The organism is Thermus thermophilus (assembly GCF_019974155.1).
In the GTDB taxonomy this organism is placed as follows: domain Bacteria; phylum Deinococcota; class Deinococci; order Deinococcales; family Thermaceae; genus Thermus; species Thermus thermophilus_C.
This window is the reverse complement of the sequence record NZ_AP025158.1, coordinates 1,785,140-1,893,350: the sequence shown is the minus strand read 5'-3', so window position 1 is coordinate 1,893,350 and position 108,211 is coordinate 1,785,140. Positions and strand designations below refer to the sequence as shown.

The 108,211-nt window shown below is 69.1% G+C and carries 109 protein-coding genes, 4 tRNA genes, 1 rRNA gene and 1 pseudogene (2 of these 115 cut by a window edge); 61 read left to right on the top strand and 54 right to left on the bottom strand.

Features of this window, described 5'->3' with window-relative positions; all coding sequences use genetic code 11:
- Positions 1-1,013, top strand: partial view of a leucine--tRNA ligase gene (gene leuS, locus TthTMY_RS10185; RefSeq protein WP_096411183.1) — the 3' end only. Its footprint begins 1,624 nt before the window's first position; 1,013 of the gene's 2,637 nt are visible here — the last part of the coding sequence; its start codon lies off the left edge, out of view; the stop codon is at positions 1,011-1,013.
- Here leuS and TthTMY_RS10180 read toward each other — a convergent pair.
- The 3 genes and pseudogenes from TthTMY_RS10180 to TthTMY_RS10170 all read right to left on the bottom strand — a co-directional run bounded on the left by TthTMY_RS10180 (position 991) and on the right by TthTMY_RS10170 (position 5,373).
- Positions 991-1,693: pseudogene (locus tag TthTMY_RS10180) on the bottom strand (Clp1/GlmU family protein). The gene leuS and the pseudogene TthTMY_RS10180 sit on opposite strands and share 23 nt — an antisense overlap.
- A 74-nt stretch (positions 1,694-1,767) precedes the next feature.
- Complete coding sequence (locus TthTMY_RS10175) at positions 1,768-2,421, bottom strand: hypothetical protein (RefSeq protein WP_096411181.1); 654 nt, start codon at positions 2,419-2,421, stop codon at positions 1,768-1,770.
- 21 nt (positions 2,422-2,442) lie between these two features.
- The gene (locus tag TthTMY_RS10170; protein ID WP_223903243.1) at positions 2,443-5,373 is read right to left on the bottom strand and encodes a glucodextranase DOMON-like domain-containing protein; all 2,931 of its coding nucleotides are present in this window, start codon (positions 5,371-5,373) and stop codon (positions 2,443-2,445) included.
- An 83-nt stretch (positions 5,374-5,456) separates the two neighbouring features.
- On the opposite strand from TthTMY_RS10170, the gene TthTMY_RS10165 reads away from it, so the two are divergent.
- The gene (locus tag TthTMY_RS10165; RefSeq protein ID WP_096411180.1) at positions 5,457-6,506 is read left to right on the top strand and encodes an NADH:flavin oxidoreductase/NADH oxidase; all 1,050 of its coding nucleotides are present in this window, start codon (positions 5,457-5,459) and stop codon (positions 6,504-6,506) included.
- Positions 6,507-6,581: 75 nt separating this feature from the next.
- Here the strand turns inward: TthTMY_RS10165 and TthTMY_RS10160 are convergent, their stop codons facing one another.
- Genes TthTMY_RS10160 through TthTMY_RS10150 form a run of 3 tightly spaced genes read right to left on the bottom strand, consistent with a single transcriptional unit; the run spans position 6,582 to position 7,821 of the window.
- Complete coding sequence (locus TthTMY_RS10160; RefSeq protein WP_223903242.1) at positions 6,582-6,875, bottom strand: winged helix-turn-helix domain-containing protein; 294 nt, start codon at positions 6,873-6,875, stop codon at positions 6,582-6,584.
- Positions 6,857-7,408: a hypothetical protein gene (locus TthTMY_RS10155; RefSeq protein WP_096411178.1), complete on the bottom strand. Its 552-nt coding sequence runs from the start codon at positions 7,406-7,408 to the stop codon at positions 6,857-6,859. Before TthTMY_RS10155 ends, TthTMY_RS10160 begins: the two co-directional genes overlap by 19 nt.
- Positions 7,405-7,821 (bottom strand): hypothetical protein, encoded by a 417-nt coding sequence (locus TthTMY_RS10150; RefSeq protein ID WP_223903241.1) that lies wholly within the window; start codon positions 7,819-7,821, stop codon positions 7,405-7,407. Before TthTMY_RS10150 ends, TthTMY_RS10155 begins: the two co-directional genes overlap by 4 nt.
- Before the next feature lie 90 nt (positions 7,822-7,911).
- On the opposite strand from TthTMY_RS10150, the gene TthTMY_RS10145 reads away from it, so the two are divergent.
- From TthTMY_RS10145 to TthTMY_RS10135, 3 genes are all read left to right on the top strand, one after another.
- Positions 7,912-8,871 carry a quinone oxidoreductase family protein gene (locus tag TthTMY_RS10145; RefSeq protein WP_096411176.1) on the top strand — a complete coding sequence of 320 codons (960 nt, stop codon included), beginning with the start codon at positions 7,912-7,914 and terminating at the stop codon, positions 8,869-8,871.
- 124 nt (positions 8,872-8,995) lie between these two features.
- On the top strand, positions 8,996-10,822 hold the full coding sequence (locus TthTMY_RS10140; RefSeq protein ID WP_223903240.1) for an aldehyde ferredoxin oxidoreductase family protein: 1,827 nt from the start codon (positions 8,996-8,998) through the stop codon (positions 10,820-10,822).
- A gap of 57 nt (positions 10,823-10,879) precedes the next feature.
- Positions 10,880-11,389, top strand: coding sequence for a ubiquitin-like small modifier protein 1 (locus tag TthTMY_RS10135; RefSeq protein WP_096411175.1), 510 nt, complete (start codon positions 10,880-10,882; stop codon positions 11,387-11,389).
- A 143-nt stretch (positions 11,390-11,532) separates the two neighbouring features.
- On the opposite strand, the gene TthTMY_RS10130 is transcribed toward TthTMY_RS10135, so the two are convergent.
- Positions 11,533-12,264 (bottom strand): pseudouridine synthase, encoded by a 732-nt coding sequence (locus tag TthTMY_RS10130; protein ID WP_096411174.1) that lies wholly within the window; start codon positions 12,262-12,264, stop codon positions 11,533-11,535.
- A 99-nt stretch (positions 12,265-12,363) separates the two neighbouring features.
- Between TthTMY_RS10130 and TthTMY_RS10125 the strand changes: the two genes are divergently transcribed.
- The 4 genes from TthTMY_RS10125 (at position 12,364) to phoU (ending at position 15,831) form a co-directional block, all read left to right on the top strand.
- Positions 12,364-13,491 carry an alanyl-tRNA editing protein gene (locus TthTMY_RS10125; RefSeq protein ID WP_096411173.1) on the top strand — a complete coding sequence of 376 codons (1,128 nt, stop codon included), beginning with the start codon at positions 12,364-12,366 and terminating at the stop codon, positions 13,489-13,491.
- Between the two features lie 101 nt (positions 13,492-13,592).
- Positions 13,593-14,264: a response regulator transcription factor gene (locus tag TthTMY_RS10120; RefSeq protein WP_096411172.1), complete on the top strand. Its 672-nt coding sequence runs from the start codon at positions 13,593-13,595 to the stop codon at positions 14,262-14,264.
- Positions 14,261-15,154, top strand: coding sequence for a sensor histidine kinase (locus TthTMY_RS10115; RefSeq protein ID WP_096411171.1), 894 nt, complete (start codon positions 14,261-14,263; stop codon positions 15,152-15,154). The genes TthTMY_RS10120 and TthTMY_RS10115 overlap by 4 nt, the downstream gene beginning before the upstream one ends.
- Positions 15,155-15,168: 14 nt before the next feature.
- Positions 15,169-15,831 (top strand): phosphate signaling complex protein PhoU, encoded by a 663-nt coding sequence (gene phoU, locus TthTMY_RS10110; protein ID WP_096411170.1) that lies wholly within the window; start codon positions 15,169-15,171, stop codon positions 15,829-15,831.
- Between the two features lie 4 nt (positions 15,832-15,835).
- On the opposite strand, the gene prfB is transcribed toward phoU, so the two are convergent.
- Positions 15,836-16,934 (bottom strand): peptide chain release factor 2 gene (prfB, locus tag TthTMY_RS10105; RefSeq protein ID WP_096411169.1). Its coding sequence is split into 2 segments (ribosomal slippage): positions 15,836-16,882 and positions 16,884-16,934, totalling 1,098 coding nucleotides; the frame shifts between segments, so codons are not numbered across the junction.
- An 80-nt stretch (positions 16,935-17,014) separates the two neighbouring features.
- Between prfB and TthTMY_RS10100 the strand changes: the two genes are divergently transcribed.
- Complete coding sequence (locus TthTMY_RS10100) at positions 17,015-17,458, top strand: hypothetical protein (protein WP_096411168.1); 444 nt, start codon at positions 17,015-17,017, stop codon at positions 17,456-17,458.
- 42 nt (positions 17,459-17,500) lie between these two features.
- Here TthTMY_RS10100 and murA read toward each other — a convergent pair whose 3' ends face one another.
- Positions 17,501-18,778 (bottom strand): UDP-N-acetylglucosamine 1-carboxyvinyltransferase, encoded by a 1,278-nt coding sequence (murA, locus tag TthTMY_RS10095; RefSeq protein WP_081424948.1) that lies wholly within the window; start codon positions 18,776-18,778, stop codon positions 17,501-17,503.
- A gap of 117 nt (positions 18,779-18,895) precedes the next feature.
- Here murA and TthTMY_RS10090 point away from each other — a divergent pair, with 117 nt between their 5' ends.
- From TthTMY_RS10090 to meaB, 4 genes are all read left to right on the top strand, one after another.
- Complete coding sequence (locus TthTMY_RS10090; RefSeq protein WP_008630901.1) at positions 18,896-19,129, top strand: hypothetical protein; 234 nt, start codon at positions 18,896-18,898, stop codon at positions 19,127-19,129.
- Positions 19,130-19,202: 73 nt separating this feature from the next.
- A complete protein-coding gene (locus TthTMY_RS10085) occupies positions 19,203-21,023 on the top strand; it encodes a PQQ-binding-like beta-propeller repeat protein (protein ID WP_096411167.1) in 1,821 nt (606 codons plus the stop codon).
- Positions 21,024-21,027: 4 nt separating this feature from the next.
- Positions 21,028-21,402 (top strand): RidA family protein, encoded by a 375-nt coding sequence (locus tag TthTMY_RS10080; RefSeq protein ID WP_014630244.1) that lies wholly within the window; start codon positions 21,028-21,030, stop codon positions 21,400-21,402.
- 45 nt (positions 21,403-21,447) lie between these two features.
- Positions 21,448-22,395, top strand: a complete 948-nt coding sequence (meaB, locus tag TthTMY_RS10075; protein WP_223903239.1) for a methylmalonyl Co-A mutase-associated GTPase MeaB — start codon at positions 21,448-21,450, stop codon at positions 22,393-22,395.
- On the opposite strand, the gene TthTMY_RS10070 is transcribed toward meaB, so the two are convergent.
- From TthTMY_RS10070 to TthTMY_RS10055, 4 genes are all read right to left on the bottom strand, one after another.
- Complete coding sequence (locus TthTMY_RS10070; protein ID WP_096411166.1) at positions 22,348-22,812, bottom strand: NUDIX hydrolase; 465 nt, start codon at positions 22,810-22,812, stop codon at positions 22,348-22,350. The two genes, meaB and TthTMY_RS10070, sit on opposite strands and share 48 nt — an antisense overlap.
- 89 nt (positions 22,813-22,901) lie before the next feature.
- Positions 22,902-24,420 (bottom strand): 16S ribosomal RNA (locus TthTMY_RS10065).
- Positions 24,421-24,524: 104 nt separating this feature from the next.
- Positions 24,525-24,986 carry a transcriptional regulator NrdR gene (gene nrdR, locus TthTMY_RS10060; protein WP_096411165.1) on the bottom strand — a complete coding sequence of 154 codons (462 nt, stop codon included), beginning with the start codon at positions 24,984-24,986 and terminating at the stop codon, positions 24,525-24,527.
- Positions 24,983-25,690 carry an SDR family NAD(P)-dependent oxidoreductase gene (locus TthTMY_RS10055; RefSeq protein ID WP_011174216.1) on the bottom strand — a complete coding sequence of 236 codons (708 nt, stop codon included), beginning with the start codon at positions 25,688-25,690 and terminating at the stop codon, positions 24,983-24,985. The genes nrdR and TthTMY_RS10055 overlap by 4 nt, the downstream gene beginning before the upstream one ends.
- Positions 25,691-25,719: 29 nt before the next feature.
- Between TthTMY_RS10055 and TthTMY_RS10050 the strand changes: the two genes are divergently transcribed.
- Positions 25,720-26,199 (top strand): macro domain-containing protein, encoded by a 480-nt coding sequence (locus TthTMY_RS10050; protein WP_223903238.1) that lies wholly within the window; start codon positions 25,720-25,722, stop codon positions 26,197-26,199.
- Here TthTMY_RS10050 and TthTMY_RS10045 read toward each other — a convergent pair.
- Complete coding sequence (locus TthTMY_RS10045) at positions 26,196-27,077, bottom strand: putative Ig domain-containing protein (protein ID WP_096411164.1); 882 nt, start codon at positions 27,075-27,077, stop codon at positions 26,196-26,198. The two genes, TthTMY_RS10050 and TthTMY_RS10045, sit on opposite strands and share 4 nt — an antisense overlap.
- A gap of 30 nt (positions 27,078-27,107) precedes the next feature.
- Here TthTMY_RS10045 and dcd point away from each other — a divergent pair, with 30 nt between their 5' ends.
- The 5 genes from dcd to trmH are packed head-to-tail and all read left to right on the top strand — an operon-like array spanning position 27,108 to position 30,533.
- Positions 27,108-27,653, top strand: a complete 546-nt coding sequence (dcd, locus tag TthTMY_RS10040; RefSeq protein WP_096411163.1) for a dCTP deaminase — start codon at positions 27,108-27,110, stop codon at positions 27,651-27,653.
- Between the two features lie 3 nt (positions 27,654-27,656).
- On the top strand, positions 27,657-28,259 hold the full coding sequence (locus tag TthTMY_RS10035; RefSeq protein WP_096411162.1) for a peptidylprolyl isomerase: 603 nt from the start codon (positions 27,657-27,659) through the stop codon (positions 28,257-28,259).
- Positions 28,256-29,335, top strand: a complete 1,080-nt coding sequence (locus tag TthTMY_RS10030; protein ID WP_223903237.1) for an ATP phosphoribosyltransferase regulatory subunit — start codon at positions 28,256-28,258, stop codon at positions 29,333-29,335. The genes TthTMY_RS10035 and TthTMY_RS10030 overlap by 4 nt, the downstream gene beginning before the upstream one ends.
- Positions 29,332-29,952 carry an ATP phosphoribosyltransferase gene (gene hisG / locus TthTMY_RS10025; RefSeq protein WP_096411161.1) on the top strand — a complete coding sequence of 207 codons (621 nt, stop codon included), beginning with the start codon at positions 29,332-29,334 and terminating at the stop codon, positions 29,950-29,952. Before TthTMY_RS10030 ends, hisG begins: the two co-directional genes overlap by 4 nt.
- Positions 29,949-30,533, top strand: coding sequence for a tRNA (guanosine(18)-2'-O)-methyltransferase TrmH (gene trmH / locus TthTMY_RS10020; protein ID WP_096411160.1), 585 nt, complete (start codon positions 29,949-29,951; stop codon positions 30,531-30,533). Before hisG ends, trmH begins: the two co-directional genes overlap by 4 nt.
- On the opposite strand, the gene TthTMY_RS10015 is transcribed toward trmH, so the two are convergent.
- The 3 genes from TthTMY_RS10015 to TthTMY_RS10005 form a co-directional block, all read right to left on the bottom strand.
- Complete coding sequence (locus TthTMY_RS10015) at positions 30,523-30,762, bottom strand: hypothetical protein (protein ID WP_096411159.1); 240 nt, start codon at positions 30,760-30,762, stop codon at positions 30,523-30,525. The two genes, trmH and TthTMY_RS10015, sit on opposite strands and share 11 nt — an antisense overlap.
- A 179-nt stretch (positions 30,763-30,941) precedes the next feature.
- Positions 30,942-31,898 (bottom strand): branched-chain amino acid transaminase, encoded by a 957-nt coding sequence (locus tag TthTMY_RS10010; RefSeq protein ID WP_096411157.1) that lies wholly within the window; start codon positions 31,896-31,898, stop codon positions 30,942-30,944.
- Positions 31,885-32,838, bottom strand: coding sequence for a hydrogen peroxide-inducible genes activator (locus TthTMY_RS10005; protein WP_096411156.1), 954 nt, complete (start codon positions 32,836-32,838; stop codon positions 31,885-31,887). The genes TthTMY_RS10010 and TthTMY_RS10005 overlap by 14 nt, the downstream gene beginning before the upstream one ends.
- A gap of 110 nt (positions 32,839-32,948) precedes the next feature.
- Between TthTMY_RS10005 and TthTMY_RS10000 the strand changes: the two genes are divergently transcribed.
- Complete coding sequence (locus TthTMY_RS10000; protein ID WP_008630926.1) at positions 32,949-33,857, top strand: manganese catalase family protein; 909 nt, start codon at positions 32,949-32,951, stop codon at positions 33,855-33,857.
- A gap of 3 nt (positions 33,858-33,860) precedes the next feature.
- Here the strand turns inward: TthTMY_RS10000 and dprA are convergent, their stop codons facing one another.
- The gene (gene dprA, locus TthTMY_RS09995; protein ID WP_223903236.1) at positions 33,861-34,865 is read right to left on the bottom strand and encodes a DNA-processing protein DprA; all 1,005 of its coding nucleotides are present in this window, start codon (positions 34,863-34,865) and stop codon (positions 33,861-33,863) included.
- 84 nt (positions 34,866-34,949) lie between these two features.
- Here dprA and era point away from each other — a divergent pair, with 84 nt between their 5' ends.
- The 4 genes from era to TthTMY_RS09975 all read left to right on the top strand — a co-directional run bounded on the left by era (position 34,950) and on the right by TthTMY_RS09975 (position 37,963).
- Positions 34,950-35,855: a GTPase Era gene (era, locus tag TthTMY_RS09990; RefSeq protein WP_096411155.1), complete on the top strand. Its 906-nt coding sequence runs from the start codon at positions 34,950-34,952 to the stop codon at positions 35,853-35,855.
- A gap of 44 nt (positions 35,856-35,899) precedes the next feature.
- Positions 35,900-36,787: an acyltransferase gene (locus TthTMY_RS09985; RefSeq protein WP_096411154.1), complete on the top strand. Its 888-nt coding sequence runs from the start codon at positions 35,900-35,902 to the stop codon at positions 36,785-36,787.
- 41 nt (positions 36,788-36,828) lie between these two features.
- Positions 36,829-36,905: transfer RNA gene (locus TthTMY_RS09980), tRNA-Ile, on the top strand.
- Between the two features lie 80 nt (positions 36,906-36,985).
- Positions 36,986-37,963, top strand: coding sequence for a DHH family phosphoesterase (locus tag TthTMY_RS09975; protein ID WP_096411153.1), 978 nt, complete (start codon positions 36,986-36,988; stop codon positions 37,961-37,963).
- Here TthTMY_RS09975 and TthTMY_RS09970 read toward each other — a convergent pair.
- On the bottom strand, positions 37,941-38,489 hold the full coding sequence (locus tag TthTMY_RS09970; protein WP_096411152.1) for a Uma2 family endonuclease: 549 nt from the start codon (positions 38,487-38,489) through the stop codon (positions 37,941-37,943). The genes TthTMY_RS09975 and TthTMY_RS09970 overlap by 23 nt on opposite strands.
- A gap of 9 nt (positions 38,490-38,498) precedes the next feature.
- Positions 38,499-39,716 (bottom strand): 2,3-bisphosphoglycerate-independent phosphoglycerate mutase, encoded by a 1,218-nt coding sequence (locus TthTMY_RS09965; protein ID WP_096411151.1) that lies wholly within the window; start codon positions 39,714-39,716, stop codon positions 38,499-38,501.
- Between the two features lie 32 nt (positions 39,717-39,748).
- Here TthTMY_RS09965 and proS point away from each other — a divergent pair, with 32 nt between their 5' ends.
- Together proS and TthTMY_RS09955 are read left to right on the top strand one after the other, a co-directional pair.
- The gene (proS, locus tag TthTMY_RS09960) at positions 39,749-41,182 is read left to right on the top strand and encodes a proline--tRNA ligase (RefSeq protein ID WP_223903235.1); all 1,434 of its coding nucleotides are present in this window, start codon (positions 39,749-39,751) and stop codon (positions 41,180-41,182) included.
- A gap of 127 nt (positions 41,183-41,309) precedes the next feature.
- Complete coding sequence (locus tag TthTMY_RS09955) at positions 41,310-41,684, top strand: hypothetical protein (RefSeq protein ID WP_157745794.1); 375 nt, start codon at positions 41,310-41,312, stop codon at positions 41,682-41,684.
- A 272-nt stretch (positions 41,685-41,956) separates the two neighbouring features.
- On the opposite strand, the gene TthTMY_RS09950 is transcribed toward TthTMY_RS09955, so the two are convergent.
- On the bottom strand, positions 41,957-42,163 hold the full coding sequence (locus TthTMY_RS09950; protein ID WP_223903234.1) for a hypothetical protein: 207 nt from the start codon (positions 42,161-42,163) through the stop codon (positions 41,957-41,959).
- A gap of 40 nt (positions 42,164-42,203) precedes the next feature.
- Here TthTMY_RS09950 and TthTMY_RS09945 point away from each other — a divergent pair, with 40 nt between their 5' ends.
- Positions 42,204-43,940, top strand: a complete 1,737-nt coding sequence (locus TthTMY_RS09945; protein ID WP_223903233.1) for a GNAT family N-acetyltransferase — start codon at positions 42,204-42,206, stop codon at positions 43,938-43,940.
- Here TthTMY_RS09945 and TthTMY_RS09940 read toward each other — a convergent pair.
- Positions 43,906-44,271, bottom strand: a complete 366-nt coding sequence (locus tag TthTMY_RS09940; RefSeq protein ID WP_096411150.1) for an ASCH domain-containing protein — start codon at positions 44,269-44,271, stop codon at positions 43,906-43,908. The two genes, TthTMY_RS09945 and TthTMY_RS09940, sit on opposite strands and share 35 nt — an antisense overlap.
- Before the next feature lie 14 nt (positions 44,272-44,285).
- On the opposite strand from TthTMY_RS09940, the gene nth reads away from it, so the two are divergent.
- The 11 genes from nth to TthTMY_RS09885 all read left to right on the top strand — a co-directional run bounded on the left by nth (position 44,286) and on the right by TthTMY_RS09885 (position 55,055).
- A complete protein-coding gene (nth, locus tag TthTMY_RS09935; RefSeq protein WP_096411149.1) occupies positions 44,286-44,948 on the top strand; it encodes an endonuclease III in 663 nt (220 codons plus the stop codon).
- A gap of 27 nt (positions 44,949-44,975) precedes the next feature.
- On the top strand, positions 44,976-46,118 hold the full coding sequence (locus tag TthTMY_RS09930; RefSeq protein WP_096413010.1) for an MFS transporter: 1,143 nt from the start codon (positions 44,976-44,978) through the stop codon (positions 46,116-46,118).
- Positions 46,119-46,124: 6 nt separating this feature from the next.
- Positions 46,125-47,336, top strand: a complete 1,212-nt coding sequence (gene glp / locus TthTMY_RS09925) for a gephyrin-like molybdotransferase Glp (RefSeq protein WP_223903232.1) — start codon at positions 46,125-46,127, stop codon at positions 47,334-47,336.
- Positions 47,337-47,407: 71 nt separating this feature from the next.
- A complete protein-coding gene (locus TthTMY_RS09920; RefSeq protein ID WP_223903231.1) occupies positions 47,408-48,937 on the top strand; it encodes a DEAD/DEAH box helicase in 1,530 nt (509 codons plus the stop codon).
- A gap of 504 nt (positions 48,938-49,441) precedes the next feature.
- Positions 49,442-49,606, top strand: a complete 165-nt coding sequence (locus tag TthTMY_RS09915) for a helix-turn-helix domain-containing protein (protein ID WP_223903230.1) — start codon at positions 49,442-49,444, stop codon at positions 49,604-49,606.
- Positions 49,607-49,779: 173 nt separating this feature from the next.
- On the top strand, positions 49,780-49,980 hold the full coding sequence (locus TthTMY_RS09910) for a hypothetical protein (RefSeq protein WP_157745793.1): 201 nt from the start codon (positions 49,780-49,782) through the stop codon (positions 49,978-49,980).
- 351 nt (positions 49,981-50,331) lie between these two features.
- Complete coding sequence (locus tag TthTMY_RS09905) at positions 50,332-51,195, top strand: DUF7146 domain-containing protein (protein WP_324615470.1); 864 nt, start codon at positions 50,332-50,334, stop codon at positions 51,193-51,195.
- Positions 51,176-52,738 (top strand): YfjI family protein, encoded by a 1,563-nt coding sequence (locus TthTMY_RS09900; protein WP_157745791.1) that lies wholly within the window; start codon positions 51,176-51,178, stop codon positions 52,736-52,738. The genes TthTMY_RS09905 and TthTMY_RS09900 overlap by 20 nt, the downstream gene beginning before the upstream one ends.
- 290 nt (positions 52,739-53,028) lie before the next feature.
- Positions 53,029-53,328, top strand: a complete 300-nt coding sequence (locus tag TthTMY_RS09895) for a hypothetical protein (protein WP_096411144.1) — start codon at positions 53,029-53,031, stop codon at positions 53,326-53,328.
- 37 nt (positions 53,329-53,365) lie between these two features.
- Positions 53,366-54,499 (top strand): ImmA/IrrE family metallo-endopeptidase, encoded by a 1,134-nt coding sequence (locus tag TthTMY_RS09890; RefSeq protein ID WP_096411143.1) that lies wholly within the window; start codon positions 53,366-53,368, stop codon positions 54,497-54,499.
- Positions 54,486-55,055: a DUF4411 family protein gene (locus TthTMY_RS09885; protein WP_071677565.1), complete on the top strand. Its 570-nt coding sequence runs from the start codon at positions 54,486-54,488 to the stop codon at positions 55,053-55,055. Before TthTMY_RS09890 ends, TthTMY_RS09885 begins: the two co-directional genes overlap by 14 nt.
- A gap of 132 nt (positions 55,056-55,187) precedes the next feature.
- Here the strand turns inward: TthTMY_RS09885 and TthTMY_RS09880 are convergent, their stop codons facing one another.
- Entirely contained in the window at positions 55,188-57,671 is a 2,484-nt protein-coding gene (locus tag TthTMY_RS09880) for a DEAD/DEAH box helicase (RefSeq protein ID WP_223903229.1), read from the bottom strand.
- 224 nt (positions 57,672-57,895) lie between these two features.
- Here TthTMY_RS09880 and TthTMY_RS09875 point away from each other — a divergent pair, with 224 nt between their 5' ends.
- Positions 57,896-58,993, top strand: a complete 1,098-nt coding sequence (locus TthTMY_RS09875) for an IS4 family transposase (RefSeq protein WP_096410490.1) — start codon at positions 57,896-57,898, stop codon at positions 58,991-58,993.
- Between the two features lie 7 nt (positions 58,994-59,000).
- Here TthTMY_RS09875 and TthTMY_RS09870 read toward each other — a convergent pair whose 3' ends face one another.
- Positions 59,001-60,443, bottom strand: a complete 1,443-nt coding sequence (locus TthTMY_RS09870) for a site-specific DNA-methyltransferase (RefSeq protein ID WP_096411142.1) — start codon at positions 60,441-60,443, stop codon at positions 59,001-59,003.
- Between the two features lie 33 nt (positions 60,444-60,476).
- Between TthTMY_RS09870 and TthTMY_RS09865 the strand changes: the two genes are divergently transcribed.
- Both TthTMY_RS09865 and TthTMY_RS09860 read left to right on the top strand, forming a co-directional pair.
- Positions 60,477-61,106 carry a DUF4433 domain-containing protein gene (locus tag TthTMY_RS09865; protein ID WP_223903228.1) on the top strand — a complete coding sequence of 210 codons (630 nt, stop codon included), beginning with the start codon at positions 60,477-60,479 and terminating at the stop codon, positions 61,104-61,106.
- Positions 61,107-61,114: 8 nt separating this feature from the next.
- Entirely contained in the window at positions 61,115-62,197 is a 1,083-nt protein-coding gene (locus TthTMY_RS09860) for a macro domain-containing protein (RefSeq protein ID WP_096411141.1), read from the top strand.
- A 60-nt stretch (positions 62,198-62,257) separates the two neighbouring features.
- Here the strand turns inward: TthTMY_RS09860 and TthTMY_RS09855 are convergent, their stop codons facing one another.
- Positions 62,258-62,620 carry a hypothetical protein gene (locus tag TthTMY_RS09855; protein ID WP_096411140.1) on the bottom strand — a complete coding sequence of 121 codons (363 nt, stop codon included), beginning with the start codon at positions 62,618-62,620 and terminating at the stop codon, positions 62,258-62,260.
- A 502-nt stretch (positions 62,621-63,122) separates the two neighbouring features.
- On the opposite strand from TthTMY_RS09855, the gene TthTMY_RS09850 reads away from it, so the two are divergent.
- Both TthTMY_RS09850 and TthTMY_RS09845 read left to right on the top strand, forming a co-directional pair.
- Positions 63,123-63,407: a helix-turn-helix domain-containing protein gene (locus TthTMY_RS09850; protein WP_096411139.1), complete on the top strand. Its 285-nt coding sequence runs from the start codon at positions 63,123-63,125 to the stop codon at positions 63,405-63,407.
- A complete protein-coding gene (locus tag TthTMY_RS09845) occupies positions 63,388-64,521 on the top strand; it encodes a tyrosine-type recombinase/integrase (RefSeq protein WP_223903227.1) in 1,134 nt (377 codons plus the stop codon). The genes TthTMY_RS09850 and TthTMY_RS09845 overlap by 20 nt, the downstream gene beginning before the upstream one ends.
- A 99-nt stretch (positions 64,522-64,620) precedes the next feature.
- Here the strand turns inward: TthTMY_RS09845 and TthTMY_RS09840 are convergent.
- Positions 64,621-64,697 (bottom strand) — tRNA-Arg (locus TthTMY_RS09840).
- A 99-nt stretch (positions 64,698-64,796) separates the two neighbouring features.
- On the opposite strand from TthTMY_RS09840, the gene tkt reads away from it, so the two are divergent.
- From tkt to rpe, 3 genes are read left to right on the top strand one after another with little or no spacing between them, the layout of a single operon-like run.
- Entirely contained in the window at positions 64,797-66,752 is a 1,956-nt protein-coding gene (tkt, locus tag TthTMY_RS09835; protein ID WP_096411137.1) for a transketolase, read from the top strand.
- Between the two features lie 54 nt (positions 66,753-66,806).
- Positions 66,807-67,232, top strand: coding sequence for a phosphate-starvation-inducible PsiE family protein (locus tag TthTMY_RS09830; RefSeq protein WP_096411136.1), 426 nt, complete (start codon positions 66,807-66,809; stop codon positions 67,230-67,232).
- The gene (gene rpe, locus TthTMY_RS09825; RefSeq protein WP_096411135.1) at positions 67,232-67,894 is read left to right on the top strand and encodes a ribulose-phosphate 3-epimerase; all 663 of its coding nucleotides are present in this window, start codon (positions 67,232-67,234) and stop codon (positions 67,892-67,894) included. Before TthTMY_RS09830 ends, rpe begins: the two co-directional genes overlap by 1 nt.
- Positions 67,895-67,935: 41 nt before the next feature.
- On the opposite strand, the gene TthTMY_RS09820 is transcribed toward rpe, so the two are convergent.
- Both TthTMY_RS09820 and TthTMY_RS09815 read right to left on the bottom strand, forming a co-directional pair.
- A complete protein-coding gene (locus TthTMY_RS09820; RefSeq protein ID WP_223903226.1) occupies positions 67,936-68,226 on the bottom strand; it encodes a CAP domain-containing protein in 291 nt (96 codons plus the stop codon).
- A gap of 294 nt (positions 68,227-68,520) precedes the next feature.
- A tRNA-Pro gene (locus TthTMY_RS09815) sits at positions 68,521-68,597 on the bottom strand.
- Positions 68,598-68,652: 55 nt separating this feature from the next.
- Here TthTMY_RS09815 and TthTMY_RS09810 point away from each other — a divergent pair.
- From TthTMY_RS09810 to fadR, 8 genes are all read left to right on the top strand, one after another.
- Positions 68,653-68,970 (top strand): cupin domain-containing protein, encoded by a 318-nt coding sequence (locus tag TthTMY_RS09810; protein ID WP_096411134.1) that lies wholly within the window; start codon positions 68,653-68,655, stop codon positions 68,968-68,970.
- 42 nt (positions 68,971-69,012) lie between these two features.
- Positions 69,013-71,178, top strand: a complete 2,166-nt coding sequence (locus tag TthTMY_RS09805) for a sensor histidine kinase (RefSeq protein ID WP_223903225.1) — start codon at positions 69,013-69,015, stop codon at positions 71,176-71,178.
- 4 nt (positions 71,179-71,182) lie between these two features.
- Complete coding sequence (locus TthTMY_RS09800) at positions 71,183-71,545, top strand: response regulator transcription factor (protein ID WP_096411133.1); 363 nt, start codon at positions 71,183-71,185, stop codon at positions 71,543-71,545.
- The gene (locus tag TthTMY_RS09795; protein WP_223903224.1) at positions 71,529-72,668 is read left to right on the top strand and encodes a HEAT repeat domain-containing protein; all 1,140 of its coding nucleotides are present in this window, start codon (positions 71,529-71,531) and stop codon (positions 72,666-72,668) included. Before TthTMY_RS09800 ends, TthTMY_RS09795 begins: the two co-directional genes overlap by 17 nt.
- Complete coding sequence (locus TthTMY_RS09790; RefSeq protein WP_223903223.1) at positions 72,665-74,083, top strand: glycosyltransferase family 2 protein; 1,419 nt, start codon at positions 72,665-72,667, stop codon at positions 74,081-74,083. Before TthTMY_RS09795 ends, TthTMY_RS09790 begins: the two co-directional genes overlap by 4 nt.
- Before the next feature lie 99 nt (positions 74,084-74,182).
- On the top strand, positions 74,183-75,037 hold the full coding sequence (locus tag TthTMY_RS09785; protein ID WP_096411132.1) for an NAD(P)H-dependent flavin oxidoreductase: 855 nt from the start codon (positions 74,183-74,185) through the stop codon (positions 75,035-75,037).
- A complete protein-coding gene (locus tag TthTMY_RS09780; protein ID WP_096411131.1) occupies positions 75,038-75,547 on the top strand; it encodes a hypothetical protein in 510 nt (169 codons plus the stop codon).
- Between the two features lie 5 nt (positions 75,548-75,552).
- Complete coding sequence (fadR, locus tag TthTMY_RS09775) at positions 75,553-76,170, top strand: TetR family transcriptional regulator FadR (protein WP_096411130.1); 618 nt, start codon at positions 75,553-75,555, stop codon at positions 76,168-76,170.
- Here fadR and TthTMY_RS09770 read toward each other — a convergent pair.
- The 20 genes from TthTMY_RS09770 to TthTMY_RS09675 all read right to left on the bottom strand — a co-directional run bounded on the left by TthTMY_RS09770 (position 76,139) and on the right by TthTMY_RS09675 (position 96,767).
- Positions 76,139-77,587, bottom strand: a complete 1,449-nt coding sequence (locus tag TthTMY_RS09770; RefSeq protein WP_096411129.1) for a Mur ligase family protein — start codon at positions 77,585-77,587, stop codon at positions 76,139-76,141. The genes fadR and TthTMY_RS09770 overlap by 32 nt on opposite strands.
- Positions 77,588-77,654: 67 nt before the next feature.
- On the bottom strand, positions 77,655-78,701 hold the full coding sequence (locus TthTMY_RS09765; protein ID WP_096411128.1) for a S1C family serine protease: 1,047 nt from the start codon (positions 78,699-78,701) through the stop codon (positions 77,655-77,657).
- A gap of 4 nt (positions 78,702-78,705) precedes the next feature.
- On the bottom strand, positions 78,706-80,484 hold the full coding sequence (locus TthTMY_RS09760) for an arginine--tRNA ligase (RefSeq protein WP_096411127.1): 1,779 nt from the start codon (positions 80,482-80,484) through the stop codon (positions 78,706-78,708).
- A 12-nt stretch (positions 80,485-80,496) separates the two neighbouring features.
- Positions 80,497-81,780, bottom strand: a complete 1,284-nt coding sequence (locus TthTMY_RS09755) for an NADH-quinone oxidoreductase subunit N (protein ID WP_096411126.1) — start codon at positions 81,778-81,780, stop codon at positions 80,497-80,499.
- The gene (locus tag TthTMY_RS09750; RefSeq protein WP_096411125.1) at positions 81,777-83,186 is read right to left on the bottom strand and encodes a complex I subunit 4 family protein; all 1,410 of its coding nucleotides are present in this window, start codon (positions 83,184-83,186) and stop codon (positions 81,777-81,779) included. Before TthTMY_RS09750 ends, TthTMY_RS09755 begins: the two co-directional genes overlap by 4 nt.
- The gene (gene nuoL / locus TthTMY_RS09745; RefSeq protein ID WP_223903222.1) at positions 83,180-85,000 is read right to left on the bottom strand and encodes an NADH-quinone oxidoreductase subunit L; all 1,821 of its coding nucleotides are present in this window, start codon (positions 84,998-85,000) and stop codon (positions 83,180-83,182) included. The genes TthTMY_RS09750 and nuoL overlap by 7 nt, the downstream gene beginning before the upstream one ends.
- A 2-nt stretch (positions 85,001-85,002) precedes the next feature.
- Positions 85,003-85,290, bottom strand: a complete 288-nt coding sequence (nuoK, locus tag TthTMY_RS09740; protein WP_008631051.1) for an NADH-quinone oxidoreductase subunit NuoK — start codon at positions 85,288-85,290, stop codon at positions 85,003-85,005.
- Positions 85,287-85,820 (bottom strand): NADH-quinone oxidoreductase subunit J, encoded by a 534-nt coding sequence (locus TthTMY_RS09735; RefSeq protein ID WP_096411124.1) that lies wholly within the window; start codon positions 85,818-85,820, stop codon positions 85,287-85,289. The genes nuoK and TthTMY_RS09735 overlap by 4 nt, the downstream gene beginning before the upstream one ends.
- On the bottom strand, positions 85,817-86,365 hold the full coding sequence (nuoI, locus tag TthTMY_RS09730; RefSeq protein ID WP_096411123.1) for an NADH-quinone oxidoreductase subunit NuoI: 549 nt from the start codon (positions 86,363-86,365) through the stop codon (positions 85,817-85,819). The genes TthTMY_RS09735 and nuoI overlap by 4 nt, the downstream gene beginning before the upstream one ends.
- A complete protein-coding gene (gene nuoH, locus TthTMY_RS09725; protein ID WP_096411122.1) occupies positions 86,362-87,459 on the bottom strand; it encodes an NADH-quinone oxidoreductase subunit NuoH in 1,098 nt (365 codons plus the stop codon). The genes nuoI and nuoH overlap by 4 nt, the downstream gene beginning before the upstream one ends.
- Positions 87,456-89,807 carry an NADH-quinone oxidoreductase subunit NuoG gene (gene nuoG / locus TthTMY_RS09720; protein WP_096411121.1) on the bottom strand — a complete coding sequence of 784 codons (2,352 nt, stop codon included), beginning with the start codon at positions 89,805-89,807 and terminating at the stop codon, positions 87,456-87,458. The genes nuoH and nuoG overlap by 4 nt, the downstream gene beginning before the upstream one ends.
- 1 nt (position 89,808) lies before the next feature.
- On the bottom strand, positions 89,809-91,125 hold the full coding sequence (gene nuoF, locus TthTMY_RS09715) for an NADH-quinone oxidoreductase subunit NuoF (protein WP_096411120.1): 1,317 nt from the start codon (positions 91,123-91,125) through the stop codon (positions 89,809-89,811).
- Entirely contained in the window at positions 91,122-91,667 is a 546-nt protein-coding gene (nuoE, locus tag TthTMY_RS09710) for an NADH-quinone oxidoreductase subunit NuoE (RefSeq protein ID WP_096411119.1), read from the bottom strand. Before nuoE ends, nuoF begins: the two co-directional genes overlap by 4 nt.
- Positions 91,668-91,677: 10 nt before the next feature.
- Positions 91,678-92,907: an NADH dehydrogenase (quinone) subunit D gene (gene nuoD, locus TthTMY_RS09705; protein ID WP_223903221.1), complete on the bottom strand. Its 1,230-nt coding sequence runs from the start codon at positions 92,905-92,907 to the stop codon at positions 91,678-91,680.
- Positions 92,904-93,527: an NADH-quinone oxidoreductase subunit C gene (locus TthTMY_RS09700; protein WP_096411118.1), complete on the bottom strand. Its 624-nt coding sequence runs from the start codon at positions 93,525-93,527 to the stop codon at positions 92,904-92,906. Before TthTMY_RS09700 ends, nuoD begins: the two co-directional genes overlap by 4 nt.
- A gap of 3 nt (positions 93,528-93,530) precedes the next feature.
- The gene (locus tag TthTMY_RS09695; RefSeq protein ID WP_096411117.1) at positions 93,531-94,076 is read right to left on the bottom strand and encodes a NuoB/complex I 20 kDa subunit family protein; all 546 of its coding nucleotides are present in this window, start codon (positions 94,074-94,076) and stop codon (positions 93,531-93,533) included.
- The gene (locus TthTMY_RS09690; protein WP_096411116.1) at positions 94,067-94,426 is read right to left on the bottom strand and encodes an NADH-quinone oxidoreductase subunit A; all 360 of its coding nucleotides are present in this window, start codon (positions 94,424-94,426) and stop codon (positions 94,067-94,069) included. The genes TthTMY_RS09695 and TthTMY_RS09690 overlap by 10 nt, the downstream gene beginning before the upstream one ends.
- A gap of 154 nt (positions 94,427-94,580) precedes the next feature.
- Entirely contained in the window at positions 94,581-95,396 is an 816-nt protein-coding gene (gene rsmA / locus TthTMY_RS09685; protein ID WP_096411115.1) for a 16S rRNA (adenine(1518)-N(6)/adenine(1519)-N(6))-dimethyltransferase RsmA, read from the bottom strand.
- Positions 95,389-96,132 (bottom strand): metallophosphoesterase, encoded by a 744-nt coding sequence (locus TthTMY_RS09680; RefSeq protein WP_096411114.1) that lies wholly within the window; start codon positions 96,130-96,132, stop codon positions 95,389-95,391. The genes rsmA and TthTMY_RS09680 overlap by 8 nt, the downstream gene beginning before the upstream one ends.
- Entirely contained in the window at positions 96,129-96,767 is a 639-nt protein-coding gene (locus TthTMY_RS09675) for a Rad52/Rad22 family DNA repair protein (protein ID WP_096411113.1), read from the bottom strand. The genes TthTMY_RS09680 and TthTMY_RS09675 overlap by 4 nt, the downstream gene beginning before the upstream one ends.
- Before the next feature lie 63 nt (positions 96,768-96,830).
- On the opposite strand from TthTMY_RS09675, the gene TthTMY_RS09670 reads away from it, so the two are divergent.
- The 4 genes from TthTMY_RS09670 to cas6 all read left to right on the top strand — a co-directional run bounded on the left by TthTMY_RS09670 (position 96,831) and on the right by cas6 (position 98,653).
- Complete coding sequence (locus TthTMY_RS09670; protein ID WP_096411112.1) at positions 96,831-97,169, top strand: hypothetical protein; 339 nt, start codon at positions 96,831-96,833, stop codon at positions 97,167-97,169.
- 37 nt (positions 97,170-97,206) lie between these two features.
- A tRNA-Ala gene (locus TthTMY_RS09665) sits at positions 97,207-97,282 on the top strand.
- A 403-nt stretch (positions 97,283-97,685) separates the two neighbouring features.
- Complete coding sequence (locus TthTMY_RS09660; RefSeq protein WP_096411111.1) at positions 97,686-97,931, top strand: hypothetical protein; 246 nt, start codon at positions 97,686-97,688, stop codon at positions 97,929-97,931.
- Between the two features lie 2 nt (positions 97,932-97,933).
- Positions 97,934-98,653 (top strand): CRISPR-associated endoribonuclease Cas6, encoded by a 720-nt coding sequence (cas6, locus tag TthTMY_RS09655; RefSeq protein ID WP_223903220.1) that lies wholly within the window; start codon positions 97,934-97,936, stop codon positions 98,651-98,653.
- A 53-nt stretch (positions 98,654-98,706) separates the two neighbouring features.
- Here the strand turns inward: cas6 and TthTMY_RS09650 are convergent, their stop codons facing one another.
- The 3 genes from TthTMY_RS09650 to TthTMY_RS09640 form a co-directional block, all read right to left on the bottom strand.
- Positions 98,707-99,501: an inositol monophosphatase family protein gene (locus TthTMY_RS09650; RefSeq protein ID WP_008631085.1), complete on the bottom strand. Its 795-nt coding sequence runs from the start codon at positions 99,499-99,501 to the stop codon at positions 98,707-98,709.
- Positions 99,498-100,109, bottom strand: coding sequence for a phosphoribosylanthranilate isomerase (locus TthTMY_RS09645; RefSeq protein ID WP_096411110.1), 612 nt, complete (start codon positions 100,107-100,109; stop codon positions 99,498-99,500). Before TthTMY_RS09645 ends, TthTMY_RS09650 begins: the two co-directional genes overlap by 4 nt.
- 88 nt (positions 100,110-100,197) lie before the next feature.
- Positions 100,198-103,062, bottom strand: coding sequence for an adenosylcobalamin-dependent ribonucleoside-diphosphate reductase (locus TthTMY_RS09640; RefSeq protein WP_223903219.1), 2,865 nt, complete (start codon positions 103,060-103,062; stop codon positions 100,198-100,200).
- A gap of 184 nt (positions 103,063-103,246) precedes the next feature.
- Here TthTMY_RS09640 and topA point away from each other — a divergent pair, with 184 nt between their 5' ends.
- Positions 103,247-105,721, top strand: coding sequence for a type I DNA topoisomerase (gene topA, locus TthTMY_RS09635; RefSeq protein WP_223903218.1), 2,475 nt, complete (start codon positions 103,247-103,249; stop codon positions 105,719-105,721).
- On the top strand, positions 105,721-105,984 hold the full coding sequence (locus TthTMY_RS09630) for a hypothetical protein (protein WP_096411109.1): 264 nt from the start codon (positions 105,721-105,723) through the stop codon (positions 105,982-105,984). The genes topA and TthTMY_RS09630 overlap by 1 nt, the downstream gene beginning before the upstream one ends.
- Here TthTMY_RS09630 and TthTMY_RS09625 read toward each other — a convergent pair.
- The 3 genes from TthTMY_RS09625 to TthTMY_RS09615 form a co-directional block, all read right to left on the bottom strand.
- Entirely contained in the window at positions 105,926-107,044 is a 1,119-nt protein-coding gene (locus tag TthTMY_RS09625) for a VanW family protein (RefSeq protein WP_223903217.1), read from the bottom strand. The genes TthTMY_RS09630 and TthTMY_RS09625 overlap by 59 nt on opposite strands.
- Before the next feature lie 122 nt (positions 107,045-107,166).
- Positions 107,167-107,841 (bottom strand): ATP-binding cassette domain-containing protein, encoded by a 675-nt coding sequence (locus TthTMY_RS09620; protein ID WP_096411107.1) that lies wholly within the window; start codon positions 107,839-107,841, stop codon positions 107,167-107,169.
- A protein-coding gene (locus tag TthTMY_RS09615) for an ABC transporter permease (protein WP_011174286.1) crosses the window boundary here: on the bottom strand, positions 107,838-108,211 show its 3' portion. 262 nt of this gene lie beyond the right edge of the window; 374 of the gene's 636 nt are visible here — the last part of the coding sequence; its start codon lies beyond the right edge, outside the window; the stop codon is at positions 107,838-107,840. The genes TthTMY_RS09620 and TthTMY_RS09615 overlap by 4 nt, the downstream gene beginning before the upstream one ends.

The following is a 108,211-nucleotide window of genomic DNA, read 5'->3' as shown; positions in this document are numbered from 1 at the left end:
CGGTGCTTCACCTCCTCTACAGCCGCTTCTTCACCAAGTTCCTCCACGACCTGGGGATGGTGAAGGTGGAGGAGCCCTTCCAGGGCCTCTTCACCCAGGGCATGGTCCTCGCCTGGACGGACTTTGGCCCCGTGGAAGTGGAAGGCGAGGTGGTGCGCCTCCCCGAGCCCACCCGCATCCGGCTGGAGATCCCGGAAAGCGCCCTCTCCCTGGAGGACGTGCGGAAGATGGGGGCCGAGCTCAGGCCCCACGAGGACGGCACCCTCCACCTCTGGAAGCCCGCCGTCATGAGCAAGTCCAAGGGCAACGGCGTCATGGTGGGGCCCTTCGTGAAGGAGCAGGGGGCGGACATCGCCCGCATCACCATCCTCTTCGCCGCGCCCCCGGAGAACGAGATGGTCTGGACGGAGGAGGGGGTCCAGGGGGCCTGGCGCTTCCTGAACCGCATCTACCGGCGGGTGGCCGAGGACCGGGAGGCCCTTTTGGCGACGAGCGAGGTCTTCCAGGCGGAGGCGTTGGAGGGGAAGGACCGGGAGCTTTACGGTAAGCTCCACGAGACCCTGAAGAAGGTCACGGAGGACCTCGAGGCCCTCCGCTTCAACACCGCCATCGCCGCCCTCATGGAGTTCCTGAACGCCCTCTACGAGTACCGCAAGGACCGCCCCGTGACCCCCGTTTACCGCACCGCCCTCCGCTACTACCTGCAGATGCTCTTCCCCTTCGCCCCCCACCTGGCCGAGGAGCTTTGGCACTGGTTCTGGCCCGATAGCCTCTTCCAGGCGGGCTGGCCCGAGCTGGACGAGAAGGCCCTGGAGAAGGACGTGGTGGAGGTGGCCGTCCAGGTGAACGGGCGGGTGCGGGGGACGATCCGAATCCCCAAGGACGCCCCCCTGGAGGTGGCGCGGGCCGAGGCCCTTAAGGTGCGAAACGTCCAGGCCCACCTCGAGGGCAAGGAGGTGGTGAAGGAGATCTACGTCCCGGGGAAGATCCTCAACCTGGTAGTGCGGGGCTAGGGAGGCTGAGGCGGGTGGGGAGGGCCTTGGCCACCTCCCCCTTGGCCGGGGTGAGGAAGAGCCCCTCCCCGCCCCCCGAAGGCGAGGAGCCTCCCGTAGCCCAGGAAGAACCCCTCGGGGTCCAGGAGGCCGTAGAGCCGGTCCCAGAGGGGCGGGCCCTCGAGGGGGGCAAGCCTCGGCCCCGCTTCCTGAAAGTGGGCGAGGAGCCTTTCCTGCCGGTTTTTCCGCCTCTCCGCCGGGGTCTTCCTCCGGGCCTCGGGGAGGGGAGGGAGGAGGCGCACCCGGAGGTCCTTCCGCCAGGCGAGGGCCCTGTAGAGCTCCTCCGCCTCCAGGACCGCCACCTCTACGGGGTTTAGGGCGTCCACCTGCAAAAGGCGGTACCCCGGGTCCAAAAGCCCGTCCGTGTCCGCCACCGCGGGGCTTCCTTGGGGGATGAGGCGGGCCAGGCGCAGGGCCGCCACCAGGGCCTTCGCCTCCGCCCCCGCCGGGGAGAGGGTGCCCAAAAGGGTCCGGCGCACCAGGAGGAGGCGCCCCTCCCGATGGAGGAAGAGGGAGAAGGTCCCGGGAAGGGCCCCCTGCCCCGGGTCCAGGTCCAGGAGGAAGGCCTCGCCCGCCTTCTGGAGGAGCCGCCTGGCCAGGGTGGTCTTTCCCGCGTCCGTGGGGCCCAGGAGGAGGAGCATCTTATCTCCCTGTTTCCTTCGCCCGACTGGCCTTTAGAAACGCCTTGCCGGGGCCTCCACGCCGGCATGTAGCCTCAGGGACCCAGCTTGCGCTTGAGGTAGGCCAGAAGCTCCTCCAGAGCGAGCCTGAGCCGCCTCTGTTCCTCCGCCAGGGCCTCGAGGGGGTCCTTCCGCTCCTCCCCGACGAGGGTCTTGAAGAGGAGGGTGGGGTTGCCGCAGGTGGGGCAGGCGAGCCCCTGGGGGTTTGCGGAGTAGGCGTAGAAGATCCGGGTGCGGCACCTGGGGCAGAGGAGGTACTTGAGCCCCGGGGCCTCCCCCCGCCTTAGGGCCGCCTCCAAGGCCACGGCCTCCTCGGGGGCGAAGCCGAGAAAGTAGTCCTCCCCGACCCTCAAGGGGTCTTGAGGAACCGCCGTGGCCTTGAGCTCCCCCTTCTTCCCCTTGGGGGTCTCCCAGGTGACCCCGTTCCAGCGGAAGTGGCGGAGGTGTTGCTTCCCCTCCCGGTCCACGATCTCCACGATGAGCTCCAGCTCGGGGTCCTCAGGGTAGTAGTAGAGGCGCACCGCCTGGGCCCCGGGAAGGGCGGGCAGGGTGTGGACGTAGGGCCCCTTTCCCTTGGCCGGGTAGCCCACCAGGCGCTGAAGGTCGTAGAGGGTGAGGCCGGGGCGGGAGGGGCCCCCGAAGAGGAGTTCCTCCACCCGTCGGAAGGCGGCCTCGAGGCCCGGGTCCATGGCCAAAGTCTACTAGAACCCCTAAGGCCAAAAGACGCAGTAGGGCCGAAGTACCGCGTGCTTCCCGCCCCCGTAGCGGGAGAGCATGGCCTCCTGCACCCCCCTCTCCGGCCAGAGGTAGTCCACCACGAGGGGGGCGTCCTCGTTCTCCGCCCCGCCCAGGTTCCAGGGCCCTGCCTCCTTGGCCACGGGCCGGAAGTGGTCGGGGCCGTAGCCGTCCTGGCTGCCCACGAGCACGTAGAAGCAGACCCGTTGCCCCGGGGCGGGGTTGAAGTGCTTCTTGTCCAGCTGGACGATCACCTGCTTGTCCGCGGGGTTGCTCCCCACCGTGATCCCGTCGGCGGTGTCCGTGCCGTCGGGGAAGCCCACCCGTTGCCCGTACTGGGGCCAGCCCGCCACCTTGAGGAAGAGGTCCCAGGGGTGCTCGGGGTCAAAGGCCACCTTGGCCCCCTCGGCGAAGGGGTCGGTGCGCCCCCCTTCCTTGAAGTCCAGGTAGACGTTGAGGAGCTGGTGGCTGAAGCCCGCCGGGGCCCCCCAGGGGTTGGTCATCTCCTTGAAGGGGAAGACGAAGGTCCAGGTGGCCCCGCTGTCCAGAACCCGCATCTCCAAGAGGTCAAAGAGGCCCTGGAAGGGGGCGAAGGCCGCTTCCTTGGGGTAGGTGTAGGTGCCGGGGCCGTGCTCGTCCCCCTCGGGGTCCGGGATGGCCAGGACCTCTTTCCCGGCCAGGCGCTGGGGCAGGGAGAGGGCCAGGGGGCTCGCGTTGGGGGCCGCGTCCACCACCCGGCCTTGCCGCTCCAGGACCACGGCGAGGCGCAGGGTGTCCCCCGGCCCCGCCTTCAGGGTGGTGTAGGGAAGGCGCATCTCCACCACCTCGCCCACGTAGGCCCGCCGCCCCTGGAGGTCGGCGGGGGAACTCGCCAGGACCCAGGCCCCGTTCCGGTAGGCGTAGCGCACCAACACCGCCTCCCCGTCCCGCACCTGGTCCAGGTCCAAGGTAAGCCGCTGCTGCAGGGGGAAGCCTAGGGAAACCTCGCTCCCTTCGGGGAAGGCCGCCCCGCCCTCCTCCCCCGGCGTGGTGGCGTAGACGTGGAGGCGGAGGCCCTGGCCCAGGAGGTCCGCCGCCCTCATCCCCTCCCTTAGGTCCACCCTCAGGTAGACGTTCTGCTCGTCAAAGCCCAGGTACACCCCTTTGAGGAGGTCGTCCTGGGTCTGCATGGTGGTGCCCTCGAGGTCGGGCAGGTAGGCGGCGCCCTTCCACTCCTCGGGAGGGTCCACCCGGCCGTCCAGCTGGGGCCTTATCCGGCCCGGGGTGCCCTGGGGGGCCGCGGGGGGCCGCACGGCGATGAAGAGCTCCTCGGGGGGCTCCTTCCCCAGGGTCTCGTAGACCGCCCGGAGGAGGGCGCGGAAGCCCTCGTCAAAGGGCGGGTTGTTGGGGAAGCCCGTGTCCTGGCCGTACCACCAGAACCAGTCCGAGGCCTGGGCGGCGTAGATGAGGCCCATGGCCCGCTCCGCCACCTTGGGGTCCCCGCCCGCTTCCCGGTAGGCCACCACCGCCTGCCGGGCCCGGCTTAGCCGGTCCCAGGCCTCGTTCTCCTCCGGCTCCCCGGCCCACATGGCGAAGTCCCCGACCCACCCCCCGGTGCCGAGGCGCGGAAGGGCCACCGAGGGGAGGTCCAGCACCTCGGAGAAGCGCACCGTCTTCAGGGTGCCCTTGGCCTGCTCCTCGGAAAGGCGCTTGTAAAGCAGGCGGCGGAAGGTGTTGCCGTTTTCGGGATAGTTCTCCCAGGCGTTCTCCCCGTCCAAGGCGATGGTAAGGACGGCCTCGGGGTTTTCCCGGATCACCTGGCGGCGGATCTCCAGGAGGCTTGCGATGAAGTCCTCCACCGCCTCCTCGGGGGGCATCCCGCTATAGCGGAAGCCGATCCGGTCCGAGAGGTCCCGGTGCCGGAAGAAGAGGACCAGGCGCCTGCCGTCCTTCTCCACGTGGTAGGGCCGGGTCAGGGTGAGGGGGTTCACGGGGAAGCCGCTCTTGCCCAGGACGGCCTCGTCCGTCACCAGGAAGCGCACGCCCTCCTCGGCGTAGAGCTCGGCCGCCTTCTGGCTCACGGCCCCTTCGGGGGGCCACATGCCTAAGGGTTCCCTCCCGAAGAGCTCCCGGAAGTAGGCCTTCCCGGAGCGCACCTGCCAGCGGGCGTCCTCCGGCCAGGCGATGGGCTCCTTGGGGAGGGCGAGGGTGGGGTTGGACTCGCGGATGGCCTCCTTGTCCAGGAGGATGGGGAGGATGGGGTGGTAGTAGGGGGTGGTGAGGAGGTCAATCTGGCCCCGCTCCCAAAGCCTTTGGTGGAGGGGCAGGATGGTGGCCATGAGCTCCAGGTGCTTCTTCAGGACGTAGTCCAGGTCCTCCTGGGAAAACCCCCGGTCCTTCTTGCGGAGGGCCTCGAGGCGGGGGTCCTTGGCGATGTAGTCCCGGTTGATCCAGAGGAGGTTCCAGAGGACCCGGAGGTCGGTGAGGTCCTGGTCGGTGAAGGCCTCCCCCCGGTTCTTCTTGGCCTGAAGCTCCTGGTAGCGGGGGCTTTCCGCCACGAAGCGGGGGTTGAGGTCAAAGAAGCGCTCCACCACGAAGGCCCGCTCCTCCGGGGTGAGGGCGCCCGCGGGCTTTTCCGAGACCCGCCAGTAGGCGTCCTTGGCCTTGCCGGAGAGGTAGTCCCCGATCTGCTTGAGGAGGGTGGAGGTGTAGTCAAAGCTCACCTTGACCTCGGGAAACTCCAGGAGGACCTCGGCCATCCAGGGGTAGTCGTTCACCCCGTGCATGCGCACCCAGGGCTCCCCGTACTGGCCCGTGAGGGGGTTCTCGTAAGGGGGCTGGTGCTGGTGCCAGAGGATGGCCACCTTGAGGGGCTGGGCCAGGCCTGCCGTCAGGAAGAGGGCCGCCGCGAGGAGCCTTCCCTTCACGGCCTCACCCCCTGCCCGTTCATGGAACCGCCCTTTGGCGCCATGCGCCCATTCTACGGCGGGGAGGCGGGGATAATGGTCCCATGGCCCTCCTCTTCACCCCTCTTGTCCTTCGGGACCTCAGGCTAAAAAACCGCCTGGCCATGTCCCCCATGTGCCAGTACTCGGCCACGGAAGGGGGAGAGGTCACGGACTGGCACCTCCTCCACTACCCCACCCGGGCCCTGGGCGGGGTGGGGCTTGTGATCGTGGAGGCCACGGCGGTCCTCCCCGAAGGGAGGATCAGCCCCTTTGACCTTGGGATCTGGTCTGAGGACCACCTCCCGGGCCTTAGGGAGCTTGCCCGGCGCATCCGGGAGGCGGGGGCGGTGCCGGGGATCCAGCTCGCCCACGCCGGGCGCAAGGCGGGCACGGCGAGGCCCTGGGAAGGAGGAAGGCCTTTGGGCTGGAAGGTGGTGGGGCCAAGCCCCCTCCCCTTCGCCGAGGGCTACCCTGTCCCCGAGCCTTTGGACGAGGCGGGCATGGGGCGGGTCCTCGAGGCCTTCGTGGAAGGGGCCAAAAGGGCCCTCCGGGCGGGGTTTTTGGTGGTGGAGCTCCACATGGCCCACGGCTACCTCCTCTCCTCCTTCCTCTCGCCCCTTTCCAACCGGCGGGAGGACGCCTACGGGGGAAGCCTTGAAAACCGCATGCGCTTTCCCCTGGAGGTGGCCCGAGCGGTGCGGGAGGCCCTGCCCCCGGAGCTTCCCCTCTTCGTTCGGGTCTCGGCCACAGACTGGGGGGAAGGGGGGTGGGGCCTCGAGGACACCCTGGCCTTCGCCGAACGGCTCAAGGCCCTGGGGGTGGACCTCCTGGACCTCTCCTCGGGCGGGGTGGTGCCGGGGGTGAGGGTCCCCGCGGCCCCGGGCTTCCAGGTCCCCTTCGCCGATGCGGTGCGCAAGCGGGTGGGGATGCCGACGGGGGCGGTGGGCCTCCTCACCACCCCCGAGCAGGCGGAGACCGTCCTCCAGGCGGGAAGCGCCGACCTGGTGCTTCTGGGCCGGGTCCTCCTCCGGGACCCCTACTTCCCCCTGAAGGCGGCCAAGGCCCTGGGGGCGGAGGCCCCGATTCCGCCCCAGTACCTGCGGGCTTTCTGAGGCCACCCCATCGCGGACCCGCCTCCATGGAGCCCGAAAGGAACCCTTGAGGAAGGGGCGTGGAGGACCTCTGGCCTACCCCTCGGTTCTCAGAAGCTCCAGAAGGGCCTTCCGGTAGGCCTCGTAGGCCGCCCGGCCCTCCGGGGTGAGGGCCACCCAGGTCTTGGGCCTTTTGCCCCGGAAGCCCTTCTCCACCCGCACGTACCCCACCTCCTCCAGCTTCTGCAGGTGGCTTGAGAGGTTGCCTTCGGTGAGCCCCAGGGCCTCCTTGAGCCAGGTGAACTCCGCCTTCGCCCCCTCCCCCAGGCCCGCAAGGAGGGCCACGATGCGCAGGCGGGTCTCCTGGTGGATCACCGGGTCCAGCGCCAAAGGAGCACCCCCCCGTAGACCAGGGCACAAAGCCCCACCGCGCCCATCCCCAGGTGGAAGAGGCCGGGGAAGGCCCGATAGAGAAGGAGGTCTGCGGCGAAGAACCCTAGCCCCGCCCAGGCCATTCCCGGGATCCGCCACAGGGTGCCCAGGTAGGCGTAGGCGAAGGCCACCAGGCTGACCAGGAAGCTTTCCCCCCTCAAGTCCGTGGGCGGGAGGAGGAGGAGCCAGTGGAGGAGGGCAAAGAGGGTGAGCAGGGCCCAGAAGTAGAAGGTCTGGAGGCCCAGGAAGCTCCTCACGCTCACCCCCTGCCGGGCCCCTAGGTAGAAGGAGAGGAGCCCGCCCAGGGGGCCCGCCACCGTCCAGAACCGCCCTCCCACCTCCGGATTCCAGGCCAGGAGAAAGCTTCCCAAGGCCCAGAGCGCGCCCCAAAGTACAAGGGTCCATCCCCCCAGGAGGGCGAGCCTTAGCCGGGCTTCCCCTTCCGCCCGCTCGGCCGCCTCCAGCAGGGCCTTGGCCTCCTCCGGCTTCACGGTCTACCTCCCCCAAAGGCCAGGCGCACGTACCACCCGCCCCCGGAAGCCCCCAGGGGCAGGGCGTACCCGGCGCCTAGGCCCAAAAGCCAGCCCCCTTCCTCCCGGAAGAACCAGAAGCCCCGCACCCCAAGGTCCAGGAGGAAGCCTCCGCTTTCGCCCCCCAGGCCCAGGGCGGGGAGGAGGAAGACCCCGGGGCCCACGGGAAGCCAGGCCCCCACGAGGAAGACCCCCCCGTACCCCCTCGGCCCGCCCCAGGACTCCCCGCCCAGGGCCACTCCCTGGAAGGTCCCGAAACTGCCCCCGCCCACCTGCCAGGCCCCCTGGAAGCCCAGGAAGCCGTACCCCAGGGAGCCCCCTAGGGCCGGGGCGAGGAGGAGCCAGGCCCAGACCAGCGCCCGCTTGGCGTTCATGCTCACCTCCGCCAATAACTTTGTAGCGCAAACTTATCGGCACGTCAAGAGGTGGCCTCGAGCCCGCCCACCAAGGTGTAGACTCTTCCCATGCGGGCCATACGGGTGCACGAGGTGGGCGGACCGGAGGTTTTGAGGCTTGAGGAGCTTCCCCTCCCGGAGCCTGGGCCCGGGGAGGTCCTGGTGCGGCTCCAGGCCATCGGGGTGAACTTCATTGACACCTACAAGCGGAAGGGCCTCTACCCCATGCCCCTCCCCTTCACCCTGGGGGAGGAGGGGGCCGGGGTGGTGGAGAAGGTGGGGGAAGGCGTGGTGGGGGTGAAGCCCGGGGACCGGGTGGCCTTCGCCAACGTGCAGGGCGCCTACGCCGAGTACCAGGTGGTCCCGGCGGAGAGGCTCGTCCCCCTCCCCGAGGGGCTGGACCCGAGGCTCGCCGCCGCGGCCCTCCTCCAGGGGATGACGGTCCACTACCTCCTCAAGAGCACCTACCCCGTGGCCCCCGGGGACCAGGTCCTGGTGCACGCCGGGGCCGGGGGGGTGGGGCAGCTCCTCATCCAGTGGGCCAAGCGCCTGGGGGCCACGGTCTACGCCACGGCGAGCACCGAGGAGAAGCGCCGGCTCTGCCTCCAGGCGGGGGCCGACTACGCCCTGCCCTACGAGGGCTTCGCCGAGGCGGTGAAGGCCCTCTCGGGGGGCGGGGTGGACGTGGTCTACGACGGGGTGGGGAAGGACACCTTCCTGGGAAGCCTTGCGGCCCTAAGGCCCCGGGGGATGCTCGTCCTCTTCGGCCAGTCCTCGGGGCCGGTGCCGCCCCAGGACCCCCAGATCCTCAACCGCATGGGAAGCCTCTTCCTCACCCGCCCCACCCTCCACCACTACACGGCAAGCCGCAAGGAACTCCTCTTTCGGGCGGGGGAGGTCTTCCGGGGGGTGCTGGAGGGCTGGCTTAAGGTGCGCATCGGGGCCGAGTTCCCCCTGGAAAAGGCCCGGGAGGCCCACGAGGCCTTGGAGGGCCGGAGGACCACGGGCAAGGTCCTCCTCCTGCCCTAGGCCGGGGTAACCGGGCACACTTTTCCGGAAGCGGCGTGGTATACTATGGGCCGTTCCAAGGGCTCATGTGACCACGCCTTGCGCGGTGCGCCGTCTTCCCTAAGCCCGCATAGGGAGGTGCAGGATGCTCGGTGGATATGCCCATAGGATCGCCCGGATTGACCTGAGCACGGGCCAGGTGGAGTACTTCGCCCCCGACCCCAAGGACCTGGAGATGTACGTGGGGGGGCGGGGCCTCGGGGTGAAGTACGTCTTTGAGAACGGCCCCCAGGTGGACCCCTTGGGCCCCGAAAACCTCCTCTGCATCATGAACGGCCCCCTCTCCGGCACCCGGGCCAAGATGTCGGGAAGGCTCGCCGTGGTCACCAAAAGCCCCCTCACGGGCACGGTGACGGACAGCCACATGGGGGGCTGGACCGCGGCCAAGCTCAAGTGGGCGGGGTTTGACGGCCTCCTCATCAAGGGAGCCTCGGACAAGCCCGTCTACCTCCTGGTGAAGGACGGGGAAGTCTCCATCCACGACGCCTCCGACCTCTGGGGCAAGACCACCCACGAGACCCACCGCATCCTCCGGGAGCGGCACGGGGAGGACGCGGACGTGATGGCCATCGGCCCCGCGGGGGAGAACCTCGTGCGCTTCGCCAACTGGATCAACAACGACGAGCGCGCCGCAGGCCGGGGCGGCACCGGGGCGGTGGCGGGGAGCAAGAAGCTCAAGGCCATCGTGGTGGTGGGCACCCACGACAAGATGCCCCAGCCCAAGGACCCCGAGCTCTGGAAGGAGGCGGACCGCCTGGCCTCGGCCACCATCAACGACCCCAAGAACGTCACCGCCCCCAAGAAGGGCGGGCTTTCCCTCTACGGCACCAACGTCCTCATGAACATCACCAACGTCATGGGGGCCCTGCCCACCTTTAACGCCCAGCACACCTGCATTGAGGGGGCGGAGAAGATCTCCGGGGAGTACATCCGGGAGCACCGCCTCATCAAGGACAACACCTGCCACGCCTGCCCCGTGGCCTGCAAGAAGATGGTGGAGGTCCACATCAACGGCAAGACCATCCGCTTTGAGTCCTACGAGTACGAGTCCGCCTGGGCCCTGGGGGCCCACTCGGGCCACACCGACCCCGACTGGACGGGCTACGCCATCTACCTCTGCAACGCCTACGGCATGGACACCATTGAGGCGGGCAACGCCATCGCCGTCCTCATGGAGGCCACGGAGAAGGGCTACTACCAGGGCGAGGACGGGATCCGCTTCGGGGACAAGGAGGGGGAGGTGCGGGTCCTCGAGGCCATCGCCTACCGCAAGGGCGTGGGGGACATGCTGGCGGAGGGCCCCGCCCGCTTCGCCAAGGCCATCGGCCACCCCGAGATCGCCCTGGAGGTCAAGGGCCAGTCCATCCCCGCCTACGACCCCCGGGGCCTCAAGGGCATGGGCATCGCCTACGCCACCTCCAACCGGGGGGCCTGCCACCTTAGGGCCTACACCCCGGCCTCGGAGATCCTGGGCGTGCCCTACAAGACCGACCCCCTGGCCTGGGAGGGGAAGGGCAAGCTCACCAAGCTCTTCCAGGACCTCTCCGCCTTCACCGACTCCCTGGACCTCTGCAAGTTCAGCCAGTTCGCCGAGGGCCCCGAGGAGTACGCCAAGCAGCTTGCCGCCTACTGGGGCCGCCCCGTGACCCCCGAGGAGATCCTGAGGATCGGGGAGCGCATCTACAACCTGGAGCGCTACTACAACAACCTGGCGGGCTGGGGCGAGGGCTCGGACTACCTGCCCGAGCGCTTCCTCAAGGAGCCCTCCGACTGCGCGGGCTCCAAGGGCCAGGTCACCGAGCTGGACCGGATGCTGGAGGAGTACTACCGGGAGCGGGGCTGGGAGCGGGGTGTGGTGCCCCCGGCCAAGCTCCAGGAGCTCGGCATCCTCTCCCAGGCGGCGGACGACTAGCCCTCCCCAGGGTGGCCCCGGCCCAAAGGCCGGGGCTTTCCCTTAGACTCAGGGGGTATGCCCAAGGTGAACCTCTACGCCACCTTCCGGGACCTCACGGGGAAAAGCCAGCTGGAGGTGCCCGGGGCCACCGTGGGGGAGGTCCTGGAAAACCTGGTCCGGGCCTACCCCGCCTTGAAGGAGGAGCTCTTTGAGGGGGAGGGCCTTGCCGAGCGGGTCTCCGTCTTCCTCGAGGGCCGGGACGTGCGCTACCTCCAGGGCCTCTCCACCCCCCTTTCCCCCGGGGCCACCCTGGACCTCTTCCCCCCGGTGGCGGGGGGCGGGCTTGAGCGGACCTTCGGGGCCTTTCCCCCTTGGCTCCTTGAGCGCTACCTGGAGGCGTGGGGCGGGGTCAAGGAGGGGGAAGGGGTTTACCGCCTTCCCGGGGCCCGGGTGCGCTTTGCGGAGGTAGAGCCCCTGAAGGTGGGAAGCCTCTCCATCCCCCAGCTTCGGGTGGAGGTGGAAGGGGAAGAGGCCGAGCGGTGGTTTGAGCGCATCGCCTTCGCCGCAAGCCGGGGTGGGGGGTAGGGGGTTTGTGTTGTGAGGTCTTTGCGGCCTCACCCCCTTCGTTTTCGCACGGGTGGGGTACAATGGGTCGGAATGCAGGGAAGCCCCTTTGGGTGGAGGCCTACGCCCTGGAGCCCGTGGGCGAGCGGGGGGAGCGCCTCGCCCTAGACCTCGTCCTCAGGGTCCTCGCCCCCTAGGCCCACGGCGGTGTAGAGGGCCTTTTCCTCCCCCTCCGTGAGGGGGCGGGCCTTCCCCGGGGGGAGGTCGCCGAGCTCCAGGGGGCCCAGGGCCAGGCGCTTGAGGTGGAGGACCCGGTTGCCCCGGGCCCGGAACATGCGCTTGATCTGGTGGAACCGCCCCTCCTTAAGCACCACCTCGGCCCAGGTGGGGTCTTCTAGGGGAATAAGCTCGGCGGGAAGGGTCTTCTTGCCGTCTAGGAGGATACCTTTCTGGAAGGCTTCCTGGTCCGAAGGCCCCACAGGCCTTTCCAGCCGCACCAGGTAGCGCTTTTCCACCTTGTGCCGGGGGTGGGTGAGGCGGTGGAGGAGTTCCCCGTCGGTGGTAAAGAGGAGGAGGCCCTCGGCGTCCTTGTCCAGGCGGCCCACCGGGGAGAGGCCCCGGGTGGGGAAGCCCTGGAGGAGGGCGTAGACGGAAGGCCCCTCGGTCCGGCTCGTCACGAAGCCCTGCGGCTTGTGGAGGAGGACGTGGAGGTGGCGGCGCACCTCCAGGGGCCTTCCCTCCACCTCCAGGGAGGCCCCTTCCGGCACGTGGAAGCCGGGGTCCCGCACCACCTGGCCCAGGACCCGCACCCCCCCTCGGCGCACCAGCCGGGCCACCTCCTTGCGGCTTCCGAGGCCCAGGCGGGCGAGGAGCCTGTCCAGCCTTTCCCCTTTCATAGCTCCAAGGCCCCTTCCAGCCACCAGAGGGCGCCTTTGGCCTCGAGCCGGGCGAACTCCTCCCGGTCCAAGGGCGCCACCCTTCTTATCCTAAAGGGCATGAGGCTTTACCAGCTGGACAGCTACGCCACCCGCTTCCAGGCCCGGGTGGAACGGGCCTGGACGGACGAAAAGGGGCACTACGCGGTGCTCTCCCAGACCCTCTTCTACCCCGAGTCCGGGGGGCAGCCCGCGGACCGAGGGGTCCTCAGGGGGCCTTTCGGCGAGGTCCAGGTCCTCCACGCCTACGAGGAGGAGAAGGCCTTCGGGGACGTGGTCCACGTGCTCTCCGCTCCCGTCCCCGAGGGCGTGGAGGTGGAGGGGGAGATTGACTGGCCGAGGCGCTTCCGCCACATGCAGCGCCACACCGCCCAGCACCTCCTCTCCCAGGCCCTCCTCCGGGCTGGGGACTACCACACCGTGGCCGTGAGCCTGGACTCCCCGGTGTGCACCGTGGACCTCGAGGAGGAGGCCGAGGAAGAAAAAATCCTAAAAGCCGAGGCCCTCGCCAACTTCGCCGTCTACGCCGACTACCCGGTGGAGGCTTTTTACGTCTCCGAGGAGGAGCTCGCCCACTACCCCTTAAGGCGCCCCCCCAAGGTCAAAGGGAAGGTGCGCCTGGTGCGGATCGGCGACTTTGACCTCGCCGCCTGCGGGGGGACCCACCTCAAGACCAGCGCCCAGGCGGGGCCCATCAAGGTCCTCAAGTGGGAGCGGTACAAGGGAGGGACGCGGGTGTACTTCATGGCCGGTTGGGAGGCCCTGGAGGACTACCACGCCAAGCACGCCCTCCTTGCCCGCCTGGCCCTCGCCTTCTCCACGAACCCCTTGGAGCTGGAGAAGCCCATAAGGAAGCTCCAGGACGAGCTCTACGCCCTAAAGGGGGAGAACCAGGCCCTGAGGGAGGGGCTTGCGGAGGCCCTCCTGCCCAGGGCCCTGGAGGAGAAGGCCCTCCTCGTCCCCCTCCCCGTCCTCGGGGAGCTCGGCAAGAGGCTCGCTCGCTTTGAGGGCACCTTCCTCCTCGTGGCCCCCGAGGGGCGGTTCGTGGCCGTGGGGCCGAGGCGGGGGGAGGTGCTGGAGCGCCTCAAGGCCCTGGGGGGCCGGGGAGGGGGGAAGGAGGCGGTCCAGGGCGCCCTTCCCCCGGGGCGGGCGGTGGAGGCTTTGGCCCGGGTGCGGGAGGTGCTCTGAAGGGGTATGGCCCGGGCTTACCCCGGCCTTTTGGGGGCCCGTGGCGAGGGGGGAGGAAGGGCCTGACACTCCCCTGACCTGGCCCCCGCTAGACTGGGGGCGTGGCCACCCTGCTTCTGGTGGAGGACGAGCCCAGCTTGCGCCTGGGGTTGCGGCTGGCCCTCGAGGGGGCGGGGCACCGGGTTTTGGAGGCGGCCACCGCGCGGGAGGCCTGGCCCCTCCTGCGGGAGGCGGAGCTCGTGGTCCTGGACTGGATGCTCCCCGACGAGCCCGGGGTGCGCCTCCTGGACCGGATGCGCCAGGGCCCCTACGAGTCCCTCCCCGTCCTGATGCTCACGGCCCGGGCCGGGGTGCGGGACCGGGTGGAGGGGCTTTCCCGCGGGGCCGACGACTACCTGGTGAAGCCCTTCGCCGTGGAGGAACTTCTGGCCCGCCTCGAGGCCCTCTTGCGCCGGGCCGGGAAGCGCCGGGTGCTGAGGCGGGGCCCCCTCCTCCTGGACCTGGAGCGCATGGAGGCCCGCCTGGAAGGAACCCCCCTCCCCCTCACCCGGCGGGAGTTTGCCCTCCTCGCCTACCTGGCGGAGCGGCCGGGCCGGGTCTGCACCCGGGAGGAGCTCCTGGAGGCGGTCTGGGGCCCGGACTTCCTGGGCACCCCCAGGACCGTGGACCAGCACGTCCTCCAGCTCAGGGAGAAGCTCGGGGAGGACCCCAAGGCCCCCCGCTTCCTGGAGACGGTGCGGGGCGTGGGGTACCGCTTCCGGGAGGAGGCGTGAGCCCCGAGGCCTGGACCCTCCCTTGGGAGGAGGCCCGGGAGGGGCTCCTCGTGCACCAAGACAGGCGGGTGGTCTACATAAACCCCGCGGCGGCGGAGCTCCTTGCGGTGGACCGGGAGAAGGTCCGGGGCCTGCCCCTCATCCTGGCCCTGCGGGACCACCGCCTGGAGGCCCTGGCCCTGGAAGGGGGAGAGGCGGTGTTGGAGGTGCGGGGCCGGCTTCTTTCGGCGCGGGCCCGCCCGGGCCTCCTCTACCTCCTGGACGTGACCGAGGCCCGGCGCCGGGGCCTCGAGGCGGAGGAGGCCAGCGCCCTCCTCGCCCACGAGTTCCGCACCCCCCTCGCCGGGATGGCCGTCCTCCTCCAGGCCCTCGCCCCCAAGGACCCCCGGGAGGCCCAGGTCCTGGACCTCCTCAAGAAGGAGGTGGCCCGGCTCACCCGGCTGGTGGAAGGCCTCGCCCACCTCCGGCCCGGCTGCCGGGAGGCCTTCGCCCTGGAGGACCTCTGGCTCCGCCTTTCCGCCCTTCTGCAGGACCGCCTTCGGGGAAGGCGGGTGGAGGTGGCCCTGGGGCACCGGGTGGAGGCGGACCCCGAGGCCCTCCTCCAGATCCTCCTCAACCTCCTGGACAACGCCCTCAAGTACGGCCAAGACCCCATCCGCCTCCTGAGCCAGGTCCGGGGTGGCCGGCTCTACCTGGAGGTGCGGGACCGCGGGGGGCCCCTTCCCGACTACGAGGGCCTTTTCCGGCCGGGCCGGCGGGGAGGGGAGGGCTCGGGCCAGGGGCTCGGCCTCTACCTGGTGCGCCGCCTGGCCCAGGGCCTGGGCGGAGGGGCTTACGCCTTGCGCGAAGGGGAGGAGAACGTCTTCGGCGTCTGGCTCCCCGTAGACTGAGGAAAGGAGGCGGCATGCGGGAAGCGTTGGACCGAGCCTTGAACCAGCTTCTGGAAGAGAGCCTGAGGATGCTCTCCCTGGTGCGGGAGATGACCCAGGAGGCCACGGAGGCCCTGGTCCAGGCGGACCGGGCCAAGGCCCAGGGGGTGGTGGCCAAGGACAAGGAGGTGGACGCCCTGGAGCTCAAGGTGGAGAACCAGGCCATCGCCGTCATCGCCCGCCACCAGCCCGTGGCCTCGGACCTGCGCCTGATCTTCACCGTGATCAAGGCCCTCACCGATCTGGAGCGGGCGGGGGACTACGCCATGCACGTGGCCGAGGACGCCCTCCTCCTCGCCCAGGAGCCGCCCTTGAAGCGGTACGTGACCCTTCCCGAGATGGGGCGCAGGCTCATGGAGATGATGGACGCCCTGGCCAAGGCGGTGGCCGAGCGGGACGCGGCCTTGGCCCGCCGGGTCCTGGAGATGGACGACCAGGTGGACGGCCTCTACGAGGACGTGACCCGGGAGCTCATCACCTACATGATGGAGGACCCCCGGACCATCACCAAGGCCCTGACCCTGATGCGGGTGGCCCGGAGCTACGAGAGGCTCGGGGACCACCTGGAAAACATCGCCGAAAGGGTCATCTACTGGCTCACCGGGGAGGTGTACAAGGCCCCGGAGGACGTCTACTGAGGCGCTACTCCGCCTCCACCTCCTCCGCCCCCTGGCGGCGGCCCGCCTTCCACTCCAGGCCTGCCCAGATCAGGTCCATGAGGTCCCCGTCCAGGACGTTTTCCGGGTCGTGGCGCATGAGCCCGGTGCGGTGGTCCTTGACGTAGTTCTTGTCCAAGACGTAGCTCCGGATCTGGCTCCCCCACTCTATGGGCCGCACCTCGCCCCTCAGGGCCTTAAGCGCTTCCTCCCGCTTCTTCCGCTCCAGCTCGTAGAGGCGGGCCTTGAGGATCTTGAGGGCGAGTTCCTTGTTCTTGATCTGGCTCCTCGTGCTCTGGCAGGTCACGGTGATCCCCGTGGGCAGGTGGACCACCCGCACCGCCGAGTCCGTGGTGTTCACCCCCTGGCCCCCGGGTCCCGAGGCCCGCATCACGTCTATGCGGAGCTCCTCGGGCTTGAGCACCACCTCCACCTCCTCGTCCACCTCGGGGATCACCTCCACCCCGGCGAAGGAGGTGTGGCGGCGCCCCGAGGCGTCAAAGGGGGAGGGACGCACGAGGCGGTGCACCCCAGCCTCGGGGGAGAGGAGGCCGTAGGCGTTCTCCCCCTTGACCAGGATCTGGGCGTAGTCAATGCCCGCCTCGGGCCCAGGGGTGAGGTCCACCACCTCCACCTGGAAGCCCTGGCGCTCGGCGAAGCGGGTGTACATCCTGAGGAGCATCTCCGCCCAGTCGCAGGCCTCCGTGCCCCCGGCCCCGGGTTGGATGGTGAGGATGGCGTTCTTCTCCGCGTGGGGGAAGTTGAGGAGGGTCTGGCGGTAGAGCTCGTCCAGCTTCTTCGCGGCCTCCTCCAGCTCGGGCTTGAGGGCCTCCCGTTCCTCGGCGGGAAGCTCCTCCATGAGCTCCAGGAGGCCCTGGAGGTCGCTTTCCAGGGAGCGGAAGGTGTCCACGGTGCGCCGGAGGCGGGCGGCCTCCTGGCTCACCTTGCGGGCGGCCTCGGGGTCGTTCCAGAGGGAGGGGTCCTCGAGGCGCCGCTCCAGCTCTTTTAGACGGGTTTCCTTTTGGGGGATGTCAAAGATACCCCCTGAGGCCTTCCAGGCGTTGCGCGAGGCGTTCCAGGTCCATACCTTTACCAGAATAGCAGATTGCGAAGCGAGGCGCAAGGTGTCTTGATATAGGTGCGCTCATCGTTTTATAGTGAAGACATGAATGTGGAGCGGTGGGCGCAAGCGCTAAAGGAGGAGTACCCCAGGGGCCTTCTGGGAGAGCGGGAGGCCTTGGTGGGCCTTTTGGTGGGAAAGGGGCTTTCCCACGCCGAGGCGGTGGAGGTGGCCCGGGCCCTGGAGGCCCAGGGCTACGCCCACTTCCTCCCCGGGGAGAGGCCCCGCTGGTTCTTTAGCTCCCGGTCTTTGGACCTGAAGGCCCTGATGCGGGCCTTGGACCAGGAGTTCCCCGAGTTCGTGGGGGAGGGGGACGAGGAGGAGGAGGCCTTGGCCTTCCTCGCCGCCCGCCTCGGGGACCGGGAGGTGGCCCGGGAGGTGCTGGAGGCCATGCGGGCCGCGGGGTACGTGGAGCGGGCCTACAGCCCTGAGCTCGCCCGGGACCGCTTCTTCTTCCGCTTCCCGGAGGCCCTCCGCCTCCTGGGGTGAGCGCCCCGGCCGGGGCGGGGCCTAGGCGGGCGCAAGCCCGCCTCAGTCGGCGGCCAGGGCCACGGGGCTTTCCCGGAGGTGCACCCGGGCTCCCAGGGCCTGGAGCCTTTCCGTGAGGTGCTCGTAGCCCCGCTCCAGGAAGTAGACGCCCTCAATCTCCGAGGCGCCTTCGGCGCTCAGGGCCGCCACCACCAAGGCCCCTCCCGCCCGGATGTCCAGGGCCTTGACCTGGGCGCCGTGGAGCCGCCTGCCCTGGACGGTGAGGATCCGGTCCCGCAGGTAGAGCTCCGCCCCCATGCGGGCCAGCTCCCCCACGTGGGTGAAGCGGTCGGGGTAGATGCGGTCCACCACCGTGCTCTGGCCGGGGACGGTGGCCAGGTAGGCGGTGGCGATGGGCTGGAGGTCCGTGGGAAAGCCCGGGTACTCCCGGGCCTCCACGTGGAAGGGGGCGGGGTCGGGGGTGGCCCGGAAGCGGATCCAGTCTTCCCCCACCTCGAGCCGGTGCCCCGAGCGCCAAAGCTTGTCCAAGAGGGCGTCCAGGTGGTCGGGGCGCACGCCTTCCAGGGTGAGGCTTCCCCGGGTGGCGGCCGCCGCCAGGAGGTAGGTCCCGGCCTCTATGCGGTCGGGGATGATGCGGTAGGTGCCGCCCTTTAGCCGGGGCGCGCCCTTGATGCGGACGATGGGGCTTCCCAGCCCCTCCACCTCGGCCCCGAGGAGGGCGAGGAAGTGGCCCAGGTCCACCACCTCGGGCTCCACCGCCGCCTGGACTAAGGTGGCCTCCCCGCCCAGGGCCACGGCCAGCATGGCCTGCTCCGTGCCCCCCACGGTGGGCAGGTCAAAGACCACCCGCCCCGAGAGGGGGCGGGTCCTGCGGGCGTGGAAGGTGCCGTCCTCCTCCCAGACCTCCGCCCCCAGGGCCTCGAGGGCCTTGATGTGCTGGTCCACGGGGCGGAAGCCGAAGGCGCACCCCCCCGGCATGGAGACGTGCCCCTCCCCGGCCCGGGCGAGGAGGGCCCCCCAGACGATGAAGCTCGCCCGCATCTGGCCCACGAGCTCGTAGGGGGCGTGGGTGCTTTTGATCTCCGGGGTCTGGAGGTGGAGGGTCCGGCCCTCCCAGGCGTACTGGGTGCCCAGGTGGGCGAGGAGCTCCAGCATCACCTCCACGTCCCTAAGCCTCGGCACCTCCACCAGGGTGATGGGCTCGGGGGTGAGGAGGCTTGCGGCGAGGATGGGCAGGGCGGCGTTCTTGGCCGGGTAGACCCTAAGCTCCCCCTTTAAGGGGGTGCCGCCTTCCACGTACAGCACCCGGCTCACGCCCACGCTTTCCGCCCCCTCACGCGCCCCTTGCGCATCATACTCAAGTTGAGCATAGGGTGGGGGTGCGGCATTGTCAAGCAAAGGGGGCTTTTGCTACACTATGGCCCCTGAAGGAGGGGCATGGCCAAAAAGGAGAAGAAGCGCCTACAGGTGGTGATCTCCGAGGAGCAGGACGCCCTCCTTACCCGCGCCGCCTACGCCCTCTCCAGCCCCGAGCGCCTGGTCTCCAAGTCGGAGGTGGTGCGCCTGGCCATAGAGAAGATCGCCCGGGAGCTGGAAGAGGGGAAGGCCAAGGAGGAGCTGGAAGCCCTCTTGAAGCACCTCAAGGCCGAGGAAGGCGAGGAAGAGGCCTGAGGGCCTTTGCGGCCAGGCCTTTTCGGGGCCCCCGGTTTGGCAAGGGCCGAAGCGGGGCGCTTGCCCCGGTAGAATGGCCCTCGTGGTCTTGGCCGGGCGCTACCGCCTCGAGGCCCCCCTGGGCTCCGGGGGCATGGCCGAGGTGTGGCGGGCGGTGGACGAGCGCCTGGGGCGGAAGGTGGCGGTGAAGCTCCTCCACCCCCGGGCCCTCCCGCCCGAGCGGGAGCGCTTCCTCTTGGAGGTCCGGGCCCTCTCCCGCCTCTCCCACCCCGGCATCGTCCAGGTCCTGGACCTGGGGGAGGAGGAGGGGCGCCCCTTCTTCGTCATGGAGCTGGTGGAGGGGGGCACCTTTGACCGGCTGGGCCCCTTTGAGGAGGGGCCGGAGGGGGACGCGATCCTCCGGGGCGCGGAGGAGGTGATGGAGGCCCTGGCCCACCTCCACGCCCAGGGGATCCTGCACCGGGACCTCACCCCCAAGAACATCCTCCTCACCCGGGAGGGCCACCCCAAGGTCATGGACTTCGGCCTCGCCTACCTGCTCCAGGAGAGCCGCCACCTCACGCGCACGGGGTACACCCTCGGCACCCCCACCTACATGGCCCCGGAGCAGGCCAAGGGCCTCCCCCTCACCCCCAAGGCCGACTTGTACAGCTTCGGGGCCGTGCTCTACCGCACCCTCACGGGCCGCCCGCCCTTTGAGGGGGAGAACGACCAGGCGATCCTCTTCCAGCACGTCTACGAGGAGCCCAAGCCCCCCGAGGCCCTGAACCCGGCCGTGCCCCGGGCCGTGGGGGAGGCGGTTTTGGCCCTCCTGGCCAAGCACCCCGAGGAGCGCCCCTCCCACCCCGGCCTCTTCCGCGGGGTGCTGGCGGGCTTCCAGGCCCTGCGCCTGGCCACCCCCAGGGCGGGGGCGAGCCGCTCCGGCCACTACCCCTTCGCCCCCGAGCCCCGGAGGCTCGCCCTCAAGGGGAGGGTGGACCTGGGCGGGGAGGCCGCCTGGCCGGGGGAGATGGTCTACGCCGGCGGGCGGGTCTTCCTCGGGGTGGGGCGGAGCCTGGTGGCGGTGGACCTCCTCACCGGGGAGGTGGCCCGGGTGGCCTTGCCCGACGAGGTGACCGCCCCGCCCGTGGTGCGCAAGGGAGGGGTGTACGTGGGGGCCTGGGACGGCCGCGTCCGCCGCTTCCGCGGCCAGAGCCTGGACTGGTCGGCGGAGACGGGGGCCGAGGTGACCGCCGCCTGCCTCGTGGTGGGGGACCGGGTCTACGTGGGAAGCCGCGACGGAACCCTCTACGCCTACGAGAAGGACCGGCCCCTCTTCCGCTTCCGCGCCGGGGGGCACCTCTCCGCAAGCCCCACCTTCTACCGGGGCATGGTCTTCGTGGGAAGCGAGGACGGCTGGCTCTACGCCCTGGACCCCAAGGACGGGGGGGTGCGGTACAAGGTGCGCACGGGACCCGTCCACGCCCCCGTAGCCGGCTACAAGGGCGTCCTCTACATTCCCACCTGGCAAGGGGAGGTGTACGCCTTTGACCCCTTGAGCCGGGAGACCCTCTGGAGCGTCGCCCTGGAGGGCGAGATCTGGGGCGGGCTGGCCGTGGGGGAGGAACACGTGTACGTGGCCGGGTGGGACGGGGTCCTCCGGGCCCTGGACCGCCTCACCGGGGAGGAGGTCTGGAGCCTCGAGGTGGGGAAGACCACCGCCGGCCTCGCCTACGCCCAAGGCCACGTCTACGCGGCCACGGAGGAGGGCCGACTGCTCGCGGTGGACCGGCGGGGGCAGGTGGTCTTTGAGGCCTCGGGCCTCGGGCCCGTGCAGGTGCCGCCCCTGCCCCTTCCCGAGGAGGTCCTGGTGGTGAGCCTCTCCGGCAGGCTCTACCGCTTCGGCGTAGGATAGGGGCATGGAGGCGGTGAAGACCGACAGGGCGCCCGCGGCCATCGGCCCCTATGCGCAGGCGGTGAAGGCGGGAGGCTTCGTCTTCGTCTCCGGCCAGATCCCCCTCGCCCCCGACGGCTCCCTGGTGGAGGGGGATATCCGGGTCCAGACGGAGCGGGTGATGGAGAACCTGAAGGCGGTCTTGGAAGCGGCGGGTTCCGGCCTCTCCCGCGTGGTCCAGACCACCTGCTTCCTCGCCGACATGGAGGACTTCCCCGGCTTCAACGAGGTCTACGCCCGCTACTTCGCCCCGCCTTACCCCGCCCGGGCCACGGTGGCGGTGAAGGCCTTGCCTCGGGGGGTCCGGGTGGAGGTGGCCTGCGTGGCCCTGGCCGAGTAGGGGCACTTTTTTCTGCAAGGGGGCAAAAACCCGTAGAATGGGCCCATGAGCATTTCCGAGGAGCTTTGGCGCCGCTTCCAGGAAGGGGACCCCAGGGCCTTGGCCCGGGCCTTGACCTTGGTGGAGTCGGGCCACCCCGCAGGCCGGGAGCTTTTGAAGCGGGTCCGGGGGAAAGGGCGGGCCAAGGTGGTGGGCGTGACGGGAAGCCCTGGGGCGGGGAAGAGCACCCTGACCGACCGGCTCATCCTCGAGGCCCGGAAGCGGGGGGAGCGGGTGGCCGTCTTGGCCGTGGACCCCTCAAGCCCTTTTAGCGGAGGGGCCATCCTCGGCGACCGGATCCGGATGATGCGCCACCACCAGGACCCCGGGGTCTACATCCGCTCCATGGCCTCCCGGGGGGCCTTGGGTGGGCTTGCCGGGGCTACGGTGGCCGCCCTGAGCCTCCTCGAGGCCTTCGGCTTTGACCGCGTCTTCGTGGAGACGGTGGGGGTGGGGCAGAGCGAGGTGGACATCGCCCGGGTGGCGGACACCACCCTCCTCGTCCTCACCCCGGCCGCGGGGGACGCGGTCCAGGCCTTTAAGGCCGGGGTCATGGAGATCGCCGACGTCTTCGCCGTCAACAAGTTTGATCTGCCCGGCGGGGAGCGGATCGTTCAGGAGCTCAAAAGCGCTTTGGAGCTCTCCCCGCCCCGGCCCGGGGGGTGGCGCCCCCCCATCCACCCCACGGTGGCGGCCAGCGGCGAGGGGGTGGAGGCCCTCTTTGAGAGCCTCGAGGCCCACCACCGCCACCTCGTGGAGCACGGGCTCTTGGAGGGGCACCGCTTGGAGCGGGCCCGGTTTGAGGTGGAGAGCGTCATCCAGGAGTGGGGCCGCCAAAGAACCCAGGGGGCGGGCGCCTTGGTGGCCCGGGTGGCCCGGGGGGAGCTCACCCCCGAGGAGGCGGCCCTAAGCCTTCTTGGCCCGGGGCCGAAGGCGGAGGAGGGCGCGCTTTAGCATCTCCCGCTCGTTGGGATAGGAGAGGCGCTCCAGCGCCTCGCTCGCCGGGAGGAAAAAGGCGTCCTCCACCTCGGTGGGCTGGGGCCTGGGGGTGCCCCCCAGGTAGCGCATGAGGAAGTAGTGGACCTCTTTGCCCACCGTCACCGAGCCCTCGGGCTCGTGGACGGTGAAGTAGTAGCGCACCCGCCCCAAAGGGGCGAGGACCGAGGCCTCCACCCCGGTCTCCTCCCGTACCTCCCGCACGGCGGTCTCCGGGTAGCGTTCCCCGGGCTCCACCTGGCCCTTGGGGAGGGTGAGGACCCGGCCGCCCCTCAGGGACACCACCAGGACCTCGGGAGGATCCCCCTTGAGGACCACGCCCCCCGCAGAGACCACGCGCCGGGTGGGCCTTTGCCCCTTTCGCTTCCTGCGCAAACCCCCTCCTTGCGGCAACAAAAAAGGGCGCCCAAGGGCGCCCTGAGGACCTGAGAAGGGGAGAAGGCAGGCTTTTGCTTGCTCCTTAGAAAGGAGGTGATCCAGCCGCACCTTCCGGTACAGCTACCTTGTTACGACTTCGCCCCAGTCACGGGCCCTACCCTCGGCGCCTGCCCGCAGGCTCCCGGCGACTTCGGGTAGAGCCCGCTCCCATGGCGTGACGGGCGGTGTGTACAAGGCCCGGGAACGTATTCACCGCGGCATGGCTGATCCGCGATTACTAGCGATTCCGGCTTCATGGGGTCGGGTTGCAGACCCCAATCCGAACTGGGCCCACCTTTTTGCGATTAGCTCCCCGTTGCCGGGTGGCTTCGCTTTGTAGTGGGCATTGTAGCACGTGTGTCGCCCAGGCCTTAAGGGCCATGCTGACCAGACGTCGTCCCCTCCTTCCTCCCGCTTTCGCGGGCAGTCCCGTTAGAGTGCCCGGCCGAACCGCTGGCAACTAACGGCGGGGGTTGCGCTCGTTGCGGGACTTAACCCAACACCTCACGGCACGAGCTGACGACGGCCATGCAGCACCTGTGCTAGGGCTCCCCTCGCGGGGCACCCCAGGCTTTCACCCGGGTTCCCTAGCATGTCAAGGCCTGGTAAGGTTCTTCGCGTTGCTTCGAATTAAACCACATGCTCCACCGCTTGTGCGGGCCCCCGTCAATTCCTTTGAGTTTCAGCCTTGCGGCCGTACTCCCCAGGCGGCGCGCTTAACGCGTTAGCTTCGGCCCCCAGGAGACCCAGAGACCTAGCGCGCATCGTTTAGGGCGTGGACTACCCGGGTATCTAATCCGGTTTGCTCCCCACGCTTTCGCGCCTCAGCGTCACGGGTGGACCAGGTGGCTGCCTTCGCCATCGGCGTTCCTCCCGGTATCTGCGCATTTCACCGCTACTCCGGGAATTCCACCACCCTCTCCCACCGTCTAGCCTGAGCGTATCCCACGCTCCCCCACGGTTGAGCCGTGGTCTTTCACATGGGACGCCCCAGGCCGCCTACACGCCCTTTACGCCCAGTGAATCCGGGTAACGCTCGCGCCCTCCGTATTACCGCGGCTGCTGGCACGGAGTTGGCCGGCGCTATTACCCCGGTACCGTCAGTCCCCTCATCGGGGGTTTCGTCCCGGGTTCAGGAGTTTACACCCCGAAGGGCTTCTTCCTCCAAGCGGCGTCGCTCCGTCAGGCTTGCGCCCATTGCGGAAGATTCCTAACTGCTGCCTCCCGTAGGAGTGGGGCCCGTGTCTCAGTGCCCCTGTGGCCGGCCACCCTCTCAGGCCGGCTACCCGTCGTCGCCTTGGTGGGCCATTACCCCACCAACTAGCTGATGGGACGCGGGCCCATCCGGAAGCGGGCAAAGCCCTTTGGACACGCCCCAAGGGGCGGGTCCACATGGGGGATTAGCCCGAGTTTCCCCGGGTTGTCCCCCTCTTCCGGGTAGGTCACCCACGCGTTACTCACCCGTCCGCCGCTGACCGCAGAGTAAAACCCCGCGGCCCGCACGACTTGCATGTCTTAGGCACGCCGCCAGCGTTCACCCTGAGCCAGGATCAAACTCTCCAACAAATCAACGCCCTAAAAGGGCGCAGGACGCAGATGCTTGGCCTGCCTTCTCCCCTTTTCAAGATCCCCCTGCTTGGGCTTTCGCCCGCGCAGCAAAAGCTATGCTATCAATCCCCTTCCTTTTTGTCAAGGCTTGCGAGGGAGCGGATCTCCTCAATGAAGCGCTCCACCGAGTCAAACTCGCGGTAGACGGAGGCGAAGCGGATGTAGGCCACGTGGTCCAGCTCCTTGAGGAAGGCCAGGGCCTTGAGCCCGATCTCCTCCGAGGTGATCTCCGGGCCCGAGACCTGGTCCTCAAAGGTGTAGGCGAAGCGCTTGAGGACCTCCCGGTCCACGGGGCGTTTCTCGCAGGCGAGGAGGAGGCCCCTTAGGAGCTTGTCGGGGTTGAAGGGCTCTTTGCGCCCGTCCCGCTTGACCACCATGAGGGGCTCAAGCTGGGTGCGCTCGTAGGTGGTGAAGCGGCGGCCGCAGGAGGGGCACTCCCGCCGCCTGCGGATGGCCATGCCTTCGTCGGAGGGCCTCGAGTCCACCACCCGGGTGTCGGGCTGGCCGCAGTAGGGGCACTTCATGGCAGCTCCCTCAAGGCGGCGTAGGGTTCAAACTCCAAGGGGGGCTCGGGGAGCTGGACCTCGAGGACCACCCCCCGGATCCCCTCGGAGACCATGGACCCCAGGCCCAAGGCGGCCCGGACCAGGGGCAGGTCGTAGGGGTCGCCCACGGGGTCGCGGGAGGGAACCACGCCGTTCACCCGCACCCCGGGGAAGGTGCGGGTGGCCCCCTCAATGAGCCCTTCCACCGCCTTGCGCACGGAGACGGTGTGGGGCTCTATGCGGGCTGCGGGGGGCAGGACGATGGTCACGAACCCGCCCCCCGCCAGGTGGCGCAGCCCCTGCTGGAGGACGTAGAGGCTGGACTTCACGTCCTGGCTCATGAGGTCGTACCACTCCCCCTCCAAAAGCTCCACGAAGGGCGTCTTGCTCTCGGCGGTGGTCACGTGGACGATGCCGTCCAGGAGGCCGAAGAGCTCCTCCACCTTTTCAAAGGTGCTGGTGACGTCCAAGACCACGCTCATGTCCCCGCGGATGGGGATGGCCGTGGCCCCCAGGGCCTCCACCTCCGAGGCTACCCCCGTGGCGAGCTCCACGTCGGGGTCCACGGCGATGACCGTGGCCCCGTTGCGCCCGTACCCGTGGGCGATGGCCCGCCCGAACCCCCGGCCCGCGCCCGTGACCATGACGATCTTCCCCTCGAGGCCCAGAAGGTCCCGTGACATCACGGCCCATTGTAAGGGAGAATAAAGCCATGGCGCGCATCCGGGTGGTCCAAGGAGACATCACCGGGTTCCAAGGGGACGCCATCGTCAACGCCGCCAACAACTACCTGAAGCTCGGGGCCGGGGTGGCGGGGGCGATCCTCCGGAAGGGCGGCCCCTCCATCCAGGAGGAGTGCGACCGCATCGGCAAGATCCGGGTGGGGGAGGCGGCGGTCACGGGGGCGGGGAACCTCCCGGTGCGCTACGTGATCCACGCCGCCGTCCTCGGGGACGAGCCCGCGAGCCTGGAGACGGTGCGCAAGGCCACGAAAAGCGCCCTGGAGAAGGCGGTGGAGCTCGGCTTGAAGACCGTGGCCTTTCCCCTTTTGGGCACGGGGGTGGGGGGGCTTCCCGTGGAGGCCGTGGCCCGGGTGATGCTGGAGGAGATCAAGAAGGCCCCGGACACCCTGGAGGTCACCCTCTACGGCTACCGCGAGGAGGACGCCGAGGCCATCCGCCGGGCGCTTTAGGGGGCCCTTTCTTCCCCGGGCGCTCGCCCTTCGCCTCCGCCCGGGGCCTCGGGGGAGGGGGTCTGGGCCTTGGAAAAGTACCCCTGGGCGAGAAGCCTGAGGTCGGCCTCCCCCACCCGGCCGTCCCCGTCCAGGTCCCCCTTGGGCTCCTTGCCCTCCTTGCCCCAGTTCTGGGCCAGCTCCAGCAGGCTGGAGAAGGGCTTCCCCCGGGGAAGGGGCTGGCCCAGGGGCTTCCCCTCCTTGTCGTAGAAGACCACCTGGGGGGAAAGCCTCGGGGTGAGGGGCTTTTGGGGGGTGAGGAGGAGGCGGAAGGCCTCCTGGTCCTTCACGGGCTTGGCGAAGGCCATGTCCAGCCGCAAAAGCCGCGTGGCCGGGTCGTAGTCCAGGAGGTGGGCGGGGCTTAGGGCCTTGAGGCTTGCGGGGTCGGGCTCGAGGTCAGCGAGGCGCACCTCCAGCTGGAAGCCCACCGCCTCCCGCCCCTCCACCCGGGCGAGGAGGAGGAAGGGGCCTTCCACCTGGGCCGGGGGGAGGACGAGGGCTAGCCTCGGCGGGGGCGGGTCGGAGACGGTGAGGGTGAGCTTCTGGGCGCGGCTGTTCTTGGCGGCGTCCTCCACGGTGAGGACGAGGGGGAAGCTTCCCTTCTCCTTGGGCACCCCGCTGATCCGCCCTCCCTGGAAGGCGAGGCCCTCGGGGAGCTTCCCGTCCAGGCTAAAGCGGTAGGGCCGCACCCCCCCCTCGGCGCTGAAGGCGGCGGCGTAGGGCTCCCCCAGGTAGGCGGGAGGGAGGCCCGTGGCGGTGAGGCGCAGGGGGTCTACTGTCCCCACGTCCTGGGCGCCGCAGGCGGCGAGGAGGAGGGCCAGAGGCCAGAGCTTCCGCATAGGGCCAGTCTAGCGGGTATAGTTGAGGGCATGGTGAAGCCGGACTGGTGGATCCGGGAGATGGCGCGCAAGGGCATGATTGAGCCCTTTGAGGAGCGGCTTGTGCGGGAAGGGGTCATCAGCTACGGCCTTTCCTCCTTCGGCTACGACCTCCGGGCCGCCCCGGAGTGGAAGATCTTCACCAACGTCTTCTCCACGGTGGTGGACCCCAAGAACTTTGACCCCAAAAGCTTCGTGGAGTACGAGGGGGAGGAGGTGATCATCCCCCCCAACTCCTTCGCCCTCACCCGGAGCCTGGAGTACATCCGCATGCCCGACAACGTTATCGCCATCGCCCTGGGCAAGAGCACCTACGCCCGGTGCGGCATCGTGGTGAACGTGACGCCCCTGGAGCCCGGCTGGGAAGGCCACGTCACCCTGGAGATCTCCAACACCACCCCCCTCCCCGCCAAGGTCTACGCCGGGGAGGGCATCGTCCAGCTCCTCTTCCTGGAGGGCCCCCGCCCCGAGGTCACCTACCGGGACCGCAAAGGGAAGTACCAGGGGCAAAAGGGCATCACCCTGCCCAGGGTGTAGGCTATGGGCGTGCGCCTTCTCTTCCTCCTCTTGGTCCTCCTCGGCGCCTGCAAGGGTGAGAGCATGAAGCCCCTTCCCTACCTCTCGGAAACCCCCGTGCGCGCCTTCGCCGCCCCCAAGCCCGTGCTGGAGCCGGGCAAGGACTACTACGCCCGGCTCAAAACCACCCAGGGGGAGATCCTTTTGGACCTCCTGGAAAAGGAGGCCCCCAACACGGTGAACTCCTTCGTCTTCCTGGCCCTTCACCGCTACTTTGAGGGGCTGGACTGGCACCGGGTGATCCCGGGCTTCGTGGCCCAGACCGGGGACCCCACGGGCACGGGCCGGGGCGGACCCGGCTACGCCTTCGGCCTGGAGATCGCCCCGGGGCTGGCCTTTGACCGGGAAGGCATGGTGGGCATGGCCCGCACCCAGGACCCCAACTCCAACGGGAGCCAGTTCTTCATCACCCTGGGGCCCGCCCCCCACCTCACCGGGCAGTACACCCTCTTCGCCAAGGTGGTGGAGGGGATGGAGGTGGCGAGGCGCCTCGCCCCCACGGAAGGTCCCTCGGCCACGGGGGCGAAGGACAAGCTCCTGGCGGTGGAGATCCTGGTCAAGGAATGATCCCCGAAGGCACCCGCTTCCTCCTGCCCCCTGAGGCCAGGCTCAAGGCCGAGGTGGTGGGGAAGCTCCAGCACCTCTTCCGGCGCCACGGCTACGAGCCCGTGGAGCTTCCCGCCTTGGAGCTTTACGACCCCGACCATCCCCTGGCGGAAAGGGCCTTCAAGCTGGTGGACAAGACGGGGGAGGTCTTGGCCTTAAGGAGCGAGTTCACCACCCTCCTCGCCAAGCTCCTCCGGGCCCACCTGGGGGAGGGCGTGCACCGCTTCCAGTACGCCGGGGCCCTGTGGCTCAGGGAGGCGGACGCGGAGCTTGGGCGCCTTCGGGAGTACACCCAGGTGGGCCTGGAGCTTTTGGGAGCCACGGGGCCCTTGGCGGACGCCGAGGTGCTGGAGCTCGCCTTCGCCGCCCTCGAGGCCTTAGGGGTCCAGGGGGAGGTGGAGGTGGGCTTGCCGAGCCTCGTGGGGGAGGTGCTCAAGGCCTCGGGGCTTCCCGAGCCCCTGCAAAGGCGGGCGCAGCAGGCCATCCACCGCAAAAACCTCCCCGAGCTCAAGGGGCTTCTCGCGCAAACCCCCGTCCCCGAGGAGGCGCGGAAGGTCCTCCTCGCCCTCCCCGACCTCTACGGCGGGCAGGAGGTCTTGAAGGAGGCGCGGGGCCTTCCTCTCCCCCCCAAGGCCCAAGAGGCCCTCGCCCAGCTGGAGAGGACCCTGGACCTCCTGGGAAGGCCCGTCCTCCTGGACCTGGGCATGGCCCGGCGGTACGAGTACTACTCGGGGATCTTCTTCCGGGCCTACACCCCGGGGTTCGGCCTCCCCCTCCTCGGGGGCGGGCGGTACGACGGGGCCCTTTTCCCCAAGGCCGCGGGCTTTGCCCTGGGGGTGGAGCGGCTTCTTGAGGCCTTGCAGCTCCCCAAGGAGGAGGAGGCCCCGGAGGTCTTGGCCCTGGACCTCAAGGCCCTCCGCCGCTTCGCCCAGGAAAGGCGCACGGAGCTTTTCCACGGGGAGGACCCCGTGGCCTACGCCCGAAGGCGCGGCATCCCCTTCCTCGCCCGGGGGGAGGAGATCTGGAGGGTGGAATGAGGCGCTTCGCCCTCACCGTGGCCCTGCCCAAGGGGCGGATCTTCCGGGAGGCCTACGAGGTCCTGAAGCGGGCCGGGCTGGACCTCCCCGAGGTAGCCGGGGAGAGGGCCCTCCTCCACGGGAAGGAGGGGGGCGTGGCCCTTCTGGAGCTTCGCAACAAGGACGTCCCCGTCTACGTGGACTTGGGGATCGCCGAGATCGGGGTGGTGGGCAAGGACGTGCTTTTGGACTCGGGAAGGGACCTTTTTGAGCCCGTGGACCTGGGCTTTGGGGCCTGCCGGCTCTCCCTCATCAGGCGCCCCGGGGATACGGGGCCCATCCGCCGCATCGCCACCAAGTACCCGAACTTCACCGCGAGGCTCCTCAAGGAAAGGGGCTGGGCGGCGGACGTGGTGGAGCTTTCCGGGAACATTGAACTCGCCGCGGTCACCGGTCTCGCCGACGCCGTGGTGGACGTGGTGCAGACGGGGGCCACCCTGAGGGCGGCGGGGCTTGTTGAGGTGGAGGTCCTCGCCCACTCCACGGCGAGGCTCGTGGTGAACCGGCAGGCCCTCAAGCTCAAGCGGGCGCTCCTCAAGCCCTTGATCCAGAGGCTCAGGGAGCTTTCCGGACCATGAGGGAGCGTACGGAAACCCGGCGGCAAAGGGTAGAGGAGGTCTTGAGGCGGCGGCAGCCCGACCTCACCGTCCTCCTGGAGAACGTGCACAAGCCCCACAACCTCTCGGCCATCCTGCGCACCTGCGACGCCGTGGGGGTCCTCGAGGCCCACGCCGTGAACCCCACGGGCGGGGTGCCCACCTTCAACGAGACGAGCGGAGGTAGCCACAAGTGGGTCTACCTGCGGGTCCACCCCAACATCCACGAGGCCTTCCACTTCCTAAGGGAAAGAGGCTTCACCGTCTACGCCACCGCCCTTAGGGAGGACGCCCGGGACTTCCGGGAGGTGGACTACACGAAGCCCACCGCCGTCCTTTTCGGGGCGGAGAAGTGGGGGGTCTCCGAGGAGGCCTTGGCCCTGGCGGACGGGGCCATCAAGATCCCCATGCTGGGGATGGTCCAAAGCCTCAACGTCTCCGTGGCCGCGGCGGTGATCCTCTTTGAGGCCCAACGGCAGAGGCTAAAGGCGGGGCTTTACGACAGGCCCCGCCTAGACCCGGAGCTCTACCAGAAGGTGCTTGCGGACTGGCTCAGGAAGTGAGGAGGGCCTCCTCCTCCAAGAGCTCCTCCAGGGCCTGGGCCTTGACCCCGAGCACGGAAACCCAGACCTGAAGCTCCCCCCAGGCCTCCTCGTCCCCCGGGTTTTCCTTGGCCCTTTTCCAAGCGTTCTGGAAGGCCCTGGAAGCCTCGTCCATCTCGTCCAGGAGCACCCCCAGGACCTCCCTCAGGTGTTCCTTGCGCGCCCGTTTCCGGGCTTCCGCCTTGGGCATCCTACCTCCTTCCCATCCTGCGGAGAAGCCGCTCCACCCGCTTCTGGTAGGCACGGATCTCGCGCTCCCAGTACCAGATCAGCTCCCACCTGGGCTCGGGCCTACGCAACTCCTCCTCTATTTTGGCCTGGTGCTCACGGATACGCGCTTGGTAGCTCTCCACGCTCTTGCGCAACCGCCTATTGCCCATGCACGTACGTGAGCCAGCCCTCGTACTCGGGCCGCCGTCCCGTGGCGGCCTCCAGGTAGACCTCCCGGAGCTTCAAGGTAATGGGCCCCGCTGTTCCCGAGCCGATGGGCCGCCAGTCAATCATGGACACCGGGGTCACCTCGGCGGCGGTCCCGGTCATGAAGACCTCGTCGGCCATGTAGAGCTGGTCCCGGGTGGCCCGCACCACCTGCACTTCATAGCCCAGGTCCTTGGCGATGCGGATCACGGAGTCCCGGGTGATGCCCTCGAGGTTCACCGAGTGCTCCAGGGCGTAAATGACCCCGTCCCGCACGAAGAAGAGGTTCTCCCCGCTCCCCTCGGCCACGTACCCCTCCTCGTCCAGGAGGAGGGCCTCGTCGGCCCCGGCGGCCACCGCCTCCATCTTGGCCAGGGCCGAGTTCACGTAGTTGCCGCCCACCTTGGCCTTGCCGGGCATGACGTTCGCGGGGAAGCGGGCCCAGGAGCTGGTGATGAGCCTGGCCCCCTTGCGCACCGCCTCCTCCCCCAGGTAGGCCCCCCACTCCCAGGCGGCCACCATCACCTCGGCGGGGTTGTTGGGGAGGGGATTGACCCCTAGGGCCTTCGCCCCCATCCAGGCCAGGGGGCGGATGTAGCAGCTCCTGTAGCCGTTTTTCCGCACCACCTCCTTGATGGCCTCCTCCAGCTCCTCCGGGGCGAAGGGGATCTCCATGCGGAGCACCTTGGCGGAGTTGTAGAAGCGCTTCACGTGCTCCTTGAGCCGGAAGATGGCGGGGCCTTTGGGGGTCTCGTAGGCCCTTATCCCCTCAAAGACGCTGGTGCCGTAGTGGAGGGCGTGGCTTAGGACGCTGGTCTTGGCCTCCTCCTGGGGCACCAGGGCCCCGTTCATCCAGATGAGTCCGGCCCTGATCTGCACATCGCCGCCCTTGGCCTCAGGCTTGGTCATGGCGAACCTCCGCCCCCATCATAGTGCTTTCTTGCATCCCCGTGTCGGAGCGCAATAGGGTGAAGACTCGCCGCGCTTCCTCGCCCAGGGCCTGGAGCAGGGGAGCCTTGAGGCTGCCCTCCCGGAAAAGGAGGTGGACGGTGCGCCCGGCCCCAGGGGGACTTAGGGGGCGCAACCGGGTCCTTTGGGCCGGAGAGAGGGTCCAGAGGGCCACCTCGGGGAGGAGGGTGAGCCCCCCCGCGGCGTCCACCAGGCGGACCAGGGTCTCCAGGTCCCCGCTTTGGAACTCCACAGACCGCCTGCCGAGGCTTGGACGGCACACGGAGAGGACCTGGTCCCGGAAGCAATGCCCTTCGGCGAGGACCCAGGTGTCCTCGAGGGGGATCTCCAAAGGGTGGACCGCCTCCCGCTCAAAGAGGGGGTGGCCCGGGGCCACGTAGACCCAGAAGGCCTCGGTAAAAAGGGGTTCGGCTCTAAGGCCTGGGTGCCGTTCCTCTGTGCCCACGAGCCCTGCGTCCAGGCTTCCTTCCTCTAGCCCCCGCACGATCCCCGGGGTGAGCTCCTCCCGCACCGAGAGGGAAAGACGGGGGAAACGTGCTTTCAGCTCCGGAAGGAGCCGGGGGAGGAGGTAGGGGGCGAGGGTAGGGATGACCCCGAGCCGGAAGGATCCTTGGAAGCAGGCCGCCTCCCCCTGCACCAAAAGCCTGAGCCTTTCCACCTCCTCGAGGATCCTCCGGGCCTGGGCCACGGCCACCTGGCCCGCCTCCGTGAGCGTGCCCTTCCTCCGGTCAAAGAGCCTCGTCCCCAGGGCTTCCTCCAGCTTGCGGATCTGGACGGAGAGGGCGGGCTGGGTGAGGTAGACCCGTTCGGCGGCCCGGGTGAAGCTCCCTTCCTCCGCCAGGGCCACGAGGTAGCGCAGCTGGTCCAGCGTCGGTCTCATAACCTTTGCTTATTCTAGCGTCACGCGAGATGTATTGGACTTATAACCGGCCCTTCTTCTAAGGTGAGGGTGCCCGTCGGGGAACCCCCCCGGGCGAGAGGAGGGAGAAGATGTTCCTGAGGATAGACCGCCTGCAGATTGAGTTGCCCATGCCCAAGGAGCAGGACCCCAACGCCGCCGCCGCGGTCCAGGCCCTTCTGGGCGGGCGCTTCGGGGAGATGTCCACCCTGATGAACTACATGTACCAGTCCTTCAACTTCCGGGGGAAGAAGGCCCTGAAGCCCTACTACGACCTCATCGCCAACATCGCCACCGAGGAGCTGGGCCACATTGAGCTGGTGGCGGCCACCATCAACAGCCTCCTGGCCAAGAACCCGGGGAAGGACCTGGAAGAGGGTGTGGACCCCGTGAGCGCCCCCCTGGGCTTCGCCAAGGACGTGCGCAACGCCGCCCACTTCATCGCCGGGGGAGCCAACAGCCTGGTCATGGGGGCCATGGGGGAGCACTGGCACGGGGAGTACGTCTTCACCAGCGGTAACCTCATCCTGGACCTCCTCCACAACTTCTTCCTGGAGGTGGCGGCCCGCACCCACAAGCTCCGGGTCTACGAGATGACCGACAACCCCGTGGCCCGGGAGATGATCGGCTACCTCCTGGTGCGGGGCGGGGTGCACGCCGCCGCCTACGGCAAGGCCCTGGAAAGCCTCACCGGGGTGGAGATGACCAAGATGCTCCCCATCCCCAAGATTGACAACAGCAAGATCCCCGAGGCCAAGAAGTACATGGACCTGGGCTTCCACCGGAACCTCTACCGCTTCAGCCCCGAGGACTACAGGGACCTCGGGCTCATCTGGAAGGGGGCCTCCCCTGAGGACGGCACCGAGGTGGTGGTGGTGGACGGCCCGCCCACGGGGGGTCCCGTCTTTGACGCGGGCCACGACGCCGCCGAGTTTGCTCCCGAGTTCCACCCGGGCGAGCTTTACGAGATCGCCAAGAAGCTCTACGAGAAGGCCAAGTAACCCCTAGCCTGGCCCGTAGCGCCCTCCCGGGAGGGCCCGGGCCAGGCCCTTGAGCTCCAGAAGGGTGAGGAGGGAGAGCACCCGCTCCGGGGGGATCCCCAGGGCCGTGGCCAGGGCCTCGGGGAGGGTCTCCCCCTTTTCCTGCAGGAGGGCGTAAAGGGCCTCCTCCTCCGGGGAGAGGCCCGGGGGGGGCTTAGGCCTTGCGGCCATCCCCAGGTAGGACAGGACGTCTTCGGCGGAGAGCACCGGGTAGGCCCCGTCCTGGATGAGGCGGTTGGCTCCTAAGGAACGCTCGTCCGTGGGTCTTCCGGGGACGGCGAGCACCTCCTTGCCGAGCTCCAAGGCGTGGCGGGCGGTGATGAGGGCCCCGGAGTCCAGGGGGGCCTCCACCACGACCACCGCCCGGGAGAGCCCGGCGATGAGGCGGTTCCTCCGGGGAAAGAACTCGGGCTTGGGGCCCGTCCCGAAGGGGAACTCGGAGAGGAGGTCCATCCGTTGGGCCAAGGGGCGGTTCTCCGGGGGGTAGACCCGGTCCAGGGCGCTTCCCAGGACGCCCAGGGTGCGCCCGCCCCCCTCCAGGGCCCCGAGGTGGGCCTCCCGGTCTATGCCCCGGGCGAGGCCCGAGACCACCCAAAGCCCGGCCTCGGCAAGCTCCCGGGCGAGCCTCCGGGCGAAGGCCAAGGCCCAAGGGGAGGCGCGGCGGGTGCCCACCAGGGCCACGGCCTTCCCCTCCTTGGGAAGCTCCCCTTTGAGGTAGAGGTGGGTGGGGGGCTGGGGAAGCGCCTTCAGCCCCTCGGGGAAGCCCTCCTCCCAGAGCCCCAGGAGGCGCACGCCCATGGCCTCGGCAAGGCGCCTTTCCCTTTCCGCCCGGGCCTCGGCCTGGGGGAGGTGCCGCCAGGCCTCGGGGAAGCGCTCCCGCAGGAAGCCTAGAGGGTCCTCCGCCTTTAGAACCTCCAAAAGCCGCTTGGGGCCGATGCCCGGGAGGAGGGCGAGGGCCAAGGGGTCCACGCCTGGAGTATACTGGAGGCCTTGGAAGGTCCGGCCCCCGCCCCCAAGGGCGAATCCTCAGGGTCGGGATCACCTGGAGAAACCATGGCGGAAAAGACCTATTCCGGATTTGTGGCCATCGTGGGCAAGCCCAACGTGGGCAAGTCCACCCTGCTCAACAATCTTCTCGGGGTGAAGGTGGCCCCCATAAGCCCTCGTCCCCAGACCACCCGCAAGCGCCTCCGGGGCATCCTCACCGAGGGGAAGCGCCAGATCGTCTTCGTGGACACCCCGGGGCTGCACAAGCCCATGGACGCCCTGGGGGAGTTCATGGACCAGGAGGTGTACGAGGCCCTCGCCGACGTGAACGCCGTGGTCTGGGTGGTGGACCTGCGCCACCCCCCCACCCCCGAGGACGAGCTGGTGGCCAAGGCCCTAAAGCCCCTCGCGGGGAAGGTGCCCATCCTCCTCGTGGGGAACAAGCTGGACGCCGCCAAGTACCCCGAGGAGGCGATGAAGGCTTACCACGAGCTTCTGCCCGAGGCCGAGCCGCGGATGCTCTCCGCCCTGGACGAAAGGCAGGTGGCCGAGCTCAAGGCGGACCTTCTCGCCCTCCTGCCGGAAGGCCCCTTCTTCTATCCGGAGGACTACGCCAAAAGCGACCAGAGCTTCGGGGAGTGGGTGGCGGAGATCCTCCGGGAGGAGGCCATGAAGCGCCTCTGGCACGAGGTGCCCTACGCCGTGGCCACCAAGGTGGAGGAGGTGGCGGAAAGGGAAAACGGCGTGCTCTACATCAAGGCGGTGATCTACGTGGAGCGCCCCTCCCAGAAGGCCATCGTCATCGGCGAGGGCGGGCGGAAGATCAAGGAGATCGGTCAGGCCACGAGGAAGCAGCTCGAGGCCCTCCTCGGCAAGAAGGTGTACCTGGACCTCGAGGTCAAGGTCTACCCCGACTGGCGCAAGGACCCCGAGGCCCTAAGGGAACTCGGCTACCGTTCCTCCGTAGGGTGAGGCAGGAGGGTGTTTCCCCGGACCTTGGGGAGTAGCATAGGCCTATGCCCTGGCTTCTTCCCCGCGAGATCGCGCCCCTCCACCAGAAGGCCCTGGACCGCTATCTGGGGGGCCTCACGGAGAGGCTTTCCGACCCCAATGTGGACCGGAACGCCTTGGTGCGGGAGGAGCTCGCCCGCCTCCTCTACGGGAGGCCCTACGAGGAGCTTCTGGAGGTGAACCCGCTCGCGGCCATGGGCCTGGACCCGGAGGGGATCACCTTTGAGGCCGAGTACTACGCCGCCACCGACCTGGAGAAGTTCCGGCGGGTCAAGCCCCTCCTCTGGTTTTGGAAGGTCTTGGACCTCACGCCCTTGGGCCAGTCGGTGCACTCGGGGGTGGCCATAAGGCGGGCCCTCGCCCCCTTCATCTTCAAGCGGGTGGGGAAAAACCCCAAGTTCTTCCAGAACGTGGAGTTCTCCGTGGGCTACAACCTGGAGCTTGGGGACGACGTGGTGGTGCACCGCTACGTCTTCCTGGACGACATCGGGGGCATCAAGATCGGGGACCGTACCTCCCTTTCCGACTACGTCAACGTCTACAGCCACACCCACCACGTCCTGGCCTCCCCCGACGTCACCCTGAAGGAGACCATCATTGGAAGCGGGGTCCGCATCACCTACCACGCCACCGTATTGGCGGGGGTGCGCATTGGGGACGACGCCATGGTGGGTACGGGGGCCATCGTCACCAAGGACATCCCCCCCCACGCCATCGCCCTGGGCGTCCCCGCGAGGCCCGTGCGCTACAAGGTCCGCCACGACTGCCCCTACTGCCGCAAGGGGGAGCCCCACCCCTCGGACCTTGTTCCTAAGCTTCCCGACCGCAAGGGAAACCCCGACTACCCCGACTTTCTGCCCCCGGGCTTCGGAACGAGGGAGGCAGGCTCTTGACGGGGTGGGGCTTTTTTGGCTAAACTGACGAGTGCGTGCGGGGGCGATTAGCTCAGCTGGTTAGAGCGCACGCCTGATAAGCGTGAGGTCGGTGGTTCAAGTCCACCATCGCCCACCAAGGACCCCCCTACTCGCGAGTGGGGGGGAAGTCTTTTGTCCCGGGTCCCGAGGGCTGGCTTGTGCTAGCCTTTTAGCGGCATGGACGGCAACGCGCCCGAACCCAGGTACTGGGAGAAGATGCGGCTCGTGGCGGAGGTCCTCAAGGCGGTGAAGGGCCCCATCTACATCGCCACCCACGTGGACCCCGACGGGGACGCCATCGGAAGCTCCCTGGGGCTTTACCGGGCCCTCAAGGCCCTGGGCAAGGACGCCCGCTGGGTGGCCGAGCCCCCGAGGTTCCTCCGCTTCCTCCCCAAGGAGGAGGAGTACTCCGACCCCGTGGAGAAGCTTCCTCCCGGGGCCACCCTGGTGGCCTTGGACAGCGCCGAGCCCTCGAGGGTGGTGGGGGTCCCCGTGGAGGGCTTCGTCATCAACATAGACCACCACGGCACCAACCCCCGCTTCGGCCACCTCCACGTGGTGGACCCCTCCAAGGCGGCCACCGCCCAGATGGTGAAGGACCTCATTGACCTCTTGGGCGTGGAGTGGACGGCGGAGATCGCCACCCCCGTCCTCACGGGCATCCTCACGGACACCGGCAACTTCCGCTTCGCCAACACCACCCCCGAGGTGCTCCGGGTGGCGGCGGAGCTTTTGGGCTACGGGGTGAAGCTCGCCGAGCTCACCGACCGCCTCCAGTTCCGCCCCCCCTCCTACTTCCGCCTCATGGGGCAGGTCCTTTCCACGGTGGCCTTCCACTTTGGCGGGCTCCTCGTCACCGCCCACCTCCCCGAGGAGGCCAGGCGGGAGGAGGAGGACTCCGACGACTTCGTGGGCCTGATCCGCTACGTGGAGGGCAGCGTGGTCTCGGTCTTCCTCCGCAAGCGGGAGGAGGGGGTGAAGGTCTCCATCCGCTCCCGGGGCGGGGTTTCGGCCCAGAACATCGCCCTAAAGCTCGGGGGCGGCGGGCACGTCCCCGCCGCCGGGGCCACCCTGAGGGGGGTAGACCTGGACCGCGCCTACGAACTCGTCCTCGAGGCCGTCCGGGAGGAGCTCACGCGGGCGGGGTACCTCTAGGGGGGTCCCAGAGGAGAGGGGGGTGGGAGAGGAGGAGGGGGGCCACCTCCTCCCCGGGCTCCACAAGGAGGCGGTGGCGGTAACGGTTGCCCCGGGGCTCCCGGTACGCCTCCAGGCTTCCCCCTTCCTCCACGAGCCACACCTCGGGGACGCCTCCTTGGGCGTAGAGGGCGAGCTTCTTAAGGTCCACCTCCCGGGTGGAGAAGCTGACCTCCACCACCAAGAGGGCATCCCCGGCTTCGGGGAGCCTTTCCCGGTAAAAATCCTCCCGCGGCCGGAGCAGGGCGAGGTCCGGTTGGGGCAGGGAGTGGGGGGAAAGGCGAAGGGGGTTTTGCACGTAGACCAGGGCCCGGTCCCCGTAAAGCCTTTCCAGCTGCTTGGCCAGGTAGGTCACCAGGCTGGCGTGTCCGCTGCCGATGGGGGCCATCTCGTAGACCTCACCGTCCAAGAGCTCTAGGCGAAGCCCTTCTGGGGCCTTCTCCAGGAGGGCCTGGAACTCCTCGAGGCTCAGGCGGTGGCGGATCATCTCCCCATTTTAGGCCCCGTACTTGAGGAGCTTCCCCGCGTGGGCGAGGAGGAGGGGCATGAGCTCCACCCCCCGGAGGTGGCCGAGGCTTCCCCTTTGGGCCTCCCTCTCCGTGAAGCGCCTCGCCTCGTCCGCCCGCAGGTAGGGGGCCTTCAGAAGGAGGGGCACGGGGTGCCAGGAGTGGGCCTTGAGGAGGGCGGGGGTGGAGTGGTCCCCGGTGATGGCGAGGACGTCCGGGCCCAAGGAGAGGATCTCGGGGAGGAGGGCGTCAAAGCGCTCAATCTTCTCCACCTTTCCCCAGAAGTTCCCGTCCTCCCCCATGGCGTCCGTCTTCTTCACGTGGAAGTAGAAGAAGTCGTACCGCCCCCAGTTCTCCTTTAGGGCCTTGAGCTTCCCCTCCAGGGCGTCCCCCTCCCCCTCCACGGGCAGGACCTCCATGCCCACCAGGCTGGCCAGGCCCTTGTACATGGGGTAGCTGGCGATGGCGGCGGGGGTGAGCCCGTAGACCTCCCCCATCCGGGGGAACCTCGGCTTCTTGGAGGCTCCCCGGAAGAGGGCCCCGTTCATGCGGGGCTCGTCCTCGAGGACCTCCTGGATCCTCTCCGAAAGCAGGTTGACGATCCTGGCCGTCTTCTCCGAGGCCTCGTCCAGGGCCTTGGCCTTTAGGGGGGGCAGGCCCGTCTTCTGGGGGTCGGTGTCCGTCACCTGGTCCTCCAGCCCCTCCCCCCGGAGGATCACCAGGAAGCGGTGCTCGCTTTCCGTGTAGAAGTGGACCTCCACGTCCTCTATGCGGGGGATGGCCTCCTTGAGCTTGGCGATGACCCTTTGGTTCTCTTCCGTGGAGGGCCTTCCCGCCCTGCGGTCCACCACCTTGCCCTCCGCCAGGGTGGCGAAGTTCCCCCTTAGGGCCACGTCCCCCTCCCGGAAGTCGGCTCCGAGGCCCAAGGCGCTCAAAGCCCCCCGGCCCACCACGTGGCGGAAGGGGTCGTAGCCGAAGAGGGCGAGGTGGCCGGGGCCGGAGCCCGGGGCGAGGCCGGGGTAGACGGGGGTGAGGAGGCCTAAGGCGCTTTCCTCCGCCAGGCGGTCTAGGTTCGGGGTCTTGGCGGCCTCGAGCTCCGTGGGGCCCCCAGGCTCCAGGGGAAGGCCTCCCACGCCGTCCAAGACGATGAGGAGGATCTTGCTCGGGGTCTTCTGGGCGAGCTCCTTGAGGACGGGGAAGAGGTCCATGGGGCCATTTTACTGGGGTAAGATGGGCGGGTATGGCGAAGGAGAAGGGCCTAACCCCCCAGAGCCAGGACTTCAGCGAGTGGTACCTCGAGGTCATCCAAAGGGCCGAGCTCGCCGACTACGGGCCCGTGCGGGGCACCATCGTGGTCCGCCCCTACGGGTACGCCCTCTGGGAGAACATCCAGGGGGTTCTGGACCGCATGTTCAAGGAGACGGGCCACCAGAACGCCTACTTCCCCCTCTTCATCCCCATGAGCTTCCTCAAGAAGGAGGCCGAGCACGTGGAGGGGTTCTCCCCCGAGCTCGCCGTGGTCACCCACGCGGGGGGCGAGGAGCTGGAGGAGCCCCTGGCGGTCCGCCCCACCTCGGAGACGGTGATCGGCTACATGTGGTCCAAGTGGATCCGAAGCTGGCGCGACCTGCCCCAGCTTTTGAACCAGTGGGGCAACGTGGTGCGCTGGGAGATGCGCACCCGGCCCTTCCTCCGCACGAGCGAGTTTCTGTGGCAGGAGGGGCACACCGCCCACGCCACCCGGGAGGAGGCGGAGGAGGAGGTGCGGAGGATGCTTGGCGTCTACGCCCGCCTCGCCCGGGAGTACGCCGCCATCCCCGTGATTGAGGGCCTGAAGACCGAGAAGGAGAAGTTCGCCGGGGCCGTCTACACCACCACCATTGAGGCCATGATGAAGGACGGCAAGGCCCTCCAGGCGGGCACCAGCCACTACCTGGGGGAGAACTTCGCCCGGGCCTTTGACATCACCTTCCAGGACAAGGACCTCCAGGTGAAGTACGTCCACACCACGAGCTGGGGCCTCTCCTGGCGCTTCATCGGGGCCATCGTCATGACCCACGGGGACGACAAGGGCCTCGTCCTCCCGCCCCGCCTCGCCCCCATCCAGGTGGTCATCGTCCCCATCTACAAGGAGGAAAGCCGGGAAAGGGTCCTCGAGGCCGCCCAAGCCCTCCGCCAGGCCCTTTTGGCCAAGGGGCTTCGCGTCCACCTGGACGACCGGGACCACTACACCCCGGGGTACAAGTTCCACGAGTGGGAGCTCAAGGGGGTGCCCTTCCGCGTGGAGCTCGGGCCCAAGGACCTGGAAGGGGGCCAGGCGGTCTTGGCGAGCCGCCTCGGGGGCAAGGAGACCCTGCCCCTCGCCGCCCTCCCCGAGGCCCTGCCCGGGAAGCTTGACGCCTTCCACGAGGAGCTCTACCAAAGGGCCCTGGCCTTCCGGGAGGCCCACACCCGCAAGGTGGACACCTACGAGGCCTTCAAGGAGGCGGTGCAGGAGGGGTTCGCCCTGGCCTTCCACTGCGGGGACAAGGCCTGCGAGCGGCTGATCCAGGAGGAGACCACCGCCACCGCCCGCTGCGTGCCCTTTGAGGCCGAAGCGGAGGAGGGCCTTTGCGTCCGCTGCGGGAGGCCTTCCGCCTACGGCAAGCGGGTGGTCTTCGCCAAGGCGTACTAAGCTTCTCGGCGCCTTCTCCCCTCTCGCCAGTCCCGGACGGGCGGGGTGGGGGATTGCGCCTTCTTGAAAGCTTCTTGACAGGAAGGGGGGGGGGGCGTGGTAACCTCACCCTTGAGGGGGTTGAGTCATGCGCAGGTTCCTCTTTGTGCTCATGGCCTTTGGGCTTTTGGCCTATGCCCCGTTGGGCGCTAGGGCGCAGGGGCACATCCTGGCCCTGGGAGTACGGGGTGAAGTTCAAACAGTTGAGTGGGCTACTTCCTTGCTTGAATCTCCTTCGCTTTTTTCGGATGAGGAGCTAGCTCTTTACGAGGGAGAGGGAGTTATCGCGGGGGTTATTGGTGGTCTTTCAGGGGCGATTAGTGCTGCTTTAGCGTATACGGTAGATGCAGCCATAGGTTGCAATACCGGGCGTTGCGATGCGAATGCTCGTGACTTTGCGGCGAACGTTGGTAAAGGTTTTGTTTATGGATTTGTGTTTGGACTCTTAACTTCGCCTTGGTGAGGTATGGCGATGATGTGGAAACTTAGGCCTTGGCAATCCTTTCTTCTTGTGGCTTTAGCTTTCTTTGGACTCATTAACCTGTTTACGTTGGTGCTCGACAAAAGAGTAGAGGCTAGAGAAGCTCCTGGGCTACTGTTGCAGGCCTTTTTCTTCAGTTTCCTGTATCATGCCACACTCTCTTGGGTGAAAAAGGTTGGCGAATGGCGTGCTTTGGGCGTTCTTTCCTTGGTCGCCTTAATTGTTGTGGGTTTATCATTTCTTGTTGTTCTTTTCTACTCCCGCGGATACTGAGCCTTAGCCAAGACCTGAGTTTCCTGGCCCTCGGGGGTGTAGTAGGCCACCCGGTCCAGGCCCTGGTAGGTCCTGCCCCTCCAGTTGCCGAAGGCGGCCTTGAGGGCGGATTCCACCGCTTCCTTGGGGGACTGGGTGAGGGCCAACGGGCTGAACAAGGCCAGAATCAGGGCAAGGGATCGTTTCATGGGATGAGCTTAACATTAAGTGGGGTACCATGGGGGCACGATGCGCGTCCTAGGGCGGAGGGTCTACTGGCGCTGGTACGGGGAGGTCCTCCTGGAGGGGGGCGTGACCTTGCGCATGAGCGGGGACGCGGCCAAGTGGCTGAGGCCCGGGGAGCGGGTGAGGCTTCGCACCGAGTTCAAGAAGCCCGTCCTCGGCTTTGACGAGTACGCCCTCGAGGGCGCCTTCCCCCTCTGGCCCCCCTTTGCCAAGACCCTGGAGCACGTGCGGGAAAGCCCCCTGGGGGGCGAGGCCTACCGCTACCGCCTTAAGGTGCGGGAGGCCACCTATGAAAGCGACTTTGAGGCCATCGCCGAGCTGGAGCAGTTCCACTACGCCTCGGAGAAGGAGGTGGTGGCCCTCTGGGTCTGCACCGAGTGCCAGAAGACCATCCCCGCCAACGCCAAGCCCCTCTGCGACTGCGGCGGGGAGGCGAGGCTTAAGGAGATCCGGGGCTCCACCCCGGCAAGCCGCTTCCTCGTTTTGGAGCTCGCGGAGCGCCTCCCCTTTGAGCCCAGGATCCTGGGCTACCTCCGCCTGGACCCCCCCATCCCCCGGATGCACCGGAGGACCCCCGAGGGCGTGGAGCGGGACATCCGGGAAAGGATCTTCCCCCGGGACTGGTTCCACCCCACCTACGAGGGCGGGGCCGACTGGCAGAAGGCCCTGGACCGGGTGAGGACGGCTGCCAGCCGCATCGCCCGGGTGGTGGTCCACCCCGACTACCGCTCCGAGGGCTTCGGGGCCCTTCTCGTGCGGGTGGCCCTGGAGTGGGCGAGGGCGCGGGGGGCCCCCGAGGGGAGGCGGGAGAAGCACCTCGTCTACACCATCGCCCAGATGGCCCGTTACCACCCCTTCTTTGAGAAGGTGGGTTTCCGCTACCTCTTTGACACCGCCTCGGGAAGGCCCGTCCTCTTCTGCCCCCTCACCGAGGAGGCCGAGGCCCACCTGGAGCGCTTCCTCCGGGAGGACCTCTACGCCCGTGCCCACGGGGGGAGGCTCTATAGGCCCCGGTTCGGGCGGGTTTCGGGGCTTCCTGGCCCCATCCGCCTTGCCGGGGTCCACAAGGCCTACCGGAGCCACCTGGACCTAGGGGGCCTTTCCCGGGAGGTTCAGGAGGCCCTCCTCGCCTTCGGGGTGAAGGCCCGGGTGGTGGAGCGGGCGGTGCTCCGGGGGGCGAGCCTGGAGATCCCCCCGGGAAGCCTCGTGGTCCTGGCGGGGGCGAGCGGGGCGGGGAAGACCACCCTGCTCCGCCTCCTCCTGGGGGAGCTTCCGGACCTCGGGGAGGTGGCCCTTCCCCCGGGGAGGCGGGTGGCCTACATCCCCGGGGAGGTGGAGGTGGACCTGGGGGAGGCGCCCATCCTCGAGGCCCTGTACCGGAAGCTTAAGGACGTGGGGGCGGCCATAGAGGTGCTGAACCGGGTGGGCCTCTCCGACGCCGTGCTCTACCGGGCAAGGCCCAAGGAGCTTTCCACCGGGCAGAGGGAGCGCTTCCGCTTGGCCCTCCTCCTCGCGGAAAGGCCCGACCTCCTCCTCATAGACGAGTTCGCCGCCCACCTGGACGTGCCCACGGCGAGGCGGGTGGCCCTGGGCCTGGGGAAGCTCTGCCGGGAGGCGGGGGTCACCCTGGTGGCCGCCACCCACCGGCCCGAGGTGGTGGCCGCCCTGGACCCCGACCTCCTCGTCTACGTGGGCTACGGGGGGCTTACCACCGTACCTCGGAGAGGTCCACGAACATGACCCGGCCCGGGCGCCTGGGCACGTGGAGGGGCTTCTCGTAGCGGAAGGCGTTTTCCAGGACCCAGGCGTAAAGGGGCTCGCCCTTGGCGTAGGCCCGGAGGAAGGCCTCCTCCGCCAGGTGCTTTTCCTGGTGGGCAAAAAGCTCCTCCACGCTAAAGGGCCCCTCCACCCCCACGAGGTCCGCCTGCCCGATGAGCCACCCCCCGGCGACGATGCCCAAGGGCCCCCGGTGGTGGGCCTTGCGCTTGCGAAGCTCCCAGGTCTTCTTGCCGTCCACGATGAGGCTGGCGTAGGGCTCCCGGACGATGAGGCCGAGCTTGGGCCTTTCCATCCCCTCATTGTAGAGTGGGGGGCGTGGCGTGCCCGAAGGAAGGGCCAAAGGAGAAGAAGGCCCGGGCCCGGGAGGTCTTAAAGGCCCTCAAGGCCGCCTACCCCGGGGCCCGCACGGAGCTTAGGCACAATAGCCCCTTCCAGCTCCTCGTGGCCACGGTCCTCTCCGCCCAGGCCACCGATAAAAGCGTGAACGAGGCCACCCCGGCCCTCTTCGCCCGCTTTCCCGACGCCAAGGCCCTGGCTTCGGCCACCCCCGAGGAGGTGGAGCCCTACATCCGCCGCATCGGGCTTTACCGCACCAAGGCGAAAAACCTCGTGGCCCTGGCGAGGAGGCTTTTGGAGGAGTACGGGGGAGAGGTGCCCAAGGAGAAGGAGGCCCTCATGCGCCTTCCCGGGGTGGGCTGGAAGACGGCCACCGTGGTGTTGGGGGCGGCCTTTGGGGTGCCGGGGATCGCCGTGGACACCCACGTGGCCCGCCTCGCCAAGAGGCTCTGCTTCTCCGAGGCCAAGGCCCCGGAGAGGATCGGGAAGGACCTCGAGGCCCTCTTTCCCAAGGAGGACTGGGTCTTCGTCCACCACGCCCTCGTCCTCCACGGCCGCTACGTCTGCACCGCGAGGAGGCCCCGCTGCGGGGCCTGCGTTCTTGCGCCCCACTGCCCGAGCCGCCAGGCCTAGGGGGCCGGGCCCTTTTTGGAGAAACCCGTGGGAGAACGCCTTTCGCCCGCCCACCGCCTGGTCCTCGCCAGCTTCCTCTGGTCCTTCGGGGGGAACCTGGTCTACTTCTTCCTCAACTTCCACCTCGAGGCCCTGGGCTTCTCCCGCCAGGCCATCGGCCTGGCCCAGGCGGTGGTCCTCCTCTCCGGGGTGGCCTTCGCCCTGCCCCTGGCCTACCTCATCCCCCGCCTCGGCTACCTGAAAAGCCTCTACCTGTCCTTTTTCCTCGCCGTGGCGAGCGGGCTCCTTCTGGGCCTCGGGGTCCTGGTCTTTCCCTCCCTGGCGGGTTACGGCCTGGCGGGGGCCCTTCTGCAGGGCACGGCGGCCCCCCTGATGGCCCGGCTTGCGCCCCCGGAAAGGCGGGTGGCCCTCTTCAGCCTGCAGGCGGCCCTGACCACGGCGAGCGGCTTCTTCTCCACCCTGCTTGCGGGCTACCTCTCGGACCTCCTCGGGGCGCGGTGGGTCCTCCTCTTCGCCCTGCCCTTTTTCCTGCTCTCCTTCCCCCTGGTGCGGGGCCTTTCCCCCGGGACGGGGGAGGGGAAGCCCCCCCGCCTTTGGGGCCGGGTGCGGGTGTGGCTCAGGCTCCTTTTGCCCCAGGTGGTTATCGGCTTCGGGGCGGGGCTCGTCATCCCCTTCCTGAACCTTTTCCTCAAGGAGAAGTTCGGCCTAAGCTACGGGGCCACGGGGCTCGTCTTCGCCCTCTCCTCCCTGGCCACGGGGGCGGCCATGCTCCTCCAGCCCCTCCTGGTCCAGAGGCTTGGGCGGCTTGGGGCCATCGTCTTCGTCCAGGCCCTTTCCCTTCCCTTCCTCGGCGCCTTGGCCTGGGCCCCCTGGCTTCCCCTGGTCACCCTGGCCCTCCTCATCCGGGGGGCCCTCATGAACGCCGCCGGGCCCGTGTACGCCGCCTTGGTCATGGACTACCTGGCCGAGGAGGAGCGCCCCGGCTTCTTCCTCCTGGAAAGCGCCCTCTGGAGCCTCCTCTTCGCCCTGGCGAGTGCCCTTTCCGGAGTGGTGCAGGAGGCCCTGGGCCTTAGGGCCTTTGACCTCCTCTTCGGGGGGACCCTGGCCCTCTACACCCTGGGCATCCTCCTTTGGCCCTGGGCCTTCCGGGGGCTCAAGCAGGTAGACTGAGGTCCGATGCGGACGAACCTCTCCGTGGAGGAAGCGTTGGAGCTGGTCCTCGCCGAGGCCAAGGCGGGGCTTCCCGTGGAGGAGCTTCCCCTAAGGGAGGCCTTTGGCCGCGTTTTGGCCGAAGACCTCGCCTCCTTGGTGGACCACCCGGACCAGGACGACACCGCCATAGACGGCTACGCCTGCCGGGCGGAGGACACCCTGGGGGCCTCTCCCGAAACCCCCGTGCGCCTCAAGGTGGTCGGCGAGGCCCCGGCGGGCAGGCCCTTCCCCGGCGCGGTGGGGCGGGGGGAGGCCGTGGCCGTGTACACCGGGGCCCCCGTCCCCAAGGGGGCGGACGCGGTGGTGCGGGTGGAGGACACGAGGCGGGAAGGGGACTGGGTTCTCCTCTTCGCCCCCGCTTCCCCCAAGGACATCCGCCCCAAGGGGGACGACCTCCGGCGGGGGGAGGTGTACCTGAGGCGGGGGGACCTCCTCACCCCGGGGAGGCTCGGCCTGGCGGCGGCCATGGGCCACGCCCGCCTCAAGGTTTTCCGGAGGCCCCGGGTGGGGATCCTCTCCACGGGGGACGAGGTGGTGGAGCCGGGGGAGCCCCTGCCCTTTGGCGGGGTGTACAACTCCAACGCCTACAGCCTCCTGGGCCTGGTCCTCGAGGCGGGCGGGGAGCCCGTCCTCCTGGGCAAGGTCCCGGACGACCCCGAGGCGGTGCTTGGGCGGCTTGGGAAGGCCGGGCCTTTGGACCTCCTCCTCACCTCGGGGGGGGTGTCCATGGGGGAGTACGACGTGGTGCGCAAGGTGCTGGAGCGCCACGGGGAGGTGGTCTTCTGGAAGGTGCGGCAGCAGCCCGGGGGGCCCCTTCTCTTCGCCAGGCTAGGGGGGCTTCCCGTCCTCGGCCTTCCGGGAAACCCGGTCTCCAGCATGGTCACCTTCTTCCTCTACGGGAGGCCCTTCCTCTTCCGGCTCCTCGGGCGCACCGACCCCCCTTACGGCCGCCTTAAGGCCCGGGCCCTCACCCCCTTCAAGGGGGCCAAGGGGAAGAAGGTCTTCCGCCGGGGGGTGCTTTCCCTGGCCGAAGGGACGGTGCGGAGCACGGGGAACCAGTCAAGCGGGGTCCTCCGCTCCATGGCCTTCGGCAACGCCCTGGTGGTCCTTCCCCCGGACCAGGACGCCCGGGAGGGGGAGGAGGTGGAGGTCATCCCCTTGACTTTCGTGCCTTAGTTCACTAAGCTGGGAAGGTTTACGGGCGCTACCTCCCTTTTCGGGCGCAGGTGGGCCCGGAAAGGCAGAGCATGGAGTTTAAAGACTTTCCCCTGAAGCAGGAGATCCTGGAGGCCCTCCACGGGCGCGGCCTCACCACCCCCACCCCCATCCAGGCGGCGGCGTTGCCTTTGGCCCTAGAGGGCAAGGACCTCATCGGCCAGGCCCGCACGGGCACGGGCAAGACCCTGGCCTTCGCCCTGCCCATCGCCCAGAGGCTCTCCCCGAGCCGGGAAAAGGGCAGGAAGCCCAGGGCGTTGGTCCTCACCCCCACGCGGGAGCTCGCCCTGCAGGTCTCCGGGGAGCTTCAGGCCGTGGCCCCCCACCTGAAGGTGGTCGCGGTGTACGGGGGCACGGGCTACGCCAAGCAGAAGGAAGAGCTTCTCCGGGGGGCGGACGTGGTGGTGGCCACCCCGGGGCGGGCCCTGGACTACCTGAAGCAAGGGGTCTTGGACCTCTCGCAGGTGGAGATCGCCGTCTTGGACGAGGCGGACGAGATGCTCTCCATGGGCTTTGAGGAGGAGGTGGAGGCCCTGCTTTCCGCCACGCCCCCTTCCCGGCAGACCCTCCTCTTCTCCGCCACCCTTCCCTCCTGGGCCCGGCGGCTTGCCGAGCGCTACATGCGAAGCCCCGTGGTCATCAACGTGGTGCGGGAGGAGGGGGTGACCTACCAGGAGGAGGCCATCCTGGCCCCCTCCGACCGCCTGGGCCTCCTTTCCGACCTCCTCTACGTGAAGGCGCCCAAGCGGGCCATCGTCTTCACCCGCACCAAGGCCGAGACCGAGGAGGTGGCCACGGGGCTTCTCCGCCTGGGCCACGCGGCCAGGGCCATCCACGGGGACCTCTCCCAAAGCGACCGGGAAAAGGTCATGCGGGCCTTCCGCGAGGGGGAGGTGCGGGTGCTGGTGGCCACGGACGTGGCCGCCCGGGGCCTGGACATCCCCGAGGTGGACCTGGTGGTGCACCACCGCCTCCCCGACAAGCCGGAGACCTACCAGCACCGCTCGGGGCGCACGGGCCGCGCGGGCCGGGGAGGCGAGGTGGTGATCCTCTACGGGCCCCGGGAGAAGCGGGAGCTTGCCGAGCTGGAAAAGGCGGTGGGCCGCACCTTCAAGCGGGTGAACCCGCCCACCCCCGAGGAGGTCCTCGAGGCCAAGTGGCACCACCTCCTGGCCCGCCTGGCCCGGGTTCCGGAGAAGGACTACAAGCTCTACCTGGACTTCGCCGGGAGGCTCTTCGCCGAGGGAAGGGTGGAGGTGGTGGCGGCCCTCATGGCCCTCCTCCTGGGCGGGGCCCCCAAGGAGAAGAGCCTCCTCACCGGGGAGGAGGGCTGGCGCACCCACAGGGCCACGGGGCCGAGGCTCTCCCTGCCCCGGCTCGTGGCCCTTCTCAAGGAGCGGGGCCTCGAGGTGGGCAAGATCGCCGAGGCCGAGGGGGGCTTTTACGTGGACCTCCGCCCCGAGGCCAAGCCGGAGGTCCCGGGCCTCCACCTGGAGCCCGCCAAGAGGGTGGAGGGCCTTGTGGAAGGCCCTTCCCGCCCCCGTGGCCGTAGCCGGGTCTAGGCGCGGGGGTCAAGGCCGCCTCCTCCTCGCCCGCTACGCCCAGGTCTACCACGAAGACCTCCGGGCCTAGGCCCTCCCCCCGGGGGTCCGAAGGTACAGGGAGGGAACGAGGTTTGCCGTAAAAAAGGCCCCGCCCACGGAAGCGTGGGCGGGAGGGTTACGTTCTGGTGCGCCCGGAGGGATTCGAACCCCCGACCTAGGGCTTAGGAAGTCCTTGGAAAACGTTTCCTGTGCTCCGTGGGGACCCATGGAGGGGCACGGGGACGCGATTTATTCGCTTGGCTGTTTCCTGGTGTTTCTCCGTTTAGGGGTAGCCGTGGGGGTAGTATGGGGGTAAAAAGGGGGGTAAAACTTTGGAAAAGGGCTAACCTCTTTCCCGCCCCCCGAGGGGCGGGTAACCACAACATGTAGAGGTAGCCACTTGCGACACCACTATATGTTGGGGTACAAGTGGAAGCGGAGGGATAGCAGATGAAACAGAGCACCGGGCAGCCCCCCCTGGCCGTGAGCGTGAACGAGGCCGCGCGTTTGCTTTCGGTGAGCAGGGTTACGATCTACCGCGCGATCTGGCGCGGGGAGCTCAAGGCCATGAAAATCGGGGCGCGCACGCTCATCCCGTACAAGGAACTCGAGGCGTTTCTGGAAAGGGGATTGGGGGGAAGGAGGTAAAAAAGGCGCTCCCACGGGGGGCGTGGGAGCGTACGCGCGATCCGGCTGATGCGCAAGGTTCAGCTTATCCACCCAAACGCAACCTTGCAACCCCGCCCTGGAAACCGGGAACGGGCGGCCCTCTCCTACCCCCTACGCAACCTGACGGCAATGGCCGCTAGGGTGCGAGCGTGATGAAGGGCGAGAAGAAGCTTCTGGGTTTCAACGAGGTTGCCCCCATCCTGGGCGCGCAACTGGGCCTGGGGCGGGACGGCGTGCGGCGGTTCATGCGGCGCTACGGCGTGAAAATCGGTCGTAAGCTCTTCATCCACCGCAGCGTCCTCGAGGCCCTTCTGGAGCACGGCCGCCTGCCCGGGGAGGAGGGTAATGCGTAGGGCGATTGACGCGCTGTTGTTGGCCGTTATTCGGGCACTTCTCCGGGTGCTCACGCCAGAGGGGCGCGTTGACGCGCTGTACGCGGCCAACGAGGCGGTTGATTGGGACCTGCACCGCGAAGAGGAGGGGGCGGAAAAAACCGCCCCCGCCCTCGAGGGGCGAGGGAGGTGAGCACGATGAACCCGGTGCCCGCCGGTACTCGCACCCTAGGCCCCGAGGGGGTCCTCGAGCACATCCTCTGGGCCACCCGGGCTCGCCCTTCGGGCCAGGGCCGGTGGATCGGCCATTGCCCCGCCCACGAGGACAGGGATCCCAGCCTCTCCATCTGCCTCAGCCCCCAGGGGCGGCTCTTGATCCATTGCTTCGCGGGTTGCCCCACGGAGGCCGTCCTCGAGGCCCTAGGCCTTGCGTGGCGCGACCTGTTTCCCGACTCCCACGAGGAGCTTGCGGGGAAGGTTTTCCGCCGCGTTCGGCCCGCGCCCTCTCCCCGCCCCGAGCCCCGACCGGACGAGGGGCGGCGGAGGCTCCTCGAGGCCATCTGGGCCCGGGCCGTCCCCCTTGACCGCCCCGGCGCGGAGCTGGGCCGGCGCTACCTCGAGGCCCGGGGCCTGAGCCTCGAGGCCGTCCTCCCCGGCCTCCAGAACCTCCGCCTCCACCCCGGCCTGGAGTACCGGGAGGAGGGGAAGATCCTGGGGGCCTTCCCCGCCCTCCTCGCCCGGGTGGAGCACACTCAGCACGGCCTGGTGGCCCTGCACCGCGTCTATCTGAGCCCGGACGGGAGGGGGAAGGCCCCGGTGGGGAGCCCCAAAAAGCTCACCAAGGCGGTCCTCGAGGGGGGCCTGAAGGGGGCGGCCATCCGCCTCTACGCCCCGGAGGGCGGGGTCCTGGCCGTGGCCGAGGGGGTGGAGACCGCCCTCGCGGTGCGCGAGGCCGCGGGCCTTCCCGCCTGGGCCGCCGTGAGCGCGGGGGGCCTCGAGGCGTGGGAGCCCCCACCCGGGGTGGGAGAGGTCTTGATCGCGGCTGACGGGGACGAGAGGGGGGTGGAAGCTGGGAAAAAACTGGCGAAGCAGCTTTTGGCGCTGGGGATCGCGGTGAAGCTGGCCGTGCCGCCAGACGGCGCGGACTGGCTTGATGTTCTGGTGGCGAAAAAGCTTGCGGGGCGGGTGGAGGCCGCCCCGGGAGAGGAGGAAACTGATGCTCAAGGAACACTCTAAGGTTTTGAACGGTATTTCGCAACAGGCCGATGAGTTGGACCCCGAGAAGGCCCTCGAGGCCCTGCGCAACGCCCCCTACGTGCGGCCCGAGGACGTGGACGATTGGCCGGAGCCCCTGCCCCTGTTCCGGGAGGCCGACCCGCCCGAGCCCTACCCCCTCGAGGCCCTCGGGCCCCTGGAGGGCGTGGTGCGGGAGGCCCTGCGCGTGGTCCAGGGCGCGGAGGCCCTGACCGCCGCCGCGTTCCTCGCCGGGGCGTCCCTGGGGGCCCAGGGCATCGCCAACGCCGTGGTGGACGGGCGGACGTACCCGGCGAGCCTGTTTTTCCTGACCGTGGCCGACTCGGGGGAGCGCAAAACGGAGTTGGACCGCCTCGCCCTCCTGCCCGCCCGGGCGTGGCAGACCGCGAAGGCGGAGGTTGCCGCCTTGGCCGAGGAGGCCTGGCGCGCGGAGCGCGAGGCCTGGGAGGCGGAGCGCCGGCGCATCCAGGGGGAGAAGGGCCTCTCCCGGGAGGAGCGGGCCGAGGCCCTGAAGGCCCTGGGCCTCCCCCCGGCCAGGCCGTGGAGCGGGATGTTCCTCCTCTCGGACGCCACCACCGAGGCCATCGTGAGCGCCCTGGCGGACGACTGGCCCAGCGTGGGGCTGTTCGTCTCCGAGGCCGGCGTGTTCCTGGGCGGCCACGCCATGAGCGAGGAGAGGCGCCTCTACACCATCTCCGTCCTGAGCCGCCTCTGGGACGGGCAGGGAGTGGAGCGGGCCCGGCAGGGGGACGGGAAGCGCCTCCTCCTCGGGAGGCGGCTCAGCGTCCACCTGGGCATGCAACCCGAGGTGGCCCGGGACCTCCTCGAGGACCGCCTGGTGCGAAACCAGGGACTCTTGGCGCGCTTCTTCACCGCCTGGGCCCCCCAGGTGGGCCCCCGGCGCTACGTGGAGGAGGACCTGACGCGAAACCCCGCCTACATCGCCTACCAGGGCCGTCTGGACGCCCTCCTCGAGGCCACCGCCGGGAACGTCCGGGACGACCCCGAGGCCCGGGTGCGGGGGCTGGAACTCCCCAGCCTCCCCCTGCACCCCGCCGCCAAGCGGCTGTACGTGGCGTTTTTTGAGCACCTGGAGGCGCAGAAGGAGGAACTTGGGGAGGCCCGGGCGTTCGCAGCCAAAACGCCTGAGCACGCGGTGCGCCTCGCCCTGGTCCTGGGCCTCTTCGAGGACCCTTCCCTCACCCGCCTGGGCCCCGAGCACATGGAGCGGGGCATCGCCCTAGCCGAGTGGTACATGCTGGAACACCGGCGGCTGATGGAGGGGGCCCGGGTGCCCGAGCCCCTTCGGCGGGCCGCGCGCCTCCTGGAGTGGCTGCGGGAGCGGGCGCGGGGGGGCGCGTCGCCCATCGCCACGCCGGACGTGGTGCGCTACGGCCCCCGGGCCGTGGGGCGCACCACCCAGGCCGTGCGGGAGGCCCTGCGGCTCCTCGAGGCCCACGGGTACGTTCGCGTCCATCGGGAGGGGCGCAGGGAGGTCTGGGAGTTGAACCCCCGGGCGCTTTGAGCGGGGGGTGGCTATAGTGGCTATTTTGGCTACTGAACCCCACAAGCGCTGTCCAGGACGGCAAAAAAACAGTAGCCACCCCCTGGCTACTGTTGGCTACGGTTGGCTACGGAACGGCTACGGTCATGGGGAGCCCCATCCCGGGGCCCCGGCTACCGTAGCCGATCGTAGCCACAATAGCCACTCCGTAGCCACCCTGTGGCTACGGGATTTTCTCCGTCCAGGACGGAGAAAATTCCCCTTAGTAGCCAAAGTAGCCACCGTAGCCATAGCCGCGTGGAGGAGGTCGTATGGGGTACCGGCGGTTTCGGCCTGACCGGGTAGTGGAGCCCCCTGTTGCGCCAGAGGTCTGCACCGGGAGCGAGGAACCCCATCGGGCGGTGCCCGTCCGGCCCACCGGGCGCGAAATCCGGGCCGCCTGGTTTGCCGCGCCGCCCCGCCCCCTCCCTCCCGAGGTCATGCGCAAGGTGGGGGCGGTCCTCGAAGTCCACGGCGTTCAGGGGGCCTGGAACATGGCGGGCAACCGCTTCCCCCCGGAGGAACTTGCCCGGCTCCTCGAGGCCTTGAGCAAGGGTGCGTTGCCAGCGTAAGGCCGGGGGTAGAATGGAGTCCCCTAGGGGGGCCGGGATGAAAACGGTAGAGGTACCCATCAAGCCAGAAACCCTCCGGTGGGCCATGGACTGGGCGGGCCTCGAGGCAGAAAGCCTCGCCCGGAAGGTCCAGGTCAAGCCGGAGAAGGTGGAGCGCTGGCTAGAGGGGAAAGAGAAGCCCACCTACCCCCAGGCCCTGAAGCTGGCCCAGGCCCTTCATTTGGGCTTGGGGCACCTCCTCCTGCCCCCGCCCGAGGTCAAGCTTCCTTTGAGGGACTTTCGTCGGGGAAGAGGGCGGCAAGCCCCCCCAAGCCCGGAGCTCCTCGAGGCCTACCACGACGCGCGGCGTAAGCAGGAGTGGTGGCGGGAGCGCAAGGGGAAGCCCCTTCCCTTCGTGGGAAGCGGCAAGGGCGCTTCCCCGGCGGAGGTGGCCCGCGAGATGGCGACCTTCCTGGAAGTGGAAGCCTTGCGGAGGAGGGCCCGGGACCATCAAGGCTTCCTCAAGGCCCTTGCGGACGGGGCGGAAGCCCTTGGGGTTCTGGTCCTCCGGCAAGGGCACGTGGGCACCCACACCCGGAGAACCTACGACCCGGAGGAGTTCTCCGGCTTCGCCCTGGTGGACCCCGTGGCCCCCGTGGTCTTCCTGAACGCCCGCGAGCACCCTTCCCGCCAGGTCTTCACCCTGGCCCACGAGCTGGCCCACGTGTGGCGGGGAGAAGGGGGACTGGAGGGCGGGCTGGAGGAGGAGGCCCGGGACGAGGTGGAGATCTGGGCGGACCACGTGGCCGCGGAGCTTCTGATGCCCGAGGAGGAGTTTCGCGTGGCTTGGAACGGGCACCTTCCCCCCTTGGAGGCCGCCCGGGAGGCTTCCCGGTGCTTCTTCGTGAGCCCGAGGGCCGCCCTGGAGCGGGCCTTTCGCTTGGAACTTGTGCACCGGGAGGGGTACATGGAGGCCCTCGAGGCCCTGCGGAAGACCGCGCCTCCCCGTCCCAGGAAGGGGGGCGGGGACTTCTGGAAGACCCTGGTGGTCCAGAACAGCCCCGCCTTCGTGCGGGAGGTCAGGCGGGCGGCCCTAGAGGGGGAAGTGGACGCCAAGGACGTGGCCTTTCTCCTCAATGTGGACCTCAGGACGGCCTGGGCCTTCCTGGAGGGCAAGGGTGTACCTACTTGACGCCAACGCCATCATCACTCCCTTCGTCCCAGGCTTCCTGGAAGCCCTGGCTAAGGCCCTCGGGAGATCACCAGAGGAGGCCAAGGCCCATCTGGAGGCCTGGTTCCGGGACGGAATCAAAAGGGGCATCCTTCGGCTAGGGCGCGAAGTGAGGGACGAGATCTTGCGAAAGCGGGGTCCGGGCCATGACCTCCTGAAGTCCTTAGACGGGCAGTACAAGCTTCTGGAAGTTACCGAAGCTTTTTTTGACGCCTTGGAGAAGGTGGCCCACTTTGTGAGGGAACACTATGCCCCTGAGGACGCTGAGCCTTTTCTCCGAGGCGCTGACCCGACCCTGGTGGCCCTGGCCAAGGTCCACAACCTCACCCTGATTACCCAGGAAAGGCACGTGGTGCCCCAGCTGGACGGGGCGAGTGGCCTAATCACGGGAAGGCCACGCCTACCCTATGTGGCCTTCGCCTTCGGGGTGCGGTGCGTGCCCTTGCTGACGGCTCTCCTGGAGGTCCAGGGGCAGGCTAGCCTTCCTCAGGCTCCAGGCGAGGCGGGCGGAGGGTAATCGGTAGCCCATCCCTCGAGGCCCCGCCCGAACCGGTTCTGAACCGCCCTTCAATCGCCCGAGGCGCCGGAGGTCTTGGGCGGGCTCCAGGCCCCCCTAATCCTTCCGCGTAGGACTCGGAGCCAAGCGGGGTCAGAGACGGGCCGCTTGGCGGAGGGCATCAAGCTCTTGGAGGGTGCGCACCATGAGGAAGCGGTTGCCCGTCTTCCGGGCCCAGAGCTGGCCAATGGCCTCCTTCTCGTAGGTCTCGGGGGTGTGCGCCAGGTGCGCCCCCTTGTACTCCACCACGAGAAGGGTCCCGTTCCGAAGCTTGGCCAGGAAGTCCGGGAAGAAGGTGCCACCGGGGTAGGGCAGGCGGAAGGCGTGGCGCCAGGTGGGGTAGTTGCGCACCCAGAACTCCACCTCGTCTAGCTCGTCCAGAAGGCGGGCGCACTGGAACTCCTCCGTGCCGTCCTCGAGGTCGGCGATGACCGGGAAGAAGTGCTTGCGGAAGACGTAAGCCCCCCGGTAGGGGTTGGACGGGAAGTAGTCCCCCTCCAACCGCAAGGTGAGGGTCCCCAGGCTGGCAGGAGGGTTCTTCAAGAGGCGCTGAAAGACCTCCTTTCGGGCCGCTTCCCGGTGGGCGCGGATCTTGGCCTCCAGGAGGTCTCTGAGCCGCCGCTTCTCCGCCACCAGATCCTCTAGGGCGAAGCCCCGCTCCAGAAGCCCCCCCAAGGCCCTGTAGAGGAAGGGCAGGGTCTCCTCCTGGGGCAGGTCGGGGTGGGGGATGTGGCGGTCCAGCCAAAGGGCGAGGCTTTCCAGGGTCCAGCCCACGTGGGGACCGAACAGCCTCCCCGCCCGGTCCAACCCCTCCAGGCGGGCGATGCGCACCCGGCCCCCCTCCAGGCCGATCTCCCCCCTCACCCCCAGGGGCCCCGGGACGAAGTCCACGTGGGCGTCCCGACCCGCCAGGCTCCACCCCTCCTCCAGAAAGTGCTCGGCCTCCAGGGGCTCCCCGTGCCAGGCGAGGAGGGGTACTTCCAGGACCCTGCCCTCCTCGGAGGGGGTGCGAACGGTTTGTGGAAGCTTGTCCCGGTCCTCCTCCTTCAGCCCCTCGCGGAGGATGGCCTTTTCGCTAGGGGTCAGGGGCTCCTTGAGGACCAGGGTTTTGGTCTTCGGGTCGTAGGCGATCTTGGACCCTAGGGACTCCAGGACCTCTGGCTTGGGATGGGCTTTGAGGGGCACGCGCTCCTCCAAGCCCAAGCCCACGGCGTACACGGCCCGCTCGGCCTCGTAGCGCTCAAACCCCTCGAGGACCAGGGCTTCCCGGAGGGTGTTGGCCGCCTCCCAGAAGTCCTCGGACACGGCGAAGGCGTAGGCCCGGTTGAGCTCCTCCCGCTCCTTGGGCCTGGCCCCCGGCATCCGCAGCACCCGGCCCAGCACCTGTTCAATGGCCGTGGACGACTTCAGGGAGCGCACCGAGGCCAGCACGTAGGCGAAGGGGCAGTCCCATCCCTCCTTGAGCTTGTCCACGGTGATGACGTAGCGCACGGGGGAGGAGGGAGAGAGGAGGTCCTGGCCCGTGAGGTCGTCCCGTTCCCCCGTGGAGACCGCTATCTGTTCTTCCTTTACCCCGAGCTCCAGGAGGAAGGAGCGGACCCTTTCCCAAGTGAAGGGGTCCTCGCCACGTTTGGGTTCGGCCTGGATCAGGAGGATGGGGCGGAGGTACTCCCGGCTTCCCTCGGCCAGGGCCTCGAGGTCCTTCCGCTTGGCCAGGGCCGCCTGTAGGACCGCCTCCCGGTCCTTCAGCACCACGAGCTCTATGGGCAGCTTGATCATGCCCTCCCGGTGAAGCTCGTGGGCCGTGGCGGCGAAGAGGACGTTGGAGTCCTCCCGGGGCGTGGCGGTGAACTCCAGGATGACCCCGGGCTCCAAGCGGGCCAGGGTGTCAAAGGAGAGGGGGGTGCGGGCGTTGTGGGCCTCGTCCACCACCACGATGGGACGCATGAGGCGGAGGAGGTTGGCCAGGGAGTACCGCCCCACCCCTTCCGGGGGCGAGGATGCCCCTTCCGGAAGGGCGGTCTCGAGGTTCCCGAAGACGGCCATGAGGTGGCCGTTGTCCTCGTAGACTTTGCGCCCCTCGGTTTCCTCCACCCGGAAGGCCTGGAGGGTGGCCACCAGCACCAGGCCGACCGCGCCTACGTCCCCGGGAGTCAGGGCCAGGGCCTCCCGTAGGTCCATGACCCGGACCTCACCCAGAGCCCCCTCGAGGGCCTGACGGTAGGGATGGCGGGGGTCCTTCAAAGCCCGCAAGGTCTGCTGGCGGATGGCCTCCGTGGGCGTGAGCCAGACCACGGCGGGGGCGTCTTGGCCCAGGAAGCGCCGGGCCGGGGCCAAGGCGTGGGCCGCCAGGAGGGTTTTGCCCCCGCCCGTGGGGATGCGGAAGCACACGTAGGGGATCCCCTCGAGGCCCACCGGTTCGTAGTAAGGAGGTGGGTTGTCCAGATACCTCCCCGCCACTTCGCGGTAGGCCTGCTCCAAGGGGTTGGGAAGGCCGGCGTCCGCGTGAACCCTTACCCGGTGGAGGAAGTCCTCCAGAGCCTTTAGAGCCTCCTCTTGATAGGTTTTCAGCTCCATCATTGGGCCACCTCATAAGGGATGTGGCGGAAGGTGATGCCCAAAGCCTTCAGGGTGGCGGGGTTCAGGCGGCAGGAGGTGCCGTAGACCACCTTGGGGCCGTCAAAAGGGGGCAGGTGGGCCAGGACCTCCCGGGTGAGGGCGTTTCCCCCCTTGGGGCTGAGCTCTCATCACTTTGAGGGCTGGGGCTTGACAAGGGAAGAGAAGAGGGGGGTAAGTAAGGTGTGCCGCCCACCACCCCCCTTTCCCAAGTTATCACCCTCTGGGTCCATAAGGTCTTCGCCTCCCTCAGGAAAACCATCCGCTCCAACCTCGCCCTCTTCCTGTCCACCCTCCTCACTACCCCCCTGGACCCCACCCTCTCCGACCTCGCCCGCAGAACCCCCCTCCCCACCCTGGCCCAAAGCCGCCTCAATCGCCTCTGGCGCTTCCTCCATCACCCCACCCTGCAAGACCCCTGGGCCCTCACCGAAGCCCTCCTCCCCCTCCTCGTCCCTCGTTTCCCCAAAGACCGCCCCCTCCCCCTCATCGTGGACTGGACCTTCACAGAGGACGGTAGGCACCAAGCCCTGGTGGCCGCCCTTCCCCTCAAGGGAAGGGCCCTGGTGGTGGCCTTCGCTCTTCACCCCCTCTCCCCTTTCCCCAGTCAAAACCGGGTGGAGGAGGAGTTCCTCCACCGCCTGGGCCGCGCCGTCCAGGACCTGGGATATACCCCCCTCTTCCTCCTGGACCGCGGCTTTGACCGGGTCTCCCTGATGCGAAAGCTCCAGGGGTGGGGCATGGGCTTCCTCATCCGCCTGCGGCAGAACCGGGAGGTGGAACCCCAAGGGGGGAAGCGCCTTCCCCTGAAGGAGGGCTACCAGCGTGTGGTCCACCCCCTGCGGGAGGAGGTCCGCCTTTTCGGACACGGTGGGGAGGGGGTAGAAGTCACCCTCCTGGTGTACCCAGGGGGTCGGGATCCCTGGTATCTGGCCTATTCGGGCCCTTTTGGGGGGGAGCCGCCCTATGGGTGGCGGATGTGGATTGAAGAGGGGTTTAGGGACCTGAAGGGGCAGGGGTTTGGGCTGGACCGCCATCGGCTGCGGACGGGGGCGAGCCTCAGGGGGTGGTTATGGCTTCTGGCCTTGGGGATGGCGCTCTTGGTCCTTCTGGGGGCGCGCTTGCAGGGCAGGGAATGGCTTCCCCGGCTTCTGGCCCATCCCGAGCGGCAAAGCCTCTTCCGTCTGGGCCGGATCGCCCTGGCCCAGGGGCCCCCGCCTTGGAGGGAAGCAGTGGTGGAGGAGCTGGTCAGGTTGCTTCAGGAACTGGGGGGAGGAAAGTGATGAGAGCTCAGCCCTTGGGGGACTTGTCCTTCAGCACCCCGTTATAGAGGAGGTAGACCGCCACCCCGCGCTGGGACACGCCTAAAAGAGGGGGGGTGAAGGTCTCGGGCAAGGGTTCTCCCGTCTCCCGGTAGTAGACGTACCGGGCCAAGGTGAGGTAGTCCACCCCTTCCCGGATGCGCCCGTCTGGGGTGAAGAGGGGTTCCCCCAGGCGCAGGTACCGGAAGCCGCCCCCATGCGTCCTGGCGGCGTACTCCAGGCGCTTGCGGGTGATGTTCTGTGCGATCCTAGGGTCCAGCTCCACCAGGATGAAGCGCCGGTTGCCCCCGTCCTCGGCGTTTTGCTTGAGCACCGCGTGCCCCGTGGTGCCGCTACCGGCAAAGGAGTCCAGGACGATGTCCCCGTCATGGGGGTTGGTGGCAATCTGCAGGATGCGCTGGAGAAGCCCTAAGGGTTTTGGTGTGTCAAATAGGTCTTGGCCACCGAAGGCTTCTTTCGTTTCCTTAGCCGCTGTTCGGTTGCTGCCCACTTCTGTGTGAAACCAGATGGTTTCGGGAGGGCGTTCCGTACCCTGATCTCCTGCATAATAGATGCGATAGTAGGGAGTCCAACCCTCAGGTCCCCTTACCCACTCTAAGAGATGTTGCTTCTGGAGAAGTTTTTCCCTTGACCAGCGCCATCTCCCAGCCGAACCATCTTGTTTTTGGGGATAAACCAAACTACCATCTGGGGCCTCTATCGGGTAGTACATTGACGGCCTGTCCTCACGCCTATCTGCCTGTCCCATAGCCCGAAGAGGCTTCAGATAATAACGTCTTCCGTGTTCGTCAATACGGTTGTAGTGCGAAGGTGCTCCCCCGTTGTCACGCAATCTCTTTACCCTGAAAAAAGGTTTGTTTTTCGCATACACCAAAACGTAATCGTGTCGCACCGAAAAATAGGAAGCGTCCATTCTAGGACTATCCGAACGTTCCCAAACCACCGTGGCTACAAAATTTTGAGGCCCAAAAATCTCGTCTAGGAGCATCCTCGCCCGGTGGACCTCGTTGTCGTCTATGCTCATCCACAGGCTTCCGTCTTCCCGCAAAAGCTCGTGGAGGAGCCTGAGCCTGGGATACATCATGGAAAGCCACTTGTCGTGCCGGGAGAGGTCTTCCGCTTCCGGGCCTACCGCCTTCTTCAGCCAGGCCTGGATTTCGGGGCTGCTCACGTTGTCGTTGTAGACCCAGCCCTCGTTGCCCGTGTTGTAGGGGGGGTCTATGTAGATGAGCCTCACCCGCCCCCGGTACTCAGGGAGGAGGGCCTTTAGGGCCTCGAGGTTGTCCCCCTCCACCAAAAGGTTCTCGCCCTCACCGTAGGAGAGTTCGGGCACCGGGGCGAGGATGCGGTAAGGGACTTCCAAGTGGTGCCGCACCACCGCCTGCTTGCCGATCCACTCCAAGGCTGGCATGAGGAAGAGTATATCCCCAGGTATAATGGAACCATGCCACAGCAAAGCCCGGTCTATCCGGTGCCCACGCGCATCTACCACATCACCCACCTGGAAAACCTCGAGGGCATCCTCCAAAAGGGGGGCCTCCTCCCCCAATCCCAAAAGCCCCCCAAGCGGCAGAACGTGGCCTACGGGCACATCCAGGCCCGCCGGGCAGAAGTCGTGGTGCCCGTGGGCCCGAGGGGCAAGCTCCACGATTACGTGCCGTTTTACTTCTGCCCCCGCTCTCCCATGCTCTACGCTATCCACACCGGATCTACCGAATACCAAGGGGGCCAGCGCCCCATCCTGCACCTGGTCTCCACCGCCCAAAGGGTGGCGGAAGAGCGTCTGCCCTTCGTGTTCACCGACCGCCACGCGGCCGTTCAGTACGTTCGCTTCTTCCACAAGTTGGAGCACCTGAAGGCTTTGGACTGGGAGGCCATTCGGTCTACTTACTGGGCCGAAAGCCGGGAGAAGAAGCAGGCCGAGTTCCTGGTCAAGGGCCTCTTTCCCTGGGGGTTGATTGAGGAGATCGGCGTCATAGACGAGTCCATTAAGGCCGAGGTGGAGTCCGTCCTCGCCCGGTTCCCCGGTCTACCCCATCCCCCGGTGCGGGTGCGCCGGAGTTGGTACTATTAGAAGGGTCTATGCTCCGCTTCGTACGAGGCGACCTCCTCAAAGCCCCAGTGGAAGCCCTGGTCAACACGGTGAACACCGTGGGGGTCATGGGCAAGGGGGTGGCCTTGCAGTTCAAGCGGGCTTTCCCGGACAACTACCAGGCCTACGTGCAGGCCTGTAAGCGGGGCGAGGTCCAGATTGGCCGCATCTTCGTCCACGACCGGGGGCCCCTGGCCCAGCCCCGCTACATCTTCAACTTCCCCACTAAGAAGCACTGGCGCCATCCCGCCCGCATGGAGTACGTGGAGGAGGGGCTAAAGGACCTGGTGCGCCAAATCCGGGAGCTTCGGGTCCGCTCCATCGCCTTGCCCCCCTTGGGGGCCGGGAACGGGAAGCTTCCCTGGCCCGAGGTCAAGCGGCGCATCCAGGAGGCCCTGGCGCCCCTCGAGGACGTGGAGGTCTTGGTCTACGAACCTCCGGGGGAACCCCAGACCCACCCCATCGCTCCCCAAGGGACCAAGCCCCGCCTCACCCCTGCCCGGGCCGCCCTGCTCAAGCTCTTCGGCCTTTATGGGGCGCTTGGGGAACCCTTGGGCCGCCTCGAGGCCCAAAAGCTGGCCTACTTCCTTCAGGAAGCGGGTTTGGATCTTAGGCTTGCCTTTGTCCGTCAGCGGTTTGGCCCCTACGCCGAGCCCTTGAACCACGTGCTGGTCCGCCTCGAGGGCCACTACATCCGGGGCTTCGGAGACCGCGCGGGGGCTTCCCAGATACGCCTCGAGCCTCAGGCCCTGAACGAGGCCATCCTCTACTTGGCCGACCACCCTGAGGCCGACGAGGCCGCCACCCGGGCGGCGGAATGGGTCAAGGGGTTTGAGACCCCTTATGGCTTAGAGCTTTTGGCCACGGTCCACTGGGTCGTGCGCCACGAAGGGGCCCGGGACTGGGCCACCCTGCAAAAGTTGCTCCAAACCTGGAGCCCCCGCAAGGCCACTTTTCCCCGGACCCACATTCAGGTAGCCCTGGACGCCCTCTTGAAGCGGGGGGCCCTCCGCCCCGAGGAGTGGCGGGACCGGCTTCCTAAACCGCCCGCCAATGTGGCCCAGGAAGCCTAGGCCACTCGCGCCCGCGCCTTCCCCGACCCCCGGGAAACCGCCCCGGGGGCTACGCGTTAGCTACCGCATCCGGGGCAGGGAGGGCGGGACCATGTCCGGGTCGTTCACCACGTAGGCCTCCTCGTGAGGGGGCATGTAGCTGTGGGGCTCGTAGCGTTCTCCCCAGGCCACCTTCTGCTGGTAGTGGCGGATGGCCGCCCTCCAGAGCTTCTTCCAGTCCCCCTTCCAGTAGGCGGCCAGGTGCTCCCGGGCCACGGGGTCGTCCGCGTCCCCCTGCACGGGGGAGTCCTCCCCGTAGGCCTCTTGCAGCCAGCGCTTGATCCACCACCAGTAGGGGCCGAAGGCCACGTAGCTCATGGGGTCCATCCTCAGGAGCGTGGCCACCCCCTCGAGGAGCTCCTTTCCTGGTCCTTCCTTAAGCACGGCGGGCCTCCGTCACCAGCTTATACCAGAACTGTTCCAGGGCGCCTTTGATGACGAGGCGGCTGCGGAGGCAAACTCCCAGGGAGGGTAGCCCGGCCCACCTGCGGGAGAGGCGGAGGGCGAAAGGGGAACGGGATAAGGACCGTTATCCGTTGACAGGGGGGAGCGTCGGGGCATACTGAGGACGTGCCTGCGCATGGGCTCGCGCGCCAGACCCTGAAAGCCAAGCCTTCTACCTCGGCTTTGTGGGGCTTGGCGCGGCGTGGCACGGCCCGGCATGGCGAGGCGTGGCCCGGCGTGGCGCGGCTGGCGCGGTAAGGCCAGGCCTTGCACGGCGACCCATCCGCACCACAAGCCTGCCTCCCTTGCGCTTGGCGAGGGAGGCAGGTCCTTTTGCTTGCAGGGGCTTGAGGGGCGGCCCCTTCTTGGGCAGGGTGCTCCCTTCCCACACCCCCCTGGGCCACCTGGGCTTTAGCTCCACAAGAGTAGTCTAGTAAAGGAGATGATTGACGTAGTAGACTACCGGACAATGGGGCGGAAGCGCATTCGGTTGCGACTGCGGGAGTACCTGAAGGAGCGGGGGCTCAGCGTCTACAAGCTGGTGAAGCTCTTGCCCGAAATGCACCCGTCTACGGTCTACGCGATCGCCGCAGGTAGGATTGAAAGCGTTAGGCTCAGCACGCTCGCCCAGGTGTTGGAGGGCCTCGAGCGGCTCACGGGCGAGCCCGTGGACCTGTGTGTGCTCCTGCGGGTAGAGGAGGTGGAAGGTGCCGAAACGGGGCGCTAAACCGCGCCGCCACGCCTCGGGCCTTTGGGAGGTCCGGGTGTATGTGGTGGAGGACGGCAAACGCCTGCGCCGCTCCTTTTACGGCAAGACGGCCAAGGAGGCGCAGGCGAAGGCGGCGGAGTACCAGGTCAAGCACCGGCTGGGGCTCATCCCTAAGCGCGACCCCCGGACCTTTGCCGAGTTCGCCCAGGCCTGGCTTGAGCGCAAGGCCCGGGTGCGTGGCCCCACCACCATCCGGGCCTACGAGAGAGAGTTGCGGTACCTGCTGCCCACCCTGGGCAACAAACGCCTCCAGGACATCGTCCCAAGCGACATCCGCGCCGCTCTAGACGCCCTGGCCCGCAAGGGGCTTTCTCCCAGGTCGCTGAGGAAGGTCCTGGAGCGGGCCCGGGCCGTGTTCCGGGAGGCCCTGGCCCTCGAGCTGGTGGCGCGGGACCCCACCGCCGCCGTGCGGGTGGAGGCCCCCTCAAGGCCCCCCGTGGGCCGCGCCCTCGAGCCCCACGAGGTGGAGGCCTTGCTCCGGGCCTTTGACGCGTGGCCCACCTGGGAGGTGGGCATGGCCCTGCGCCTCTGCCTGGCCCTGGGGCTGCGCGCGGGCGAGGCGCTGGCGCTCCGGTGGGAGGACGTGGACCTCGAGGCGGGGGTCCTCCATGTGCGCCGGGCGTGGACTGCGATGGGCGGGCGGGGGGTCCTCACCGAGCCGAAAACGCCCTCCTCGAGGCGGAGCATCCCCATCCCCCACGCCACCCTGGCCCGCCTTCGCGCCCGCTACCAGGAGCTCCTCGGGCTGGGGATCCCGCCCGGGGAGCTCAGGTTGGCCTGGGTGTTTCCGGGGCGGACGGGGGGGCCCTTGAACCCTCACACCCTGGGGCACGCCTTACGGAAGATGGCCACCCGCCTGGGCCTTCCCCCCATCCGCGTCCACGACCTTCGCCACACCTACGGAAGCCTGCTCCTCGCCAACGGGGCCCCCCTTGAGCTTGTGGCGGAGCGCATGGGCCACGCCAACCCCAGCATCACCCTGGGCATCTACCGCCACCTCCTGGCCCACGAGCGGGCGGCCTGGGTCGTGGACCCCGAGGAGCTGACGAGCCGGCCCAGGGGGCAGGCGTAGGGGGGCGCATGAGGGAAGCTTGGCGCTATGGGGGTAGAACATGGGGGTAAAAAAGGCCCCGCCCACGCTTCCGTGGGCGGGAGGATTGCGTCCTGGTGCTGGTGCGCCCGGAGGGATTCGAACCCCCGACCTAGGGCTTAGGAAGCCCCCGCTCTATCCTGCTGAGCTACGGGCGCCCACAGGGAGGGATTGTACACCCTTCCTCCAAGAGAGGCAAGCCCGGCCCGCCGGGGTATAGTTTCACTGGCGGAGGGGGTTCCCCGCCAGGAGGAAGGATGAAGGAGACGCGGGACCTAGAGACCCTTTCGGTGAACGCCATCCGCTTCCTGGCCATAGACGCGGTGGAGAAGGCGAAAAGCGGCCACCCCGGGATGCCCATGGCCATGGCGCCCTTGGCCTACCTCCTCTTCCGGGAGGTCATGCGCCACAACCCCTTAGACCCCGCCTGGCCCGACCGCGACCGCTTCGTCCTCTCCGCCGGGCACGGCTCCATGCTCCTCTACGCCGTCCTCCACCTCACGGGCTACGACCTTCCCCTGGAGGAGCTGAAAAGCTTCCGCCAGTGGGGGTCCAAGACCCCGGGCCACCCCGAGCGCGGCCACACCCCGGGGGTGGAGGTGACCACGGGGCCCTTGGGGCAGGGGATCTCCACCGCCGTGGGGCTTGCCCTGGCGGAAAGGAAGCTCGCCGCCGAGTTCAACCGCCCGGGGCACGTGGTGGTGGACCACTACACCTACGTCCTCGCCTCGGACGGGGACCTGATGGAGGGGGTCTCCGGGGAGGCCGCCTCCTTGGCGGGGCACTGGGGCCTCTCCAAGCTCATCGTCTTCTGGGACGACAACCGCATCTCCATTGACGGCCCCACGGACCTCGCCTTCACCGAGGACGTCCTCGCCCGTTACCGGGCCTATGGCTGGCAGACCCTAAAGGTGGAGGACGCCAACGACCTCGAGGCCCTCCGCAAGGCCATCAAACTCGCCAAGCTGGACGAGCGCCCCACCCTCATCGCCGTCAGGAGCCACATCGGCTTCGGCTCCCCCAAGCAGGACTCCCACAAGGCCCACGGGGAGCCCTTGGGCCCTGAGGCGGTGGAGGCCACCCGAAAGAACCTGGGCTGGCCCTACCCCCCCTTCGTGGTGCCCGAGGAGGTCTACCGCCACATGGACATGCGGGAGAAGGGGCGGGCCTGGCAGGAGGCCTGGGAGAAGGCCCTCGAGGCCTACGCCCGGGAATACCCGGACCTCCACCAGGAGCTCATACGGCGCCTGCGAGGGGAGCTTCCGCCTTTGCCCGAAGCGCCCCCATCCTTTGACAAGCCCATCGCCACCCGGGCGGCGAGCGGCCGGGCCCTGGACCTCCTCGCTCCCCGCATGCCTGAGCTCCTTGGGGGAAGCGCCGACCTCACCCCCTCCAACAACACCAAGGCCGAGGGGATGGAGGACTTCTCCCGGGCGAACCCCTTGGGCCGCTACCTCCACTTCGGGGTGCGGGAGCACGCCATGGGGGCCATCCTGAACGGCCTCAACCTCCACGGGGGGTACCGGGCCTACGGCGGGACCTTCCTCGTCTTCTCCGACTACATGCGCCCCGCCATCCGCCTCGCCGCCCTCATGGAAACCCCCACGGTCTTCGTCTTCACCCACGACTCCATCGCCCTGGGCGAGGACGGCCCCACCCACCAGCCCGTGGAGCACCTCATGAGCCTTCGGGCCATGCCGAACCTCTTTGTGATCCGCCCTGCGGACGCCTACGAGACCTTTTACGCCTGGCAGGTGGCCTTAAGGCGCAAGGAGGGCCCCACCGCCCTTGTCCTCACCCGCCAGGCGGTGCCCCTCCTCTCCCCGGAGAAGGCCAAGGGGCTTTTGCGGGGAGGCTACGTCCTGGAGGACGTGGAGGAGCCCCAAGGGGTCCTCGTGGCCTCGGGGAGCGAGGTGCACCTGGCCCTTAGGGCCCAGGCCCTCCTCCGGGAGAAGGGGGTGCGGGTCCGGGTGGTGAGCCTGCCTTCCTTTGAGCTCTTCGCCGCCCAGCCCGAGGCTTACCGCCAAGAGGTCCTGCCCCCGGGGCTTCCGGTGGTGGCTGTGGAGGCGGGGGCCAGCCTGGGGTGGGAGCGGTACGCCCACAAGGTGGTGGCCCTGGACCGCTTCGGGGCCAGCGCCCCCTACCCCGAGGTCTACGAGCGGCTCGGCTTCACCCCGGAGCGGGTGGCGGAGGCCTTCCTCTCCCTGGTGTAAAAGGGCGGGATTTACCGGGGGAAGGCCCCCAGGGGAGGGGCTTAGGCTAGGGGTATGGGGGAGGTGTTTCGCAAGGCCGAGGCGGCCATCTACCTCTTCGCCGGGCTTCTCGTGGTCCTGGGAGCGGTCTACGTCTTGGGCGAGGCCCTGGTCCAGGGGGTGGGGCTTTTCCTGGGGGGCGAGGGGAGCAAGGCGGCCGTCTTCCTCCTGGACCGGGTGCTCCTCGCCCTGATGATGGCCGAGATCCTCTACACCCTCGTCCGCTTCGCCCGGGAGGGGCAGCTTCAGGTGGAGCCCTTCCTCGTCATCGGCCTCATCGCCGGGGTGCGGCGGATCCTCGTGGTCACCGCCGAGGGGTTGCAGAAGTTCTCCTTCTCCCTCCAGGACCCCGGCTTCCAGGCGGTTTTGGTGGAGCTTCTCCTCCTCTCCCTCATGGTGTTGACCCTGGCCTGGGCCTACCGCCTGGTGCGCGGGGTATAGTGGGGCCCGTGCGGTTCGCGCCCTCCATCCTCACGGCGGACCTGGCGAGGCTAGGGGAGGCCATAAGGGAGGCGGAGGCGGCCGGGGTGGACTGGATCCACCTGGACGTGATGGACGGGGTATTCGTCCCCAACCTCACCTTCGGGCCCCTCCTCGTGGAGGCGGTGAGGCGGGTCACCTCCTTGCCCCTGGACGTGCACCTCATGATCGTCCAGCCGGAGCGCTACCTCGAGGACTTCGCCAAGGCGGGGGCGGACCACATCACCGTCCACTTTGAGGCCACCTACCACCCCCACCGGGCGGTGCAGAAGGTGAAGGAGCTGGGAAAAAAGGCGGGGCTCGCCGTGAACCCGGGGACGCCCCTGGAGGCCTTTGAGCCCCTGCTCCCGGATCTGGACCTGGCCCTCCTCATGAGCGTCAACCCCGGCTTCGGCGGCCAGCGCTACCTCCCCACGGCCACGGAGAGGCTCCGGCGCCTCAAGGCCATGCGGGATCGGTTGAACCCCGCCTGCCTCATCGTGGTGGACGGCGGCATCAACCGGGAGACCGTGGCCGAGGCCCGGCGGGCGGGGGCGGACGTGGCCGTGGCGGGGAGTGCCCTCTTCAACGACAGGCCCGTGGCGGAGAACCTGAAGGCCCTCCGCCTCGCCCTGCTGGGCTAAGGCCACCCCATGCTGAAGCAAGCGGGGGGTGTGGACGGGGCTTACGGCCTTGGGCGCCCCAGGACGAGGGTCCAGTACCCTTCCCGCCCCCAGAGCCCCGCGTGGACGAAGCGGGGGGCCATGAGGTTGGCGCAGTGGCCGGGGCTTTCCGCCCAGGCGCGAAGGGCCGCCTCCGCCTGGGCAGGGTCGTAGGCCACGTTCTCGCCCAGGGCGGACCAGAGGTACCCTTCCCGCTCCCGGACGGTGGAGCCGTCCGTGCCCACGTGCCCCAGGAAGCCGTGGGTGGCCATGTCCTCCGTGTGGGCCCTGGCCGCGGCCGTGAGCTTAAGCACCCCACCGCGGCTTTCGCCGCGGTGGGGGCTCCAAAAGGGCCTTCCCAAGCCTTATTTCGGGCGACCCATGTTGCGAGATCAACGTGCAGCCACTTAGCCTCCCAGGCCAGGGGAGGGGCCGCAGGGTGGTAAACGCTCCCGCAAGCCCGCCCCTCGGCCCGGATCCGGTTTAGGGCCTCGAGGACGGGGTCGGCCCCCTGCCCGGCGCAGGCGGGGAGGAGGGCGAGAAGAAGGAGGAGGCGCACGCCCTCTAGGGTAACCGAAGGCCCGCCCTTTTGGGCGGGCCCTTCGCGCTGGTCGGGGAGGCCGGATTTGAACCGACGACCCCACGCACCCCAAGCGTGTGCGCTACCAGGCTGCGCTACTCCCCGGCGCGCAAAGGTTAGTCTAGCCCTCTTCCGGGCCCCCGTCAAGTAGACTTCGGGCATGGAGATCAAGGACCTGAAGCGCCTCGCCCGCTACAACCCGGAGAAGATGGCCAAGATCCCCGTCTTCCAGTCGGAGCGGATGCTCTACGACCTCTACGCCCTCCTTCCGGGCCAGGCCCAGAAGGTGCACGTCCACGAGGACTCGGACAAGGTCTACTACGCCCTGGAGGGGGAGGTGGTGGTGCGGGTGGGGGAGGAGGAGGCCCTCCTCGCCCCCGGGATGGCCGCCTTCGCCCCGGCGGGCGCCCCCCACGGGGTGCGGAACGAGTCGGCGAGCCCCGCCCTGCTCCTCGTGGTCACGGCCCCCAAGCCCTAGGTTTTCACGGGGTTTTCAAGGGCTGGCCCTATACTCCAAGCGGTGGTCCAGAGCCTCCCCGCCGACCTGGCCTTCCTCGCCGACCTCTTGCGCCGCTACCCGGTGCAGGTGGTCTGGCGGGGGACGGTCCTGCCCGAGGGGCCTTTGCGGGGGGAGAAGCTTTGGGAGGAGGGGGAGGTGGCCCTTTACTGGGCGGGAAGCCGCCCCCCCGCTCCAGAAACCCTCGAGGCCCTGCGCCTCCTCCTTAAGGCCTTCCAGGAGGTCCTGGCCCTGAGGGAGCGGGAGCTTGCCCTCCTCAAGGCCCAGGACGAGACGGGGAGGCTTCTTAGGCTTCTCCTCCACGAGATCAAAAACCCCCTGATGAGCGTCCTCGGGGCCCTGGAGCTCGCCCTGGAGACCGAGGGCCTGCCCGAGGAGGCCAAGGAGCTCTTGGAGATCGCCGAGCGCTCCGCCCGGCGCATCCAGGAGCTTCTGCAGAAGGCCCAGGACTACCTGAGGCTCGGCCAGGGGGTGCGCCTCAAGAGCGAGCGGGTGGACCTGAAGGCCCTCCTCCGCCAGGCGGCCGAGGAGGTGAGGCCCCTCGCCCGAAGGAAGGGCATCGCCTTAAGGCTCGCCCTGCCTCGAGGGGAGACCTGGGTCTACGGGGACCCGGACTGGCTCTACCAGGCGGTCCTCAACGTGCTGAACAACGCCATTAAGTACACCCCCGAAGGGGGCCGGGTGAGGGTGCGCCTCCTGGTGGGGCGGGACCATTACGGCATCGCCGTGGCCGACACCGGGCCGGGCATCCCCGAGGAGGAGCAGGACAAGGTCTTTGAGCCCTTCTACCGGGCCTCCACCCGGGGGGAGGTGGAGGGCACGGGGCTTGGGCTTGCCCTGGTGAAGCGGGTCCTCGAGGCCCACGGGGGGGAGGTGCGCCTGAGAAGCCGCCTGGGCCGGGGAAGCACCTTCCTCCTCCTCCTGCCGAGGCCCAGGCCCGGACAGCGGGCCCCCGTGGGGCGGCTCCTCCTCCTCATGGTGGCCCTCATCGCCCTGGCCCGTCTCCCCCTCTTCCCGGCCCCCCTGGGCTCCAAGGCCTTCGGGGAGGTGCCTGCGGGGGAGGTGGTGCGCCTTCCGGGCCTGGAGCTCGCCTTTAGCCCGGACGCCCAAGGGGAGGCCCGGCGCTGGCGGAGCCTTTGGGGCGGGGGGGAGAGGGTGCGGGTGGCCCTGGAAGGCGGGGGGGTGGAGGCGGTGCGGGAGGCCCCCGTGCCCCTCTCCCTCGCTACCCCGGAGGGCGAGGTGCGGCCCATGGGCACCCATCTGCGCCTGAACCGGGCCGAGGGGAGCCGGCTTTCCCTTTACCGGGGCGAGGTGGCCTTAGGGGAAGGGCGCCTCCCCGCCGGGGAGGGGGCGGTGCTGGGGACGGGGGTGCGCAAGAAGCTTCTCCCCGCCCCCCTGGTGCGCCCCGCCCCGGGGCCGGAAGGGGAGGTGGTCTTCCGCCTCCTCCTTCCCCCGGGGGCCCGGGGCTTCCGGGTGGAGGTGCGAAGCGGAGGGGCCGTGGTCCTCTCCGCCCGGGGGGAGGGCGGCCTCTTCCGCTACCTGCCCCAGGGGGACCGCCTGAGCGAGCTGAGGGCCTTCGCCCTGGACGAGGTGGGCCTCGAGGGCTACCCCTCGGACCCCGTGCCCTTCCGGGAGCGGAAGAGCTTCTACGAGGGCAAGCGCCGCCTCCCCCAGGACCCCAAGGGGGCGGAGGGCTTCTTGAGGCGGGCAGTGGAGGCCTTTCCCGACGACGCCGAGGCCCTAGGGGAGCTCGCCTTCGCCCTCTACCTCCAGGGGCGGCACGCCGAGGCCAAGCCCCTTTACGAGAAGGCCCTGGCCCTCCTGGACGGCCCCGACCTCCGGGTGCGCTACGGCCGCCTCCTCTACCACCTGGGCCGCTACGCCGAGGCCGAGGAGGCCTACCGCCGGGTCCTGGCCCAGGACCCCGGCAACCTGGACGCCCGCTGGGGCCTGGCGGAGGTGGCCCTGGCCCTGGGCCGGGCCAAGGAGGCGGAGCTCCTCGCCCGGCAGGTGCTAGGCCTCAGGCCCGATTACCCCCTGGCCCGCTTCACCCTGGCCAAGGCCCTCCTGGAGCAGGGGAAGAAGGAGGAGGCCAAGGCGCTTTTGCGGGAGGAGCTTCGCCAAAACCCCGACCCCGAGGTGAGGGCGCTTTTGGCCCGCCTAGAATGAGGGCGTGGCGCGGGTCCTGGTGGTGGAGGACGACCCCGCGGTGGCCGCCGTGGTGGAGATGGCCTTGAGACGGGCGGGGCACGAGGTGCGCCTGGCCCGGGACTTCCCCTCGGCGAAGGCGGCCTTGGCGGAGGACGTGGAGGCGGTGGTGCTGGACCTAAACCTCCCCGGGGGCTTCGGCCTGGACCTCTTGCGCCACCTCCGCCAGGAGCTCGGGAAAACCACGCCGGTGGTGGTCCTCACCGGGCTCAAGCAGGAGCGCCACGTGCTGGAGGCCCTCAGGCTTGGGGCCCAGGACTACCTCACCAAGCCCTTTAGCCCTAAAGAGCTCCTCCTCCGCCTGGAGCGGTATGTGGCGGCGCGGTGAGCGCCTCTACGCCCTCTTGGTCTTTGGGGTGGTGGCCCTCGAGGCCCTGGCCCTGGGGCAGCTGGTGGGGGTCTTTTCCGCCCGCCTCTTTTCCCTCTTGGGCGTCTCCCTGGTCTACTGGGCCCTCCTGCAGGCCCTCCTCCTCACGGGGCTTGCCCTGGTCCTCCTTTCCGCGTACATCCTCCTTTACCACGCCTACACCGCCCTTCGGGAGGAGAGGGACCGCAGGGCCTACGAGGAGTGGCTTGTGCGCTTCGCCCGGGCCCTCTTTGAAGAGGAACCCCTCCCCCCGCCTCCCTGGCCGAGGCCCGCCCTGGAGGCCCTCTTGCGCCTCCGGGAGACCCTCCAGGGGGATTTGGCCGAGCGCCTCGCCCTTTGGCTTCGCCAGGCGGGCCTTCCCTGGGCGAGGGCGCTTCGGGGGCGGTGGGCCTCCCGCCCTGCCCGCCTGGAGGCCCTCGAGGCCCTGGCCCAGGCCCGGCTTCCCGAGACCCTGGACCTGGTCCTCCCCTACCTGGGGCACCCGGACCCCGTGCTCCGCCTGGCCGCGGCCCGGGCCGGGGCCAGGATCGCCCAGGGGGAGGGGGTGGAGGCCTTGGCCCGGGCCCTCCTCGCCTCGGGGCTTCCCCGGGGGGCCCTTCTGGAGGCCCTCCTCCTCCTGGAAGAAAGGGCCCTTCCCGTGGTGGCCCTCTTCCTGGAGAAGGGGGGGAGGGAGGAGCGCTGGGCGGCCTTGGAAGCCCTGGGCCGCCTTAAGCTCCATCCCCTCGCGGAGAGGATCGCCCCCTTCCTGGAGGACCCCGACCCGGAGCTCAGGGCGGCCGCCCTTCGGGCCCTTTGGCGGCTGGGCTTCCTGCCCCCGGGCCTGGAGGGGGCGGTCTTAGCCCACCTGAAGGCCCCGGAGGAGTTTTTGAGGCTTCAAGCGGTGCGGCTTCTTCCCCTCCTCGGGGGGGCCTTGGCGCGAAGGGGCCTTTGGGGGGCCCTTTCCGACCCCTCCTTCTACGTGCGCCGGGCGGCGGCGGAGGGGCTTAAGGAGCTCGGCCTTGAGGCCCTGGCCGAGGCCGCCCGAGCCCACCCTGACCCTTACGGCCGGGCCATGGCCGGGCAGGTGCTGCGGGAGGCCACATGAAGCTTCTTTTCCTCACCTACCAGCTCTTCGTCCTCGTCTACTTCGCCCTCCTCAACCTCCTCTACGCCCTCTTCGCCCTCTTCGGCGTCCGCATGGTGGCCCGCTACGCCCGGGAGCTCTCCGAGCTCGCCCTCAAGGACCTCTTGGAGCGGGAGGCCTACCTGCCCGTCTCCATCCTGGTCCCCACCTACAACGAGGAGAAGACCATCGCCGCCTCGGTGCGCTCCTTCCTGGCCCTGCACTACCCGGAGTTTGAGGTGGTGGTGGTGGCCGACGGCCCCAAGGACCGCACCCTGGAGGTCCTTAAGGAGGCCTTCCGCCTGGTGCCGGTGGAGGCGGTCTTCCGCAGGGCGCTTCCCACCAAGCCCATCCGGGGGGTCTACCGCTCCCTCACCCATCCCAACCTCCTGGTGGTGGACAAGGAAAACGGCGGCAAGGCCGACGCCCTGAACGCCGGGCTCAACCTGGCCCGCTACCCCCTTTTCTGCGCCGTGGACGCGGACAGCCTCCTGGACGCCCAGGCCCTGCTGCGGGCAAGCCGCCTCTTCCTGGAGGACGACCGGGTGCTGGCCGTGGGGGGGACCATAAGGCCCCTAAACGGGGCCCGGGTGCGGGAGGGGGTGGTGGAGGCCCTGGGCCTTCCCCGGGGCTTTCTGGAGAAGATGCAGATCATTGAGTACGCCCGGGCTTTTTTCCTGGGGCGCGCCGGGTGGAGCGCCATGGACGCCCTCCTCATCATCTCCGGGGCCTTCGGGGTCTTCCGCCGGGCGGAGGTCCTTAGGGTGGGCGGGTACCGCACGGACACCGTGGGGGAGGACATGGAGCTGGTGGTGCGCCTCCACCGCCGGGCCCGGGAGGAGGGGAGGGAGTACCGCATCCTCTACACCCCGGACCCCATCTGCTACACCGAGGTGCCCTCGGACTGGGCCACCCTAAGGCGGCAGCGGGACCGCTGGCACCGGGGGCTTTGGGAGGTGCTCTGGATCCACCGGGCCATGCTCTTCAACCCCCGCTACGGCCGCTTGGGCCTCGTGGCCATGCCCTACTTCTTCTTTTTTGAAGCCCTGGCCCCGGTGGTGGAGGTGCTGGGGTACCTGATGCTTCCCGTCTTCCACCTCTTGGGCCTCCTCAACCTGGAGTTCGCCCTGCTCTACTTGCTTTTGGCCGTGGGCTACGGGGTTCTCCTCTCCCAGCTCGCCGTGGGCATGGAGACCCTGCTCCTCAAGCGCTACCCGCGGCTTCGCGACCGGCTTTGGCTCCTCTTTCTCAGCGTGGTGGAGGGGCTTGGGTACCGCCAGGCCTTGGCCTTGGTGCGCTTTGGGGCCACCTTCCGGGTGTGGCGCAAGCGAGGGGTGTGGGGGGAGATGCGGCGCAAGGGCCTAGAGGCGGAAGCGCCAGACCAGAAGAAGCCTTAGGCTCATGGAGGCCAGGATGGGCAGGTGATAGGGGCTTGGGCCTAAGGGGATGCGGGCCACCTGGTCTGCGCGCTCCTTGAACCCGGTAAAATCTCCCCCATGGAGACCGCCATCACCCGAATGCTGGGGATCCGCTACCCCATCGTGGCCGCCCCCATGTTCTTGGTGTCCAACGCCCCCCTCCTCCAGGCGGTGGCCGAGGCCGGGGGGATCGGGGTGATCCCGAGCCTCAACTTCCGCACCCACGAGGCCTTCCGGGAGTTCCTGGAGAGTTTCCCCCAAGGGGTGCCCTTTGGGGTGAACCTCATCCTGAAGGACAACCCCCGCCTCGAGGAGGACCTGGAGGCGGTGGCCGAGCGCAAGGTCCCCCTCGTGGTCACCTCCCTGGGGGACCCCACCCGGGTGGTGGAGCGGGTCAAGGCCTACGGCGGGGTGGTCTGGTGCGACGTGGTGGGCCTGAGGCACGCCAAGAAGGCGGTGGAGGCCGGGGCGGACGCCCTGGTGGCCGTGGCCTGCGGGGCCGGGGGGCACGCCGGGAGGGTGAGCCCCTTCGTCCTCGGGCCTTGGCTTAGGGAAGAACTTGGGGTGCCCGTCCTCATCGCCGGGGGGATCGCCACGGGGAGGCAGGTGCTCGCCGCCTTGGCCCTGGGGGACGGGGTCTACATCGGCACCCGCTTCATCGCCACCCTGGAGTCGGGGGCGCCCTTGGAGTACAAGGAGGCCCTGCTTCGGGCCTCTCCGGAAGATATAGAGTACACCCCCGAGGTCACCGGGGTGCCCGCCAACTTCCTCAGGGAGTCCCTGGAGCGGTTCCGTCAGGGCGGGGGGAAGGCCTGGAAGGAGGTTTACTCCGCCGGGCACGGGGTGGCCTTCCTCCGGGAGATCCCCTCGGCCAAGGAGGTGGTGGCCCGCCTGGTGGAGGAGTACCGGGCGGCGAAGGCCGGGCTTCCGTGAATGGAGAAGGCCCTCGCGGTCCTTTTGCTCCCCGAGTTCAGCGAGCTGGAGGCGGCCTTGGCCTTGGAGGCGGCGAGGCGCCTCGGCCTTCCCGCCTACACCGTGGCCAAGGGGCGGAAGGGCACCTTGGCCCTGGCAGGCTCCGTCTGGACCCCCACCTACGCCTTTCCCGCGGCCCCACAGCCTAGGGCCCTGGTCCTCCCGGGGGCGAGGCGGCCCAGGGAGAGGGCCCGGGACCCTGCCTACCTGGCCTTCCTGGAGGAGGTCTGGGAGGGTTTGGAGGCCGTTTTCGTGGGCTTCAACGCCCACCTTTTCCTGGAGGAGGCGGGAAGGCTTCCCCAGGAGGTGGCGGCCCCCGGGGAGGTGGCGGAAGCCCTCCTTGCCCGGGGCTACCGGGTGGTGCCTGGGGGCGTTCACCGGGAGGGAAAGGTCTACACGACCCGGGGGGGGCTTTACCTCCTCGAGGCCCTGGGGGCCTGGATGGGGCGGCCGGTTCCCCTTGTAGACTAGGTGCCATGGCCGTGCGCGAGTACCAGAAAAGGAGGCGGCGGGAGCGGATCTTCCGCGCCGCCATGGAGCTTTTCCGCAACCGGGGCTTCCAGGAGACCACGGCCACGGAGATCGCCAAGGCGGCCCACGTCTCCCGGGGCACCTTCTTCAACTACTACCCCTACAAGGAGGCGGTGCTTCTGGACTACGGGAGCCAGCTCCTCGCTGGCCTGCGGGAGGAGGTGCGGCGCCTCCTCGCCCAGGGCAGGGAGCCCGTGGAGGTCCTGCGCCACCTCTTCCGCGTCCTGGCCGAGGGGACGGCGCGGGAGAGGGACCTCCTCCTGCCCATGTTCTACGAGCTCCTCAACCCCGACCCCGTGCGGGCCCGGGCGGCCTTTGAGGCCCTGCCCCTGGGGGACCTGATCGCCGAGATCCTGAAGCCCCTTAGGGAACAGGGGGTGCTGCGCCAGGACTTCTCCCTGGAGCGCATGGGCCGCACCTTGGCCGACCTCTACTTCCTCTCCGCCCTGCGCTGGGCCGCCTACACCCCGGGGCGGGACCTGGCCGAGGAGCTGGAGAAGAACCTCAGGCTCCTCCTCGAGGGGATGCTCGTCAGAGAAGCCCCCGCGCCCGGAGGGCTTTGAGGGCGGCCTCCCGCTCGTTCCAGGGCAGGGCCACCTGGCCCCGCTCCAAGGTGGTTTCGTGCCCCTTGCCGGCGAGGAGGACCGTGTCCCCGGGGCGGGCCTCGAGGATGGCCTTGAGGATGGCTTCCTCCCGGTCGGGGACGAGCTCGTAGACCCCGCCCTCGGCCCGGGCCGCCTGGGCCATGGCCTCCAGGATGGCGAAGAGGTCCTCGCCCCGGTGGTCCTCCTCGGTGAAGAAGGCCTTGTCCGCGAGGCGGGCCGCCACCCGGCCGATGTCCACGCGCCGCTGGGGGTCCCGCTCCCCGGCCGCCCCCACCACCAGAAGGAGCCTCCCCGGGGTGGTGGGGCGGAGGGTCTTCAGGGCGGCCTCCAGGCTCTTGCCGGTGTGGGCGAAGTCAATGACCACGCGGAAAGGGGCCTTGAGGACCACCTCCATCCGGCCCGGCACCCCGGGGAAGGCGGCGAGGCCCCCCAGCACCGCCTCGAGGCCTACCCCCAGGGCCAGGGCGGCGGCGCTTGCGGCGAGGGCGTTTTCCAGGTTGTAGGCCCCGAGGAGGGGCAAGAAGGCCTCCCCTGACCCCCAGGGGGTGTGGAGGCGGAAGGCCAGGCCCTCCGGGGTTTCCCGAAGCCCCTCCGCGAAGACCTCCCCTCCCTCCCCGAAGCTCAGGTGGGGCCTTTGGGCGAGCCGGGGGAAGTGGGGGAGGCTACGGGCGAGGACGGCGAACTCCGACCGCTCCACCAGGAGGGCCTTGGCCCGGAAGTAGGCCTCGGCGGTGCCGTGGAAGTCCAGGTGGTCGTCGGGGTAGAAGTTCACGAAGACCCCCACCCGGAAGGTGAGGCCCTCCACCCGCTTCAGGGCCAGGGCGTGGCTGGAGACCTCCAGCACGGCGCTTTTCAGGCCGCGGTCTGCCGCCTCCCGGAGGAAGGCGTAGACCTCGGGGGCCTCCGGGGTGGTGAAGTGGCCCACGGGGGGGCGGGCCTCCTCCCCCAGGCGAAGGCCCACGGTGGAGAGGAGGGCGCTTCCGCCCTGGGCCCGCTGGAGGAGGTGGTGGAGGAGGCTTGCCGTGGTGCTCTTGCCCTTGGACCCCGTGACCCCCACGAGGAGGAGCTTCCGGTCCGGTTCCCCGTGGAAGCGCCGGGCCAGGAGGGCGAGGGCCTCGCGGCCGTCGGCCACCTGGAGGTAGGGGACGGGGAGGGCGAGGGGCCTCTCCCCCACCACGGCCACCGCCCCCCGGGCCAGGGCCTCGGGGACGAAGTCGTGCCCGTCCAGGGGCTTCCGGTGGGGGAGGGGAACCCCGGGTACGGCCACGAAGACGAAGCCGGGCTCCACCCGCCTCGAGTCCAGGGTGAGGCCCCTGACGGGCACCTCCGGGGCGTCCTTACCGAAGAGGGCGAAGAGTTCCTTCAAGGTGGGCATGGCCTCGTTCCTCCGAAGGTGCGGGCTTCCGCAGCCCGTTTTCCCACAGCCCGCGCCGGCTTCCGCCTCACTCCCGCGGCCGGGCCATCAGGACCACGGTGACCTCTAGCCGCCTCCGGTCCCGCCAGAGGGTGAGGCGGACCCGGTCCCCGGGGCGGCGCTGGGCCACCAGGCGGACGACGTCCGCCTTGCCCTTCACCGCCACCCCGTCCACGGCCAGGATCACGTCCCCCAGGGCGAGGAGCCTCCCCTGGGTGTCCCGCTGGGCCCCTTTGAGGCCGGCCCTGGCCGCGGGGCTTCCCGGCTCCACCCGGTCCACCATCGCCCCCTGGGCGGAGGTGAGGCCCACGGCCCGGAGGAGGACGGGGGGGAGTTCGTCCAGGCTGATGAGGCTGGCCCCGAGCCACCCCCTTTGGGGGATGCCGAAGCGCTCCAGGTCGGCGATGCTTTGGGCCACCAGGTCCCCGGGCACGGCCACCCCGATGCCCCCGATCCCGGCCGGCCCCCCGATGACGTCGGCCACGAGCCCCACCACCTCGCCCTGGAGGTTGAGCAGGGGGCTTCCCGAGTTCCCCACGGTGAGGGGAGCGTCGGTGAAGAGGTACTCCCCCACCTCGGCTCCCACGCTCGGGTCCGGCAGGGGGACCTCCAGGGGGCCCACCCCCGAGAGGATGCCGAAGGAGGCTAGAGGCCCCTGGCCATAGGGGAAGCCCACCAGGACCACCCCCATCCCCAAGGGGAGGCGCCTTGCCTCCACCTGGGCGAAGGCCAGCACCCCGGGGGCCCGCGCCCCCCGGACGGTGAGGAGGGCGAGGTCAATCCCGGGGTCCACGGCGTAGCGCTCCGCGAGAAACGTCCTCCCGTCGGCGAGCCGGACGGTGAGGTCCTTGAGGTCCCGGATCACGTGGTAGTTGGTGACCACCCGGCTCGGCCCCACGAAGAAGCCCGTGCCTACCACGTCCTCCCCTCCGGGGGAGAGGGCGCTTCCTTGGACGCGCACCACCGCAGGAAGGGCCTTTTGGATCACCTGGGCCCGGGCCACCTCCTCGGGGGCAACCAGGCGCTGCCCTAGGACCAGGGCCAGGAGGAGGGCTAGGAGGAGAAGGGCCCGCATGGGCCTACATTACCTCAGGCGCGGGGATGCCGAGGAGGTCCAGGCCCGTGGCCAGGGTCCTTTGCAGGCTTTGGACGAGGCTTAGGCGGAGTTCCCTAAGCCCTTGGGGGGCAGTGAGGACGGGGGTGGCGGGCCGGCCGTTTTCCCGGGCGTTGTAGTAGGCGTTCCAGCTCGCCGCGAGGTCCAGGAGGTACTGGGCGAGGACGTGGGGGGTCTTCTCCTCGGCCGCCTCCAGCACCGCCTCCTCAAAGTCCAGGAGGTCCAGGGCCAGGGCCCGCTCGTAAGGGGTGGCCTGGGAGAGGTCCGGCGCTCCCCACTCCCCCGCCTTGCGCAGGATGCTGTGGGCCCGGGCGTGGGCGTACTGGACGTAGGGGCCGGTGTCCCCTTCAAAGGAGAGGGCCTCCTGGTAGCGGAAGTCAATCTGCTTCTTGGGCTCGGTCTTGACCATGCTGAAGCGGATCGCCCCCAGGGCCACCATCCGCGCCGCTTCCTCCTTGTCGGGGTGGTCGGGGTTCTTCTCCTCCACGATGGCCCGGGCCCTCCGGGTGGCCTCCTCCAGCACCTCGTCCACGCTCACGGCAAGCCCCTTCCGCCCCGACATCTGCCGCCCCTCCAGGAGGACGGTCTCGTAGGCCAGGTGGTGGGCCTTCTCCGCAAGCGCGGGGTAGCCCGCGAGGGCTAGGGCGGCCCGCACCAGGGCCTGGGGGTGGCTTTGCCGCACGTCAATGACGTTGATGGTCTCCTCCGCCTTGGGGGTGTAGGCCTCCCCCTCGGGGGCGCTCGTGCGGAGGCCGGGGTAGTAGGGGTTCTCGTAGGGGCGGAAGCGGAGGCCCTCCAGGATGCCCATCTTCCAGAACTGGAAGGCGATGTCCTTGGCGTAGTAGGTGGCCGTGCCGTTGGAGCGCAGGAGGACGAAGAAGGGGTCCTCGAGGCCCGGGATCACGGAGCTCGCGTCCATGACCAGGGCCCCGGCGTACTTCCCCTCCTGGGGGCGGAAGACGTGGGGGCTTTGCTCCAGGAGGGCGAGGGCCTTCTGGAGGAGCCCCGCCCGGACGATGTCGGACTCCCAGACGAGGAGGTCGTAGCGGGCGTTCAGGGCGCGCATGGTGGCCATCTGGGCGAGGAGGATCCGGTTCACCTCCTCCCGAAGCTCCCCCCGCTCCAGGGCGTGGAGGACTTCCTCAATGCCCGCCTGGAGCCTCTCGTACTCGGGGTCCTGGTGCAGGCGGACGTAGGCCCGGCCGGCGAAGTGGTCGTACTTCTCCTTCCCGTCCCAGGTGAGGCCGTAGTGGCGGAGGGCGAAGAGGGTCTCCGCCGCCTGGCGGCCCGTGTCGTCAATGTAGTTGAGGACCAGGACCTCCCGGCCTGCATAGGCCAGGATGCGGGCGATGGCGTCCCCCAGGGCGATGTTCCGCAGGTGGCCCATGTGGAGCTCCTTGTTGGGGTTCACCGAGGTGTGGTCAATGAGCACCAGGCCCTCCCGCTTGGGAAAGGGCTTCCTCTCCTTCAAGGCCTCCTTCAGGAGGGCCTCCGTGGAGAGGCGGAAGTTCAGGTACCCCCCCACGGGGATGGCCTCCTCCACGAACTCGGGCAGGGGAAGCCGGTCCTTGAGCTCCTGGGCGATGGCCTGGGGGGGCTTCTTAAGTTCCTTGGCCAAGGCGAAAAGGGGGACGCCGTAGTCCCCCGGTTTGTCCTTGGGAGCCCGGGCCACCTTGAGGCGGACCGGAACCCCCATCTCCTTTAGGGTCTGGGCGATGGCCTCTTCCAGAGCGCGCCGCAGCATCAGGGGGTTATCTTAACCCCCCGCGGCCAAGGCGGGGAGGGCGAGGCCGGGGAGGAGCCCCAAGGCGAGGAGGAGGACCCCGGCGGCCACGACCGCGGCCCGGGCCCAGGGAGGGCCTGGGCGGAAGGGGGTCTCCTCGGGCCGCGCGAAGACGGCAAGCCCAAGCCCGAGGTAGTAGTAGGCGCTCACGGCGCTGGTGACGAGGGCCAGGACCAAGACCCCCCAGGCCCCGGCCCGGGCCGCCTCGGCGAAGGCCAGGTACTTGCCCCAGAAGCCCGCAAGGGGCGGCAGGCCCAGCAGGGAGAGCATGGCCACCAGGAAGGCGAGGCCCAGGAGGGGGTCTTTCCGGTAGAGGCCCCGGAGGGCCTCCAGGGGCACCCGGTCCGGGGAGACCTGGCTTAAGACGGCGAAGGCGAGGCCCGTGGCCAGGACGTAGGTGAGGAGGTAGAAGCCCAGGGCCTGGGCGTTCCCGGTGTAGAGGGCGAGGGCCATGTACCCGGCGTGGGCGATGGAGGAGTAGGCGAGAAGCCGCTTGGCCTCCTTCTGCGCCAGGGCCGCCAGGTTCCCCACCACCACAGAGAGGGCCACGAGAAGGGCGAGGGCCTCGGGGGGTGCGGCCACCCGGAGGAGGGCGGCGAAGGCCGCGGCCTTCACCCCCGTGGCCATGAAGAGGACCACGGGGGTGGGGCTTCCCTGGTAGACGTCGGGGGTCCAGAAGTGGAAGGGGGCGAGGGCCGCCTTGAAGCCCAGGCCCACGAGGAGGAGGCCCAGGGCCAGGGCGTAGAGGGGGCCTTCCCCGGGGGCGCCGAGGACGAGGCTCCCCGTGGCCCCGTAGTGGAGGGCCGCCCCGTAGAGGAAGAAGGCGGCGGCCAAGGCTCCCAGGAGGAAGTACTTGAGGGCGGCCTCGAGGCCCTGCCCCCGGCGCCAGGTGGCGAGGGCGTAGAGGGGGAGGGAGAGGGCCTCGAGGGCCACGAGCATCAGGAGGAGGTGCCGGGTGGAGGCGAGGAGGTGCATGCCCAAGGCGGCGTAGAGGACGAGGAGGTAGAACTCAAACCGCCCCGAGCGCACGAGGCCCACGGTCCACAAGGCCCCTAGGAGGGCGAGGAGGGTGAAGACCTGGGAGACGCCGTCCACCGCGTAGGGCCCGAAGGCGAAGGGCCTCCCCCAGGTGAGGAGGAGGCTTACGAGGGCCAAGGCCAGGCCCAGGAGCGTGGCCCGCTTCACGCCCTGGGGCGGGAGGACGAAACCGAGAAGGGTCAAGGCCACGGAGAAGACCGCGAGGATCGCCAGGGTCATGCGCCACCTCCAAGAAGCTTGGCGAAGGCCTCCGCCAGGGGGTGGAGCCCCCGGGCGAAGTAGCCGGGGAAGACCCCCATGAGGAGGAGGGCGAGGACGCTAAGCAGGGCGAAGCCCCACTCCGCCCCCGCGAGGTCCTTCACCCCAGACCCCCCCTCCTCCCAGAAGGTCTTCTGGAAGGCGGTGAGGGCGTAGGCCGCGGAGGCGATCACGGAGAGGAAGGCCAAGGCGGCGAGCCAGGGGCTCGCCTTGTAGGCCCCGAGGAGGGTCAGAAACTCCCCGGGGAAGCCGGAAAGCCCGGGGAGGCCCACCATGGCGAGGAAGAGGATGAGGGCCAGGGCGGCCATGCCCGGAGCGCTCTGCGCCAGGCCCCGGTAGCGTCCGATCTCCAGGGTGCCCGTCCGCTCGTAAAGCCTCCCCGCGAGGAGGAAGAGCCCCCCGGTGTAGACCCCGCTGGCCGCCAGGAGGTATAGCCCCCCCATGGCCCCTTCCGGCGTGCCCGAGAAGACCCCCAGGGCCGCCACCCCCATGTGGGAAAGCCCGGCGTAGGCCAGGAGGGTCTTGAAGTCCTTGGCGGCGAAGGCCACCCAGGCACCGTAGAGGGCGGAAAGGGCGGCGAGGAAGAGGAGGAGGCCCTGGACCTGGGCGAAGCCCTCGGGGGCCAGGGGGATGGCGAAGCGGAAGAAGGCGAAGACCCCCACCTTGTAGAGGGTGCCCAGGGCGTCGGCGAGGCCCGAGGGGTGGTTTTCCTGGTGGAAGGGGGGAAGCCAGGCGTGGAGGGGGAAGAGGGGCGTTTTAATGGCGAAGGCCAGGGCGAAGCCCAGGAAGACCCAGAAGGCGGCCTCTTCCTGGAGGGGGTGGGCGAGGAGGTCCTCCAGGAGGAAGGTGGGGCTTCCTCCCAGGGCCTTCGCCGCGAGGACGGCGGCGAGCATGGGCAAGGAGCCCGCCAGGGTGAAGAGGACGAAGGTGTAGAGGGCCCGCGTCCGCCCCTCCCCCCCGTAGAGGTAGAGCATGAGGAGGGCGGGGATGAGGGCGGCCTCAAAGAGGACGTAGAAGACGAGGAGGTCCCGGGCGGCGAAGAGGCCGAGGAGAAGCCCCTCCATGAGGAGGGCGAGGCCCAAAAAGCGCCCCTCCACCCTCGCCACCAAAGCCCCCAGGAAGACGGTGAGGGCGACGGTGAGGAAGAAGAGGGCGGAAAGCCCGTCCAGAGCGAAGGCCCAGTACACCCCCGCCCCGGGGAGGAGGGGGGCTTGGAAGGCGTGGGCCACCCCCCCCGGGTGGGTGAGGAAGAGGTAGAGGTTGAGGAGGAAGGAAAGCCCCGCCCCCAAAACCCCGAGGGCCCGGGGCAGGCCCAAAAGGAGCAGGGCCCCGAAGACCACCGGTAGAAGGACCGCCAGGACTACCACCGCATCACCCCCAGAAGCAGAAGCGCGCCCAGCACGAAAAGCAGGGCGTAAAGCCTAAGGTAGCCGGTCTGCAGGCGGGCCAGGGCCTGGCCCAGGTTCCTTACCCCCCCGCCTAGGCCGAAGTAACCCCCCAGGAGGCCCCGGTCCCCGTAGAAGAGGGCCTCCGCCAGGGCCTTCAAGGGGTTCACGATGAGGGCGTTGTAGGCCCGGTCCACGTAGAAGGCCTCCCGGCTCGCCGCCTCAAAGGCCAGGTACCAGGCGGGGAGGGCCTTGCGTTGGAAGAAGACGTAGCCCCCCCAAAGCCCCAGAAGGGCCACCGCCCCCGAGAGGGCGATGAGGGCCCACTCCACCCCTAAGGAGAGGTGGTGGGCCTCCACCTCCGCCAGGGCGGGCTTCAGGAAGGGTTCCAGGAGGTTAGGCAGGGGGTGGGGCAGGGCCAGGTACCCCGCGAGGACCGAACCCAGGGCCAGGAGGTGGTTGGGCCAGAGCATCACCGGCGGGGCCTCGTGGGGGTGGTGGTGGCCCCTTTCCTCCCCCAAAAAGACCAGGACGAACCAGCGCATGGCGTACATGGCGGTGAGGACCGCCACGAGGAGCGCCCCCACGTAGAACCCCACCCCCCCGAAGGGGTAGGTGAGGGTGGCGGTGAGGATGGCGTCCTTGGACCAAAATCCGGAAAGCAGGGGAAGGCCGCCCAGGGCCAAGGCCCCGATGAGGGCGTGCCAGCGGGTCTTGGGGAGGTGCTTCCAGAGGCCTCCCATCTTGCGCACGTCCTGCTCGCCCCCCAGGGCGTGGATCACGCTGCCCGAGGCCAGGAAGAGGAGGGCCTTGAAGAAGGCGTGGGTGAAAACGTGGAAGAGGGCCACCCAGTAGGCCCCCACCCCGGCCGCCAGGAACATGTACCCGAGCTGGCTGATGGTGGAGTAGGCGACGATTTTCTTGATGTCCGTCTGGCCGAAGGCGGCAAGCGCCCCATAAGCCGCGGTGAGGAGGCCGACCACGGCGATGGTGTAGGAGACGTCGGGGAGGACGCTATAGAGGAAGGAGCTCCGGGCGATGAGGTAGACCCCGGCCGTCACCATGGTGGCCGCGTGGATCAGGGCGGAGACGGGGGTGGGGCCGGCCATGGCGTCGGGAAGCCAGACCATGAGGGGGATCTGGGCGCTTTTGCCCACGGCCCCGAGGAAGAGGAGGAGGCCCGCCAGGGCGAGGAGGTCGGGGTTCTTCAGGGGGCCCTCCATGGCCTCCTTAAGCTCGCTGATGGAGAGGGTCCCGAAGAGGGCCCAGAGGATGGCCATCCCCAGCATGAAGCCCAGGTCGCCGATGCGGTTCACGATGAAGGCCTTGCGGGCGCTGTCGGCGTACTGGGGGTTTTTGTACCAGAAGCCGATGAGGAGGAAACTCGCCAGGCCCACCCCTTCCCAGCCGATGAACATCACCGGGTAGCTGTCGGCGAGGACCAGGGTGAGCATCATGGCGATGAAGAGGTTGAAGTAGGCGAAGAAGCGGCTGTAGCCCGGGTCCCCCGCCATGTAGCCGATGGCGTAGACGTGGATGAGGAAGCCCACGCCGGTGACGATGAGGAGCATGAAGCCGGAGAGAGAGTCCAGAAGGAGGCTGAAGGGGATGCCGGGAAGCCACTCCGCCTGGAACCGGGCCCCGCCCGAGAGGAGAAGCCCCGCCCCCAGGAGGAAGGAGGCGAGGACGAGCCCCGAGGCCAGGACCCCGGGGAGGGGCTCTCGCATCCGCTTGCCGAAGAGGCCGAGGAGGGCGAAGCCGAAGAGGGGCAGGAGAATCGTCCCGAGAAGCGCCATGCTTACCCCCGAAGCTCCGAGAGGTCGTCCACCGCGGTGCTTTCCCGGTGGCGGAAGATGGCCACGATGAGGCCGAGGCCCACGGCCACCTCGGCGGCGGCGATGGCGATGACCATGAGGGCGGCCACCTGGCCGTCAAGTCCATAGGCCCGGGCGAAGCCCACCAGGGAGAGGTTGGCCGCGTTCAGCATGAGCTCAATGGAGAGGAAGACCAGGATGGCGGTCCTCCGGGTGAGGACCCCGTAGACCCCGAGGGCGAAGAGGAGGGCGGAGGCGAGGAGGTAGCTCACCGCACCACCTCCTTCTCCCGCTCTTCCCGGGGCAGGGCGTCCAGGGGACGGGCGGGCTCCACCAGGGCCACGGCCACCACCGTGGCGGCCATGAGGAGGAAGCCTGCCGCAAGGAGGACGAAGAGCCAGTCGCCGTAGAGCAGGGGTCCCAGGGCCTGGGGAAGGCCGCCTTTGAGGTCCTGGGTGAAGGCGAGGTCCAGCCCCCAAAGCCCCGAGAGGAGGGCCCCCGCCACCCCTAAGGCCAAGAGGGCGGCGAGGGGCTTGGAACGCACCAGGGGGTCAAAGCCCACCTCCCCCTGGGCGGCGAAGAGGAGCATGATGACGAAGAGGAAGAGGACCACGATGGCCCCGGCGTAGACGATGATCTGGATAAAGCCTAAAAAGCGGGCGTCCAGGGCCACGTAGACCCCGGCCAGCACAAGAAAGTTTAGGATCAGGGCCAAGGCGGCGTGGATGGCGTTTCTTAGGGTCACCACCAGGACCCCGCTCAGGAGGAGGAGGAAGAGGGCCAGGCCTTCAAAGGGGCTCATCGCTTCCCCCCTTCCGTGGGGGCCTTGAACCCCTCCAGCTCGGGCCGCACGTAGGGCACCACGTAGCCCACCTTCACCGGCTTGCCCGTCATCTTGGCCTCGCGGCGCTGGGGCTTGGTGCCCACCACGTCCACCAGCATGTCCTCCTTGCCGTAGACGAGGTCGGAGTACTCGTAGTCCGCCATCTCAAAGTCGTACCCCAGGACGATGGCCCCCGTGGGGCAGGCCTCCTCGCAGAGGCCGCAGAAGATGCACCGGAGCATGTTGATCTCGTAGACCTTGGCGTAGCGCTCCCCCGCGGAGACCGGGTTTTCCGGGTCGTTCTCCGCCGGCTCCACGTAGATGGCGTAGGCGGGGCAGGCGGCGGCGCAGAGGGAGCAGCCGATGCACTTCTCCAGGCCGTTCGGGTGGCGGGTGAGGACGTGCCGCCCGTGGAAGCGGGGCTTCAGGGCCACGGGGGCGTCGGGGTAGGGGACGGTCACCGGCTTGGAGAAGAGGTACTTCAGGGTGATGCCGAGGCTTTGGGCGAGGGCCTTCAGGGTCATGCGCCACCTCCTTTGCGGGCGGGCTTAGGGGTGTAGAGGACCGCCCAGAGAAGGGCGAGGAAGCTCAGGGCGGAGAGGTAGAGGAGGTAGGTCCTGGGGAGGTCCAGGGCCACCACGAGGGCGGTGATGAGGAACCAGAGGAGGGCCACCGGGAAGAGGAAGCCCCAGCCGAAGCGGAGGAGCTGGTCGTAGCGCAGGCGGAACCAGGTGGCCCGGATCCAGATGAAGAGGAAGAGGAAGAAGGCGATCTTGAGGAACATCCAGAGGTAGGGGACCTCGAGGACGGGCATGGTCCAGCCGCCCAGGAAGAGGGTGGGGATGAGGGCGCTGGCGGTGATGAAGTGGATGTACTCCGCCATCTGGAAGAGGGCCCACTTGATGGAGCTGTACTCCGTGTGGTACCCGCCCACGAGTTCCTGCTCCGCTTCGGGGAGGTCAAAGGGGGTGCGGGCGGCCTCGGCCATGCTGGCGATGAGGTAGACCAAGAAGGCGGGGAAGGCGTAGAGGAAGAGCCAGCCGTGCTCCTTCTGCCAGTTCACGATGTCGTTCAGGTTGAGGCTGCCCACGAGGAGCACGGGGGCGAGGAGGGCGAGGCCCAGGCCGAGCTCGTAGGAGATGAGGCTCGCCGAGGAGCGAAGGGAGCCCAAGAGGCTGTACTTGCTCCCCGAGGCCCACCCGGAGAGGAAGATCCCGTAGACGGCGAGCTCGCTCACGGCGAAGAGGTAGAGGATCCCCAGGTCCAGGTTGATCACCCAGGGCTGGTAGCCGAAGAAGCTTCCCGGCGGGCCAAAGGGGATGAGCCCGAAGGCGAGGAGGGCGAAGACCACGGAGATGAGGGGGGCGAGGACGAAGAGGAACCGGTCCGCCTGGGCCACCACGATGTCTTCCTTGAAGATGCTCTTGATGGCGTCGGCGAGGGGCTGGAGGAGGCCAAAGGGCCCCACCCGGTTCGGCCCCATGCGCACCTGGAAGCGGGCGAGGAGCCGCCGCTCAACGAGGGTCATGAAGGCGAAGGCGGTGAGGAGGCCCACCACCACCAAGAGGGCCTTCAGGGCCACCATCCAATAGGGGTCTACGGGGTAGGACCAGGTCACGCTTCACCTCCCGCGGGCACCAGGACGCGCCCCTCCACCCGGAGGCCCGCCGCGGGCCCCAGGGCCGAGAGGTAGAGGTGGCCTTTGGGCACGTCCTCCCGGTGGACCACCCGGGCCTCCACCCGGCCGAAGGGGGTCTCCACGGCCACCTGGGCCCCCTCGGGCAGGGCCTCGGCCCGCGCCGTCTCCGGGTGGGCCCAGAGTTCCGCCCGGGCCGCCTCTTGGGCCTTGCCCACCGCCTGGTGGGCCTTCCACATGGTGGGCCGGAGGTAGAAGGCGCCCTCCCGCTCCTTGGGCCGGAGTTCCTTGAGGCGGAAAGAGAGGCGGCCCATGGCCTCCGGGACCTTCCGGGCCTTCAGCGCCTTCTGCGCCTCGAGGTGGAGCCGGAAGGGGGGCCTCACCCCCAGGGCCTCGGCCAGGAGGGCGAGGACCTGGAGGGCGCCCTCCGCCTCCCCGTTCTCTATGGGGGCGGGGCTTAGGGGGAGGACCCGGCCCTCCAGGTTCACGAGGTGCCCCCGCTTCTCGTAGAAGGTGGGGGCGGGGAGGACCACGTGGGCGTGGCGCTCCGCCAGGGGGTGGAGGTGGCTTAGGTGCATCACCACGAAGCGCTTGCCCTTAAGGGCCTCCTCCGGGGGCACGAAGCCGTAGTAGGCGTAGAGGGCCCCGGGTTCGTCCCAGGAGGCCCCCTTCGCCCCGGGGAGGACCCCCATGGCCTCGAGGCCCCGGGCGTTCGCCGCCGGGGTCATGGCGAGGACCTTGGCCCCCTTGCGCTCGGCGAGAAGGCGGGCCCTTTCCGCGGCCACGGCGTCCTGGAGGACACCGGCCCCGAGGATGAGCACCGGGTTCTTCGCCTTCTCCCAGGCCTCCTTCGCCTTCGCCACCGTTTCGCTCCCCTCCTTCTCCCCGAGGAGGGCGAGGAGGATCTCCCGCTCCTCCCCGGGCCTGTGGACCCCGTGGATGGCGGCCCACCGCATGAGGGGGGCGCGGTACGGGGCGAAGAGGGCCATCTTGTCCGTGCGGCGGGGCATCCTTTCCTTGATCTGCAGGTCGGCGAAGGGGGTGCCGTGGTTGTAGCGGTGGGGGGGCTTGAGGTCGCGCACGAACTCGGAGAGGCGGAGGTGGAGGATGGGGGCTTCCTCCGTGGGGTCCCCCAGAACCAGGGCGAAGTCCGCCTGGAGGAGGTCCTCCAGGGTGGCCGCCGGGAAGAGGCTCGCCGGGGCGGCGGTGCGGCCCTGGAAGTCCAGGTGGGGGGTCTTCAGGGCCTTGGCGAGCTCGGAGGCCAGGAGGCCTTCCTCTAGGGTGGCGTCGTGGGCCAGGTAAAGCCCCACCTCCTCGCCCCTCGCCCCCTTCAGGCCCTCCTTGAGGGCGAGGAAGGCCTCCTCCCAGGTGGCCTCCACGAGCCTCCCCTCCTTCCGCACCAGGGGGGTCTTGAGGCGGTTTTGGTCCGCCCACTCGTGGCCGAAGCGGCCCGCGTCGCAGATCCAGATCTCGTTGACCTCGGGCACCTCCCGGGCCCGCACCCTTAGGAGCTCGCCGCTACGGGTGTCCGCGGTGATCCCGCACCCCACGGGGCAGAGGGCGCAGGTGGTGGGGGTCTCCTCCATCTCCCAGTTCCGGGCGCGGAAGCGGGCGGTGAGGTCCAGAAGGGCCCCCACGGGGCAGATGTCCGTGATGTTCCCGGAGAAGCCCGAGGGGAGACCGAAGTCCATGGTGCCGATGAAGGTGTGCACCCCCCGCTCAATGAAGTCCAGGACCTCGTCCCCGGGGACCTCCTCAAAGTAGCGCACGCACCGCTTGCAGTGGATGCACCGCTCCCGGTCCAGGATGACGAAGGGGGAGAGGGGATGGTGCTTGTCCACGTGGCGGCGGGTGAACTCAAAGCGGGTGTAGACGGGAAGCTCCAGGGGGCCCTTCTGGTAGTACTTCTCGTAAAGCCCGTACTCCACGGTGCGGTCCTGGAGCTCGCAGGCCCCGCCCTTGTCGCAGGTGGGGCAGTCCAAGGGGTGGTTTAAGAGGGTGAACTCCACCATCCCCGCCTGGGCCTCCCGTACCACGTCCGAGAGGGTGTCCACCACCATCCCGTCCGCCACCGCCGTCACGCAGCTTGCGGCGAGCTTGGGCTGCCACTGGATCTCGGGCTCGCCCTTCTCGTTGAGGAGGGGCTTCCCGTCGGGGCCCTTTTTGGGAAGGCCCACCCGCACCAGGCACATGCGGCAGGCCCCGATGGGGGAGAGGTAGCGCTCCGAGCAGAAGAGGGGCACGTCGTACCCCGCGTGGAAGACGGCGTCCATGACGCTCGTCCCCGGGGGCACCTCCACGATGCGGTCGTTCACCTTGACCCGGACCATCTCACCTCCAGAGGGAAGGCCTGGGCACGGGGCGCTTCTCCCGCACCAGGGCCAGGTACTGATCCTTGAAGTGCCTTAGCGAGCCCTTCACCGGCCACACCGCCGCGTCCGCCAGGGGGCAGAAGCTCCGCCCTTCAATGAGGGGGAGGAGGGCTTCCAGGTTCTCCACGTCCTTCTCCTCCCCCTGGCCGGTGCCGATCTTGGCGAAGAGGTTCACCATGAACCCCGCCACCCCCTCCCGGCAGGGGGTGCACTTGCCGCAGGACTCGTGGGCGTAGAAGCGGGTGAGGTTCCACATGGCGTCCACCATGCTCACCCGTTCGGGGATGAGGATCACGCCCCCTGTTCCCAGCATGGAGCCCTTGGCCTGCAGGTGCTCGTAGCTCATGGGGGTGTCCAGGACCTCGTCCGTGAAGGGCAGAGGCGGGGTGGAGGACCCCCCGGGGATGAGGGCCTGGATGGGCTCCAGGGGCCCGCCCGCCCACTCGTAGATGAGCTCGCGGAACGTGGTGCCCATGGGGAGCTCGTACACCCCGGGGCGTTTCACGGGCCCGGAGATCTGGTAGAGCTTCATCCCCTTGGACTGCTCCGTGCCCATCCCCGCGAACCAGTCGGCCCCCCGTTCCATGATGGGCACCACGGAGGCCAGGGTCTCCACGTTGTTGATGGTGGTGGGCTTGCCCCAAAGCCCCGCCTGGGCGGGGAAGGGGGGCTTCAAGCGGGGGTTCGCCCTAAGGCCCTCCAGGGAGTTCATGAGGGCCGTCTCCTCGCCGCAGATGTAGGCCCCGGCCCCCCGGTGGACGTGGAGGTCAAAGGAGAAGTCCGTGCCGAAGAGGTTCTTCCCCAGGTAGCCCCGGGCCCGGGCCTCCTTGATGGCTTGTTCTAGCCGGTCCGCCGCCCGGCGGTACTCCCCGCGGACGTAGATGTAGCCCACCGTGGCCCGGATGGCGTACCCGGCGAGGATCATCCCCTCAATGAGGAGGTGGGGGACGTCCTCCAGGATGTACCGGTCCTTGAAGCTCCCGGGCTCGGACTCGTCGGCGTTGCAGATGAGGTAGTGTTGCTTCCCGTCGTCCTTGGGCATGAAGCTCCACTTGAGCCCCGTGGGGAAGCCCGCCCCGCCCCGGCCCCTGAGCCCTGAGCGCTTCACCTCCTCTATGACCTCGTCCGGGGTCTTCTCCTTAAGGACGCGCTTCGCCGTCTCGTACCCCCCGTGCCGGAGGTAGTAGTCCAGGGTCCAAGACCCCTCCTTCCCCACGTGGGCGTAGAGGGTCCTTTGGAACCTGGGGTCAAGTCCAGAGACGATGGGGCCCGTCATACCTCCACCTCGTGCACGTGGTGGCCGCACTTGCCGGGAAGCTCAATCTCCCCAAGCCGCTTCCCCGCCCTGAGGCCCGCGAGAAGGGCCTCAAGCCTCGCCCGGGTCACGCACTCCACGTAGGGCTCGTCGTTCACCTGGACCACGGGGGCGGTGTGGCAGCTTCCCAGGCACTCCACCTTCTGCACGCTGAAAAGCCCGTCCGGGGTCACCTCCCCCGGGCCGATGCCCAGGGTCTCGGTGAGGTAGTCCCAAAGCTCCTCGGCCCCGGCGAGCTTGCAGCTTAGGGTGGCGCAGACCTGGAGGTGGTAGCGCCCGGTGGGCACGAACTGGTAGTAGGAGTAGAAGCTCGCCACCCCCATGACCTCCGTGGGGGTGGTGCCCACGAGGCGGGCGATCTCCTCTATGCGCTCGGGCCGGATCCAGCCCTCCTCCTGCTGCACCCGCCTAAGGAGGGGCATGATGGCGGCGCGGCGCCCTTCCGGCGGGTACTTGGCGAAGGTCTCCTCCAGAAAGTCCTGCTTGTCGTCAAAGAACCCCATCTTCCCTCCCTTAGCGGTCCACGTCCCCCATCACGGGGTCAAGGCTGGCGATGATGGCCACCATGTCGGGGACCTGCTCCCCCTTGCAGGCATAGGGGAGGCTTTGCAGGTTGACGAAGCTCGGCGCCCGCACCTTGACCCGGTAGGGCATGGAGCCGCCGTCGGAGACGATGTAGTAGCCGAGTTCCCCCCGGGCCGACTCCGTGGGCACGTAGACCTCCCCCTTGGGGGGGTGGAAGCCCTCGGTGTAGTGCTTGAAGTGGTAGATGACCGCCTCCATGGAGGTCTCCAGGAGGGGGCGGGGGGGCGGGGTGATCTGGGGGTTGGGGTCGCGGACGGGGCCCGGTTCTAGGCGCTCCAGGGCCTGCCGGATGATCTTCACCGATTCCCGCATCTCCCGGATGCGGACGAGCATCCGGTCAAACACGTCCCCCCTCTCCCCCAGGGGCACGTCAAAGGTGTAGGTCTCGTAGCCCGAGTAGGGGTAGGCCTTGCGCACGTCGTAGTTCACCCCGCTCGCCCTTAGGGACCCCCCGGTGAGGCCGAGATGGATGGCCACCTCGGGCGGGATCACCCCCACGCCCCGGGCCCTCTCGTAGAAGATGGGGCTTTCGGCGAAGAGGGCCTCGTACTCGTCAATGCGGTGGGGCATGACCTCCAGGAACTTCTTGAGCTCGGGGACGAACTCCTCGGGGAGGTCTTCCTTCACCCCGCCGATGCGGATGTAGTTGTGGTGGAAGCGCTGGCCCGTGACCCACTCAAAGAGGTCCAGGATGGTTTCGCGCTCGCGGAAGGCGTAGAAGAAGGGGGTGAGGGCCCCGAGGTCCAAAAGCCCCGTCCCCAGGAAGACCAGGTGGCTCGCCAGGCGGGAAAGCTCGTTCAGGATGACCCGTATGGTTTCCGCCCGGGGGGGCACCACGGCCCCCACCAGCTTCTCCACCGCCAGGGCGTAGGCCAGGTCGTGAGCGAAGGAGTGGAGGTAGTCCATCCGGGGCGTGTAGGTGAGGTTCTGGAGGTAGGTGCGGTGCTCCATGGTCTTCTCAAAGCCCGTGTGGAGGTAGCCGATGTGGGGCACCACCTCCAGGACCTCCTCCCCGGAGAGGGTCACCATGAGGCGGAGTACCCCGTGGGTGGAGGGGTGCTGGGGGCCCACGTTCAGGGTCATCACCTCGGTGCGGAGCTCCTTGGCCTCCTCCGGGGGGGCGTCTAGGGGGATCTCCTCCAGGAACTCTTCCCTCATCCTTTAACCTCCCGGGCCTTCTTCAGGTCGGCCCAAAGGGACCTGTAGCCCTTGCGGCTCCCGCCCTTGTAGAAGGTGAGGCCGGGGTCCTTGCCGGTGAGGGCGGCGCGGAACTCCGCCGGGATGATGTACCGCCCCTCGCGGAAGAGGGTGGGGGTCTCCCCCAAGGGGTAGTCCTTGCGCAAGGGGTGGCCCTCGAGGTCCTCCGGGGTGAGGATCTTGCGGAGGTCGGGGTGGCCCTCAAAGACGATGCCGAACATGTCGTAAACCTCCCGTTCCAGGAAGTTGGCGCTCCCCCAGAGGTCGGTGACCGTGGGGAGCCTGGGGTCCTCCTCGGGCACGTAGACCCGGGCGAAGAAGCGGCTCCCGTCCCCGTCCTTCCAGCCCGGGAGGGAGACGAGCTCGTAGACCACGGCGAAGCGCTCGGGCTTCCTCTCCGGGTAGGTCAGGTAGTCCAGGCCCACGATGTCCGCCAGGTAGTTGAAGCCCATCTCCTTGTACCGGGCCATCTCCTCCTTGAAGCGCTCCCTTGGCAGGACCACCCAGAGGTTGCCGAGGCCGTTGTCCTCTATGGGGTAGCCTTTGGCCCGGGCCTCTTCCAGGACGCGCTCTAGCCGCATGCCTCACCCCCTCGCCCGCTTCCAGGCCGCCACCGGGGGAAGCCTCTCCCCCCGCTCGTTGTAGGCCTGGCCCCGCACCTTCTTCTGCAGTTGCATCACCGCGTAGATCAGGGCCTCGGGCCTGGGGGGGCAGCCGGGCACGTAGACGTCCACAGGCACCACGGAGTCCACGTTCTGCACGATGGCGTAGTTGTTGAACATGCCTCCCGAGCTCGCGCAGGCCCCCATGGAGATCACCCACTTGGGGTCGGGCATCTGCTCCCAGACCCGGCGCATCACCGGGGCCATCTTCTTGGAAAGCCTCCCGGCCACGATCATCACGTCCGCCTGGCGGGGGCTTGCGCGGAAGACCTCGCTCCCGAAGCGGGCCAGGTCGTTGCGGGCGTCCGTGGAGGCCATCATCTCAATGGCGCAACAGGCGAGGCCGAAGGTGGCGGGCCACAGGGAGTTGCTCCGCCCCCAGGCCACGAGCTTCTCCAGGGTGGTGAAGAGGATCCCCTCCCTCTCCAGCTCCTGGACGTCCCGCTCAAAGAGGTCCTTCAGTGCCACCGCATCACCCCCTTCCACCACTCGTAGAGGAAGCCCACGAAGAGGAGGAGGGTGAAGGCCAGGACCCCCAAAAAGCCGTAGAGGCCAAGCCCCCCTGCGCTCACGGCGTAGGGCCAAAGGAAGGCCACCTCCACGTCAAAGAGGATGAAGAGCATGGCCACCACGTAGAAGTGGACGGGAAAGCGCTTCACCTCCCCGGCGGGGTCGTTCCCCGACTCGTAGGGCATGAGCTTGGCCCGCCCGGGCTTCTTGGGGCCGAGGAGGGCCCCCACCAAAAGGGCCGCCACCCCGATGAAGAGGGCCACCCCCACGTAGACCAGCGTGCCCACGTACTCTTGGATCGGCGCCAAGGTCCCCTCCTTTCGTGCCTTTCTTCACGAAACCGGTCCCCAAAGCCCCATAGGGGCCGGCCTCATTTCCCGCCCATCTTATCACCCCAGGGTGGGGCGCAAGGGGGTGGGCTACACAGAAGGGGAAGGGGCGGTGTAGGGAAGGGAGGCGGGCCTACACCGCCCCCTCGAGGCCCTCCCTCAGCCGGCGGAAGGCCTCGAGGTCCAAGGCCTCCGCCCGGACCTCCGGGGGTAGGCCCAAGGCCCTCAGGGCCTCCTCCACCCGCGCCTTGGGGTAGCCGGCCGCGGCCAGGGCGTTGAGGAGGGTCTTGCGCCGCTTGGAGAAGGCGGCCTCAACGAGGCGGAAGAGGCCGGGGTCGTCCGGGGCGCCCGTGGGGGTGAGGCGCACCAGGCTGCTCCACACCTTGGGCGGGGGAAAGAAGGCCCCAGGGGGGAGGTCAAAGAGCCTCTCCGCCACGGCGTGGTGGGCCACCCGGAGGGTGAGGACCCCGTAGGCCGGGGTCTTGGGCCTTGCGGTCATGCGCTCGGCCACCTCCTTCTGCACCAGGAAGACGAGGCGGGCGAAGCGCCCGGTCTTGAGGAGGCGGGTGACCAGGGGGGTGGCGATGTTGTAGGGGAGGTTGGCCACGAGGAGGCTCCCCTGGGGCACCTCCTCCCAGGGGTAGAGGAGGGCGTCCTGGAAGACGAGGCGCACCGGGAGGCCGGAAAGGGTCTCCTGCAGGACGGGCTTCAGGCGCAGGTCCTTCTCTATGGCCGTGACCTCCGCCCCGGCCTCGAGGAGGGCCCGGGTGAGGACCCCAAGCCCCGGCCCCACCTCAAAGACGGGCCCGGTGAAGGGCCGGGCCGCCTCCACGATGCGGCGCAGGTGAGCCTCCGAGACCAGGAAGTTCTGGCCGAAGCGCTTGTCGGCGAAGAGCCCGTGCCGCTCAAGGAGGGCGCGGACGCCTTGGGGCGAGGCGAGCTTACTCATGGAGGCGCCGCACCTCGGGCCTTAGGGGGTCGGCCTCGAGGTCCAAGACCAGGTACTCCCCCAGGTCCAGGGCGTCAATGAGGGCGAAGCGGTCCTTGAGGAGGATGCCGTCCGGCATGGGGGTGTGGCCGTAGACCCCGTAGCGGTAGCCCATCCTTTCCACGTACTCGGGGGTGAGGAACCACCAGGTCTTGGCCTCGTTCTGGGCGTAGAAGAGGCCGTCGTACTCCTGGAGCCAGGGTACGGGGCCCACGTGGGCGAAGTGGACGCCCTTTAGGACGAGCTCCTTGGGGAAGGAGGCCATCCAGGACCGCAAGGCCTCGGGGAGGGCCTTTCCCCCGTGCTCCGGGTGGAACTCCAGGTGCTTGAGGTGCCGGTTGCCCAGGATGGGGCTTCCCTCCAAGAGGGCGGCCTCGTGGTTGCCGAGGAGGATGGTGACGTGGTCCCCCGCCTCCTTCTGGAAGGCCTTTAGGCGGAAGAGTTCCCGGATCTGCGCCCCCGCCGCCAGGCGGAGGTGGAAGGGGTCTTCGGGGTCGTAGGCCTCGAGGCCTATAAGCCGCGCGTAGTCCCTCGGGGTCTTGGGGTGGACCAGGTCCCCCAGGAGGACGAGGCGCACCCGCCCCGAGCGCAGGGCCTCCGTGGGGCGGAAGCCCTCGTCGGCGAGCCCCTCCCGGCGCAGGATCCGCCAGAGGAGAGGGAAGTTGGCGTGGAGGTCCCCGAGGGCGACGACCCTCATCCCTTGAGCAGGCTCCGTAGCTCCCCGTAGAGCTTGCGCGTCTCCTCGGGGGTCTTGCCGTAGCCCCCGTACTTGGTCACGATCCTGGCCGCCTCCTTGCCCAGCCCCTTCTCCTTGAGCCTTTCCAGGAGCTGGTCAATGAGGCGGTGGGCCTCCGGCTTCTCCTCCTCGGTCTCGGCCTCCGGCTCCGCCTCGGGGAGCGTGGGCGGGGTGAAGCGGCCCTTCTCGGGGTCGTAGTCCACCCACTGCTTCTCCAGGCGGTAGAGGTACCGCCCCACCCCGAACTTCACCGCCGCCCGTTTGAGGGCGTCGGAGAAGGCGGCCTTCAGGGAGTCCCCCTCCCCCACGTCCTCCTTGGTGACCCCGAGGACGGTGAGGCGGCACTTGACCTCGCAAAGGCGCTCCCGCCTCTCGCCCCTTTCGTCTTTCACCTGGCGCTCCGCGTCGGAGAGGACCTCGTAGGCGTCGTGCCAGCCCTCCGGACCCACCACCTTGTCCAGGCGGTCCAACACGGTGCGGGCGTCCACGTAGGGGACCACCAGGGCCCGCTTCTTGTCCCGGGAGAGGGCTTCCACGCGCCACTGCACCTCCCCCGGGGGAAAGGGTTCGGCCAGTTTCCGCCAGACTTCGTCCATGCGTTTTAGTTTACTTTAGGTTTCTCTCACCCCAAAGCCCTGGGGGAAAGCGAAGATGGGGGCATGAAGCGTTGGCTGGCGTTCCTTCCCTTCCTGGCCCTGGCCTGGGCTTTGGAGCTCAGGGTCACCGCCTCCTTGGTGGTGGACCTCTTCCCCCAGGCGGTGGTGGTGGAGCGGGCGACCGAGCCCCAGGGGATCGTGGTGGTGTACCAGGCTTCCCAGGCGGAGGCCGTTTTCCGCTACCACGACGAGGACCTCCGCCGCCGGGGCTGGGTGCGGGTGAAGTACGAGGTCAAGAAGGGCGAGTGGAAGGCGGAGTACCGCAAGGGCAAGGCCAAGGCCAAGCTCTCCGTGAAGGACAAGAAGGGCCGGGTGGAGGTGCGGCTCAGAGAGGGGGACTAGACAAGGCCCAAGCCCCTCGGTACCATATAGGGCGCGCGGGGCCGTGGCGCAGTTGGGAGCGCGCCTGAATCGCACTCAGGAGGTCACGGGTTCGAGTCCCGTCGGCTCCACCAGAAACGCCCCGGGGCAAAGCCCCCGGGGAAACGCTTTTGGTGGGACACCCCTCCTTAAAGCCCCACCCTTTCGCCCGCGGTGGGGGTTCAGGAAGGCTTTTCCCAAGACTCCCTCTAAGAGCGTCGTCCAAGACGGGGTTCTTTGGGGCGTTCCGGAGGGATTGGGCCTCGTAAGGCCACCCCACGCGGGCTTGGGCCGGCATGGGGGCCCGGCAAAGGGTTTCCTTGGGGCCAGCCGGGCGAAGGGGGAGGAAGGGCACAAGGGATTGCGGCCCCCGGGGGCCTTTGGCTAAGTACCCCACCGCGGCTTTCGCCGCGGTGGGGGCCCCAAAAGGACCTTCCCAAGCCTTATTTCGGGCGACCCGTGTTGCGAAATCAACGTGCAACCACTTAGCCTTTCCCCATGGGAAAGCGCCTCTCTGCCCTGGTGTATGGCTTCCCGGACCACGTCCTGCGGGGGAAGCCGACCCACCTCCTGAAAGGCCACGGGGAGGGGGTCCGGCGCTTTGGGTTTTGGGGCCATCTGGAGGGCCGCCTTCTGGGGGACCTCCGCCGGAGGGCCAGGCTTCTGGACCCGGACCGGCCCCCCTGCCCGGCCCGGGCTCGGCGCGGGCTCCTTTCCCCAAAGCCCGTTTCCCCGGGGTTTTAGCCGTGGTCCTCGCCGCCTTGGTCCTGGTCCTCGAGGGGGAAGGCCTCCCCGAGCCCTTGGGCCTCAGAGGCTTCTTCTACGGCCTCCTTCGGGAGGTGGCCCCGGAGGTGCACGACCAGGGGGAAAACCCCTTCGCCCTGGGCTTCGGGGGGCGGGAGGGGGGGTCCTGGGCCCGGGTGAGCCTCCTCAAGGAGGAGCTCTACGCCCGCCTCGCCCCCCGCCTCTACGCCCTGGAGGGGGAGGAGGTGCGGCTTGGGCCTCCTTTTCGGGTGCGGGCCGTGCTCCAGGAGGGGCACCCCTGGGCGGGGGTTTCCACCTATCCCCGCCTCTTCCAGGGGCCTCCTTCCCGGGACCTCGCCCTGCGCTTCGCCAGCCCCACCTTCTTCCGCAGAAAAGGGGTCCACTACCCGGTCCCCGAGCCAAGGCTGGTGCTGGAAAGCCTTCTCCGGCGCCTCGAGGCCTTCGGCCCCCTGAAGGCCCCCGAAGGGGTGAGGGAGGCCCTTTTGGAGAGGACCACGGTGCGGAGCCTGGAGGGGCGCACCCTCCCCGCCCGCACGGAGGTGGACACCGCGGGCTTCGTGGGGCGGGTGGTCTACCACCTGCCCCGGGCCACGGAGGAGGAGGCCCTTTGGCTTTCCGCCCTGGGCCGCTTCGCCTTCTTTAGCGGCGTGGGGGCCAAGACCTCCTTGGGCTACGGCCGGGCCCGGGCGGAAAGTCCCTAGTCCCCTTGGGCCTGCTTCGCCCTGCCGGACCAAGGGGAGGCCCTCGCAGGCCCTCAGTCCAGGCCCAGGAGGGTCCGGCGCAGGGCCTCGTGGACCCGTCCGTTGGTGGCGAGGATGTAGCGGCTGCCCAGGCGGTAGGGGTTCCCCTCGAGGTCCGTCACCCTTCCCCCCGCCTCCTCCACGAGGAGCCACCCCGCCGCCACGTCCCAGGGGTTCAGCTTCACCTCCCAGAAGCCCTCCAGCCGCCCCGCGGCCACGTAGGCCAGGTCCAGGGCCGCCGCCCCGGGTCTGCGGACGAGCAGGCCCTTGCGCAGGGCCCGTTCAAAGTAGGTGAGGTTTTCCGGGTCTTTGGCCACGTCGTAGGGGAAGCCTGTGGCGAGGAGGCTTCCCACGAGGCTCTCCCGCCCCGTGACCCGGATGGGGCGGCCGTTGAGGTAGGCCCCTTCCCCCCTCAGGGCGTAGAAGACCTCCCCCCGGGCGGTGTCCATCACCACGCCCATCTGGATGGCGCCCTCGGCCTCGAGGGCGATGGATACCGCGAAGAAGGGGAAGCCGTGGGCGTAGTTCACCGTCCCGTCCAGCGGGTCCACGATGAAGCGGAGGGCCTTCCCGCCCTCACTCCCCCCTTCCTCCCCCAGAAACCCCGCTTCGGGGAAGCGGGAGAGGAGGAGGCCCTTCACCGCCTCCTCCGCCTCCCGGTCCGCCTGGGTCACCAAGTCGGTGGGGCCGGACTTGGTCCCTTCGGTGAAGCCCTTTTCCAGGTAGTAGAGGTGGATGCCTCGGGCGAGGCTCGCCGCCTCCAGGGCCGCCTCCAAGTACGGGTAGTAGGGGTGGCGCCTCCCGATCACCCTTCCATCCTAAGGGAGGCGAGGCGGGCGAAGAGGGCCCGCAGCCTCTCCGCGCTCTTCACCCCGGGGGCCTCCTCCACCCCGCTCGCCAGGTCCAGGGCGTAGGGCCTGAGGGCGAGGACCTCCTCCAGGTTCTCCGGGGCAATCCCCCCCGCCAGGATGACCCGCCTTCCCGTGGCGAGGAGGGGCTTGGCCCAGGCCCGGGGGTAGGCCTCCCCGCTTCCCGGGCGCTTCCCGTCCAGGAGGAGGGCCTGGGCGGGGTAATCCGCCCACTCGGTCCGCGCGGGGCCCTCGAGGGGGAAGGCCTTGATCACGGGGTAGAAGCGCCCCACGGCCTCCGCCCACTCGGGGGGCTCCTCCCCGTGGAGCTGGGCCACCTGGAGCCGGGCCTCCTCCATAAGGCGGAGCACCTCCTCGGGCGGTTGGTCGCGGAAGACCCCTACCCGCACCACGAACGGGCCCAGGGCCTCTCCGATGGCCCGGGCGGCTTCCGGGGCGATCCTGCGGCGGGAGCCCGGGGCGAGGACAAAGCCCAAGGCGAAGGCCCCCAGGGCCTCGGCGAGGAGGGCGTCCTGCAGGCGGGTGATGCCGCAGATCTTGACCCGCACAGGGCCAGTATAAGGGGCCGGGCCTTTGGACCCGGCCCGAGCGCTTTTTGGGGGCCCTAGGACCTCCCCCGGGTGTTCCGGGGCCGCCTCAGCCGCACTTGGCGTAGCCGCAGGCCTGGCACTTCCAGCACCCCTCCTCCCGCACCAGGGTCCTCTCCCCGCAGGAGGGGCAGGGGGCGGCTCCGGCCAGGGCGATCCCGCCGCCCGAGAGGGCGGGGGCGGAGGAGAGGTCCTCCGGGGCCCCTGGGGCCATCTGGGGGACGGTCTCCAGGGCCACGGCGATGAGGTCGGCCTTGCTGGAGACGAGCCTGCCCTGGTAGGTGCCGTAAAGCCCCCCGTTGATGCCCCGGAGGGTGCGCACGATGGCCTCCGGGGGTACCCCGTACTGGAGGGCGATGGAGACCACCCGGCCTAGGGCCTCGCTGTCGGCGTTCGCCTCGTCCCCGGCCTTGCCCGAGGTGAGGATGACCTCAATGGGCCTTCCCTCCAGGGTGTTCACCGTGACGAGGAAGCTCCGCTTGGACCCATCGGGGGCGAAGAGCTTGACCATGTCGGTGAAGCCCATGAGGCGGCCGGGCCGCTCGTAGACGGGCCTGCCGGGCTCGTGGGCCCTGGTCTCCTGGGGCTTCGCCTCCTCCTTTTTCCCCGCCTTCTCCTCTTTGGCCTCCCTCTTCACCGTGAGGACCTGGAACTCCCGGGAGCCGTCCCGGTAGACGGTGATCCCCTTGCACCCCGTGCGGTAGGCCTCGGTGTAGGCGGCCTCCACATCCTCCACCGTGGCGTGGTTGGGGAGGTTGATGGTCTTGGAGATGGAGTTGGCGGCGTACCCCTCGGCGTCAAAGGCCCTTTGGACCACGCCCTGCATGCGCACGTGGTCCAAGGGGTGGATGTCGTGGGCACAAAGGAAGACTCGCCTTATGGCCTCAGGGACGAAGGGGAGGTTCTGCACGGAGCCGTGGCCGTCCTTCTGGATCTCCTCAACGATCTTCTCCCAGTCCCACTTCCCGTCCTTCTCAAAGCCAGGCGCGGGTGGGTAGGCCTCCATGAGCTCCACGAAGAGGGGGTGGAGGAGGGGCTTGTACTCCCCGCCGATCCTGCGCCAGACGAAGGGGCTGAAGACGGGCTCAATCCCCGAGGAGACCCCCATGAGCATGCTCGTGGTCCCCGTGGGGGCCACGGTGAGGAGGGCCACGTTGCGCCGCGGGCGGATCCCGAGGCTCTGGAAGTACTCCCTGTGCTCCTCGTAGAGGGGGAAGGGGCCCCTCTCCTCGGCGAGGGCCTCGGAGGCCCGGATGGCCTCTTCGCGCATGGCGGAGACGATCTCGTAGACCTTCCTCCTGGCCTCCTCCGAGTCGTAGGGGAGGCCCATCTTGATGAGGGCATCGGCCAAGCCCATGAGGCCGAGGCCAAGCCTCCTGAGCCTCTTCGCCGCCATTTCGTTATCGGGGAGGGCGAACTTGTTCACGTCCAGGACGTTGTCCAGGAAGCGGATGGCGGTGCGGACGTCCCGGCGGAACTCCTCCATCTGGAACTCCCCGTCCTTCACGTAGGCGGCGAGGTTCATGGCCCCGAGGTCGCAGGGCTCGCCCACGGTGAGCGGGATTTCGCCACAGGGGTTAGTGGAACGAATCCAATAACGCTCCCCTAAACCCTTCAAGGCCGAGAGCGCGTTCACCCGGTCCACGAAGATGAGCCCCGGCTCCCCCGTGGCCCAGGCATGCCAGGCGATCTCGTGCCAAAGCCAGCGGGCGGGGACCTTCCCCCCGTAGAGGGGGATGGCCTTGGCCCCGTCCTCCCGCTCGGGGAGGGGAGGGAGCTTGCCCGTGTAGGGGCCCTCTACGGGATAGGGGTAGTACTTCCCGGGGACCTCAATGGGGGTCACGGGCCAGAGCTCGTCCTTTTCCACCGCTTCCAGGAAGCGGTCGGTGGCCAGGACGGAGATGTTGAAGGTGGAGATGTCGCCCTCCGCCTTCTCCCGGTCCAGGTCCTTGGCGGTGAGGAAGTCCAGGAGGTCGGGGTGGTCTATGGAGAGGGTGGCCATCCCCGCGCCGCGCCTCGTTCCGCCTTGGCGTACCACCCGGAGCACGGGGGCGTAGACGTAGCGCAGGGTGGCCACGGGGCCCGCCTCCTCGGCCCCCCAGGCCACCCACTCCAGGAAGTTGTCAAAGATTTCAAAGAGGAAGCTCACCGGCCCCGAGCTCGTCCCGCCGCTTCCCCGGATGGGGGCGCCTTCGGGGCGGAGGAGGGAGAAGTCCACGTGGGGCTTCTGGCCTTTGCGCGCCAGGTCCGCGGCCTCCCGGGCGGCGTCAATGATCCCCCCCATGTCGTCGGGAACGAGGATGCGCCCTTCCGGGGGCTCCTTGACCGTACGCACCCCGTAGCGCTCCGCCAGGGCCTTAAGCTCCGGGGAGACGGCGCCGTAGACCACCCGGGCGAAGTTTTTGAGGGAGATCTCCTCCTTGGCCCCGTCGGGGTTGATGGGCGGGCGCATCAGGCCCCGGATGAAGTCCTCCACGTCGGGGTGTTCCGCCGAGAGGTAGGCCACGCCCTCCACGGCCCGCCGTGTCCTCTTCCCTTTGGAGCGGTAGGGGTCCAGGTTCACCCCGTTGCCCCCGCCCACCTTGGTGACCAGGGCGAGCTTCTTGGCCACCTCCATGATGCCTGCGAAGCTCTCGGGGGGGTTTTCCGTGGCTCCCTGGACGAAGCAGTTGAGGAGGTTGCCGTGGACGGTGCCCGCCCCCGCGAGGATCCGCCCCCCGGGGGAGAAGCGCTTCTCGGCCATGAGGCGGAAGAAGCGCTCCTCCCACTGGGAGCGCTCCTCCTCCCGCTCCACCTTGGCGATCTCCCGGGCCACGCGGCGGAACATGCCCAGGATGTCCCCGTCCCCGGGCTGGAGGTACTGGCGCTTGGCGATGGCCTGCGCGTGCTCGTCAAAGAAATACCCGTCCCTCATATCCATCCTCCACCCAAACCCCAATATCTTGGGGCACCCATCCAGGAGGGTACTACGGGTTGGGTTCAGGCGCAAGTGTCGGGGTCCACACTTTGGCCTGGGAGTTGCCCGTGGCCTCCAGACTACCACAACGAGGGCCCGTGGGGTTGACAAGCCGCGGGAGGAGGCCCCTAAATAGGGGGCGATGCCCAAGAGCGCCAAGCGCCGCGCGAGCCAGCCCACCGGCGCGGAGACCCTGGTGGTGGTGGAGTCCCCGGCCAAGGCCCGGAGCATCCAAAAGATGCTGGGGCCGGGCTACGAGGTCCGGGCGAGCCTGGGGCACGTGGTGGACCTCCCCGAGCGGAGCCTGGGGGTGGACGTGGAGCGGGACTTCGCCCCCACCTACGAGGTGAAGAAGGACAAGAAGCCCGTGGTGGAGGAGCTGAAGCGGGCGGCGAAGGGCAAGCGCCTGCTCATCGCCACCGACCCCGACCGGGAGGGGGAGGCCATCGGCTGGCACGTGGCCCGCCTCCTGGGGCGGGACCCCAAGGAGCCCATCCGGGTGGAGTTCCACGAGATCACCCCCAGGGTGGTCCGCCAGGCGGTGGAGGCCCCGCGGCCCATTGACCAGAACCTGGTGGACGCCCAGCAGGCCCGGCGCGTCCTGGACCGCCTCCTCGGGTACAACCTCTCCCCCCTCCTCTCCCTGGAGTTCCGCAAGCGGGCCCTCTCGGCCGGCCGGGTGCAGAGCGTGGCCCTGAGGCTCGTGGTGGAGCGGGAGGAGGCCATTGAGGCCTTCCGGCCCGAGGAGTACTGGGTCCTCCGGGGCGTCTTCGCCGTGGAGGGCGGGGAGGCTCCCCTGGTGGCCACGCTCCACGAGGTGGAGGGGAGGCGCCTTTGGACGGGGCAAGGGGAGAAGGAGGGCCGGCTCCACCTCGCCTCGGAGGCCGAGGCCCATGCCCTGGCCGAGGCCCTGCGGAAGGGGAGCTACCGGGTGGCCCGGGTGGAGGTGCGGGAGCGGCGCAAGGCCCCCCCGCCCCCCTTCACCACCTCCACCCTCCAGCAGGCCGCCTCGAGCCGCTTGGGCTACACCGCCGCCCGCACCATGCGCATCGCCCAGCGCCTCTACGAGGGGGTGGACCTGCCGGAGGGGACCGTGGGCCTCATCACCTACATGCGCACGGACTCGGTGCGGGTGGCCCCCGAGGCGGTGGCGGCGGCCCGGGAGGTGATCGGGAAGGCCTTCGGCCCGGAGTACCTGCCCGAGGCCCCACGGGTCTACAAGAACCGCAGGGAAGGGGTCCAGGACGCCCACGAGGCCATCCGCCCCACCGACCCCAAAAGGACCCCGGAAAGCGTCCGCCCCTACCTTTCCGAGGAGGAGTACCGCCTCTACGAGCTCATCTGGCGCCGCTTCCTGGCGAGCCAGATGCGGGACGCCCTCTACGAGCAGACGGCGGTCGCCCTGGCCGACCTCGAGGGCCGCTACGCCTTCCGCGCCTCGGGCTCGGTGTTGCGCTTTGAGGGGTACCTCCGGGCCTGGGGGCGGGACGCCGAGGAGGAGGAGGAGCCCCCCGTCCCCGCGGTGCCCGAGGGGGTTCCCGCCCGGCTTGAAGAGGTCCTGGAGGAGCGGCGCTTCACCGAGCCCCCGCCCCGCTACACCGACGCCAGCCTGGTGAAGACCATGGAGGAGCTGGGGATCGGCCGCCCCTCCACCTACGCCCCCACCCTCGAGACCCTGGAAAAGCGGGGGTACGTGGCCCGCAAGGGGCGGACCCTTTTCCCCACCCCCCTGGGCCGCCAGGTCACCGCCTACCTGCGGGAAAGGTTCCCCCAGGTGGTGGCCTACGAGTTCACCGCCCGGATGGAGGAGCGGCTGGACGAGGTGGAGGAGGGGCGCGTCCCCTGGCCCAAGGTGGTCTGGGAGTTCTACGAGCCCTTTTTGGGGGAGCTCGCCCAGGTGCCCAAGAAGACCTGCCCCCGGTGCGGCAGGCCCTTGGAGCTCAAGGTGAGCCGCTACGGCCAGTTCCTGGGGTGCACGGGCTACCCGGAGTGCACCTACACCGAGCCCCTGGAAAGGCGGGAGGCGGAGCCCATCGGGGAGGCCTGCCCCAAGTGCGGCCGCCCCCTCCTCAGGAAGGAGGGCCGCTACGGCACCTTCATCGCCTGCTCCGGCTACCCCGAGTGCGACTACACCCGGGACGACGGGACCCCCACGGACCACGCCTGCCCCAAGTGCGGGGGCCGGGTCCTGGAAAAGCGGAGCCGGAAGGGCAAGCCCTACTACAAGTGCGAGAACAACGCTTGCGACTTCCTTTCCTTCTACCCCCTCCTGGAGGAGGCCTGCCCCGCCTGCGGCTGGCCTTTGGCGAAGAAGGGGGAGAAGGCGCTCTGCCTCAACCCCGCCTGCCCGGAGCACGAGCCGAGCCTCCTTCCCGCCCCCAAGGAGGCCAAGAAGGGGCGGTCCCGGGGGAGGGGCAAGCCCCCCCTCGCCCCCCCTAAGGACTGGGAGGAGCTCGTCCCCTTCCTCCCCGGGCTTTCCCCCGAGGAGCGCCGGGCGGTGGAGGCCCTCGCCCGGGGGGAGGCCCTGGCCGAGGAGGCGGCGCGGCTTGCCCGGCGAGCCCTCTTCAAGCTCCGCATGCGCAAGGGCAAGGCCCGGAAGGAGCCGGCCCGGGTGTGATGGCGAGCTTCAAGCTCCACCTCCTGCGCCTCGCCCGGGAGGGCCAGGTGGAGGTCCCGGGGGTGCCGGGGCTTAGGGCCTACACCTTGAGGGAGTGGGTGGAGCGGCCGGGGCCGGTCTTTTACCTCCTCCTGGAGGGGGAGCTCGTGGTGGACCTGCCCGAGGGCCGGTACCTGCACCTGCGCCGGGGGGAGGCGGCCCGGGTCACGGAGCCGCACCGGCTTCTTCCGGTGGAGCGGGCGGTGCTTCTGGAGCTGGGCTAGGCCCCACCAGGTAGACCGCCCCCCAGGGGCGGTAGACGCTCACCACCTGGTCCTCCCGGACGCGCCCGTCCCCGTAGCGCACGCGGCGGCGGACCACCACCTTGGCCCCTTCGGCGGCGAAGTCCACCTGCTTGCGCGCCCCCGGGGGAAGGGTGGGGTCGGGGATCTCCCGAGGGGGGAGGGGGGGCTTGCGGTCCGTGATGAAGGGGCCCTCCCAGGCCACCGCCCGGTCCTTGGTGCCGAAGAGGTGGAAGCGGAGGCGGCCTTCCTGCACCGAGGCCTGGATCCAGAGGGCCCCGGGGGTGTCGTTCAGGACCTTGAGGTCCTTGTAGGGCTGGATCACGGCGGCGTCCAGCCCAGGGGGTTTGTAGTAGGCCACCTGGTAGCTGTGGGCGTGGCGTTCCAGGATGGGAAGGCCGGCGAAGAAGAAGGCCCGGAAGAGGGTGGTGGAGACCTGGCACACCCCGCCCCCCACGCCGGTTTCCGTCCGGTCCCCCACGATGACGTAGGCCTCCTTGAACCCGGTCTCGAGGGCGATGGGCCCCAGGGCCCGGTTGAAGGAGAAGGGGCCCGGGGGGACGAGGAGGCCGTCCAAGCGGCTCGCCGCCAGGCGGATGTTGTGCACCCGCTCGGGGCTCGAGCCCCAAAAGCCCGTCTCCGCCGTGGCCAGGTGCTCCCGCACCCCGAGGGCGTAGAGGTCCTCGAGGCTCGGGGAAGGGGGCGTGTAGCGCACCGGGAGGAGGAAGCGCTTTCTTCCCTGCGCTCTGGCCTCGCGGAAGGCCTTTAAGGCCTCTTCCCGGTCAAAGGCGAGGCCCTTCTTCTCCACCCCCCGCCACCGCCCGTCCTGATAGATGAACCGGGGGGGGCGGGGCGGCCGGGCGAGCCGGTCCAGGAGGCGGAGGAGCTCCGCCTCCGAGGCCACGGGGTAGCGCTGGGTGCCGGTGTAGGCCACGAGCCGCCCCTCCTCGAGGACGTTCTCCCGCAGGACGAGGACCGCTTCCAGGGGCGCGCTCTGCCCCAGGGCGAGGCCGAGAAGGAAGAGGAGAACAAAGGGGCGCATACCCCATTATGCTTCGCGCCCGAGCCGAAGGCGGGTCCTCCCCTCGCTTCCCGTTTGCCTTGGCCCCCAAGCCGAACCTTTTGCTGGGGCCCCACGTTGGCTTGGGCCAGCAGGGGCCGGGATCAGAAGACCATCTCCCCCCGGAGGAAGGCCTGGGTTCTCGGGTCCTTGGGGGCGGCGAAGACCTCGGCCACGGGGCCTTCCTCCACCGCCTCTCCCCGGTGCAGGAAGAGGAGGCGGTGGCCCAGGCGCCGGGCCTGGAAGAGGTTGTGGGTGGCGAGGACCACGCCCCGGCCCTCCTCCGCGGCCCGGCGCAGGAGGGCCTCCACCCGGAGGGCGTTTGCCGGGTCCAGGTTGGCGGTGGGCTCGTCCAGGAGGAGGACCTCGGGCTCCACCGCCAGGGCCCGGGCCAGGGCGAGGCGGGCCGCCTCCCCGGCGGAGAGGCGGCGGGCCGGCCGGTGGGCGAGGGCCTCGAGGCCCACCTCCTTGAGCCGGGCTTGGGCCCGCCTGCGCGCCTCCTCCCGGGGGACGCCGTGGAGGAGGAGGCCGAAGGCGGCGTTATCCAGGACGCTCCGGTGGAGGAGGGGCGGGGTCTGGGGCAGGTAGACCCTAAGCCCCCCCGTCACGCGCCCCCCCTCCGGGGGGAGAAGGCCCGCGAGGAGGCGGAGGAGGGTGGTCTTGCCGCTCCCCGAGGGGCCGAGGACCACGAGCACCTCCCCCGGAGCCAGGGCGAGGCGCGGCACCCGGAGCCGGAAGCCGGGGAAGGCCAGGGTCAGGTCCTCCGCCTGGAGGATCACTCCCGCTCCAGGATAACCAGGAAGGCGGTGACCAAGAGGGCGATGCCGAGGAGGACCGCCCCCAGGGCCAGGGCCGCGTGCAGCTCCCCCATGCGGGTCTCCACCACGATGGCGGTGGTGAGGACGCGGGTGTGGTGGCGGATGTCCCCCCCCACCAGGGTGGCCGCCCCCACCTCGCTGATGGCCCCGCCGAAGCCCGCGGCTAAGGCGGCCGCCAGGGTGCGGCGGCTTTCCGCGAGGAGGGTGGGGAGGACGTGGCGCTCCTTCCCCCCTAGGCTCCGCACCAGAAGGCGGACCTCCTCCACCCGGCCCCGGGCCCCCGAGAGGACGAAGGCGGCGATCAGGGGGAAGGCCAGGGTCGCCTCCGCCA

Excerpts from the sequence above, each read along its gene's own strand:
- TthTMY_RS09850 (WP_096411139.1), top strand. The coding sequence starts at position 63,123 with ATGATTGACGTAGTAGACTACCGGACAATGGGGCGGAAGCGCATTCGG.
- TthTMY_RS09865 (WP_223903228.1), top strand. The coding sequence starts at position 60,477 with ATGCCACAGCAAAGCCCGGTCTATCCGGTGCCCACGCGCATCTACCAC.
- TthTMY_RS10135 (WP_096411175.1), top strand. The coding sequence starts at position 10,880 with ATGCCCAAGGTGAACCTCTACGCCACCTTCCGGGACCTCACGGGGAAA.
- TthTMY_RS10015 (WP_096411159.1), bottom strand. The coding sequence starts at position 30,762 with ATGCCCAAGGCGGAAGCCCGGAAACGGGCGCGCAAGGAACACCTGAGG.
- TthTMY_RS09830 (WP_096411136.1), top strand. The coding sequence starts at position 66,807 with ATGGGGGAGGTGTTTCGCAAGGCCGAGGCGGCCATCTACCTCTTCGCC.
- TthTMY_RS09910 (WP_157745793.1), top strand. The coding sequence starts at position 49,780 with ATGAAGGGCGAGAAGAAGCTTCTGGGTTTCAACGAGGTTGCCCCCATC.
- nuoI (WP_096411123.1), bottom strand. The coding sequence starts at position 86,365 with ATGACCCTGAAGGCCCTCGCCCAAAGCCTCGGCATCACCCTGAAGTAC.
- TthTMY_RS09780 (WP_096411131.1), top strand. The coding sequence starts at position 75,038 with ATGGAGAAGGCCCTCGCGGTCCTTTTGCTCCCCGAGTTCAGCGAGCTG.
- TthTMY_RS10100 (WP_096411168.1), top strand. The coding sequence starts at position 17,015 with ATGAATGTGGAGCGGTGGGCGCAAGCGCTAAAGGAGGAGTACCCCAGG.
- phoU (WP_096411170.1), top strand. The coding sequence starts at position 15,169 with ATGCGGGAAGCGTTGGACCGAGCCTTGAACCAGCTTCTGGAAGAGAGC.
- TthTMY_RS09955 (WP_157745794.1), top strand. The coding sequence starts at position 41,310 with ATGCGCAGGTTCCTCTTTGTGCTCATGGCCTTTGGGCTTTTGGCCTAT.
- TthTMY_RS09765 (WP_096411128.1), bottom strand. The coding sequence starts at position 78,701 with ATGCGGGCCCTTCTCCTCCTAGCCCTCCTCCTGGCCCTGGTCCTAGGG.
- TthTMY_RS09945 (WP_223903233.1), top strand. The coding sequence starts at position 42,204 with ATGCGCGTCCTAGGGCGGAGGGTCTACTGGCGCTGGTACGGGGAGGTC.
- rsmA (WP_096411115.1), bottom strand. The coding sequence starts at position 95,396 with ATGAGTAAGCTCGCCTCGCCCCAAGGCGTCCGCGCCCTCCTTGAGCGG.
- TthTMY_RS09700 (WP_096411118.1), bottom strand. The coding sequence starts at position 93,527 with ATGCGGCTAGAGCGCGTCCTGGAAGAGGCCCGGGCCAAAGGCTACCCC.
- TthTMY_RS09890 (WP_096411143.1), top strand. The coding sequence starts at position 53,366 with ATGAAAACGGTAGAGGTACCCATCAAGCCAGAAACCCTCCGGTGGGCC.
- nrdR (WP_096411165.1), bottom strand. The coding sequence starts at position 24,986 with ATGAAGTGCCCCTACTGCGGCCAGCCCGACACCCGGGTGGTGGACTCG.
- nuoL (WP_223903222.1), bottom strand. The coding sequence starts at position 85,000 with ATGGCGCTTCTCGGGACGATTCTCCTGCCCCTCTTCGGCTTCGCCCTC.
- TthTMY_RS09670 (WP_096411112.1), top strand. The coding sequence starts at position 96,831 with ATGAAGCGTTGGCTGGCGTTCCTTCCCTTCCTGGCCCTGGCCTGGGCT.
- TthTMY_RS10005 (WP_096411156.1), bottom strand. The coding sequence starts at position 32,838 with ATGAGACCGACGCTGGACCAGCTGCGCTACCTCGTGGCCCTGGCGGAG.
- proS (WP_223903235.1), top strand. The coding sequence starts at position 39,749 with ATGGCGAAGGAGAAGGGCCTAACCCCCCAGAGCCAGGACTTCAGCGAG.
- TthTMY_RS10085 (WP_096411167.1), top strand. The coding sequence starts at position 19,203 with ATGGCCCTCGTGGTCTTGGCCGGGCGCTACCGCCTCGAGGCCCCCCTG.
- nuoE (WP_096411119.1), bottom strand. The coding sequence starts at position 91,667 with ATGGGGTTCTTTGACGACAAGCAGGACTTTCTGGAGGAGACCTTCGCC.
- TthTMY_RS10030 (WP_223903237.1), top strand. The coding sequence starts at position 28,256 with ATGATCCCCGAAGGCACCCGCTTCCTCCTGCCCCCTGAGGCCAGGCTC.
- TthTMY_RS09630 (WP_096411109.1), top strand. The coding sequence starts at position 105,721 with ATGGCGAGCTTCAAGCTCCACCTCCTGCGCCTCGCCCGGGAGGGCCAG.
- TthTMY_RS09940 (WP_096411150.1), bottom strand. The coding sequence starts at position 44,271 with ATGGAAAGGCCCAAGCTCGGCCTCATCGTCCGGGAGCCCTACGCCAGC.
- hisG (WP_096411161.1), top strand. The coding sequence starts at position 29,332 with ATGAGGCGCTTCGCCCTCACCGTGGCCCTGCCCAAGGGGCGGATCTTC.
- TthTMY_RS10035 (WP_096411162.1), top strand. The coding sequence starts at position 27,657 with ATGGGCGTGCGCCTTCTCTTCCTCCTCTTGGTCCTCCTCGGCGCCTGC.
- era (WP_096411155.1), top strand. The coding sequence starts at position 34,950 with ATGGCGGAAAAGACCTATTCCGGATTTGTGGCCATCGTGGGCAAGCCC.
- TthTMY_RS09625 (WP_223903217.1), bottom strand. The coding sequence starts at position 107,044 with ATGCGCCCCTTTGTTCTCCTCTTCCTTCTCGGCCTCGCCCTGGGGCAG.
- TthTMY_RS09770 (WP_096411129.1), bottom strand. The coding sequence starts at position 77,587 with ATGCCCACCTTGAAGGAACTCTTCGCCCTCTTCGGTAAGGACGCCCCG.
- TthTMY_RS10055 (WP_011174216.1), bottom strand. The coding sequence starts at position 25,690 with ATGTCACGGGACCTTCTGGGCCTCGAGGGGAAGATCGTCATGGTCACG.
- TthTMY_RS09920 (WP_223903231.1), top strand. The coding sequence starts at position 47,408 with ATGGAGTTTAAAGACTTTCCCCTGAAGCAGGAGATCCTGGAGGCCCTC.
- TthTMY_RS09640 (WP_223903219.1), bottom strand. The coding sequence starts at position 103,062 with ATGAGGGACGGGTATTTCTTTGACGAGCACGCGCAGGCCATCGCCAAG.
- trmH (WP_096411160.1), top strand. The coding sequence starts at position 29,949 with ATGAGGGAGCGTACGGAAACCCGGCGGCAAAGGGTAGAGGAGGTCTTG.
- TthTMY_RS09660 (WP_096411111.1), top strand. The coding sequence starts at position 97,686 with ATGGGAAAGCGCCTCTCTGCCCTGGTGTATGGCTTCCCGGACCACGTC.
- TthTMY_RS10080 (WP_014630244.1), top strand. The coding sequence starts at position 21,028 with ATGGAGGCGGTGAAGACCGACAGGGCGCCCGCGGCCATCGGCCCCTAT.
- TthTMY_RS10150 (WP_223903241.1), bottom strand. The coding sequence starts at position 7,821 with ATGAACGCCAAGCGGGCGCTGGTCTGGGCCTGGCTCCTCCTCGCCCCG.
- TthTMY_RS10145 (WP_096411176.1), top strand. The coding sequence starts at position 7,912 with ATGCGGGCCATACGGGTGCACGAGGTGGGCGGACCGGAGGTTTTGAGG.
- tkt (WP_096411137.1), top strand. The coding sequence starts at position 64,797 with ATGAAGGAGACGCGGGACCTAGAGACCCTTTCGGTGAACGCCATCCGC.
- TthTMY_RS09970 (WP_096411152.1), bottom strand. The coding sequence starts at position 38,489 with ATGATCCGCCACCGCCTGAGCCTCGAGGAGTTCCAGGCCCTCCTGGAG.
- TthTMY_RS10125 (WP_096411173.1), top strand. The coding sequence starts at position 12,364 with ATGAGGCTTTACCAGCTGGACAGCTACGCCACCCGCTTCCAGGCCCGG.
- dcd (WP_096411163.1), top strand. The coding sequence starts at position 27,108 with ATGGTGAAGCCGGACTGGTGGATCCGGGAGATGGCGCGCAAGGGCATG.
- TthTMY_RS09785 (WP_096411132.1), top strand. The coding sequence starts at position 74,183 with ATGGAGACCGCCATCACCCGAATGCTGGGGATCCGCTACCCCATCGTG.
- TthTMY_RS09760 (WP_096411127.1), bottom strand. The coding sequence starts at position 80,484 with ATGCTGCGGCGCGCTCTGGAAGAGGCCATCGCCCAGACCCTAAAGGAG.
- TthTMY_RS09870 (WP_096411142.1), bottom strand. The coding sequence starts at position 60,443 with ATGCCAGCCTTGGAGTGGATCGGCAAGCAGGCGGTGGTGCGGCACCAC.
- TthTMY_RS10050 (WP_223903238.1), top strand. The coding sequence starts at position 25,720 with ATGGCGCGCATCCGGGTGGTCCAAGGAGACATCACCGGGTTCCAAGGG.
- TthTMY_RS10045 (WP_096411164.1), bottom strand. The coding sequence starts at position 27,077 with ATGCGGAAGCTCTGGCCTCTGGCCCTCCTCCTCGCCGCCTGCGGCGCC.
- TthTMY_RS09950 (WP_223903234.1), bottom strand. The coding sequence starts at position 42,163 with ATGAAACGATCCCTTGCCCTGATTCTGGCCTTGTTCAGCCCGTTGGCC.
- TthTMY_RS09880 (WP_223903229.1), bottom strand. The coding sequence starts at position 57,671 with ATGGAGCTGAAAACCTATCAAGAGGAGGCTCTAAAGGCTCTGGAGGAC.
- fadR (WP_096411130.1), top strand. The coding sequence starts at position 75,553 with ATGGCCGTGCGCGAGTACCAGAAAAGGAGGCGGCGGGAGCGGATCTTC.
- TthTMY_RS09895 (WP_096411144.1), top strand. The coding sequence starts at position 53,029 with ATGGGGTACCGGCGGTTTCGGCCTGACCGGGTAGTGGAGCCCCCTGTT.
- TthTMY_RS09975 (WP_096411153.1), top strand. The coding sequence starts at position 36,986 with ATGGACGGCAACGCGCCCGAACCCAGGTACTGGGAGAAGATGCGGCTC.
- TthTMY_RS09790 (WP_223903223.1), top strand. The coding sequence starts at position 72,665 with ATGAAGCTTCTTTTCCTCACCTACCAGCTCTTCGTCCTCGTCTACTTC.
- topA (WP_223903218.1), top strand. The coding sequence starts at position 103,247 with ATGCCCAAGAGCGCCAAGCGCCGCGCGAGCCAGCCCACCGGCGCGGAG.
- TthTMY_RS10130 (WP_096411174.1), bottom strand. The coding sequence starts at position 12,264 with ATGAAAGGGGAAAGGCTGGACAGGCTCCTCGCCCGCCTGGGCCTCGGA.
- TthTMY_RS09985 (WP_096411154.1), top strand. The coding sequence starts at position 35,900 with ATGCCCTGGCTTCTTCCCCGCGAGATCGCGCCCCTCCACCAGAAGGCC.
- TthTMY_RS10010 (WP_096411157.1), bottom strand. The coding sequence starts at position 31,898 with ATGACCAAGCCTGAGGCCAAGGGCGGCGATGTGCAGATCAGGGCCGGA.
- meaB (WP_223903239.1), top strand. The coding sequence starts at position 21,448 with ATGAGCATTTCCGAGGAGCTTTGGCGCCGCTTCCAGGAAGGGGACCCC.
- TthTMY_RS09755 (WP_096411126.1), bottom strand. The coding sequence starts at position 81,780 with ATGACCCTGGCGATCCTCGCGGTCTTCTCCGTGGCCTTGACCCTTCTC.
- TthTMY_RS10165 (WP_096411180.1), top strand. The coding sequence starts at position 5,457 with ATGGCCCTCCTCTTCACCCCTCTTGTCCTTCGGGACCTCAGGCTAAAA.
- TthTMY_RS09965 (WP_096411151.1), bottom strand. The coding sequence starts at position 39,716 with ATGGACCTCTTCCCCGTCCTCAAGGAGCTCGCCCAGAAGACCCCGAGC.
- TthTMY_RS09860 (WP_096411141.1), top strand. The coding sequence starts at position 61,115 with ATGCTCCGCTTCGTACGAGGCGACCTCCTCAAAGCCCCAGTGGAAGCC.
- TthTMY_RS10000 (WP_008630926.1), top strand. The coding sequence starts at position 32,949 with ATGTTCCTGAGGATAGACCGCCTGCAGATTGAGTTGCCCATGCCCAAG.
- TthTMY_RS09795 (WP_223903224.1), top strand. The coding sequence starts at position 71,529 with ATGTGGCGGCGCGGTGAGCGCCTCTACGCCCTCTTGGTCTTTGGGGTG.
- nuoD (WP_223903221.1), bottom strand. The coding sequence starts at position 92,907 with ATGAGGGAAGAGTTCCTGGAGGAGATCCCCCTAGACGCCCCCCCGGAG.
- glp (WP_223903232.1), top strand. The coding sequence starts at position 46,125 with ATGCGGACGAACCTCTCCGTGGAGGAAGCGTTGGAGCTGGTCCTCGCC.
- nuoG (WP_096411121.1), bottom strand. The coding sequence starts at position 89,807 with ATGGTCCGGGTCAAGGTGAACGACCGCATCGTGGAGGTGCCCCCGGGG.
- nuoF (WP_096411120.1), bottom strand. The coding sequence starts at position 91,125 with ATGACGGGCCCCATCGTCTCTGGACTTGACCCCAGGTTCCAAAGGACC.
- TthTMY_RS09675 (WP_096411113.1), bottom strand. The coding sequence starts at position 96,767 with ATGGACGAAGTCTGGCGGAAACTGGCCGAACCCTTTCCCCCGGGGGAG.
- TthTMY_RS10140 (WP_223903240.1), top strand. The coding sequence starts at position 8,996 with ATGCTCGGTGGATATGCCCATAGGATCGCCCGGATTGACCTGAGCACG.
- TthTMY_RS09900 (WP_157745791.1), top strand. The coding sequence starts at position 51,176 with ATGCTCAAGGAACACTCTAAGGTTTTGAACGGTATTTCGCAACAGGCC.
- TthTMY_RS09680 (WP_096411114.1), bottom strand. The coding sequence starts at position 96,132 with ATGAGGGTCGTCGCCCTCGGGGACCTCCACGCCAACTTCCCTCTCCTC.
- TthTMY_RS09810 (WP_096411134.1), top strand. The coding sequence starts at position 68,653 with ATGGAGATCAAGGACCTGAAGCGCCTCGCCCGCTACAACCCGGAGAAG.
- TthTMY_RS09735 (WP_096411124.1), bottom strand. The coding sequence starts at position 85,820 with ATGAGCCCCTTTGAAGGCCTGGCCCTCTTCCTCCTCCTCCTGAGCGGG.
- TthTMY_RS10090 (WP_008630901.1), top strand. The coding sequence starts at position 18,896 with ATGGCCAAAAAGGAGAAGAAGCGCCTACAGGTGGTGATCTCCGAGGAG.
- TthTMY_RS10175 (WP_096411181.1), bottom strand. The coding sequence starts at position 2,421 with ATGGACCCGGGCCTCGAGGCCGCCTTCCGACGGGTGGAGGAACTCCTC.